The following is a 115,343-nucleotide window of genomic DNA, read 5'->3' on the forward strand; positions in this document are numbered from 1 at the left end:
ATTAATCATTTGTGGGGTGATTAAGTCAGATTTTTCTAATGTTATACTTTCAGATTCTTCGTTATTAACCATTTTAACTATGTTGTCAAAATCACGAATTGGCTCCATTTCATAACGTATCAAAAATCTATCATATAAAGCTTCAAGACCTTGGTTTTCATCTGGAAACTCATTTGAGGCTGAAATCAATAGCTTCAACGGAACAGATAAAACCCTTGATCCATTTCTAAATTCTTTTTCATTTATTATTGTTAGAAGAGTGTTTTGAATACTCGGTCCAGCTTTTCAAATTTCATCAAGAAAAACAATATCTGCTGAAGGTAAATAACCCTCAATTTTTCTTAAGTATTCCCCTTGGGTTAATTTATCAATATCTAGTGGACCAAAAATTTCATCAGGAGTTGAATACTTATTCATTAAATATTCAAATATTTTGCCATCCTTTACTGTTGATTTAATTAATTTGGCAAGGTTAGATTTTCCCAATCCAGGCTTTCCATACAAAAAAATTGATTCACCAGCAAACATTGCTAGAATAGTCAATCGAGCAGCCTCTTCTCTTTCGTATAAATTGCTGGTCAAGAAATTAACAATTTTTTCTATTTTTTCGCGCATAAATTTCTCCCTGATTAATTTAATTATATAATTATAGCCTTATTAAGTCAAAGAGTTAAATATTAAATTAGATTATCACTTTTTCTAATTATGGCTTCCATTGCAGTGAAAATTACTTCGGAAATACCCCTTTCCCGAAAAACGTTTATACCTTCAATGGTGGTTCCTCCCGGTGAGCAAATATTATCTATTAATGTATCTATTGGTAAATTGCTTAATTTATAATTTTCCAAAGTTGGCAAAAAAACATTTGTAATCATTTTTTTAGCATCGTTTTTTCCAAAACCCTTATCTAAAGCAAATTTTTCAAAAACTTTATAAAACTCTAATATTAGTGCAGGGCCACTTCCTGCAAGTGCTGTAAAATCAGCAAATGAAGATTCTGGAATTTCTAAAAAATTACCAAAGGCAAGTAATAAAAATTCGATTTCTTTACGCTCCAATTCTGACATCTCTCAACTCGCAAAATATGCCGTTAAAGATTGACCGATTTGAGCATTTAAATTTGGCATTATTCTGATAATCTTTGTTGATTTATAATTTAAACTTTTAAAAATTGCTTCAGTAGGTAGGCCAGCAACCATAGATATAATTGTTTTATCTTTGATAGAAAATTTTGATAATTGTTCTAAAAGATCAATTGAGTCTTTAGGCTTGATTCCTAAAAAAATAAAATCAGAATTTTCAATTAATAGCTCTGGGTTGTCTATTTTTTTAATCATTTTTTGGTCAACTAAATCTTCAATTTTTTTTACACTACGACTAGTACCAAATATTTCATAATTGTTATTACAATTTTTGTTTATTCCTTTTATTATTGCTTCTGCCATGTTTCCAATTCCAATAAATCCTATTTTTTTTGGTTTCATTATTATTTTCCTTTCGTTTTTCATTTTATAACTCTATGGCTCCATTTACTATTTTTATAAATTGATCGAAAAATAAATTTTCAAAATTATTATTATTATTATTAGTCTTAATTATTCAAGTTATCCCATTATCTTTGCATTTCAAAATAAAGTTTTCAAAAATTTTTTGAGATTCAAAATCTAATTTATTAATATTTCATTTAAATAAAATTATTTGTGGTTCATCTATTAGCGAGCAGATTAAACTAACTAAATATTTTTGTAAAAGTGGCAGTTTTTTTAAACTGTGAGATAAAAAATACTCCAATTCCAAAAAACGAATTAGCTTTGTCAATCTCTGCTCAGCTTCTGTTTTTGAAATAGATTTTAATAAGGCGATGTACTGTAAATAATTTTTTAATATCATTCTTGAAGAAAGTTTTTCTGGATCTAAAAATAAGCTCAATTTATCTTTAATCTGATAATCTTTCAAATTTTTTCCTAACAAAAAAACATTTCCCGAAAAATAATTTGCCTTCCCTGAAAGAATTTCAAATAAATTACCATTACCTTCATCATAAATTTTTACCAGACTTGGCTTACTTATTTCAAAAGAAATTTCATTATAAAAATTTTTAGAATCATTTGACTGCTTAAGATTATTTACTATCAACAACTTTTCCATTTTATTTTCCCCTCATAATTTTTTTTCTATAAAAAAAGTAGCAAGTGCTTAAAGAAACTAAACTCATCAAAAATCATAAAATATAAATTTCTCAAATGGGAACGATAAATTTCTTTGCCTCGGTTATCTTAATTTTTCTCTCTTTGAACTCATTCACATCTGTTCTAACAATTTTATCTTGAGTTTCATAGTAGTTCTTATCAATTTTAATTGAATAATATCTATTTGCATGATTCATGAAAGGTCCATTTGTCTTTTGATATTCAATTAAATTGTTTGTGAAAGTTAAATTACTCATAAGTCAGTATTGACTCATATAATTTGATCAAACATTCATTTTTTGATTTTTAATATAAAAATCAATATCATTTTGATTAAAAAGTTTGTAGTTATAATTGCACGCATTTCTTACTAACTGCAAAATTGTTGTCGTCAAAAGTCGCTCACCTGATGATACTAAAAAGTCTTTGTATAACTCACTATTTTCCTCCAAATAAAATAGAGAGTCAGAGTTATCTTGATAAATATCAATCGGTGATAACTGGTTGGGTATTTGGTAAAAAAAGTCATTAATAAATTTCAGGGCAAATTCAAAAACTTCAATTATATCTTCTGATGAATAATTTAATTCGCTCTGATAATTATCAATATTTTCAAAAATAACATCTAATGTTTTTGAAGAATTATTGTTATTATTAATCACATCTGAGTTATTTTTTCTATTTACATTAAATAAGGAGTTTGTTCAATCTTCACTTTTTAAATATTCTTCATCGTTATTACTATTCTTTAAAATTTTATGAATTGTATAAAATGTACTTAGTGGTTTTAGTCTCCTTGAGTTTTCTGCATTACTTCAAACTGGATTATTTTCTTGATTAATGTTTCAATTTATTTCATATTGAAAATTATTTTCATCTTCATCTTGATAAACAACTTTGTCTAAATCCAAAAATAAATAATCATTAAAAACAGCATTGTATAAAATATTTGAATCCTTTTCTTCGATTTTACAAAATTCTCCTTTGCAATTGCTTTCTTTGAAAGCAAAATCCCAAAAAGTAAAACTTTTTATTAAATCGTTCATAAAATTATTATGTTTTGAAATTTGATAAACTTCAACAGCTTTATCGATTGAAATAGTTTGTCGATTCAATAATTTTCCATTAACGGCTTCTGAATAAATATCGTCTTTTTTGATTATCTGAAAATGAATATTTCCTGAAAAATCACTAACTAATAAACTACTAATAAATAGAGTCGCTAAAACTAGAGAAATTATGTTATGTAAACTAATTTGTAACAAAATAATCATTCCGATTAAAATTAAATTTACTAAAAATAATGAAATATGTAAACTTGCAAAGAATTTTATTCCAAAAAATGGATCGCTTATTATAAATCATGAGCATAAGGTAGTTATTATAAAGGACATTGATAAAATAAATAATATCAAAGATTGATTTATTAAAAACCTGATAAAAAATATTTTTCTTGGGGGAACAGCCATGGAGTATTCGGTACTAAGAATTCCTATTTTATTATTTTCCTTAAAAAATTTTGCACAGTATCAAAAATGAAAAGAAATTAAAAAAAGCATTAATACTGATGAGTTTGATATTAATGTTATTTGCATTCATTTGTAATCTGTTGATTTTGAAAATAAATTAAAAACTAAAGAGTTAAATAATACTTGAAAAATTAAAACTAAGCACACCAAAACTATAAACCCTCAAGACTTGAGGGTTTCTTTTAAAACGAAATTTTTTATTATACTGGTTTTGCTCTTCATAATTTCTCCTAATTCAAGTTAAACGTTATATCACCCAAAACTTTTGTTGTTAAACCGTAAAGTCTTATTTTTGAAAAATCTCTAATCGACGATGTAAGCTCGTAATTTTCATTATCGGTCATAAAAATAATGTCTTTATTTGATTTGGGTTTACCAAATTCAACGTTAAAATTTCGCTGATGAAAAATCAATTCATTTAAATTTTTTTGAACATCTTCGATAGTTTGATTATACGCAACTCCATTATCCAATATTGTCTGGATTTCCTCTTGATATAATTCTAGCAAGAAATTGTACTTCAAATCACCGTTTAATATTAAGTCTATTGCACCCTCAAATTTGTATGAACAGGTTAAGAATTGAACATCGCCTTTTAGGAAGGAAATGTCGATATCTTCTTTTGCTTGAATCATAAAATTGTGATCAGGGCTAATTTTATTATTAAAATTTTTATCAAATTCTGGAAATTCTTTAATTTCATACTTATTTTTTAATTTACCATTTTCATTGAGTAATGATTCTATTTTTGAGTTTAGTTCCTTGCTTCTGTCGCTAGGTTGAAGCTTTATTTCTTCAAAATTTGTTCCAAAAAAAGTGCTTTTAGGTATTTTTAATTCATCAATGTTAAACTCATTCAAATTAAATTGCATTCTTTTAAAGTGGTCTTTTTTAAATTTTTCATTTATATCTTCATTAAATCGAATTATAAAATCTACTTTTTTATTAACTTGATCATAAATAAAATATTTTTCCTCTTCGTAAAATTCTCATTTATCTTCTAGTTCGGTGTCTGAATTTATTTTACTAAATATTGTTTCCTTTATTTCGTTATAACCCCAATCACTTCTTATTCCAAGACCCTCTAAATTAACTCCATTAATTTGGCTTTTTCCAACTGCATTATCATAGTCAGATCAATTCAAAATAAAATCAAAATATTTTTCTTCACCTTTTTTATAAGCTAAATCTATATCTTCTTCTATCTCAACAATACAAGAACCTTTATTTTCAAATTTTTCGTAACTTATATCGGTAACCGACACACTGTTGTTCAGTAATGAATTATGATTCAATGACTGATCTAATAAATCTTGAAGCTCTGAGTCTTCGATTCCAAAATGAGTTAAAATATCGGTTGTAAAGTCAAAATCTGCTATTGTAGAATTGGACTCCGCATCAATTATTTTAGTTGAAAAATAAATTTTAAAATCTTCGTTAGTTTTACCAAAATTTTTGACATCAGAATTTAGTGTAAAAACGAAATAACCCTGCTCCATTTTTTTATCGTATTTTATTGCATCAATATCGTATTTTTCATTTAGGATTGTTTCATTAAGTTGTTTTTCAAAAAACAATTTTAAATCTTTACTTGTTGAAGACTCAAGAACTAAAATATTATCTCTTCTAATATTTAGGCTTTCAATTGCTTCGTTATTTTCTTTAGGGATTTCATTTTCTGGTATCACACACGAGACCAAAACTGTTGAAGGGGTCACTATTAAAAAAAACGTCTGTAATAAAGCTAAAATTTTCTTCATAATTTCACCCCTTTTACTTAATAAGGTGATTTTATCATAATATCTGCAATCTTATATTTTATAATGGTAACTAAAACTTTATTATTTATAAAAAACATCAAATAAATGCCTTAGATTTTGTTTTTAAAACATGAAAGAATGATTGTTTTTTAAAAAACTATGTTATTTGTCCATTTTTATCGCAATTGGAAGCTATTAAATATTTTTAGTCTTTTTTTTAATCAATACTGTATTGTGATTTACTTTTTTTCCTGTATTTTTTTGAAAAATTGAAAAAAATACAAATAAATTGAAAAAAATTAAAAATACACTTAATGCTGAAACTATTATTGAAATATTTTGGGTATTATTCAATACTTGCATTTGTTTTAAACTTAAGTTTGGTAAAAATCAAACTAATTTTTGGACATTATTATACTGTTGCTTGTTTTTTAAAAAGTCACTCAAAATTGACTCTAATTTAAAAATTTCTTTGTCTTCTAAGCTATTAATTGCAAAGAAACTGTAAGATAGTAAAATTACAGAAAGAGATATTAATAATAAAATTCAAAAACTAATTTTTTTAAGTAGTTTACCATTATTTTTTAAAGTATAAAAACTAAAAATCATTGAAATATTAAGTACAGCAATCACAGATATTCACAATCAAGGGCTATTCAAATAATTTATTAATATTTCTATTGGCAACTTATTGTACAAAATAGTTCCCATATTAAAGTTTCTTTGTAGGCCATTAAATTTATTTAAATTATTTGAAATATTAAAAATTTGAATAAATTCTTTATCCAGTTGGACACTAATTATGCAGACAAAAATAACAAATAATATTGAAAGCAATAGTGCCAAAAATAATAAACTTTTTTGTTTTTTTGTAAGCATTTTATGTCCTCCAAATATCTTATTTAATTATATCAATTTTATATTGCATAATAGAAAAAATATTTTTAAATATTCTAGTGAAACAATAATTCATATCCCAATGTATTAGTTTTATCGCAATCATTTAAAAAGTCTTCTATTAAGTTTTTTTTCGTACCAGATATAGATGGCAGAAAAAATATATCAGCGAGATAGTTGTATGAAATATACCTTTTTGGATTCAAAAAAATAATTTGAAAATCTTCTTTGAATATTTCTAGATATGTCTTTCATTTTTGCGAAATGTTGAATTTCATTAGTAACTTATCAATTATTCCGTTAATTATCTCATTAAAGCATCCATTTAACGACGATCTTGACAAATTTATAAAAGAAATTTCATCATACTTATTCATGAACATCATATTTTTTTTACTTTCTAAAATAAAATTTAGATTTTTGTTACTTTTTTTTATTACATAGTTCAAGAGACGTCTATCTTTTAATTCAACATAATATTCCTCATTTATTAAAATTATAAAAGTTATTAAGGTCATAATTTTTAACATTATTTTCTCCTTCTGATTTAATTATCCAAATAATCTTCGTACCAAAAAACCTCAAATAGCAAAAAAAAGTTAAATAAATTAACTTTTTTTTGCTATTTAGAATAATTAAATTCTATAAAAAATAGGCTGCTTTTTCTTGATCGTTTCACGATATTCTGTCTTCATAATTTTTTTTATTTATATAGAGTCAGAAACCGTTAATATTTACCTTGTTTTTATTACACTCAGCGTGAGTTGCGACTATATTTGAATTGTTATTATTATTTATGTTTCCGTCTACTCAGTCTATGTTTCAGCTATTAGCCTTCGGCTTTTCGCTTGAATCTAATTTATTGAATTTTATTTGATCATCACAAATATAACACATTCGACTCTTTGCGCCGTCAACATTATTGAATTTGATCGCATTTTCTCAAGCGATATTGAATTTTTCCATAATGATACCTCACTTTTTATTATACCATAATTTGCAGAATTTCTGAGCCCCGTTTTTGCAGTAAAATAGAGATAGTAAATTAGCAATAAAAAAACTTAATATTTTATTAAGTTTTTAATTTTAATTTTATTTTAAATAGACAATTGTTTACGGTATTTAAAATAATTTGAAGATTGCATTTTTTTAAATATAATGCTAGATAGCATTATTCTTGACCTGAAGAGAACGGTTTTTGCGAATTTCAGCCGAATGTTCTTCCAGTGTTATTGCGAAGTGCATCCGGTCCTTTTTTTTGATAATTCAAACAAGCATTTCTTGCTGCTGAGTAAGAAATATTGTATTTAACTACCAAGTCTTTTAATGGGACATTGCTTTCAAAATGTTCCTTTACCATTTCTAATTTTTTTTCAAAACTTAAAATATTTGATTTATTTCCACGATGATTTGCCAAATTAATGCTCCTTTCTTTTTTTTACAATCTACTTATATAATAAACGATTTTTTTCAAATTAAACACTAAGAGTGTGAAAAATATAAAATTAAACTAATAATTTATAATTTTTAGTAATTCAAACGGTTTTACAAAATAGAAATTATTGTTTTTGTATTGAATAATAATTAAATAAGAATAGAATATTAAGCAAAGGAGAAATTTAAATGAAAAATAAAGTATTAGTAATAAACGGGTCAGTAAGTAGTCCTGATAAGTCTTTTTCTGTAGCATTATCAAATCTTTTTATTGAGGAGTACTTAAAAAAAGACCCGGAAGCAGAAATCATAAATCTTGATTTAAATAACGAACCAATGGCTCAAATTAGTTTGAATAGTAATAACATTGGAACATTTTTTAACAAGGAAGATTCAATTCATTATATTGAACAATTGAAAAATGTCTCAAAAGTTATAATAAACTGTCCAATGAATAATTTTGCAGTGACAGGAATTGTTAAAAACTACCTTGACCACATTTTAATGGCAAACGAAACATTTTCTTATAAATATTCGAAAAAAGGAGATGCAGTTGGTCTACTACCTCACCTAAACGTTCAGATATTAACCACTCAAGGGGCCCCTCTTGGTTGATACCCATTTGGAAATCACACAGAATACTTAAGAGGTACCTGAGAATTTGTTGGTGCGAAAGTGAATCCCCCAATTCTTCTTGCTGGAACAAAATTAGCTCCGACATTCAATACAGATCCTAAGACTGTAGCTTTATCAATGATTGAAGAAATTAAAAAGGCAGTGGCAACTTTTTAAAAAATAACTATAAATTTTAATAGTCTTTAGCATTTAAAATGTTAAAGACTATTATTTTTTTGCAATTGCAGTTAGGGTTTTAAGGTTAAGTACACGATTTATTCCATAATTTTTAATAAATTCAATGTTTCTAAATCCAGCACTTAAAAGCATGTCCTTAAATTCTTCCATCCCATACCAATTAAGGTCAAAATTTTGAACTTCTGTCTCTTTTAACTCGTTGTCAATATATTTTTCATAAATTAAATGAGAGCTTGTTTTTTGATTTATTCAATCTATTTCCTTTGAAATATTTTTAAGTTTGATAAAAGAATTTTTGTCAATCTTATAATCGAATTCGTGTTCTGAGTTTGGTTTAAAATAATTGGGGTAAATAAGATCAATAATTATTTGACCATCATCCTCTAATATATCAAAATATTTTTCTAATATATTTTTCACAGACGTTCTATCTTGAATTAAACAAATGCTTCCAGTAGGCATTATTATTGCTGAATATTTTTTTGTAAAATTGAAGTTTTCTATTTGTCCATGAATAAGTTCTGTTTCCTGATTATATCTTAAAACATTTGCTTGACACTCCTGGAGCATTTCAGATGAACTATCAATGCCTTCAATTTGAAGACCCTTTCTAAGAAAGGGTATTAGCATGCGACCAGTTCCAACACCAGCTTCCAAGATTATCCCTTTAGCTGTTTTAATTTTTTCAAAATAAAACTCTAGATCACCATCAATAGAATAACCAACTGGTTTAGTTAAATTATAAATTATACTACTCAATTTTCCATAATAATTTTTCATAGATTATACCTCCAAAACGGCACTTCTACCAGCAATATATTTTGAATTTTTTAATAAATTCTTGATAAAGTAAATTGTCAAAATAATGTCAATCGTAAATATAACAGCAAAAGCAATAATAAAAATAAAAGTTCAATAAATTTGTACTGAATTTAAAATATTGAATAAAATTAGCAAAAATGCCAAAATTACTTTTATAACCAAGCTTGATATTAAGTAAGAAATTTTTATACGATTCTCACTTATTTTTTCTTTGCCTGTTTGTTCTAGGCAAGAATTCTCTGCATCAATAATTTTACGCTTTTGAATTTTTTTAAAAACTGGTAGCAGTAAAAATATTGGCGGAAACAAGGCTAGGGAATTTGATTGCAACATAATTGGATATTCAACCGCGATTTCAATAATAAAAATTAAAATCATTAACATCAAAGTAATTATAACGACCTCAAGTCAATCGGGATTATTGTAAATAAATTTTTCAATAAACAAAAAACTAACTGTTAAAATAGTTAGTCCAATTTTTAAAAAAATTTGTGATAAATTTAAGAATTTAATAAAACGCATTTTTTTCTGCCTCAATAATCATTTAATAAATTATAACATATTAAAAAGATTAGAAGTTAAAATTTATTTTTTTAAATCTTTTTCTAGCATTTTTACCAATTGTTTTAGCTTTGCTTTAAAATCGGCTATCTTAGATTTAAGGTTTTTTAAATCAATTTTCTCACCTGATTTTGGAATTAAATTTTGGTCATCTAACATCAATGCCAATTTTAGCGCAAAAATATCACTTACAAAATTATCTTTAAAAATAATTAGAATCTCATTCAAACCAGAGACATAGGCATTTACCAGTATTGGCTTAATTTCAATTTGATCTTGTAGTTCCTGGGTTTTTTCGTTAAATAAGTTTTCCAAATCAAGTACGCTTTTTTCAATAGTTTCATAAGTGTTATTTCATAATTCTGCAATTTTTTTGTTTAGTGTTTCTAATTTCTCTTCGTCAAGTTCCAAATTTAATTTTTTTAAGAAATTTGGACTAAATTGTAGTCCGGTTTTTACACTATTACCAAAATAATCTAAGTTTGTTTCAATTTTTACATTTTTTAAAAAATCCTTACTTATTTTTTTAAAATCATCTAGATTTGTATCATAATGATTTAATAAGCTTTGTGATTTTAAGTTTTTCTTTTCAGTTTTTTTCGAATTTTTTATTACCAGTGCAATTCCTGCAATCCCAAAGGCAATTGCTAAAAGTGCCAAACCAATAAGTATTCAATAAATATCTTTCATTCTATTCTCCTTCTTATATTTTTAAAGCAATGATTAAATTATATACTATCTAATGATTGAATAGATTTATTTTATAATTTTTTTAAATTTTTTTCTAGAAAATTATGAAGATTTGGACGTCAAAATTAAAAAACCTGAATGAAAGGTCAGGTTTTTTAATTATAATAATCCTCGTTCATAATAAAGACCTCTCGTGGTTTTGAACCATTTTGCGGCCCTATAATCCCGTTGATTTCTAAATCATCAATAATTTTAGCCGCCCTATTATAACCGATACTAAAGCGACGTTGAATCAATGATGTTGATGCCTTTTGAATTTGAATCACAAAATCCTTAATTTCGTCATAGAGTTCATCATTTGATCCACCAATTGCAAATGTATCTTGATTATCATCGTTGCTGATAAAATCTTCATCAAAAACTTGTTCTTGTTGATTTGAGGCAAACTCAACAACTCTTTCAATTTCTAAATCACTTAGAAAAGCCCCTTGGGCACGAATTAAGTTTGAGCTTCCAGGTGGCATATAAAGAAGATCACCACGACCAATTAATTTTTCTGCCCCTGTAGAGTCCAGAATTGTTCGTGAATCAATTCCAGACGAAACTGCAAAAGCAATTCTTGTTGGAATATTTGACTTAATTACTCCTGTTAAAACATCCGTTGATGGCCTCTGTGTTGCAACGATTAAATGGATTCCAGCAGCGCGAGCCATTTGTGTTAGTCTCATAATGCTATCTTCAACATCTTTTTTGTTTGCTGTCATCATTAAATCCGCTAGCTCGTCAATAACAATTACATAAAATGGAAGTCGACTTTTTTCTTCAGTAACTTTTGCATTATAACCTTCTATATTTTTAGCACCAATTTCTGTAAACAGACTGTATCTTCTTTCCATTTCATTTATTACTTTTTTCAGTGCATTATTTGCTTCGCGCATATCATTGATTACTGGAGCTAACAAATGAGGAAGGTTAGAATAAATTTGTAATTCTACTTTTTTGGGATCAATCATTAAAAATTTAACCTCATGCGGCTTGCTTCGCAACAATATCGAAGTGATAATTGTGTTTATCATTACCGATTTACCACTACCTGTTGAACCTGCAACTAGTAAGTGCGGCATTTTGTCTAATTCCGCAAACAATAACTCTCCTGTAACATTTTTTCCAATTGCAAACATTAACTTTGAATTCATTTTCTGAATTGGGGTTTTTTCAATTACACTTCGTAAACGAACTAAACTGGCTACCTCGTTGGCTAATTCAATCCCTACAAGAGCTTTTCCCTGGATTGGCGCTTCTAGGCGCACGTTTTGACTTGCTAGGGCTAGTTTTAAGTCATTTTCCAAAGATATGATGCTATTTACTTTTGTTCCTGGGGCTGGTTGAAGCTCAAATTTAGTAACTGTTGGACCAATATTCATATTAACAACTTTTGCACTTACATTAAACTGCGCAAGAGCATTATTTATTGCCTCTGCTTTAGCGTGCGCCATCGCCTCATTTCGACGCAAATCCTCTAAGCTTGTATTGTGCTCATCTAATAATGAAATTGGCGGGATTTTATATCCTTTGTTTACATAAATTTCTTTTTTGACTTTTTTATTTTTATCAACTTCTATTTTATTTGGGTGCATTAATGAATTATTTAAAAAATTGCTACCTATTACTCTTGTATTATTTCGTTGCGCCGCAATTTCGGCCATTGGCCCACGAACTTGATTTTGTTTTGCAAGAGCCTCTTGGTAATTTTGGCGTTCAATTTTTTCAGATGAAATAAATTCATCTAATGTTGATTGACGAGGTTTATTAAAATTAACTTCCTCCATGCGATTTTCTTGACTTGGTGAAAGCCTTGGCTCTTTATCATCATTATTTTTATTGCCAAAAAACTCAACAGTTTTACCATTTGCTCCAAAAGGTGTAACCTGAGTTTCTTTTTCAAAAATAGCTCTTGCTTGATTTGTTGAAATATTACCATAAATACCTGACTGTGGAATTTCATAAAGATTATCCTTTTGGCGGCGGGTTTCATAATAATTATCGCGCAATGGTGGATTCTCATCAGGAATTTTATATTTGGGCTTATCTAAATCTGATTGAAGATTTCTATTTGGGACCAAGCGGTTTTGAAAATTTTGATAACTTTGATCATAATAATTGGGCTCTTGTTCTTGAATTTGTCGATATCCTCTTGCTCCTTTTTGCAAAAATTTATCATCGTCTAATTGATGATGAGGTGAAATTTCATCAGTTTGAGAAAAGTCAAGTTGTGTATTATAAAAATCTTGACGATGATTTTGGTATAAATCTTCTTGACGATGGCGACGAAAACTTGGTAATTCTATCGTAACGTCACTTTCTTTAATTGATTCTAGCACCATTCGGTCATTAAAGTCATTGTTGGGATTAAAATCTAGCGTATTGACATATCGCCCTCTTGATTTTGGCTTTACAGCTGCTGTTCCCTGCAATTTTAAAATTCGCAAGCTTCTTCCTCTGCGTTTTGCTTTAGGTTTAAATAAAAATAAAGGATCTCCGGTAAATATTCAAACCATTGTTATAAAAAACGCGAAAATTGCTATTATTAAACCACCAAATATTGTTGTAAATCCTGCTAATGCTGCTAAAAGGTTTCCAAAGATTCCCCCTCCAGCTCACATTGTAAAGTAACTTTCGGGTGGAGAAATTAATCAAGGATTGGAGTTTGTAGCTGTGTCTGAAAAAATTGAATTTTCTTTTCAATTTCTAAAATAACTTCCCATTACATCACTTACCATATTTTTAGACCAATAACTATCGATAACAAATAGTTTTGAATCTGAACCTCAGGCAACTATTAATAAAATGGCTGAGATCAATCAACATGATACGATTATTGTTGCACCAATCATTAATAAAAATCGAGTTTTAAATTTATATTTAATTCCAAAATAAATTGAGATATCAACAATAAAGAAGACCAAATAAATTACATATTTAAACCAACCAAATGGTAAAGTAAATAAAACATCATCAAAAAATTGACCAACAATTGTTAAACGAGCAATTGAAACAATATTGAAAAAGAAAAGTAGCAATGCCCCGATGATTCAACCAACCGAATCACCACGACGCTGCTTTTTATAAACATTAAATGCTCTTGTTCGGTCATCATTTTGATGATCAAACGCTTGCTCGCGCTCCAAGTCTTTCATAATCTGCCCTACCCTTATAAATATTTATTATGTTTATTTTAATATAATTTTATGCTTATTAAAAGCGGTTTTTAATAATATATAAATTTTTAAAAAATACCAAAAAACAAAAAATAAATTCCTAAAAATCATACAAAACCTTAGGATATTTATTTTGTTTCTATATATAAGTGAATTCAATTACATCTGCTTCATCAAATTTATAGTGTCTTCCGTCTTCAATACCATTAACCTTGATTATTTTATTTTCTGTATCAACTTGACCAATAACTCGCAAATTTGAAGTTAAAATATGATTGTTAAATCTTTTGATTTGCTTTAATATTGTAATTTCATCAACTGGATCAAACTCCCTTAAAAAAGTTTGCTTGACAACTTTGCTTAGTGGCTGTAGTTCGTCACTAACTAAAGTTGTTTTGATAATTTCGGTTTGTGACTCGAAGTTTTCACTAGTTTGTGTTGCAATAACTTGAAAATTAACAGTATCTAAAATATTTTTATCAACATAATCAATTTCTTTGTGTTCATCATCAAAATATTTAAAAATAAAATCTTTACTAATATCTAGTTCAGAATTATCACTTTCAAAAGCTCTTCCTACCATGTCTTCAAATACTTCTTGTGTTATTTTTTCTGGGGGATTCAAAATACCAATTTTAGAGAACTCTGAAGCCGTAAAAATCTGTAAATTTGTTTTCTCAAAATCGCGATTATGAGTATTAGAACCACAGCTAACTGTTGTTGCTGTTGTGGTAACTAAGCTAAAACTAGCAAGTGCTATTAAAATTTTTTTCATTATTTAAAAGCCTTTCTGTTTAAATTTTCATTAATTAATCTTTTTTGTTCTTCAAAACGAATTGCTAAAATATCGCGCTCACGTTTTGTTAATAAGAACGGGGTCAACTCAACGTAATTAAAGCGGTACTTTGAACCTCCATATGGTGTTAAAGGTTGAGTAAATGGTTTTACATAAGTTAACTTAACTTGGTAACTACCATTTGGAACATACAACGGAATTAGTAGATAATCACGATAAATTAAATCAAATTCAGCTTCTGAAAAGGCTTTATAACGATTTTTTAAATTATCAGTTATTTTATCTGCGGCACTAACCTTGTTTGTATAACTTATATAATTTTTGACTGTTTCAATTGCTTCTTGGCTATTTGATAAATAGCTAAACTCCTTGTTAAACTCAAAGTCTTCACTTATTTTGTCACCCTCATAATTAAATTTAGCTAGTCTTTGGGTTCCTGTATAACCTTGTAAATCTCCACCAATTGCATAAGTATTTAAATAAGTTGAAGGGTCAGAATAATCTGGTGATCAACCTGAAACTGCTAAATTTCAACTACCTTTTTTTAATTGGGTTTGGTATTCTGTAACATCAACAGTAATATTTTTAACTATTTCAATTGGGTTATCTTTTAATGAGTTAAAAGTATCTATCATATTTTCTAAATAAATATTTGCTGTGGTTGATAAATTTCCATTCATTAATACTGGAATCTTAACTCTTTCATTTAAACCAACTTTTGATAAATCTTTTTTAACTTTTGGAAAAAGTGTTTCTAAAGTCACATTTTCTTGTGGGTCTGAATAATTAAAACTTGCTCTTAAGTTTTGGTCATTTTTTTGTAAAGCATCACTTCCATCAGCCAGTAAGTCAGCGGCTGATTTTGAAGTGCTACCACTATTCACTTTGTTTTCAATAACGTTTTCTTGATAAGTTTTTTCAACATAACTAGCGTAATCTGTTCCGTCATCTTCTAGAACAAATCTTCTCGCTGTATAAACATTTCTTAAAAATGATGAAGTTTCATCAGAATCAAGAGCATCTGAGTAAAATTTAGCATAAAGGCTTCGGTTTAGAAAGTTAGAAAGTAAGGCTCTCACAGATTTTGTAGTAATTGCTAGATTTGCTTTTTTAGCCATATCACTTTGATCAACATTTGCCAAATTCATTGTAAAGTTAAATGTTGTTGGATCTGGAGATACTTGACTAGTTGCTCCTTCGAAAATTGGATTTGCAGCGTCTTTTCCTACGTATTTATTTCATCCAGCTGAATCATTTGGAGCAATGATAGCCTCGCTGGAATCTCCTGATTCAAATAAAATTCGATTTCGACTAACATCAGCATTTTTTAAGTAAGTGTATTCTAATCGATTAATATGAACGTCTGAAGAATTTACGTAATTTTGATTCTTTTCTAAAGCAATTTGTGAAGTAGGCTCGTAGTTTTTAACTAGGTAGGCCCCTGAGTATCACGGCACTCTTCAATTTTTTCCGTAATTATAATATGATTCACGAGGATTATTTTCATCAATCGCTTTATCGGGAAGTGGACTAAATGCAGTATAAGTAATAACTGTTTTAAAATAAGGTACTCCCTTTGCTAAATTAAATGTAAATTTTCTTGGATTGTCATCATATAATTTAATTCCTTCAAAAGACTTCATAAGGACTTCGCGCTCTTCTGGAGTTGCTGGTTGGACAATGAAGTTTCCATCTGGTCCCTTTATCCCGTTCAATTTTTCCTTAAGTTCAGTTGCTCCCTTAACAAAAGTTTCTCAAAGCCCAGAAGTTTCTGAAATACTACGATTATTTAAAACGTAAAAGGCAGTATTTAACATGTCTTGACCAACTATCTGGCGTTGTTTATTTCCAAAAGCATCAAATCAATAAGCACCTTCTTTAAATTCAAAATCCCAACTTGTGCTATCTGAATTTGATTCAATTTTTGAATCATCGATTAAGTCTCCTACTATCCTTCCAAACTGGTCGTTTGTCATTAGAGTCCCTTGTAAATTATTTAAGTATCTTCCGTCTTCTGCTTGCATAGTTATACCAGTTGATCAGCTTGTTAAAGGGTATAAGTATGTAAATTTAAAAGTATTAACATCATTTAATCGGGTCATTAATCGCTGAGCGGTTATACCACAACTAACAACACTACTACTTGCAAGTGAAACAGCGGATATTGCTGCTAGAAATTTTAGTCTAGTTTTTAACATATTTTTGCCCCCTTTTTTTGTAAATTGCTATATTAAATCATTATAAGTGTTTTTTTTGAATAAGTCCATAAAATCACGATGTTAATTAATAAAATAACCAAACTATTAAAGTTTGGTTATTTATTAATTAATTGATTAAATTCACGAGAATTAGCTAGAACAAAATGACCTGGGGTAATTTCAACAAATTCTGGAACATCAAAGATGTAATCTGCATGAACTTCTTCTGGATTATAATCAATATGAATTTTTTTCTTTTCTTGTTTTGGATCCGGTAATGGAATTGCCGTCAATAGTGATTTAGTATATGGATGCATTGGGTTGTTAAACAATTCGTTTGCCTCTGCTAGTTCAACAATTTCTCCATGATAAATTACTGCAATTCTATCAGCAATAAAACGAACAACAGATAAATCATGAGCTACAAAAATATAGGTTAAATTAAATTTATCTTGAAATTGTTTTAGTAAGTTCAAGACTTGGGCTCTAATTGAAACGTCAAGTGCTGAAATTGGCTCATCGGCGACAACAAATTCGGGATGCATAACAAGTGCTCGAGCGATTCCGATTCTTTGTCTTTGACCTCCCGAGAATTCATGAGGATATCGCGATAGATGTTCTGAAAGCAATCCTACCTCTTTTAATAAAGAAATAATTAGAAATTGTTTTACATCATTATCTTTAACTTTATCAATTGTCAAAGCTTCTTGCCCTTCTTTTAAATTGCTATTATAAAATTCAACATAAGCATTTCGACTTTCATCATTTTTATAAAGTTCTGGGAAATTTTCAAGGCCTTCTCCAATAATTTGACCAACTGCCATACGATCATTTAATGATGCTGCGGGATCTTGAAAAATCATTTGCATTCTTTTTTTAAGTTCTCGGCGAGATTTTGCAGTTTGTAAAACGAAAAACTTTGATTGTTTAATGACATCATCAATTGCTGGTAACTTTAGAAACTCTAGTAATTCGTGGATTGCTTCTAACTGAATTGTTGGTACTTCGTCATTATTTAATAATCGACGATATATTTCAACCAATCTTATTTCATTAATAGTATCAGTTTCTAAGTTGGTGATTTCATTAAGTGTTTTTTGGTAAATCTCATTAATGGCTTTACTATCTTTTGACATTTCAACTTCACCATCAAGCTTTGTCAGTCTTTTTTCTAATTCTGTAACAAATTCAGTTTTATTGACCGATGTTAAAGATTCATAATATTGGATTTGCTTTTGACGATTTTTTTTGCAACTTGAAAGCGCAACATTCATTTTATGATTATCTGAAATTGTCAAAAATATTTTAGAAGACTTGCGACAACCCAATGTAACATCTTTTAAAATTCTAAAAATATCATTAAAGAAATCAACTAATGACTTATATTCTTTTCGACGGAACTTTTTGCGAATAACTTCAATTTTTAAGATATTTTCATAAATTTGATTATTTAACTTCTTAGTTTGTAAAACCAAATCCATTGTTTCGTTTTGTTTTTTCAAAATTGATTTTTCGATTTTAGGGTCGATTTCTGGAATGTAAGAACTTAAATTATCAACAAAACGAATTAGACGTTTTTGTAAATTAATAACGCTTATTAACGATTTTAAATTTGAGTGAATTAGCGATTTTACTAATTCGAATTGCTTTGCAGATCAATCGTTGGTACTAATTTTTTTATAAAAATTAGTATTATCATTTAGAGTGAAATCATTTTTGGTAAACTCAACTAATTCATTAGTTTTTGGGTTATAATTTTTATTTTCTACATATTTATAATATGTTATTTTAGCAGATTTTATATAATTATTTAAAGCTACAATGGAAGCATTTATATTTAAAGTCATGTCACTAATTTTATCAAGAATTTTTTTATTCATAAAATTAAGGTTTGGCAACTTACCACCAATCACATTATTTTCTAAATAAACTGTTCCGTCGTGAATTGGTTGAATTCCCATTAGCGCTCGACCAATTGTAGTTTTTCCACTTCCAGATTCTCCAACAAGACCGAGAGTTTCCCCTTTTAGAACATCAAAGTTGACTCCTTTAATAGCTTTAAAAACTTTTCCTTTAGCTCTAAATTGAACTTCAAGGTCACGAACCATAATAAAAGGTTCTTTTTCGTTTATTTTCATATTCTAATCACCAACCTTTGCATCGCTAACAGCTTGTGATAATATATCTAACTGCTTTGGTCGTTTTACTTTAGGAGACCTTGGGTCTAATAATCAGGTTTTTGCATAATGAGTTTCACTAACCTTAAACATTGGTGGTTCATATAGATAGTCAACTTTCATTGCATATTGGTTTCTTGGCGCAAATGCATCTCCTTTAATATTTGAGAAAAGTGATGGTGGTGTTCCAGGAATTGAAAACAATTCTTCACCTTTTACTCCCAATTGTGGCAGCGATGACAGTAGCGATCAAGTATATGGATGCTGTGGGTTAAAGAAAATATCATCAACACTTCCGTGCTCAATAATTTGCCCAGCATACATAACAGCAACTCGGTCAGCAATATTAGCGACGACACCTAAATCATGGGTAATAAAAATTGTTGTAAAGCCATATTCTTTTTGTAAATCTTTAATTAAATTTAAAATTTGCGACTGAATTGTTACATCCAGTGCTGTTGTTGGCTCATCACAAATTAAAATTTTTGGACGACAAGCTAACGCAATTGCGATTACAACTCTTTGTCTCATTCCCCCAGAATATCTTCCCGGAATATCTTTATACCTTTTTTCTGGATTAGGAATACCAACTTTGCCCAAGAGAGCAATCGCTTCTTCTTTAGCTTCATGGCGAGACATGTTATGATGCTTTTTTAAAACTTCTGTGATTTGAAAACCAACCGGTAGTAGCGGGTTTAAACTTGTCATTGGATCTTGAAAGATGGTAGCTATTGTTGCTCCACGAAGTTTGGTTATTTCTTTATTCGCTTTTTTTTGAGTTAAAAAACTTGGTTGGTAAATACATTTCCAATCAATTAGCAAGTTATTTAAAGTCTTTTGGTTTATAGGTAATTTTTCAACCATTTGATTATTAATTACTTGAAGTTGGGCTTCAAATTCACTCAAATGAGATTTATTGGTAAAGTACTTGTTAATAGTTTCAAAGTCTTTTGCTTCAACCAATTCAGGATTTTGCGAATATTTTTTGATAATCTTAATATTTTTTGAGAGTTTTAAGCGTTGTATTAAACTTGGAACACGAAATTTTTCAATCTCAATTTGGGCTGTTTCTATTTGAGAAGACAGGTTTTCCAATTTTGAAGTTTTGTATTTTGCATCAACGGCTGTTTTTAAAATATCTTCATAAAGCTCTATTGCCTCAATTATTGGAATTGCTTTGCTAATTCCACGATTTGACTTGGCAAACTCATATTTAGTCTTATTATTTTGCAAACTTTCATTTAAAACTCGCAGTTTTTCCTCAACAACCTTAGGATCCAAAGCATTAATTTTTTCTATCAGTGTTGATTTTTCCTTAATTGTCTTTTTGTTTTGTCTTATAATCCCTTTACGAGTGCTTTTTTCCAAAAGTTTTTTATGGAAGTCTAGTAAATCTGTCTCTTCAGTAAAATAGGCATTTCCGGATTCCACTGAACGTGCACTTGGGAAATATGTAATTGAGCCATTACTTACTCAACCGTTTTCCTCTAGCATATTTGTTAGAGTTTTTGTCATTACCGATTTACCGCTACCCGATTCCCCAACAATAGCTACTGTTTCTCCATCATAAATGTCAAAAGAAACATTACGAATTGCCGTTAAAGTTCGTGAACGAACACGGAATTTAACTATTAAATCTTTAATTGAAATAATTTTTTCCATTGTAATATTTCCTTTCTTATATTAGCGGTGATTTTTAGGGTCTAGTGAGTCTGCAAATACTCTCCCAACTAAAAATATAATTATTGATATTCCAGCAATCATTCCTACTGGAATGATTATTAAGTGCGGGAAGTCTTGTCAGGCACTATTTGCCAAAACCTCATTTAGAATTTTACCTAGTGAAGTATTTTCTCGACCTTGGATAAATCCAAAGTTAAAATAATTTAAAGTAGAATCAATTGCAATGGCCCCTGGGATTGAAAATGAAGCTGTTTGAATTATAATTGGCAAAATTTTTGGCATTATATTTCTTCCAATAATTTTATATCCAGGTGTTGCCAATGTTCTTGAGGCAATATTATATTCTGTATTTTTAACCAAAATAATTTGAACCCTAATAATTTCTGCCATTGATATTCAACTAACAATAGAAACTGCAAAAACGATGACAGCCCATGATTGACCAAAGGAGAAAATAATTATTAATCATAATATCAAAGTTGGCACCAAACTTAAAAATCGAGTAATCTCAATAAATAAGATGTCAAGGCGACGGTAGTATCCCCAGATTGAACCAATTAGTACTCCTAAAATAATTTGAATTAGCGAAATCGTTACAGCAAAAATTAAAGTTGTTCGAGTTCCAATTCAAATCTTATCTCAAAAATCCTCTCCCTGAATTCCTAGACCAAACAAGTGATCTCATGAAGGATTTTTTTGGGTAACATCCCAAGTGATATCACCTGGTTTGGGAACGGCAATTTTACCGATTGGTACAATTGCAGCTAGAATTATTATTAAAAATAAAAGTGCTGTACAAATAATAAAAGTTCAATTTTTACACAAAATCGAGCCGACTGTTTTTCAATAACTGTATGGCTTTGTAGAAATTCGCTCGTTTTCTTCGCTTTGAGGTCCAACAATTTCAAATAAATTTTGATCTATTGCTGAAATATCAAATATATCGTTATCTAATTGCGAGTCTTTCATTTTCGTACCTCCTTTTTTAACTATTTAGTTAATTTTACTCTTGGATCTAATGTTGCCATTAAAATATCCGCTATTAGGGTTGTTACAATTCCTACTGCCGCTGAAAAAACGATGTATCCCATAACCACAAAGGAATCTTTGGAAGCAACCCCAGAAACAATAAATTTACTCATCCCTGGAATTGATCAGTTTTGTTCTGTAAAGATACTTGAACCAAATATTGTTCCTACAAAAGCTGCTGGCATTGTTCTGAAAATTCTTATTCCAGCATTTCTAAAGATATGAATGTTGAAGACATAAGTTTTTGTCATCCCTTTTGAGAGTGCAAATTTTGTATAATCTGCTGTCATCTCATCAATTACATAACGTCTTGTTGAAATGATGATTGGTGGCATAATCATTAAGACAATTGCAAATGTTGGCCAAAATTTTGTGTCAAAAGTTCCTGAGCTAAACAAACCATGAGCCCCAAAAACATTAATTGATATTAAATAAATTCCAACGACAAAAACCACGGGTGGAATTGCTGTGAAAACAATACTTGTAGTATTAACAGATTTATCAATGGCTCTCTCTTTATTTTTGGCTGACATTATTCCTAAAGGCACACCCAATCCATAAGAGATTGTCATTGCAACCACTCCAAAGGCAAATGAATACGGAATTGCTTCGGCAAAAACACTTGTTACAGTTTTTCCTGGTTCAGAAACCCCGGTTGAAAACACTTCACCTAAATAAAATCACTTAATAACTTTATCTCCAAGTAAAACAATTTCTCCTGTTGATGTAACATCAGCATAACCATTAATAATAATTGTTTTTGGAATAAAAGGGATAATATTTATGATGTAGTGAAATAATTGTCTTAAAATCGGTCCATCAACCTTAAACATTGCTTTTCGCATCGCTAACAAACGGTAGTATTCCGGGTCTCCATATGAAATCCCTAACTTGTTATAATCAATATTTCCCAAGTAAACTTCATCTGGGGTTTGTAATCGTAATAGTATAAAAACTGCTGAAACCGCTAAAAGTAGCGTAATAATTGCAAAAAATATTCTACGTAAAGAGTACCCAATTAAAGGAAATTTAGCTCAAAATTCATTTGTATTATGATTCGCAGCAGCGATTGTAAATTTAAACTTTGTTCAACGTGAAGATCGGGTATCTTGCACTTGGTCATCAAGTGAAAAATCCTCCGACTGAAGGTCAAACTCAATTTTCTTTTTTTCTTCCATTGCTTTACCCCGTTCCCGATATTATTTTTACTTATAAATTACATATATTAGATTTTAGGGAATAAATTCCACATATATTTACATATATTTATTAATATAACATATAATAAATTATATGTGAAACAATTTTCAATAAAAAATGAAATTAGGTGATAGAAATGAAGAAAAAACCATCAACTCTCAAACAGCTTAGAAAAGACCAAAAGGAAATCCACAAAAAGGAAGTCACCGCTGTAATTGATGAGACATATAATAGCTCCGACAGTCATGATCGAAAAAGCAATTATAAATTAGCAAAGTCTTTGAATTGAATCGAAATCCTTGGAACAATTGTTTGCTCCTTAGTGTTTGTTGCAATTGCATTTTTAGTCGATGTTTTTGCATTACCTGGAAAATACTTCGCCTCAACAATGACAACGATTTTAATAGTTCTAGGACTAATTATTTGATTAGTCTTGGGGTGAGTCAAAAATCGACAAGCGGCAAATTACTATAATGATGCTCGAAGAAGATACTTGCCAACAATGACAGATGATGAAGCGTTAATTGTAAAAATTCGCAAATTAATTTTAATATTTGTCATTATTCAAGTAGTCGCTGGAGGCTTTGCATTTCTTTTATAAAAAAAGTTAGTTTTTTACAACTAACTTTTTTAATTATTCTCGACTTTAGGACGACTATATTTTCTTGGTTCAAATATTGATCCATCAATTTCATTAATAATTACTAAAACGATTGGCTGTTTGCCGGTGTCTTGCTTAACAAGGCTCTTTGTTTTTGAAATAATTTCTCGTTTAATGTTGTTTAAATCAAATGCATTAGGATTAGTTTTAAATTCACTTTGAGCTTTTTCAAGAATATCTACAACATTTTTTTGCATTGATTTAAAAATTGGGTTATCTTCATTTATATAAATAACTCCACGCATTTGTATATCAATCAAACTGGTTAATTCTTTATCCTTTTCAATTAAATTAGCACCAATAATAATAACTCCGTCTGTTGCTAATTGTTTTCGTTCATTTAAAACCACAGCACCAATATCACCAATTCCAGTGCCATCAACGTAGATGTCGCCAACTTTAATTGTCTCTTTTGAAACAATTAATTTCTTGGATGGGGTGATTGTCAATATTTGACCATTATCAATTAAACCAACATTCTCTGGTTTTACTCCTGCTTCAATAGCGGCTTTCTCAGCCTCTAAAAAATCTTTATACAGAGCTTTTACGGGAATGAAGTATTGGGGTTTCATAATCCTTGTCATAAGTTTAATGTCCTCATAACTGGCGTGCATTGCTCATATATTTTTTTCACTTAGAACAATCAATCTCGCATTCGTGCGGGCTAATTCGTCTAAAATTTGAGCATGACGCATTTCAACTCCTGGAGCTGGGGGAGTCGCTAAAATGATAATATCTTTTTCGGTAAATTCAATGGTTGTGTCATTCCCAGTAGCAATTTTTGCCAAGCGTGAATATAGCAAGTCTCCCGTTCCTGTTACTAATAAGATTCCATTTTCCGATTCCATAAATTCATTGATTGAAAAAATATTGTCCTCGGAAATATTCATTTTATCTTTTATTAATTGAGATTCTAAAATTGTTGCAAGTGAGCGTCCATAAATCGCCATTTTACGATTATTTTTAATTGCTTCGCGGGCAATTTCTGAGAATTTAAAAATATCTTCTTCAAAAATACCAATAATTAATCGAGCTTTTTCTTTCATAGGCCCAGCGATTTTTGCTTCAATTTTGTGATTTGGAACCGTGTAAGAGTGTCGTGAAGCACATTCTGCATCACTTATTAAGGCTAGAACTCCTTTTTCTGAAATGCTATTTAGGTGCTGTAAATCTGTTGAGAAATAAGATTGTTCTTTTCCGTCCATTATATAATCACCTATATAAACAATCGATCCTAAATCAGTTTGAATTGCAAACCCAAAAGACTCTGGGAAACTTGAAGTGGTACGAAATACCTCAACTTGAAGTGAGCCAATTTTTAAAATTTCCTTATCTTTAACAATTTTAAAATTATTTTCACGATTTTTTAATCTTAGTTTTTGAGTTTTATATTTCAATACCAAGGTTGTTAGCTCATTACAATAAACTGGAGCATCAACCTCTCGCAAAATATAATTTATTGAACCAGCATTGTATGCTGCGGGATTAGAAATAAATACCCCTTTTACTCGGTGTTTGTTATTTTTTAAAAATTCCAAATTCGGAATTACAATGTCAATTCCCAAGATACCCTTTTCTGGAAACTTTATTCCTGAATCGAAAATAAATAATTCTTCGTTAACCTCAACAATAAAAAGGTTTTTTCCTCTCTCATCTTGACCGCCGAGTGCCATGAAATTTATTTGTGTCATTTTATTCTCCTCTATTATAAAACTTGTAGTCAAACAATTAAAATTTTTAAAACGATTATATTTTTTTAATTATTTTTCATTAACTATCAATTTAGACCCTAGTTTTCTATATTATATCTCATTTTAGTGTAATTCATAAAAATTGTTTAATTCTTACTTAAAAATTTTTATTGCGATAAAATATTAAAGAAAGTGGGTATTTATGAAATCAATTTCACTACAAGATTATTTACAAATAAAAAATAAAGTTAGAACAATAGATGTTAGAACGACAATGGAGGTTAAAACACTTCTAAAATTTGATTGGGCGGAGAACATTTATGTTAGCGATTTAATTGATAACTTTGATTACTATTTTAAAGATAAAAACGAAGTCATCATAACTGTTTGCAATGCTGGGAACCGCAGCGGTCAAGCGGCGGATTTTTTAGAAAATCAGGGGTATCTAAATGCTTACGTTCTTGATGGGGGCATTTACAACTACTATAGAAAAGTAAAATAGCTACGTATTTGAAATACATAGCTATTTTTTGAATAATTGAATTGGGTCGATATGATTTACAATTGTTTCTTTAATATATTTTTTAGTATTATTAGCTCAAATTTGTAATTCAGATTCGTAATTGTGGATCTGTTGTAGAATATCTTTAAACTCATTTATAAATTCTAGATTTTCATTAATACCATCAAGGTTAACTATATACTGGTGATTGAAGTAAAGCGCCTTGTAAACTAATAAATCAAACTCTAACTTTATATGTTTTTGCATTACTTTGCTACTTCGATACAAGTAATGGTACTTATTCATGCTTGTAGAATCTTTAGCTTCTTTTTTTGTAATTATCTCTGGGTTGTAGCCCGATTTCTCATAAATTGCATCAAGCGTTCTTTGAATCAATTTTTGGTACTCATCAGATTGCAAATATTCTTCTCATCCATCAACAAATTCTTTCAATGCCTTAATCGTATCTTTGCTTGGTTCAATAAATTCTGGATCTTTTGTTGGATCTTTAAAACTCGCGAAAGCTTCACCATCTGGTGTTATTGTTAAATCTTCATCATCGTAAGGTAATTGTGGCTCTTGAAAATTTGGAATCGAAGGAATTTCTGGTTTTGGAAACGAAATTCCTGGTTCATCCGGGTTGGGGTTGGGGTTTGGATTAGGGTTTGGATTGCCTGTATTTGGAATTCCAAATCCACAAGCAGCTACCGGTCCTGAGACACTTGTAATTAAAGCTGTTGTTCCTATGAAAGATAGTAGTTTTTTCATATAATCACCTCTTTAAATATATTATATACTTTTTATTTAAATAATTCTTTAACTTGAAATGCTTTTTATAGCTCTTTGAGTTTTTAAGACAAAGGTTTTAAAATTAAAACCTTTGACTTCTAATCGTACATTGCTATCATTAATAGAAAGTTTCAATCCTAGATTTTGGGCTCATTTCTCATCAATGAGTCCAACAGATAATAATTCCAATACACAAACCGGACCATCGGAATTTATATCTCGAATATTTTCAAGGCCTCCAATTGATGCAATAATATTTTTATATGTAAAGGCATTACGGCTATCCAATACAGTACCGCCTTTTTTTAAATATTTTGTATGATATGAGCGCTTAATTACAAAATAAAGCAGTGTCCAAATCCCTATTACTACCCCAACAATTAAAATTATCAATCAAACTATTAACATTTTATTTCTGGTCCTTTACAAAGATATCTCTAATTAAGGCAACTTTTGAGGGGTTAATTGAAGAGCAAGTGACAACTTGAATTTTTTTTGAAGAAACTTGAATTTCAACTTGAGGATTTATCAACGGATATTCTAATGTATCAATCACTAAAACTTGCTGGTTGATTTCACCCTTTAGCGTGACAATATCATTTGGTCCCAAAATTAATGGTGCATTGACACTGCGATAAATATTAGAATTTACCGGAAAGATTTCTTGAAACTCCATTAAATTTAAGTCAGCCATAATCACACTACCTCCAGTAGATTTTAGATAACCAGTTGTTCCATTAGCTGTTGCTAAAGCAATTCCTGTTCCATGAAAAGTTTCTAAAAAGTCAGTTCCAATATAAACGTCTGTAAAAATAGCTTTTTTCTCATTAATAATCTTAACCTCGTTAGCGGCGTAATAAATTTTTTTATCAAATCTTACATCTAATAAGTCAAAGTGGTGAACAGAATATTTATTATCAACAATTGCTTGAATAATTTTTTTTTCATCCCCAATGCGATTATGATTTGTGTAAAAGCCGATTCCCCCATTTTTAAAAGGAACAAAAGAGACCTGTCCGATTATTTGATTATATCTTTGAACCGCTTGCAAAAAAGTGCCATCACCACCAATTATAAAAACAAAATCAGGATTATTTTCGTCTTCAACCCAGCCATTTACTAAATATTGCTTTCTTAATTTATCTTCAAGAGCAATGCTATTTTGGTAATCATTTTTTATAATTGCATATTTCATCATACGAGAATCCCTCATTTTTTATATTTTAACAAAAATTTCCTAAATAAATGATTGAATTTTAGAATATTAAACAAAAATAATTTATAATTTTATTATTAGGAGCAGGAGTAGAGTGATTATGAGTCAAAAACGTTTAATATCAGGAATAACTAGCACGGGTAAATTAACACTTGGTAATTACTTGGGTGCAATGCAACAATTTGTGGAGTTGCAAGATGATTATGAGATGATGGTGTTTATTGCAAATTTACATGCCATCGTCTTGCCAATTGAAGCCAAAACACTTAAAGAAAATATCAAAAGTATGGTTGCCTTATATTTTGCTTGCGGCCTAGACCCCAACAAGGCAACCGTTTTTTTACAAAGTGATATTTTAGAAGTTACAAATTTAGCTTGAATTCTATCTTGCCACACAACCATTGGAGAGTTAGAGCGTATGACCCAATTTAAAGACAAATCCACTAAAGTACGTTCTGATAATGGTACAAACTTTATTCCAACTGGTCTACTAATGTACCCAACTTTAATGGCAGCAGATATTCTTTTATATGATGCTCAAGCGGTTCCTGTCGGAAAAGATCAAAAGCAACATATTGAATTAGCTAGAAATATTGCCGAGAGAATGAACAATAAGTTTGGTGAACTTTTTGTTGTTCCTGAACCAATAATTAAAGAAACTGGGGCAAAAATTATGGACCTGCAAGATCCTTCAAAAAAAATGTCAAAATCAGCCACTAACCCTAAATCATATATTGGGTTATTAGATGATTTAAATCAGGTTAGAAATAAAATAAAGGCAGCCATTACTGATAGTGAGAATCTGGTTCGTTTTGACATGGAAAATAAACCCGGGGTAAGCAACTTAATGACAATTTATAGTTGCATCACAAAAACAACAATTGCTGAAATTGAAGTTATGTTTGCCAATAAAAATTACGGTGAATTTAAAAATGCGGTTGGTGATGTTGTTGTTAATCTTTTAGAAGGGATCCAAAAAAAATATAATCAGCTTTTGAATTCTCAAGAAGTTGAAATGTGATTGCAACAAGGAGCTAAAAAAGCTCAAATAATTGCTCAAAAAAAATTAAAAAAAGTTCTTTGAAGTACAGGCTTGAATTATAAAAAATAATTTTAAATTTTAAATGGGTCAGCATTTCGCTGACCCATTTTTTATTTAAAATAAAACTGGCTAATTTGATTTTTTTGAGGTAAGTTGTCTCTGATTAATTGTAGCGAGGTAGTGCTATCATAATTGGTTGACATAAATATTTTTAAACCTCAGTCAAGCTCGTTTGCTATTTTTCCTCCTTGGAGAGCATAGATATAACCTTCGTTATTTACATAAAAATCTTTATTTTGGCCCAAAGTCAATTGGTGAAGATTAAATGATGGTCGCAAACCAAATTCATCTAGAAAGTAAATTTTATTACCATTTTCTTCTTCAAAGGCAGCCTCATTTAGAATTGGTTCAAAAATTTCCTCATATTTATAATTACCATCGAATTGTATTTTATCGGGTTTATTTAAAGCCATGAAACTGCCATCTTGGCCTTGATCCTTATTCAAGTTGTTCATAAATTTAGCAACTGCACTCAATAACTTTTGAAAGTAAGTATCACTGTTTGTTTCTTTAGTTTCTTGTTGATAAAGACTGCGCATTTGGGGAACAACGATTTCAGAATTTTGCAATTGAATTTTTGCATTTTTAATGGCGAAACGTCCAAAACCAATTGTTGAATTGTTATTTAAACTAATTGACGTATTAATATCATTGAATTGATTGAAATTATTGTTAACCTTGGCTTCAAATTTTTCAAAATCCATAATTTTGTTTCCACCTTGGCTTGCAATTTCATGATAGAATTCCATGATTTCTTCACCTGTCAAATTTTTTTTAGATAAGGTTTTGTTTAATTGTTCACGCTGTTTATAATTTAAAAAAACTCTTTGAAAAATATTTAAGTAATCAAAATTATCTATACTAACTTCAAAATCGTCATTTGTAATTTGCAACCTATTGATTAATGATTTTTTAAAACTTGAATTGTCTTCATTTAGAAGTCAATAATTGCTATTTGGGTCGGTGCTATTGCTTGCAAACTGATTTTTGTTATAGTCTAATAGTTCATTTCTAATTTCTAAAATTTTGCTATTAATTGAGTTTGCAACATCTAAGTTATTTGTAACAACAAGGCTTTGTTTATACTCAATTGATGAGCCAATTGAGTTTCTTGAAGAACCTTCATCGTATTCAAAATTTAAAAATAAATCATATTCAAGAGCTATAGTACTTGAAGTATTACTGGTGACTTGTAGATTAGTTGCCAAAAAAGTTAATTTTGTTTTTTCTGGTTCAGAAATTAGCTGGCGGTACTGAATTAAAACATTTATGTTGTCCCTTACATAACTATTAATGCTTTCCATAGGAATCATCGAACTTAAATCTTTATTAAACAAATCCATTTCATCTTTTGTAAACTTATGGTTTTGGTTTTCTTGTAAAATTGAATCCAAAACATCAAATTTTAAAAATTGAAATTGTTGATCTTGTTCATCTGAAAAAATGGCAAAGTTACTCAATAAAGAATTTATTCCTTTTTCATAAAACAAATTATCAATATCATTTTGATATTGGCGAACCATATTTTCGTGGTCTAAATTTGGGTTATTTTCTAGTGAATCCCCTGTTGTAATTGTTTGACAAGAGATCGTGGTAGTGGTTGTTGTTAGCAACGAGATAGCTGCCAAGGTTGCCAGTAATTTCTTCATTTTATTTTTCTCCTTGACTCTTATAAAATTCAAAGTCATATTCTCAATGACCCTTTTTAATTCGGTTAATTATTTTTTTAGCATCTAGCTTTGAACGCAAAGTTAGACAACCATAATGTACGGCAATTAAGTTTTCTGGACTAAAATCCAATTTTTTCATATTTATTAAATCTACAGTTCAATCTAATAGGTCTGGATTTGCTTTTGCCACCCGACTTGATTTCACTATATGAAATTTACAAATATAACACATTTTCATTTCTTCGGGGCTTACATTTGCAAGTACAATAGCATTTTCTCATCCCGCATCAAAATCTATTTTGTCAAAAACTACCTGTCCGTCTGTTAATTTTGCCATAATAATATACCTCTACTTAAATTTTATAGTTTTTATTGTCAAATTCAATGTTTGATTGAAGAAATTTCTAGTTGACTCGCGAGCCTTGTTCAATGAATAAAAAACCGATTTTTTCAGAACAAGATTGTTTTAAAAAATTCGGCTTTTATAAATATTTTAAAGTTAATACTTTTTAATTATGATTTACTCACAATTTTTCAATTGCAGGTTTTAGTGATGAAATATATGGTCCATAAATCACTTGAACTCCGGTTCCTGCCACCTTAACTCCAAGTGCTTTAGTAGTTTTTAGTAGGGCTTCATTCACTAGACTGGAATCTTTAACCGTCACTCGTAAACGAGTGGCACAGTTATCTAATAACGCAATATTTTCATCGCCCCCTAAACCATCTAAAATGTTTCTTAATAAAGAAATATCATATCCATCAATTTGATCTGCTTTTGAAGCGGTTTTTTTAGAGCTAGATTTTTCGTTTAATAGTTCATTCAACTGATCGTGAATTTTCTTTGGGTCATCGTATTTTATGTAAATTTTTGGCATGTTACCCCTCCACTTTCATTGCTTTTGAACCGGTTGTCTTTACAACTCCCTCAGAAACTTTGCTAGCATCTTTAACTTCAATAATAAGTTCTGTTTTGTTATGATCTATATCTATAATATTCGCTTTTCCACCAAGTGCTTTCAAAAGTTTTTCAGCTGTTTGGCTTTCAGCTTTGGTTCCTTTTGCAAGTGATGCTTTTAAAGCTTGAGTTGCAACACTCTCTTCACCAACTTCTTCACGACCTGGTGTTTTATAATCTTTAGCTTTTATAATTGCTCAGAATCCGAAGAAGTAGGCTGGGGACATAATGGCTAAACCATAAATTGGGATTCATAATGCTCCAGTTCTTCCAGCTCAGGCACCAAAGATTGTGTATCCTGGAGCTCCTTGAGTTGCAACCCCAGATGAGAATCCAGGAATAACTCCGAAGAAGATTCAATCAATAAATCCTGCGGCAAACCCTTGACCAACAGTAACGTTTAATAAGTATGCCATCATGAAACTAATTCCTGCCATAAATGCATCAAATAAATAAAGCATTGGAGCAACAAATAGGAATGAGAATAGAATTGGTTCTGTAATTCCAGTTAAGAAACTTGTTGCGGCTGCAGAAATTAAAATTCCTGAACTTTGTTTACGATTTTCTGGTTTTGAAAGCATTATCATTGCTGCGGCCCCAAATGGATATCCATATTGCATAAATGCAAACCTTCCAGACATAAACATTGTTCCAACCTCATTTGTAGTGCGGTTAAAGGCAATTTTTCAAGTATCACCCACTTGGATTAATTGATCTGAAAAGTTTTTAAATCAAACATCGTTGGCTTCTAGAATTCGATATGCTTCATCAGTCATTTCTCATCCGTTTCCACCCATTCATTTCATTTGTTCAAAGAAGATTGGGTAAGCCCCTGATGTCATTGTTCATCCAGTAATAACATTATTTGCATCAATAACTGGGGTTAATCATTCTCCTCCAGCTGAAGTATATCAGAATGGAGTATATTGTACGTGGTGTAATCCCATTGGAATTAATAGACGTTCAGTAATTCCAAAAAACATTGCAACTAATGCTCCAGCTGTTCTTGAATATTCTTCTTGTCCCCCAACTCCCATAAGAGAACCCAATCCAGTTCCAATTAAATAAAGTAATTGTAAGAATCCTGGTCAGATAAAAAACAACGCAATTCCTGATATAACTCCTAAAAAGAATCCAGCAATTGGAACAAATTTTTCTCCTCCAAAGAATCCTAAAACTCTTGGTACTTTGATATTATAAGTTTTATTATGAACGATTGACATTAATCAACCGACCACAATTCCTCCCAATACTGATAAGTCTAGTGTTGGAGAAATTCCAAGAACACTTTTTAGCATTCCTTTGTTTGTTCCCACACTAATTAATCCATTATCACCTGCCAGTTTTCATGGATCAAATTGTACAACCGCATCACCTGCAGTGTTGGTTGTTGGTAAAAATAATGCCATCATTGTTGCTGACATAACAACATATGCAATGAAGGCTGATACAGCGGCTACACCTTTAGATTGTTTTGCAAATCCAAAAGCAACCGATGTACAAAATAATACTCCAAGACAAGCAAATACTACATCCCCGATTGATTTCATTATATTAAAGAAGTTAACTCAGCCATCGCCTCAGTTTCCTGAAACGGCTGCAGCTGAGAATCCCCCCCCAATTCCTAGAAATAGTCCAGCAATTGGTAAAACCGCAATCGGGAAGACAATTACTCGCGCTAAATTTTGTAATTTGGAAAAACTGGCACCTTTAAATTGGTTTCAATTTTTTCCAAATTTTGTATTAGCGAAAGCGGCTTTTTTTTCAGCTCTTTTGGCTTGACGTTGTTGTTTCAAAAGTTCTTTGTCAACTACTTGCGTGCTAACATTTTTGTCGTTTGCCATATGGTCTCTCCTAATTTTATTTTTTGGTTACTTTATAATTGTTAATTTAATTTGACCCTTGGTCAACTTCGGTATTTGGTATAATTTTGACCATAAATGAGCCGTTTCCTCTTCACAATTTACTTCCTTTAACTGCTTCAAAAGAAACCCTAACTCACTTAGTTGTAAAAGTTGTTTCTGTTGCTGGAGTGTCTGAATTATAAATTAATTTAGCATCATCTCACTTTGATTCATCATCGCTTCCAACAATTTCCATTGTAAAATCATTTTTTTCAGTAGAACCTTTTACTGTATCTTTTGTAACAGCCAAAACTGCATTAATAAAAGTTTCAACTGGCATATCATCTCTAAAACCATTTTCTGGTGAATCGTAAAATTGACTGATGTCCTGATCTTGGCGATTTCAACCTGGTAATCTTGATCTAATTGAAGAAGCATACATATCAAATGAAGCAATTTTAGCGTCACATGCAACTACAGCAGAAGCCGCGGTTGCAGTGATTGACATTCCCGAAAATATTAATAATAACTTTTTCAAATTTATTCTCCTTTCCACCGTACCCAAATTTTTGTACATAATTATTATAGATTATTTATTTGTTTTTTTCCATTTTTTTTATTTTAAAGAAAAAAATTCTGTTTTATTTTTTATAATTTATAATTTAAATGACCAAAAAAAATTAAAGTAGGTTATGAAAATAAACATACTTTAATTTTTTTATAATTATAAACTTATTATTTTGCCAATGTTTTTTTAGCTGTTGCTACAATTGTTTCAAACTGTTTTGGTTCATTAATCGCTAATTCAGATAACATTTTACGGTTAACTTCAATTCCTGCAAGTTTAAGACCGTTCATAAATTTTGAATAACTTAGTCCGTGTGGACGAACTGCTGCGTTAATCCTTACAATTCATAGACTTCTAAAGTCACGTTTACGATTTTTACGTCCAACAAAGGCGTAAGCCATCGAGCGAACTACTTGTTCATGGGCTTTTTTGTAACTAGATTTTTTAGTTCCGTAGTAACCTTTTGCACGTTTAATTCAACGTTTTCTTCTTGCTCTGGTTACTTTTCCAAATTTAACTCTTGCCATACCGTCTTAACCCCTCTATCCTTGTAATAAACCTTTTAGGCGTTTCATATCTGTTGAGTGAACAAAAATCACTTTTTTAAGATGTCTTTTTTGTTTTGTTGTTTTTAAATGCGCTAAGTGTGAACAGTAGGCTTGACCACGTTTTCATTTACCTGCCGCATTTTTTCTAACGCGTTTCGCTAGAGAACTTTTTGTTTTCATTTTTGGCATAAAATAACTCCTCCTCTTTTAAATTAGCCCTTTTTTGGCACTACATAAACATCCAAAAATCTTGATGTCAACTTAGGTTCTTTTTCAACCTTGCAAACGTCTTCAATAATTTTTAAAAATGCTTCCAAAGTTTTTTGCCCAAACTCCTGGTGAACAATTTCTCTTCCCTTAAATTTTAAAGAAACTTTAACACGATCTCCATTTGATAGAAATTCCCGTGCTTTTTTGGCTTTGGTTTCTAAATCGTGTTGGCCAATTCCTACCGTCAAACGAATTTCCTTATTTTCGGTTTTTGTTTGATTTTTTTTGTTTTCTTTTACCTTACGTTTTTGTTCGTATTTGAACTTTCCATAATCTAAAATTTTTGCAATTGCTGTATTATTGTCTTGTTGACCAACCTGTAATAAATCCAGATCTCTGTCCTCAGCCATTTTCAATGCATCCATTTTTGAAATTGGGCCGATTTTGTTCCCATCATTATCGATTACTAAAATCATTTTTGCCCTGATTTCTCGATTCACAAACTCTGATTTAGTCTCTCTTTTGATTTCTGCCATTAAATTCCTCCATAAAATTAAAAAATGTGCCATTTAAAGACTAATAGCACACTAAAATATTATTAACTAATTCAGTTATAATAATCAGATTTTACCGTTTCACTTAGTTTTACGGTGAGCTTGTGCTACTTCTTTAAACCTTTTTAATTATGACATATTTTAGAACAAAGTCAATCAATTTTCAAATAAATTCTAACTAAAACGCGAAATATCATCTACAAGCGGATCTTCACGACCAAAATTACGTTTTAATTGGTTCTGACTTAAAAAATCAAGATATCTCTCAGTTAGTTTTTTTAAATTATCTTTGTGCAAAGATTGCTTTTTCAAATCTATTTCTCTTTCAATTTGATAATTTAAATCTCTTAAATCTTGTTCAAATTTATACTGCTCTAATCGTAATGAAAATCGCTTTTCTTTATGATCTAAACTGAACTTATTTTCAGGAATTTTTGTTACACCTTCAAAATAATCTAAATCGATATGTTTGCATCCCACATGGTGATATCCAGCCGCAATTGCTTCACGCATTGTTGGGGCTTGAGAATGCTCATCAGCAATAATAATTACGGTATTTTCTCAAGGTCGACACAATTCGCAACTATCTTCTTCTTCTTTAACATATACAACCTTTGATAATCGAAGTGATTGTTTTTTCCCAAATCAATTATACATCCCCATATAAGGAGTATTATTCTCATTTTTAATCTTTTCGTCTAGTACTTTTTCAACGGCAACTTGCTTAGTCTGAGATTTTTTCGATATTTTATTTCAAGGAATGAAAGCCAATAAAAGCAAAACGAAAATAATTATGACTAAAATTACCCACCAAGGTAAATTGGTGATTTCATTGGAAGAATAACTAATTATTGTGTTCATTTAATACCTCATAATAATTTTGAATTTTTTCAAGATCAACATTTTGTTCTAAGTTGCATTTTAAGCATAAAAATGTTGTCTTTTGACTTAAGGTTTGCTCTTGATTTTTAGAAAGCTGAAACTTTTGATAATTTCAACAATTTTTACAAAACAAGAATAAAAAGTCGTCTGTTTTTGTTTGATTTGATGCCATTGTCTCTTCCTCTAAGTTCTTAAAAATAATAACCGATTCCCATAAAGAACATAAAAATTCCCAGGAAAAAGCCTAAAAAAATCATAAATCAGAAAAAATAATTTTGTCAAAAACTGAAGATTTTATATCTTCCATTTTCAGTTCGAAAATCCTCTTTTTCTTTATTGCGCTTTTCAAGTCATTTTCTATAAACGAAAATAAAAGCGATTCCAACGATAAGAGCGACAAAACTAAAGCCTATTAATAAGCTGCTTGTTAATTGACTCATAAAAACACCTCTTTATCAAATAATTCTTTTCTTCAATATTATAACCGAAAGTCAATCTTTTTCTATTTTAATTCTTTGAACTGATAGCGATTGTTTGGGCCAATAAAGTTAATCAAAAACTTTTCATCATCTTTAATTGTGCCAATAAAGTTATATTTTTTATCCTCATCAACGAAATCATCTTTTAAAATAATATGGCATTCCCCTTTGTAGTGACTGTCATTATTGTTTATTATGACAATATCACCAAACTGGTACTTGGGTTTTTGTCTCCCCACAGGAATACTTTCTTCTTTGTAATAAACCCTTGTCATAGTGTAACGAATAAAGCAATCGGTAATATCCATACGACGGAAATGCAAGTGATTAAATAAGATCTTTTTTTCAACATCAGAAATTTTTTGAATTATTTTTAAGTCAAAGGTGATTTCATCGCGATTTATTTCTGAAACTTGAGTTAACTCTTCTTTTGAAGCATAAGCATTTCCAAAAAAGATAACATCAATTTCATCACAATAAAATAAAATTTTGGCTTGGCTAGTAACATCAAAAAAGCGCATAAATTCCAAGGTTGGAAATTCTTTATTACCCAAAGCTGGTCCCTGAGTTCCTGTGTGACTACCAATAAAAGCTGCCGTGCTTAGGCGGTGGCTTAAATATTTTTGATTAGCTGCTTTAAAAAAGTCAAACGGAATGGCGGTGTTTTTTTGCGGATAAAAGTTATGACAACCACTTAAATGACTTTTTATCGGTTTGAAGTCCATAACGTTAGTAATTAAATGGTCGTTATTTGACATATTTAATTGGACATCGATTCCATAGCGATTGTGAGTTAGTTCAGCAATTTCACTTGGTAAACTTGGAGAATCCAGGCGAATGCAATCAATTCCCATTTCTAAACATTTTTTTGGATCATTTAAATCAATACCCAAACGCTGTAGCGAAACATTTTCAAAATCTGCAATCGTGTAAAAACCAATACTTTTAGCATATTTTAAGGACTTGTTAATTTTTTCAACTAACTCAATTGGTTGGTTATTAACATGGAAGTAGCTTGTAAATACTTGAGTATAGCCAAGTGATTTAGCCAAATCTAAATACGCTTTATCTTTTTCAAAAGTTGATTGTTCTGGATAAATTGATATTCCTAATTGTTTTTTCATATTTTGGACCTTTCTTAAAAAAACAGATTCATGGTGAATCTGTTTTTTTACAATAGTTAAAATAACTTTGTTTTAAGCACTGGTGCTAGCAACTTTTGTTGCAGCTTTTTGGGCTTTTTTTTCCATAATTTTATCTCATTTTGGTTTTAAAATTGGTACTTTAGCATCGCGTTGTTCACGAACAGCCTTAGCTTTTGTTAAATATTTTTCTTCTTTAATTTTAGCTTTTTGCATAATTGCTTCTTGACGAGTTTTTAATTTCTCTTTATCAACCATGCGTTTTTCTCAAAATTCGTTAACAGTTTCAGCATCGTTAATTGCATTTTCGGCCTTCATTTCAAGAGCCGAAACTTTGCGACCAGTAATAACTTCAAAACGGTATTCTGGATCATCATAATAACGCATTTCTAAGTTATATTTATCAATATCTGAAGCTTTTAGTTTTTTGAAGTAATTTGCATTATCAATTAAGACGAATGGGAAGTACATCACAAGACTAATTCCTAGACAAATAGTTGCTGGAATTAGCGCCATTGGGTCAAGAGAAGTAATTACCGCTCCAATAAACCATGGTGCTGTTCAAGGGGTTGCAACATATGAATATTTTACAACTCCTAAAACGTCTGGTGAGAAGACCCATCCAATAATTAAATTGAAAATTGGGGCAAAAATAAATGGTACAACATAAATTGGATTTAAAATTAATGGGTAACCAAAAATTGTTGGTTCATTAATTTGGAAGACTCCCGCAGGGGTTGCATATTTTGCAACCTCACGAAGTTCTTGACGTTTTGAAACAGCAAAGGTCATAATTAATAATCCTAAAGTTGCTCCACTTCCTCCAACATACATATAAGAATCAAAGAAAGGTTTGGTAAATACTCCCATTTGTCCTGAGGCAGCTGCTAATTCATAACCCATTGAAGTTACAAGAGTAGCATTAATACCTAAAATCATTCATCAAATTGGTTCAAAGATTCCAGCCATTAGGTTTGAACCATGAACTCCAAAGAATCAGAAGAATCCAGTAAAGAATACAAAAGCAATTCCTAAACCAATTCCCCCACTTCCTGTTGCAAAACCAATAAATCAACTTGTAAAGATTTTATAAATAAAGGCTCCAGCTCCAAATTGAGTGGCTCCAAGTGTTATTACTTGGAATGAGGCTGATAAAATATAGCCCCCGCTTTCTGAGTCAAGGTAGAACGACATTTTAGCAGCTTGATCTAATCAAGCAAAGTTCGATTTTCCTTGCAAAGCTGCAATCGCAGTAGTTCATACTGCCTGATCTGCAACACCTAAGGCATTATAAGCGTCAATAAAGGCTTTTTGATTTTCAATCGAGTTTTCTAATGCTAAAATTTGTAGCATTGGTGTTAATAAATCTTTATATTCAACAAAGGCAGCTAGCGCTCCCTTTTCAGCGAATAATAAATCAATGTTATCAGCATCAATTGAGCCAAACATTTTTCCAAATTCAGCAGAGGTTAATGTAAAGTAGCTACCACTATTTACAAATCAACCCCCCCCCAACAATTGCCATTGATAAAAAGATAACGTTAACAGCTCCAACAGCTCCCAATGTAATGACAACAGGTAGGAAAACCGCAAATGATTTTCCAACAGCTGGTGGAACACCATCTGGTAATTTAATATTTAGAGCGCGAACCCCTGAAAGATATATAAAAAATTCAGTTGCTAACAATCCAAAAATAATTGCTTGAATTAATCCAACCGCTCCCATGAAGAAAGTTATTTCCCCCATACAAGCTAGTAGGAATGCTGACAATGATACAAAACCTGCAATAATTGGTGCTTTAAATTGACGACTTAAAGCAATAAAGTATCCAAATAGAAAGGCAAAATAAACAGCCATCATTCCAACTGTAACTGTATTAATGTGGCCGAATGCCAATCCCCCAATTTTTGAGGCTTGCCCTCAACCGTTTCCTGTGTCTGCTAATAGGGCAGTTACCCCATCTCATGAAACATCAGGATTAGCAGCTTTACAAATTAGTCCTAGTATTGAAACATATCCACTACCAGCACCACCAAAAATAATTGCGTTAATTAAAATCCCGATTGAACCAGCAATAATTAACGGAATCATCGTTCCAAAAGAGTCACGAATCGCTGCTAAATGGCGTTGATTACCAACTTTTGCCATTCCTGGAACCAGAGACTCATTAATTCATTGTTTAAAAGTCCGTTTTTCTTTTGCTTTTTCACGCGACTTTTTGACATCAAATTTTTCAACTTCTGCCATGATTTTTACTCCTCTCCAAAATTTTAAAAATAATTTACTAGTAAATTATTATTTACTAATTTTTTTATAAACATCAATAAACTCTTTCGCTAACAAAATGATTGTTTGCGTTGTCAGTAATTGATCTTCTGCGTGAATAAATAGAATTGGAAAAGTTATTTTTTCTCCTCCAGCTTCAGCACTTACAATATCCATGTGAGTTTTTTCTGCTGTTAAAATCGATTTTTCAGCTTCTTCAATTAAATTCTCAGCTTCTTCAAAACGACCATTTTTGGCAGCACCAATTGCTCCCATCGCATGACCCTTTGCTTCTCCAGCAAAAGCGATTATTGTAAAGGAAATTTCCTCAAAATTTCAGGTTTTACTCATTTTATCTAACCTAACATTCTTTGGGCCATTTCGCAGGCCTCTTTTGCTTTTGCTAAAGCATAAATATTTGCCGGAATTACTTCAACCGGCTTACTTGTAAGTTTTGTTAAATCTCCTAAAGCATAGCTAACTTGTGGGCCAACCATAACAATATCCCACTCGTTAACAACTGATTTTGCTTCTTGAAGTGACATCGCCTCAATAGTTCAATCAAGACCTGTTTTACGAGCATGGTCTGTCATCTTTTTAACAAGAGTACTGGTGCTCATTCCTGCTGAACAGCATAGTAAAATTTTTTTCATTTTCTTCAATCTCCTATAAAAAATTCTATAAAACTATTATAACAATTATAGAATTTTTTTCCACTATTTTTTAAAAAAAACAAATTTTTATCAATATTATTAAAACTTTAAGAAAGGAAAACAAGGTTTTTAGAGAATCAAAAAAAACATCAACCTATAAATGTCTATCTTAGATAAATTATCAACCGCAATTAAATAATAGTGTTAAATAATAAGGGGGTTTTAACGCTATTATATTAGATAAAGTTATCTACCAAAATTGTGTAGACTAGCTTGTATAATCACCACAGCTGCCTTTTTTATTTAATTCAAAAAACCGCTTCAATTAACTAAAACATTATCATATTTATCCAAATTTCTTTGCGATACAAAAGCCAGTGAGAAATCAACACTTTTTCAAACAGCCAGTAGAAAATTTTAAGATAAATATGTTAAAATTTTTAAAGAGGTTTTTATGGTTGGAAATTTAATTTATTATTCATTTATTCCGATTGGGTTATGGATATTGTTTTATGTTATTGTCACAGTATTGGAGAGTAAATTTCAGATTTTTATGCCAAAAAAGGTTTTTTGACTTTTATTAACTTTAGTAATTGTTGCATTTATTGTGATTGGGCTTGTAATAGGCTCGCTTAATTTATAGTATTTAAAAAACCCCAGGTAAATTAATCCCTGGGGTTTTTAAATTAACACTAGCTAATGGTTAAAATAGATAATAATTTTAATTTAGCACAAGGACTAGTACTTTCACGACATAAGCGACTTTAAATTTCATAAAACCTTACGCTCGGGAGTTTCAACATTTTGAACACAAATATCTAACCTTGGATTTATAATAATTTTTTGAAAGACCTTGTCATTTAATGATTCATTTATTAGGATTTCGTATAAATATTGCTGTGCTTGAATTCTTTCTTCAAAATTTGTTCTGCCAGTCCGAATATCAACCAGCAGTATTCCTTTATTTGTTTTAAATAAAAATGGCACTTGTCCTATTAAAAAGATTTCATTTGAAATTCACAAAACTTCATTGCAATTAATTTTTGTAACATTATACTTGTAAATTAATTGATTCATTTCCGTTATAATTCTTTTTGCCAATTGTTGATGAAATTTATCCTCACAACTTTCAATAATAAGAGGAATGAGCTTGGTTTTTTTTAAAATTGAATCAGAAATTATCTTACGAACACAAAGATCTCGTTCAATTGAATTTTCGATAATTTCGGTCTTGATTTTTAAATCTAAATAAGGATAGGCTTCATTAATAATGTCGCATACTTTTGGAAGTGTAATATTGTCATTTGCATCTATATAATCTTTTAACATTTGGAAGGCATTACTTTTTTTATCTTGTATTTTAAATTCTTTGCTTTGAACATCAAAAAATACGTTTTTTAATTGATTCATAAAAACTCCTTCTATTTAAAGTTTCAGTTTTAAGGATAATTTAGAAAAATCTGCGTCATTAATAAACGCAGATTTAAAAATAATAATTTTAAAAAGTTAAATTCTAATAATCAACGTATTTACCACATTTCTCACATTGGCTGTTTGCTTTTTGAGTATGTGAACACTTGTGATGGTGATTAAAATTAGCAATTTGAAAGTTATTAGCCTTTTGATTATAACGTCCTTTTGAATTGTAAATATGACCTTGACTTGCATGAGAGCATCGGTTATGTTGACATTGACATTCATTTACTTCTCTTGAGAACACTGTGCGTTCTTTTTTAACCATTGTGTTTACACTTGGGAAGCTGTTATTAATATCATTTAAATCATTGTAGATGCGGTCAATATCTTCTTGAAGAAGCGCTATTTTTCTAGCATCAATTGTTTTGTCTTTACCTGTTAAGATTTTCAACATATTTTCGATTGAATTCATTCTTGTTTCAATTTTGTCATAGAACTCAGCGGGTTTTGGTTCGAATCTTCTTGAAACTGAGCCATTATATAATTCATTATTATCATTAATAAATTTAGAGTCAGCTACATATTTTAAGTCCAAATTATAATCATCTTCATAATCATTTTGTAAGTTTTTTAATGAAGAAACTTCTTGATTTTCGTTTTTATACTTTTCATTAGCATTTTGCAAACTATTTAATTGCTCTTTTAAATTTTCAATTTGTTTATTTGCATTTTCCATTGAATCAGCTGGTCTTGATATAGTTGGTTCAGTAAATTGATTTTTGTCTTCAAAATTTTCTTTTTCTTTTAAAGAAACTTTCTTGATAGCTATTGTAGTTTTAATAATTTTACCAAAATCGTTTACTACTTTATTTTCGTCTTTATCAAATAGTTTTTTATTTAAATATTTTTCTAAGTAAAGCTCTCCATCAATATCATAAATATTTGTGTAGTCTATTAAATCATCATAACTATTTAGAATAACTTGATTGCCATCTGAATAAAATACTGGTTGATTATTTTCGCCATATAACTTGGTTCCCAATTTTGAAATTGGCATTTCAATAAAATCGTAATTTTCACTAATTGAAGCTTGATCTTTAAAAGTTGCTTCATTTATATTTTCTTTAATCAATTCGATATTCCCAAATTCATCAACAACTTGTCTTCCAAATTGATCAAACAATTTTTTATCAAAGTTATCTTGGTTCAATTTTGAAATTTTGTTTCCAAATTCATCAAATCTGTTTCCAATTTTTGGTTGATAATCAAAAGTTATTTGCATTTGTTTACCTGTTTCATCGAAAACAGGATTTTGATTTTCATCAAATAGTTTAGTTCCCACAGCAACAACTGGTTTAAATGAAACAATAATATCTTTATTATTAGCTAAATTTGAGTCAGAGTTATTATTTGGGTTTTCAAAAGTAATGTTTTGATCATCCATGTTTTTCATCTGAGGTTTTTCATCTGGAACAAATAATAATGGTTTTTCACTTTGTTCAATTGGTGTTGCAACTTTGAAAGAATCATTTGCAACTAAAAGTTCTGGTGATACTTTTTCAGTTAAATCGCGGTCTAAAATTGGAGTACTAATTTTTTCTTCAATTTCTTTTGGCAATTGGTCAATTGAATCATTTATGTGATCATCTTCAGGTAATTTTTCAATGAAATTTTCAAAATCATCTTCTATAATTTTGATTACCGGGTTTTTTAATGTAATCTGCTTTCCTTTTTCATCAAATGCAGCCACACCATCTTTTGTAACAAGAGACTTGTCCTTTTCAAAAGTAACGATTTCTCCCGATTCATTATAAACTTCCCCTGTAAATGATACTAAATCTTTTGAAGTTATTATTCTTTCGCCTTTTTCGTTGAAAGCGGGGGTTCCTAGTTTCGTAAACAATGGTTCACCAACACCAACAACTTGGGTTTTTACGTATTTAACTTCTTCTCCATTTGGTTTTGTTGCAACCTTAATTTCATCTCTGAAAACTTCAATCGTTTTTTCTTCGATTACAGGTTTTCCTGACGCCTTAAAAATTAAAGTTCCTTTACTATCAAATAGTGATTTATCAACATTTGATTCTTCGGGTTTAAATAGCAGCTCGCTATTTTCATCAAAAACAGGTTCATTTATTTTTAGCGAGCTTGTTGATAGTAGCGGCTCTCCGTTTGATTTGAAAACCGGTCTTCCATCTTTTGTAAATATTTTTTCGCCAATTTTAGCAACAGGATTTTTAACAATAACTTTAACAAGATCTAAATCTTCTGTTAATGAATTAATTTCTTGGTTTTTTTGTTCTTTAGTTTCTTCTGGGTAAACTTCTTTTATTGATTGATTTTCTAATTTTTCTTCAAAATCAGTTTGACTAATTAAGAGTTTCTTTTGAGTAACTGGAGTTCCAGTAAAATCAATAACTAGTTTTCCCATTTTTGAATATAAAGCTTTGCCATTATTAAAGTTCTGAGGATCTTTTAACAAGTTATCCCCTTTACTATTAAAAATATTTCCACGAATTGGCTCTATTGTCCCGCTCATTAATAAGGGGTTGTTTTTTTCATCAAAAACTTGTTCTCCATTTTTAGTAAATAAAGGTTGGCCTTTTTCTAGAATTGGCTCTAATATGTATTCAATTTTATTTCCGTTTTCGTCTAATTCTGAATTAATTAAATCAGAATTTATAACCAATTTTTCTAATTTTTTTATTATTTTTCCAGTTGAATCATAAATTAGTTCACCATCTTTAGAAAAGAGTGATAAGTTAGTATCTTTGTTATTAGCATCTAAAAGAACTTCACCATTTTCATTGTAAATTGTTTTTGTGATGATTAAAGTTTCCTTTGTAACTTTTAGTTTGAAACCTTTAGAATCAAAAGCTTGTTTACCCTGTCTTGTAAAAATTTCAGTACCCATCGGTACAATTGGTGATTCAACAAAAATCTCTTTAGGGGACGCAATGTTTGTCAACTCGACTTCGGATTCTTCATCAACTTCACTTTCCAAATCGTTTTCAAATTCCCCGTCTTTTTCTTCAGACAATTCAACAGATTCAGGAATAGTTTCATGGAAATCAAACTCATCGCTATTTGTTTTTTCAGAATCTGTATTTTTAATTTCGTCCTTTTCAATTTCGGGATTTAATTCCGTTTTTATTTCATTTACAAAGTTAATTATTGGTTGTTTAAAAACTTTTTGTTGACCTTTGTCATCAAAAGCAACTGATCCATCCTCGGTTACAAGAGTTTTGTCATCTCCTAAAATTAATACTCTACCTTTTTTATCATAAATAGTTTCTGGAACTACGTCTAAAGTTTTTGAAGATAGTAATTGTTTTCTGTTTGAATCAAAAACTGGTTTACCACTTTTAGTAAATAATAACTGCCCATCTTCGATAACAGGAGTTGTTATAAACTGAACTTCTTCACCATTTGGTTTTGTAGCGGTTTTTATTTGATCAACTCTCAATTTTAAAGTTTCCTCTTTAGTAACTGGTTTTCCATTAGCTTTAAATAATTGAATTCCGTTTTTATCAAATAATGATTTATCTGAATCAATGTCATCCATATCAAATAGAATTCTATTTTTACTGTCAAAGACAACATCACTTATTTTTAAATTACTTGTTGTGACTAGTTGATTCTTGTTTTCATCAAAGACTGGTTTACCATCTTTTGTGAAAATTGGGGTTCCTATTTTAGCAATTGGGGTTTTAATTACAACTTCTTTATATTCTGGATTAGTAAGGACATCCAAATTAGGGGTTTCTTTTAATTTTTGGATTTTGACTTCATCATAATTTAGTTTTTGTCCATTTAAATCTGTAACTTGAACTTTTGACTTTGTAAAAGTTACTCTTGCTAAATTTAAATGATTTTTTGATAAATAAGGTTGTTTTCCTTTTTTGTCAACAACTTCACTTCAATCTATTTCTTCCAAATTATCTGAAACTAAAAGTGGCTGTTTTTTTCCTTTGAATAACTGAATTCCTTCAACGTTAAGCAACTGGCTGTTCTCATCAATTATTTTTCTAAACTCTAAAACAGGATCACCATTTTTATCAAAAACTTTTTCTTGAGCAAAATTATATAATGACTTATCTAAGACTTTTTTTGACTCATCAAAAACCAGCCTAAAGCTAGAATCAAATACATCTCCTGATGTAATAGATTTTAGTTTTTGAGAAACTTGTAGGACTTGTCCGTCAACATCAAAAACTAATTTACCCTTCTTGGTAAATAAAATGGTTCCCATCGGCGCCATTACTGGCTCTTCTGTTCTTGTAAATTCCAAATTTTCTTCAAAAGAGTTTTCTTCCAAGCTTACTTCGCTTAGATCAATATTTTCTGGTTCTGGTTCTTTAAATTCTTTTTCAACAAAGTTTTCGATTTCCACAGGTACAAATTTTGGATCTCCTACCTCTAAAATATCGGTTTTAATTATGGCTCCAAAGTAGTCATAAACTTGTTCTCCAGACTTGTTAAACAAAGCAAGTCCCAAGTTTTTTTCTTGACGATTTTCAAAAAATGGTTTGCCCTTTTTATCAAAAACAAGACTTTCATCTAATTTTTCTAGATCACTTGAAACTACTAGTTGGTCACGATTTTCATCAAATACTGGTTTTCCGTATTCATTAAACAATAAGGTACCATCTTCAAAAGCGTTGTTTTTTTCAAATTTAATTAATCTTTTATCGTTTACTGCAACTTCAACTATTTTAGTTAGTGGTTTTCCTGAGCTATCAATTACTAAGTTATTATTGATATCAAATAATTGCACAGCTTTATTTTTTTTATGAATTCTTTTGCCTTTTTTATCAAAAATATTTATATAATCAAGTTTTAATAAATCCCCATTAGTTTGTAACGGTTGCTTATTAATATCAAAAACAGGTTCACCTTTTTTGTCAAACAGCAATATTCCGGCATCAAACATTGGTCGCTCTAGTGAAACTAATTTTTTGTTAGCTTCTTGAATTTCCATTTCGGTTGAACTTCCTGGCAGTTTCTTATCGACTGCTTGGTAATATTGGACTGCTGGGGTTCCTTTCAGGTCTTTTATGTTTTTATCTGATTTTAAGATGTCTCAAACTTTGAATCCTTCATAATTAAATAATGCAAATGAGTGCGGGAATTTTTCTTCACGACTATTTAGAATGTGACCATTGATATCAAAAATTTCTGTTTCCAAAATTTCTGTTATTTGACCATCATTTTCTAATTGTTTACCATTGATATCAAATACTGGATTTCCATGTCAATCATATAACTTGATTGATTTTTTTTCCATTAAAGTTTCTGTTGGTTCAATAATTTGATTTTCAACTTCTGTTAATTTCTCTAATTGAACTGGTAGTTTATTTCCTTGCTCGTCATAAACTTGATCTCCAAGTCAGTTAAACAAAGAATAGCCGCAAGGTAAATCTTTATCATCTGCAAATAGCAACTCAAAGTTTTGGTCATAAACATTATTTATGTCTAATTTATCTAATGCATTTTTTGAAGTTAGTTGTAATTTTTGGCTGTCAAAAACCGGGTTCCCATTTCAATCAAACAAGGCTTGTTCTTTAATCACTTCATCGACGGCATCCGCTGATTTAGCTTCTTTCATTTTACTTTTAACATTTTTTCAGTTGAAGTTAAATTCATCATTTGTGATTGTGTCTTCAATGGTGTCAATTGGAAACGCTAAATCATTTGGCGCTGTAGTTTTAAGTTCTGTTGACGGAATTGTAACTTCCAAATCATCACGGTCTTCTATTGTATATTCTTCAAAACCAACAAAATCATCTAGTACATTTTGAGTGTCTTGAATATTTCTGATAACCTTCTTATGGATAATTTCGTAAGCTTCCATTTTGTTAGCAAAATTTCCATCAGACAAGTCAAATTCTTCTGAATCGGTTTTATCAATAAAAGGAACTCCTGCTTCATTTGAGAATTTAATTTGAGCTGAATCTTCAGAATCTTCTTGATAATATTTTTTCCCATATACATTTGAGAAATAATCAATTTTTGCCACCAAATAACGATCGGCTAGTCGTAATTCTTCACAAACATCATTGACATCTTTTACAAGATAGTTGTATTCATTTTGAATTTTGCGAATTTTTTGCTCAGAAACTAATCCGTCAGTTATTAAGTCAATGTTACGGTTATGCAAAATTTTTAAATTATTAATCTCTTCTAATCAATAAGAGTACATGCGTTGGTATTTGTGGTTATTCACTCGTGAAGGATCATAAATTGGTCCAACAATGCTGTCAAAGTCAATTTCATTACTTTTGTCTACAACTGTTGTGTCAATTTGAGCTTTATTATTAATATAATCTTCATTTAAATAATCAACCTTGGCAACAATAAAATTACTTGCTAATTGTAAAAATTCAGCAATTTCATTTACCTTAATTACCTTTTGATTATAAAGGTTTGATTCGCGACGAATCTTTAAAACTTCTCATTCTCCCGAACGAATCATTGTTATATTGTGGTTATTAATTTTTTTTAAGTCATTAATTAATTCTAATCATTCGATAAATACTTTTTGATATTTACGACACAAAATTTTTGAAGGTTCTGTGATGGGACCCTTTATATCTTGAAACTTAATTCGACGGTTTTTGTAATTTGCTGTGGTATCAAAAAGTTCCCCAGCTGAGGTAAATGAGCTATTCAAATAGTCAACATAAGCTACTAAAAAAGAATTTGACAACTTCAGTAATTTAGCCATTTTATTTATAGAAAAAGCCATATCATTGTGACTGTTTTGTAATTTAGTTAATTGACTTGGTTTCAAATTTTGAATTTTTATTTTTGAAATATTTTTGTTATTCAAAATGTGTAAAAATTCAACTTTTTCCATTCAGTTTAAATAAAGCTTGTGATAGCGACTATTATTAATCTTTCATGGTTCTTCGACTGGTCACTTAATTTCTCTTAAACTTACTTTTGGAGTATCTAAGCTATCATTTTCTTTTAATTTAACTTTTGTGTATGATTTAACAAACGAACTTTTCATTTTTAAAACCCCTTTTCTCTATAATGCTATTACCATTTACCTTGATCTTTTTTATAAGATTTTTTGTATTTTGAATTTGGCTTTTCTAATTTTTCATCCCAGCTTCCAAAACGAATTTTTCAGCTTCGACGGCCCTCTTTGTTTACTTCTTTTTCAAATTTTTTCTCTTCACGATAAATTAAAATTAGATTACGCTCTTCTGAATAGTTATTTAATGCATCAACGTCATGTAAAATTATTTCTAACAAGATTAATGCAATAAATAAGCAGCCCGCTAGAGGTAAAACAACTAGTTGTCCAAAAATTAATGCAAAAATTATTATAAAAATCATATAAATTTTAACAAACGGTAAGGAAATTTTTTGACGTCGCTTAATTCTAACAAATTCAACAATCGACAGGATTACTAGAATTCCGGCAAATGTTATATATGCAACTGGCAAAGCTACATAAAAGTATTTATAAGTGGTTGGAACCATCGAATCAATACCCAAAGCTTTTACACCCAATCATTGTTTTGTTAAAATATCACTTATTTTTGCTAATAAAGTTCCATTTGAAAGTGATTCAGCATACATTATTATAATAGCTCCAGCTATTAGAGATAGTGCCCCAATGAAAACGATTATTCAAGCAGCAATTGCAAGTCTTTTAAACATAAAGATATTTCCTTTCTTCTAAAAAATTTATTTTTTTCTTTCAAATGGGTTAAAAACTCCTGGTCGAGCATTTGAATTACTATTTGCATCCATGAGTATTTCTGGATCAAAGATAGTTTCATCAACACCATCACTTCTTCTTAAAAACGAAGAGCGAACAACTTTAGGTTCTTCAACAACCTCTTCTTCAATAACAGGCTCTGGAGTGTAATGACCAAAAAGCGGCCCTAAATCTAATTCTGTATTTTCTCTAATGGTAGGGTCATCATAAATAACTCTTTCGCTTTCGAATTTCTTTTGTTCCCTTTCGGCTTTCTTTTCAGCCTTAGCTTTTTTAGTTATAAATTCATTGATTCTTTGAGTCGGTATTTCGATTGTCTGAGTTGAACCAAAATTCGGAATTTTAACATTTAACAATTCTGTAATCGGCTTGTTTTTTTCTTTAATTGGTGTGATTGGTTGTGGGTCCATCTTAGGTTGGGGCTGTTGTACTTGTTGGGGTTTTATATAACTATTTCTTACTGGTTCAAAATTATGTTTTTGTTGTGCATAGTTATTTTGGGGAAGCTCAACTGTTTCTTGCACAAGTTGATTTGCAATTTCGCGGGCTAACTCATCTTCTTTTACTCTTGGCTTTGGAGGACAAACAGCCAGTTTTGGGGCTTCATTAAAGAAGTTTTCCTCTTCAACATCATCTAAAATATAACCAGTTTCATTAAAATTATCAAAATGTTCAAAAAACATTGTCTCATTTTGATCTAATTCAGAAGGATATAACAAGTTTCTGCAATCAACTAATCCATCAAAAAGTGTGTATCAATTTTTAATGTAGTCACCTATATAGTTTTGATAATGACTTGTGATTAAACTTGGGTTAATTTCAATTAAAACTTTAATGTTTGTCACGCGTTCAAATACCGTTGTAACAAATGAAACCATTTTATTTACATCATCAAATTGTAAACCTCTAAAATCTTTAACTAAAATTACTAATGGTCGGCGATAATTATATGCCTGAAAAACATCATTAAATTCAAGTCGAATCGCTTCTAATGGATCATCAAAATCTAGACTCTCTTCAAAATCAAAACAATAATCACTATCACCTTTGCCATAATTTAGGGCTGAAAGCAATATAGAAATTCTTTCTCATAAAACTTTTTTGTCCTCAATTTTAACTAGAGGTAAATGGTTTATGATTTGTTTTAGTAGGAAAGAAAATGGTGCACTATATAGAAACACTTTTTTGGCTTCAATCGAAATGACATCCATTGGACCAGCACCTGATTTAATAGCAAAAATTTGATTTCCAACTTCGTCTTGGTTTCCTAATAACCCAAAAAATTGCTTTCTTGAATGAGTGTTTACTAAAGCATCTATCACATCATCGATTGCCATTGTTTTTAAATTAATTTTTCTTCGGTTTTGAGAATTATTACTATTATAGTTTTCTCTTCTTAAGTTGTTGTCTGAGCTTTTTCTCTCTGAATTACTTAATGAAGTTGACTGGTTTGTTTTATTATTCATTTTAAAGCCCTCCATATTACATTTATAATTATAGCACAGATTTTGCATTTTTTTTACATTATTGTTGCATTAGGAGTTATAGTTTGGTATTATATACACTATCTTTTTTTAGTTAAATCACTAAAATTTATAATTCTAGAGGGTTGATTATTAAGTTTTTCGGTATAAAATACCGCAGTTGCATCTAAAATAATATTTGCAAATAGGTTCTTATCATCTAAATAGTTAGTTTGGCTAAAGTTGGCACTTGTTGAAAAAATTGGCCCGGTCTCATTTATAATTGCTCTTAAATCAGGTTTTTTCACCATTCGCAAGGCAATTGTTGAGTTTTCTTGGTCAATTCTTTGGCAAATAACAGTTGTTGGCTCTTTGCTTTCAAATAATTTTTTTAATTCAGGGGTTAGCTTAACAAAATTGCGGATTTGTAAATAGTCACAAAATAAAACAATTAAAGGTTTTTTTGCGTTGCTCCCTTTAAGGTTATTTATTTTAGTCTGATTTGAAATACTAAAGAGCGCTGAAATTCCATAAATAGTATCTGTGGGAATTACAACGATTTTGTCATTTTTTATTTGATTTATTATTTCTGATATTTGAATTTTGTTTAGCAGCATTTTATTTCGTTCCTTCACTTTGTATAAATTAGTTAACCTCTTTAAAACAATTTATGTCTTTTTTGGCCTCAAACTTTTCTTTTCATTTCTAATTAAATAAACTTTGTGGCCTGTTATTGCTGTTGTTGTTATGGCAAATGAAAGAGAAATAATTGTTTCGGCAATAAACTCATTACGCTCTAGTCATAAACTTTTGATAGTTGAATTAGTATTTGAAAAGTCAATAAAATTTATTTTAAAAATAGAGTGAGGCCCAAGAGAAATGGCAAAGAAATTTTGATAAAATATTCCCGCATCACCTTGGCCATTTTCTGAATTCAAGAATTTTTGGCAAAGTTCAAGAAAACTTTGCCTAATGCCAAGATCTTGATTCCAGATTTTAACTAAATTATTTAAAGTTATTTTTGAATAAGTTGCTGCAATGATAGTGAAAAACAATTCAGCAATAAATATTGCAAACTGAATTAAATAAATATTGTTGCTAGTGTCTTCATTTCTGATGTATACTGAAATGAATATAATCATTGTTGCCATTGTTAATCCAACAGCAATGATTGGTAATTGAATTAAAACGAAATAAGATGAAGGTATTTGGTTTGCATGATCTATAAAATTATTAAAGTTTTCATCATCTGTTACGATTTTAGGTACCAAATAATTTCAATTAGCAAAATTTGAAATTCGACCCGAGGTAGTTGAAATACTTATTGCATAGATTACTTGTGGCAAAATTAAAATAGTAGAAAAAACAATCATTAAAATTGAAACGTTTTTTTCTGAGACAACAAATAATCGATTATAGATTTTTTTTAGAAAAGATTCGCCAAATTGACTTTTTTTCAAATTCGTTTCAATTATTTTTTGAATATTATTATCATTATATTTTTTTCCAAATAATAAATCCTGTAAAGAAATGAAAGAAATAATGACCACAACCGATTGGGCGAATAGCATTCATCAAACATCCTTGTTTGTCAATCAATTAAATATTATTTTATTTGAGTAATTAATCGTAAATTGAGTTTTGATTTCAATCATTGCTCTTCAGGCTTCTAAATTTTCAGTATCTTCATAATTATTATAATGATTTGTTAAATTTTGATATTTAAAAAATAATTGAAACGTTGCGTATTCGTTTTGTGCAAAAGTAATTAAAATAATAAATAGTATTAGAAAAAATAAAATAACGGAAATATATGCTGCCTTAACGTTAAAATTTATTCGAGAATTTCTTAAAATAAGCCCGAAAAAGATAACCATCATTATTGCCAAAGCAAAAAAAGAAAAGGCGGTTCATTGAACAAAATAAATTAATTTAGGGTTGTTTAACTCGCTTGATAGAATTGGTTTTAAGGTATTATATTTTTCTAAATAAATCAATAAATTAGCATTTGTATGAGTAATAAAAATAAAAATAAAACTTGGAACTGCAATTACAATCATAAAAAAAGTTACTAAAAAAATAACTTTAAAGCAGTGAGGGTTTTTTAAATTATTACCTAATGCATTATTTTCCATAAAGCTCCTTATTGAATTACTAAAAACCGTCAGTTATCTGAATAGTCTTTTTCAAAACTAAATTTGTAATTTCTTAAATGCAGCATCGCTAACTTTTCAATTGCATTTTTTTGATCAAAACCAAATTCTAGAATTACAAAAAAATCATTTTCTAAATCAATTACTTTTTCTCAATTTTCAAAAAATTCATAATAAAAATATAGACCATTACTTTTTGCAAACAAAGCTTTGTGTGGCTCAAACTGATATGTTGATTCACCAATATTTTTATCTCCAAATTTTATGTAAGGTGGGTTTATTGCTAGGATGTTTAGTTTTAAATCCCTATTTATCAAAGGCTGCAAAAAATTACCACCTAAAATTTGATAGCTAGTCTTAGGAAATTTATTATAATTAATCTTTGCTACTTTTAAGGCTTTACGGCAAATATCTGTGGCAAAAACCTCACAATTATCTACTTCTGTCAAAAAACTAACACCAACTGCCCCGCTGCCTGAACAAATATCTCCAAATTTTAATGTTTTTTTTAAATCTTGGCTTTTTGCAAAGCCAATAGCTCTTTGAACCATCAATTCAGTTTCGTTTCTTGGGATTAAGACATTCTTATTTACTTTTATCTCGCAATTATTAAAAAATGTTGATCCTCTAATATAGGCCAGGGGCTTATTTAATAAATATTGTTTTCAAAATTTATTAATTTTTTTTACTTCTCGCCTTGTTAAATTATAGTCTCAATTAGACTTTAATTGTTTTTCGGTTTTTTTTAAACAATACGACGCTATTGCGTTAAAATCTTTGCATGTAATTTGGTCGTTAAAGTTTATCTTTAGTTTCTTAGCTAAATTATTTATAGTCATTTTATTCTTGTAAGTGTAAGGCAACTTTTTCTTTTTGTTCATTATTAATTAATTCTGAGATAAACTCTTCGATTGCGCCTTCCATCACTTGGTCCAACTTTTGCAAAGTCAGGTTAATCCTGTGATCTGTTACACGATTTTGAGCATAGTTATAAGTTCGGATTTTCTCACTTCTGGCCCCAGTACCGACGGCATTTTTTCTCATACCGGCTGTTTCGCTGTTTTGTTTTTCTAATTCCGCCTCATAAATTCTTGCTCTTAGCATTGTCATTGCAATATCTTTATTATCATGTTGGCTACGTCCATCTTGAGAAGAAGCCACAACTCCAGTTGGAATATGGGTGATTCGAACAGCAGAGTCAGTTGTATTAACATGTTGACCACCAGCTCCCCCAGAACGATAAGTATCGATTCTTAAATCTGATGGTTTAATATCAATTTCAATATCACTAACCTCTGGAAGGACAACAACTGTTGCTGTTGATGTTTGAATACGACCTTTCGATTCTGTTTTGGGAACTCTTTGAACTCGGTGACTTCCAGATTCAAATTTTAATTTTGAGAAAACTTTTTCACCTTTTACCATAAAAGATATTTGGGAAAATCCACCGGCCTCAGAAGGAGAGGAGTCCATTAAATCGATTTTTCAATTATTTTTTTCGCAATATTTTGTATACATTTTGAATAGGTCACCAGCAAAAATATTTGCCTCATCTCCTCCAGCGGCTCCACGAATTTCAACAATCACATTTTTATCATCGTTTGGATCTTTTGGCATTAATATTAAATCTATATCGCTTTCAATTGCAGAGGTTTTAGCTTCCTCTTCTTCTAAAACGGCTTTCGCCATTTCTCGCAGTTCAGCGTCTTTTTCATTTTCTAAAATTTCGCGAGCTTCTTTAATGTTGTTTACATTTGTTTCAAATTTAACTAAAAGTTGAACAGGTTCTTCAAGATTTGAACGTTCTTTATTAAGTTCGGTAATTTTTTTAATATCTCTCAAAATTTCTTCATTTTGTAGATCAGCGTCAATCTGGTTTATTCGCTTACGCATCACTTCAAGAGCTTCAAGTGTTTTACTATTCATAATTACCTCCTCTATTTTGGCTTTATATAACAATGGCGGCAGCGAGCTTCATATCTTTCTTTGCCAGATACTAAAATTACTGGCTCGCTTGCTGATGCTGGTTTACCATTTACAATTCTTTGGGTACGACTGGCATTTGCTCCACAATTATGACAAATTGCTGATAATTTGTCAACATATTCGGCTTGAACTAAAAGTCGATCAACATTTTGAAACGGTTCACATTTAAAATCTTTATCTAGTCCGTTTACAATCACTATTTTTCCTTCATCTGCTAATTTTTGAGTTAAATCAACAATATCTAAATCCAAAAATTGTAATTCATCAATTCCAATTACATCAATAAACTCTCCGTCTTTTTCAATTTCAATGATTTTTGCTAAGATGTCCGCACTACTTTTAACTGGATAGGATTGCAATTGCGATCCGTTATGGGAAAAAATTTTTGATTCTGAATAACGATCATCAATACTTGGTTTGAAAGCAACCACCCTGCGCTTTGCATAACTGTGACGTCGCAAACGGCGAATAAATTCCTCGGTTTTTCCCGCAAACATACATCCTGTGATGAGTTCAATTCATCCAGTTTTGCCTAAAATATATTTATTTAACATTTTATAAATTCGTCCTTGCTATTAATTCTTTAACTTCCAAAAGTAAAGTTTCGAATTCTTTTCAATTTGAAAGCTTACATGCCGCAGCTAGATGATGACCACCACCACCATGATTTTTTGCAATTTCATTAATCGGGATTTTTTTACTTCTAAGAGACACTTTAACAACACCATCAATCTCAGTTGCTAAAATGGAAACTTTAATTTCTTCTATTCCACAAATACTTCCAAGTGGTGACTTAATTTCATCTAAAGTTAAATTTAAATTTTGGTAATCCTTCTCATAAATTTTAATGTGGGCAATTTCACTATCAAAGACTGCTTTTTGAAAACAATTATTTATTCATTTTTGAATTTTTAATTTGCGAATGTATAATGAATCATAAATTTCATTTAAATCAATACCACAATTCATAAGCTCCGCTGCAACCAAAAAAGTCTGAGCACTAGTGTTTTTGTACATAAAGCGATTTGAGTCAGTCACAATTCCTTTATATAAATGAGTTGCAGCACCTTTTGAAATTTTTAAATTAAGTGTCATCGCTCAATGAGCAATTACTTGACAGCAAGCAATTGCATTGACATCAACCAATTTGTAATTACCAAAATTTTCTCCATCAACGTGGTGGTCAATCTTGAAAACTTCTTTGACTTTGTCAAAGTTATCAAAATCAACACGCTCCAAATTTGCAGTATCACAAGTTATTAACAATGCCTTTGAAAAAACTTCATCTGTTAGATCGGGATTTAATATTTTCGAATCATCAATATTACTTCCGACTACGTAGACTTTTTTATTTTTAAAATTTTCATCAATTAATATTTTTAATCCATATGCACTCCCAATAGCGTCAAAGTCAGGGTTTACATGCTTTGCAATTACGATTGCTTCATATTCTTTGATTTTATCAAATAAAATTTTATATTTTGGGTTCATGATTTTCTCCTTTTGGAAATAAAATTGCTGTTTCGCTTATTTCAATTCTTACTTTTTGACCTTCCTTAAGTTTTTCTTTGTAATAAAAATTAATTTTTTTAGATTCGCTTGTTTGGAAAGTGTAGAAACTTGGATCTATAAATTCTGAGTTTGAAATTATTTTCCCATCCAAGCTAAAACTATTTTTTGTTATTTTTTCATTACCTAAATTGATTTTAAACGGTGATAAGAATAATTTACCTTGAAAATTATCAAAAGTTGTTTTTGATATTTTAATTTTTTGATCAAAAATTGTTATCAAATTTTTTTCTATTAGAGCGTCTATAAAATTCTCCTCAAAGTACATTTTCATAAAATCATAGTTTTCATCATTTGAAATTATATTATCAATTGAATTTGTTTTCAATGTCGTATTCTCAAAAGTATAAAAATTACTTTGTAGATCGATTAATTCTTTAAAATCGCTTTCAATTATAATAATTGAAATTTTGGGAAAGAAAACATTAATTCTACGTATTGTATTAATTAAAAGGTGGGCATCATTTTTTGTTAGCAATTTAAATTTATTATCCAATATAATGTTTTTTTTATTGGAATAAATTGCCTTAACAATTTGTAAGTAAATTTGGGCAAGGGAACTAATTTTAAAAGAACTTATGAATCAATCGAATTTAATTTCTAATTTGTTCAAAATGTCTTGAGTTCAGGTATGTGACAGTGAATATAAGGTTGGAATTTGTGATTTTTTTGTTTTACAAACCGCTTTAAAATTCTTAGAGTTACCTTGTTCGGTTTGAGAATTTAAAACTTGGATGTGAAATTCGTGAATTTTTTCAACAATTCTTCCTTTTATAATATTTGACTCATCCAACAGAATTTTAAAAAATAAGTTTTCTTGCTTTTTACGAAATTCAAATCTTTGATCATCAGCTAGTTTTGTTCAGGTTTTAATGCTAGAAACCATTTGTAAACCAACTTGGCTATCAAATTTTTTATAACCATTTAAAATTGCATTAATTTTTTTAGCCAAATTTTTTATTTCGATTTTATTATGCTGGATGAACTTTTTCAGTTCAGTCACTTTTAAATCAATTAACTTTAGTTGTTCACGCACAATTCACTCGTGTTGATTAAAGCGCATTTCCTTTGCATATTTTTTTTGTTTCTTATCAAGATTTTGTTCACAATTACACGAATATCTCAAATCCAATAGAGAGTAAACCTTATCTCAAAGAGATTGTATAAAAGTTAGTAGTAGCTCTTTATTGGCATTTATTTCTTTTAGCAAATTAAAACGCTTTAGAAGAATTGCTAAATTACCACTAATTGGGGAAATGATTTTATCTGCTTGATCATTATTAAATTCAGTAATTTTTTTTAAAAATATTTCTAGTAACTCATCTTCAACTTTTATCGAGTTAGTAATAAAAATATTTATAATAGATCTGATTTGCTGACGCATAATTAAATCAGTTTGATTATTATTTGCTGTTTTGTAAGATAAGTAGTCGCTCTTGGTTTTGATAATTTTAGTTTTAGCATCATTAATAAAATGGCGATTTATTAGTAATGATAAAAATAAATTTGTACTTGGAGGTATTATTCTTTCAATATAGCTATCTTTAATTATTTCAGTAATTGTATTGTTATTGAGTTTTACATTAATCATATCATTATCGTTTACCAGGGTTCTCCCTGCGCTTGGTTGTCCGTGTCCTCTTAAAAATCGCTTAAACTCAATTTTAGTGCTTTTTTCTGGAATCAAAAAACTTGTAATTTTTCCTGGTGCAACATAAAAATCCAAAAACCACTGCTTTTGTTTTTTTCCACCAATTATAACATTTTCAAATTTTATGCTCATTTATTTACACCCTTACTATATTATAACGACTTTACAAAGATTTTTATAAATAAAAGAAAGGACCTGCAATAGGTCCTTTAAAATTAAGCTTCTGGTTTAGTTGCTTTTTTAGTTTTTGCATTTGCTGCTTTTTGAGCTTCTGAATCCAGTGCAGCTTTTTTAGCTGTTTCCTCTTTTTTGACAAACTTAGTGTTAAATCTCTCAATACGACCTGCGGCATTACTGTATTGTTGGTTTCCAGTGTAGAAAGGGTGACAATTAGAACAAGTATCTAATCTGATTTCTTCTCCTTTTGTTGAACCACCAACAAATTCGTTACTACAAGTTGTACAAATAAATTTAGTATCAAAATATTTTGGATGAATTTCTTTTCTTGGCATAGTTTACACTCCTTAACTATGTTTATAACATTGTACCAAAAATAATATTATCACTTTTTTACATAAAAAACACATTTTTTTGTGTAAAAATGTTTTTTTTAAAATGGTGATATTGATATTAAGCTTTTCCTTGACTTCCAAATCATCCAGTTAATTCTTTGAAAGTATCAACTAGAGCTTTGTATCCTGGGGCCAATAATTTACGTGGATCAAATCCTTTTCCAGCGTCATCTAAGTCTTTTTTTTCTTCAATGTATTTACGAGTTGCATCTCTAAATGCTAATTGTAATTCTGTATTTACATTAATTTTTGAAATTCCCAATGAGATGGCTTTTTTAACTTGATCTTGAGGAATCCCACTACCACCGTGAAGTACCATTGGCATTTTTGCGGCCGCTTGCAATTCTTCTAAGGTTTCAAAAGATAAAGTTGTTCATCACTCTGGATATTTACCATGAATGTTACCGATACCAGCAGCAAGCATTGAAATACCTGTTTTAGCCATTTCTCCTGCTTGTTTTGGATCTCCCAATTCACCTTTTCCGATAACTCCGTCTTCTTCTCCACCAATTGAACCAATTTCAGCCTCAACTGAAACTTCGTATTTTTTAGCAAAATCAATTACTTCTTTGGTTTTTGCTAAATTTTCTTCGTATGGGAAGTGACTTCCATCAAACATAACTGATGAGTAACCAGCTAAAATACATTTTTTAGCCATTTCAACTGATTGTCCGTGATCTAAATGTAGCGCTACTGGAACAGTAATATTTAATTCCTCTAATAGACCATTAACAAGACCAACAACAGTTCCTGGTCCTCCCATATATTTCATTGCCCCCTCTGAAGTTGCAATAATAGTTGGTGTTTTGGTTTCTTGAGCTGCACTTAAAATAGCTTTTGTTCATTCCAAGTTATTAATATTGAAATGCCCAATTGCATATTTATTTTTATGAGCTTCTTTAACCATTGAATCAGCGTTAACTAATCGTTTGTGATAAATTTTTGACATTATTTTCCTCTTTTCTCATCATTTTTATTATAAACTTTTTTGCTACAAAATAAAATAATTATTGCTGAATTATTGCTTTTATAAAACCATTAAATAAAGGGTTGGGTTTATTTGGTCTTGAGGTAAATTCCGGGTGATATTGAGCTGCTATAAAAAATTTGTGGCTTGGAATTTCAATAATTTCAATAAGATTTTTCTCTAAATATTCTCCCGAGAAAATCATCCCCGCATTTTGAAATTGCTCGCGATAATTGTTATTGAACTCATATCTGTGGCGGTGGCGTTCATAAGCAAAGTCTGAGGCATATAGTTTATGAGCCAAAGTATTTGATTTTAACTTTGTCTGATATAGACCAAGTCTCAAAGTACCGCCAAGATTTTCTGTATCTTTTCCTTTAATTATGTCAATTATTGGATTTGATGTGGTTGGATCAAACTCCGTTGAATTAGCATTCTTAATTTTTAAAACATTTTGAGCAAATTCAATTGCAGCAATTTGCATTCCTAAACAAATACCCAAATAAGGAATGTTGTTTTCACGAGCAAATTTAGCAGCCAAAATTTTACCACGAATTCCTCGCTGACCAAAACCACCGGGAACTAAAATTCCTTTTGCATTTTTGAGTATTTGTTCATAATTGCTATCGTTTAAATTTCCCGCTTGAATTCATTCAATTTTTACTTTGTAACCATTTTCAAAACCAGCAATTTGTAACGATTCCACAACAGATAAATAAGCATCTTTAAGCTCAACATATTTTCCCACAATATATAATTGTAATTCTTTTTGAGAACTTTCTAGTTTTTTTAAAAAGTCTTTTCAAGGCTCTATTTTAGTTGGCTTTAACTGTAGCCCTAATTGTTTAGCTACAATTCTGTGAAGGTTTTGATTATACAAAGTAATTGGAACATGGTAAATAGAAGTTTCATCAGGGGCGACAATAACATTTTCTAAGGGAATGTTACAAAATAAAGAAATTTTATCTCGAACTTCTTTTGGAATGTCTGATTCTGAACGAGGCACAATTATATCGGGTTGAATCCCCAAACTCAGCATTTCCTTGACAGAGTGTTGAACAGGTTTTGTTTTATATTCATTACTTACCTTTAAATATGGTAGTAAAGGAACGTGGATAAATAAAACATTTTCTCGACCAAGTTCCATTCTTATTTGACGGATGCTTTCAATAAAAGGTTGAGATTCAATATCTCCAACAGTTCCACCAATTTCGGTAATAACAACGTCAGCCCCACTGTTTTTAGCAGCATAAACTTTCTTTTTAATTTCATCAGTAATATGGGGAATAACTTGGACAGTTTTACCATCTCAATCTCCTCGTCTTTCAGCCTCTAATACAGATAAGTAAATTCGTCCTGAAGTGACACTAGAATTGCGTGTCAAGTTTTCATCAATAAAACGCTCATAGTGACCAAGGTCTAAATCTGTTTCTGCACCATCTTCGGTAACATAAACTTCGCCGTGTTGATAAGGACTCATTGTTCCTGGATCAACATTTAAATAAGGGTCAAATTTTTGCATAAAAACTTTCAAACCACTATTTTTTAGTAATACTCCCAGTGAACTTCCTGTTATCCCCTTACCAAGACCAGAAACAACACCACCGGTTACAAATATATATTTAGTCATAGTTTCTCCTTTATAAAAAATAAAATAGTCGTAAAAAATTACGACTATTTCAATTAGTCATCAATGTCATCAAATATGTCTTCGTCAGTCGAATCGTCGTCTTCATCGTCGTCTTCGTCATCGTCGTCATCATCATCAATATCTAAATCATGAATTGTATTTAAATTATGAACTTTCAAATCATCTGTTTCATAAATATCTGTTTCGAGATAAGAGTCAATATCTTCAAATTCCTCAGTTGTTTCAAACTTGTCAACATAGTCGTATTGTTTTTTAACATCATCGAATTTTAAATGATCTCTTAAGCCCCATTGACCATCCGAGGTTAGGGCAAAACGATTATCCAAAACTAAATCAGTATATAGTTCAGCAATAATTTGGTTTTTTTTCTCATTTCCACCGTGAATTTCGTTGGCAATACTGTTTCAAATTTCTTCAAAAGTCGCACTTTCCTTGCTATTTTTAAGAAAGTCAAATGCCATCTCAATATTTGATAATTTTATAGCCATTTTTTACACCTCTAACAATCAATATTTTACATTATTTTTGGAAAAATATAAAGAATTTGTGAATTTAATTTAACTTCTGAAAGCATTTTTGCAAATTCTGAAACCTGATTTAGTCCAATAATTTCATTATTACTACTTTTTATATAAATAACTTCATCTTTTGAATCACTTGGAGTTTCCTTATACAAAGAAACTGGTTTTAATTCTTTTTCTTCAAAAAAGTAGGTCTTTCTAAGTTTGTCTTTTTCTATTTTTTTATGTACGCTAGAGTATTCCAAATCGTTAAATACCCCAAAGAAATTACGGTTAATAATTCGATTGCTTAATTCCTTTAATATATCATCTTTTTCATCTTGTGAGTCGTTAATCATTTCTAAAATGCAAGCATCATCAATTTTTAAGTATTCAGCAACACTGAAGTGGTTGCCCATTAATAAAGGCTTTAAACGTTCAGTGATTTTGGGATTTTTAAATTCAAACTTATTGTTGAAAAGGTCTTTAATTCGTAAAAACCATTTTTGTAAAATTACATCAAAACTTATTGAAACATGATGACGATACACTTGTTGATACATATGATAGCGACCAAGTAAATATGATTCAATTGCATAAACTGTTTTCTGTGGATAATAAATTTTGTCGTCCTTGATCGAGGCGTGACGAATTATTCAATCAATATCCAATTTTGAATAATTTACGCCACAGTGATAACTGTCTCTGATAAGATAGTCCAAACGGTCCGCATCAAGTTGGCTACTGACCAAAGAATTTAAAATTTTATTTTTATGTTTTCCCAAAATTATTTCCCCTACTGCGATGGGATTTATTTTATATTTTCTCAAAACTTCATTAATTTGGGTTTGACCATTTATAATTTCTGTTGAGTATTCTTCGTGACTTTTTTTTGAAACACCCTCAAACGAGTGGGAAAACGGACCATGACCTATATCATGCAAAAGTCCGGCAATTAAAACTTCAATTTGTTCAGTCTTGTTAATTTTTTGAAAGTCTGAGTTTTCTAAAAACTTTCCTATTAAATGGTAAACCCCCAAACCATGGCTAAACCTTGTGTGCGTAGCCGAGGGGAAGACAAACTGACCTCCGCCCAATTGGGTAATTCTTCTAAGGCGTTGGTACTCAGGAGTGTTAATTAAATCAAAGATTACTTTTTCTTTTATTTGAATATCACCGTGAACACTATCTCGAATAAATTTGCTTATACTATCCATAATTATTTAACCACCTTTAAAGATTTATGTTCTTAATAACTTGTTCACGACCAAGAAGCAAAATAGTTTTTGCTAGTTCTGGTCCATGTTCAAAACAGGTTGTTAGTATTCTTATTGGCATAAATAAATCCTTACCCTTTAAATTTAAAGCTAAACCTGTATTTTTAATAACCATTTTAATGTTATCCTCGGTCCAGTCTTCAATTTTTTCCAATTCAGACGTAACATGTTTTTTCAAAACGTTGATTGTTGAAAATTCTTTTAGTGTTAATTTTGATTTTTCATCAATGATCGAGTTTGGATTGAAAAACAATTGCAAATGTTCATTAATTTCAACTCCAAAACCTATTTCTTTTTTAAAAAGTAGTAAAATTTGATTAAAATCATGTTCTGAATACTTTTTAAAATCGAATTTGCTTTGATCTACAAAATCTTTTATAAAAATTGTGTAGTCTAAATCTGGCATTTTTTTCATATATTGAGAATTGATTCATTTCAATTTATTGACATCAAAGGTACTAGGAGATTTAGAAAACCTTTTTTCATCAAAAATTTTAATGAACTCTTCTTTTGAAAAAATTTCTTCCTCCCCTGATGGTGATCAACCCAACAACCCAATATAGTTGAATAAAGCTTCTGGAAGATATCCTTGAGATTTGTATTGAGAAATAAAAAACATTTCATTGCCACTGCGTTTAGATAATTTTTTATGAGTTTCATCAACTATTAAAGTCAGATGACAAAAAGTTGGCGGAGTTTCTTTTAGTGCTTCATAAATCATCAGTTGTCTTGGGGTGTTTGAAATATGTTCTTCTCCTCGAACAACATGAGTTATTTTCATATCAATATCATCAATTACAACAGCAAAATTATAAGTTGCTATTTTATTTGACTTCAAAATAACAAAGTCCCCGATTTCTTTTGAATTAAAAACGACTTCATTCCTTACTAAATCAATTGTTTTATAATCGCGGTTTTCTGGAACTAAAAAACGAATGTTTGGTTTTAAATTTTGCTTTTCTAAATTTTTAATTTCTGAATCTGAAAGATTTAAACATTTTTTATTATATTTTGGCGCTGGAATTCCCTTGCTTATCTGGAGTTCGCGATTTGCCTCTAACTCTTCTGTTGTACAAAAACATTTGTAAGCTAATTTTTCTTTTATTAAATCATTGGCAATTTTTTCATATCGCTCGAACTTTTCAGATTGTTTATATTTTCCAAATTCTGATTTTGGTTTTAAAAAACTTTCATCAGGAATTATTCCCAATCAATTCATATTTTCAAACTGAGATTCAATTGCTCCTTCAACATTTCTCTCCAAATCTGTATCTTCGATTCTTACAATAAATGACCCATCATAGTGCTTAGCAAACAAATAGTTCATTAAAGCAGTACGGGTATTTCCAATATGCAAAAATCCAGTTGGACTAGGGGCGTATCTTAATCTAATATTTTTCATTCTAATTCTCCTTTTGTAATAAAACAATTGCTTGCGATTGAATTATGTTGCTAAAATTTTTTTCCGTTGTTGTTGCTTTGATGTTTATTTGATCAATTGAAATTTCTAAAATGTTAGCCAGTTTTTTCTTAATTTCTTTTTTATATAGTTTCAAATTCGGATTGTCAATAATTATTAAAGTGTCAATGTTTACAATTTTAAAATGATATTGTTTCAAAAGCATTAAGCAATATTTTATAATTTTTTGTGATGAGAACCCTGGCTCTTGTTCGTCTTCTAAAAAATGTTCTCCTAAGTCACCCAATCCCAAAGACCCAATTATAGCCTCTCCGATTGAATGAATTAAAACATCCCCGTCGCTTATAGCAACAACTTGAAAATCACATGGAATATAAACTTGACCCAAGGTCAATCCATTACCTTTTACTAAATTATGAATATCTTGTGACTGTCCAATTCGATACATATTAACCTCTTCTTTTAATTAATTATAACGACTTAATTTCAAAAACAAAACCCGAAATAGTAAAAATCCACTAGTGTGGATTAATTATTAAATTTAAAGAAACATACATCACCATCATTTAAGATATAAGTTTTTCCTTCTAAACGCATTTTACCAGCATTTTTAACATTTTGTTCAGATCCTAAATTTATTAAATCTTCACAATTATAAACGTCAGCTTTAATAAAACCCTTTTCAAAATCAGTGTGAATTATTCCAGCGGCTTGTGGAGCTGTGGCACCCTTTGGAAATTGCCACGCATGGGCTTCTTGGGGCCCAACAGTAAAGAAAGTTTGTAAATCAAGAGTTAAATAAGCAACTTTAATTAGGGTATCAAGTCCAGATTGCTCAACTCCCAAATCATTGAGAAATGCTAATTTTTCTTCACTTTCAAGTTCTGATAATTCTTCTTCTACTTGGGCACAAATTTTAACAACCTCTGCGTTATTAGCTTGTGCAAAATCTCTAACTTTTTTCACATAATCATTATCAGTTTTGATTTCACCTTCGCTTACATTGGCAACATAAACAAATTTTTTAGTTGTAAGAAGCTGAAATGATTTTAATATTTTTGAGTCATCATCATTTAGTTCCAAAGTGTTTAGCAGTTTTCCTTCACTTAAACATTCTTTTAGTCGAATTAAAACGTCAACTTCTGCTAGCATATCTTTATCTTTACTGCTTTTGGCTTTTCCTTCAATTCTTTCTAAACGTTTTTTGACAGTTGCCTCGTCAGCTAATATAAGTTCCAGGTTGATTATTTCGATATCTCGAATCGGATCTACGTTACCTTCAACATGAGTTATGTTTTTATCATCAAAACATCTTACAACTTCGCAAATTAAATCGGTTTCACGAATATTTGCCAAAAAAGCGTTACCTAAACCTTCGCCTTTGCTTGCTCCAGCAATTAAACCTGCAATGTCAACAAATTCAATTGTGGTTGGCACAATTTTTTTACTATTCATTATTTGAGCCATTTTTTCTAAACGTTGATCTGGAACACCAACGATTCCAAAGTTAGGCTGAATTGTTGCGAATGGATAATTGGCAGCTTCAACTTTTGAATTAGTTATAGCATTAAAAAGGGTTGACTTCCCAACATTTGGTAAACCAACAATTCCAACTTTTAAACTCATCCTATTCCCTACTCTCTATTGTTTTTATACTTTTCTCTAAAATTTTAGGTTTTAGTTCTATTATTAAATTTTCAACAGAAAGACTTTTTAATTTATAAATTACCCCAACACGAATCACTTCTCATTTTTCAGTTTTGCTTGGATGCGGTTTTTTTAGTGTAACAATATCAGAAATATTAATTTTCATTGTTCAACCCCAAAATTTCTAAAACTCGATTTAAGTCTTTATCACCTTCATAGCGAATAATTATTTTATTGTCTGCAACAGTGACTTTAGTTCCAAGTTTTCGCATTGCATTACGCTCAACAAATTCCAAATGAACGTTTTTAGGTTTTTTAGTTTGATTTTCAAGTAGTGAACCTGTTGTTCTTTTAACAAGCGCTTCAACCTCGCGAGCTGTTAAATTTTTTGCCAAAATTTCTTCAAAAATATTTTTTAATTTTTCTTCTTGACTTAGAATCGCCAGCAGCGGTTTTGCCTGACCCATTGTGATTCCATTTGCCATTAAGGCATCTTGAACATATTGTGGAAGATTTAACAATCTCATCATATTTGCAATATGACTTCGTGATTTTCCAACTCTTGATGCAATTTCTTCTTGTTTTAAACCTAAGTCCTCTGATAATTTTTTATAGGCAATTGCCTCTTCGATATCTAAAAGATCGACTCTTTGAATATTTTCGATAATTGCAAACTCTTGCATTTGTTTATCGTCAATGTCTAAAATTACAACCGGAACCTCTACTAATCCAGCAATTTTGGCAGCACGACTTCGTCTTTCACCAGCAATTATTTCAAAATCATCATTTAATTTTCGAACAATAATTGGCTGAATTATTCCGTGGATTTTAATAGAGTCAGCTAATTCGTTGATTTCAGAATCATTAAAAATTCGGCGAGGTTGAAAGGGATTTACTCGCAAACTATCTAATAAAACTTTTGTTTTGGGAAAATCTTTTGTTTTTTCCCCTTCAATGTTGCTTACTAAATCGCTGACACTTTCTCCAAAAATCTCATCAAGACCTTTAAATTTGTATTTTTTATTTGCCATTTTGTTCAATTACCTCTCTAACAAAGTCACCGTATGCAATAGCCCCTGGTCCTTTAGGGTCATGTTCAAATATTGATTTTCCTTCTAAAGACGATTCTGAAATTCTTATATTTCTTGGAATATACGAACTATAAACCTTGGTATCAAAAGTTTTACGAACCTCCTCTAATATATCGTGGGCCAACCTTGTTCTTGAATCAAACATTGTTACTAAAACTCCCTCAATCGTTAGTCTAGGATTTAAAGTTTCCTTAACTTTTTTTATTGTGCGTAATAACTGCGCAACACCGTGCATTGCGTAGTGTTCAGCTTGAATTGGAATCAAAACCGAATCACTACTTGTTAGACCATTACGATTGATTAGCCCCAAACTCGGAGGACAATCTATTATAATAAAATCATAATTATTTTTAACAGTTTCTAATTGTTTTTTTAAAATATTTTGATTATTTTCTTTTTGTTCCAACAGGTAAAGATCTGCTGCTGCTAAATCAATTGAGCTTGGTGCCAAATCAACACCAGGTTTGACATTTTTAATAATAATATCTGCTAATACTTCTTGTCCAATTAAAACATTGTACATACTTTTAGTTGCATTATCAATATCAATTCCGATTCCTGTTGAGGCGTTAAATTGAGGATCCAAGTCAACTAATAATACCTTTTTTGAATTTAAGGCTAAGCCACATGCAAGACTGATTGAGGTTGTAGTTTTTCCAACCCCACCTTTTTGATTTGCAACTGAAATAATTTTTCCCATTAATTTTACCCTCTCTTATACATCCTATTAATTATATCTTATTTTCCTAATGGTTTCTTTTTAATTTGGGCATATTGTCGAGGATAAATTTCGGGGGTTTTTCTAAGTTTTTGATAAAATAAGTTTACTCGAACACCAATGATTTTATCGTCTAAATTTTGACGATCTCTTAGTTCCAAACCTAATTTATAATTTTGATTATTCAAATTTTGCAATTCTCAATCAATTTTTGGCCCTTTTAAACAAACAAAATAGCCATTTATTTTTAATAACTGCGCTCCTAACTCAAGCAAGATGTTCAATTCACTAACAGCTCTTGAAATTACAATATCAAATTGCTCTTTTTTAGAAATTGCAAAAATTTCTGCTCTTTGTGAGTGAGTGTAAATTTCTTTGAGATTTAGCTTTGAAATAAGCTGATTTAAAAAGCTGATTTTTTTATTATTACTCTCAACTAAATGCACTTCCACGTCTGGAAAGAAAATTTTAATAACAACCCCTGGAAAACCAGCTCCAGTTCCTAAGTCACACAATTTTTGATTGTTAAGTTCTAATTTTGAACAAAATGTCAAAGAGTCAAAAAAATGCTTTCGATAAACTTCATCTAAATTTGTGATTGTTGTTAAATTGTATTTTTCATTTTCTGAATTTAAAAATTCAAAATAAATTTCTAACTGTTCTTTAATAGTTTTGGTTATTTTGATTGTCGCGATATCTTCAAATATTTCTCAGTTTTCAAATTTTTTCATAAGTTTATTTTAACAAAATTATAGTGGTTTTAAAGCAAAAATAAAAACTCTCAAATTTTGAGAGTTTTAGCCTTTCTTTTTAGCCATTAACTTTTCGTTAATCATTCATAAAATTAGCATAAAAATAACTGAAGTAATAAAAAATATTGGATAGAACATTGTTTCAGGACTTGAAAATTTACTAAATAAATCGTAATAAATATAGGCCATTGAAAAGCTCAAAAATGCTAACGGGAAAAGAGCGTACCAAAAGACTCCCTTTATTTTTTCAACTTTGACTTTATTGGTTTTGCGATTTATTAAAACTCCAACCATTATCGTTAAATAAATTGTAAATGCGATTACCGTAACAGTATTTGATATAAAATCAATTGTTGTTATTAAATCATTGTTTATTAAAATTGAGGATATCATCAAAATAATGACTATCGTTACTGTTGTAACTCCTTGAATTAAAGCTGCTCTTTTGTGTGAAATATGACTAGATTTTTTGCTATACAATAGTTTATCTTCAACACTGGCTTGAACACCTTTTGGACCAACAATACTATAACCATTAACAATTGTCATAACAGTACAAGCGACAACACTCTTAAAGAAAAATGATCATCCCGGAGCTTTTTCAAAAAGGTTATCAAACAAAGTAAAGACATTACCATCAGAACTACCAAAAAAGATTGCAACTGAAATTAAAACATAAAATAATGAAACCCCAAGTACACCAAAAAATAATCCCGGAGCAACAACTTCCTTGTGTTCAACATCTTTTTGAAGAGCTGCGGCAAAAATAAATCCATCAAAAGAAAATAAAATTGGTGCCATTGTTAAGAACATATATTGGATTTTTCAATCTCCACTACTATTTTCAAAAGCATTCGTACCCCCAGAAAAATTAACAATAAATCCCCCAACCAATACAACTGTCAGCGGGACAAATTTAAAAAATGTGAATATTGTTTGAATTAAATGACCGGGTTTTGTGGAAAACAAGTTTAATAAAATAAATCCAATTATTATTGTTATTGAAATCACCGCTTGGGAAATTAGTTTTACCTGAGTTGTGGTCCAATCACTGCCTCACAAACTGTCTGCAGCATCAAAAATTGTTTTAACGGCAAAGAGTCCACCAATTCCTGTTAGGATTGGCACATAAAACATTATAAAAAAAATGGCATAAAAGGAACCAACACGACGACCCAAAAAAATTGAACCTCATGTTTGAATTGTTGAATGTCCTTGTTTTTTTGTTGCCGAGGCCGCTTCAACGAAAACCAAAATCATTAAAGTTGAAACTATTCCTATCACCAATCACATAATAATTGCGATATAAGGATTGCCTCCAGCTTCTCCCAAGACCCCACCAGGTTCAAGACGGTTCTTTAAATAAATCCCCGAGCCAACCATTAGCCCAAAAACTAAACTAAATAAGGTCATAAACTCAAAAATTTTATTTTTAACCTTATTAGATTTTTGCTGTTGAGTTAGATTTGACATAAGACCTCCTATTTCCTATTTTTTTAATGCATAGTGTTTTTTTAAATAAAATAACAGCATTTGAATATCTGCTGGGTTAACCCCAGATATTCTTGAAGCTTGACCAATCGATGTTGGTCGAACTTTTGTTAACTTTTGCTTTGCCTCTATTGCTAAATTTTCAACTAATTCGTAGTTGATATCATCTGGTATCATTTTTTTATTAAGTTTTTTTAATCTTTCAGCAACTTCTTGCTCTTTTTTTACATAACCTTCAAAACGACAATTGATGACAATACTTTGTAACTGGTTTAAGGTTAGATTTTCTAACTCTTTAATATATTTTACCAAAGTTTCAATTTTTACATTTGGTTGTTTTAAAATTTCATAACCACTTTGACCATTTGTTAAATTTGCCTGACTTTCATTCTTCAATTCATCCGCTAGTTGTGACTTGGGGCTGAACCTTGTTTCTTTTAATGCTTTCGTTGCTTGCTTGATTTGGAATTGATTATCAAGAAATTTTTGTCAATCCTTCTCATTAATTAAACCAATTTCATAACCATATTTGCAGAGTCTAGTTTCGGCATTATCGTTTCTTAAAAGCAGTCGACGTTCCGCACGACTAGTTAATAGTCGGTATGGTTCAATTGTTCCCTTATTGACTAAATCATCGATCATCACCCCAATATAGGCTTCATCACGACCCAATATCAGCGGTGGAAGTTGATTTATTTTTCTTACAGCATTAATTCCTGCAATTAAACCTTGGCCGGCGGCTTCTTCATAGCCACTTGTTCCATTAATCTGACCCGCAGTAAAAAGATTTTTGATTTTTTTTAGTTCAAGACTCAAATTTAATTGCATTGGGTCAATACAATCATATTCAATTGCATAAGCTCATTTATCAACAACTACTTTTTCAAATCCTGGAAGACTTTTCAACATTTTTTCTTGAATCTCAATTGGCATTGAAGTTGAAAATCCTTGAACATAAAAAGTATCTAGGGAAATTGATTCTGGTTCTAAAAAAATTTGATGTTCGATTTTATCTGAAAAGCGAACAACTTTATCTTCAAAACTGGGGCAATATCTTGGGCCGACTCCTCGAACCTCTCCTGAGTACATCGCAGATAAGGCAAGGTTATCTTCAATAATTTTTTTAGTTTTCTGAGTTGAGTGAATAAGGTAACAAACCTCTTGTTTTTGTATTGGTTTGAAGTCTGTAGTACTACTGCTGAAAGCCAATGGTAAATCTGTTCCTGGCTCAATAGCTAGTTTTTCTAAATTAATTGAACTTTTTATTACTCTTGGAGGGGTACCGGTTTTAAAACGCAGCAAATTAATCCCCATTTTTTTTAAAGCTTTACTGATTCCAGTTGTGGTCAATTCATCATTAGGTCCAGATTTATAATTTTCTTGCCCACGTAAAATTTCGCTCCCTAAATAAGTTCCTGTGGTTAAAATAACGGCTTGACTACTAATTTTTGTTCCATCTTCTAAGATTACTCCCAAAACTTCATTATTATTCACAATAAATTCCTTAACAACTTTAGCGACAAGAGTTAGGTTTTTTTGGGATTTAATAGTTTTTTCCATGTATTTAGAGTATTCGATTTTATCTGATTGGGCTCTTAGAGCTCAAACTCCTGGTCCGCGACTAGAATTTAATAGTTTCATTTGCAAAGCAGTTGCATCAGCGGCTTTTCCCATTTCTCCACCAAGTGCATCAATTTCTCTTACAACTATACCTTTCGCTGGACCACCAATTGATGGATTACAAGGCATTGCTGCAATTTTATTATCGTACAAATTAAAAAGAGCAGTGTTTTTGCCTAATCGCGCGCAAGCCAATGAAGCTTCAACTCCAGCATGGCCAGCACCAATTACAATGACGTCAAATTTGTTTTTTTCCATAAAATTCTCCTTTGGTCAATCACATCTTTGACATCCAATTAACTTTAATTATTATAATTGATTTTTTACTTACTTGTTTAAAATAAAAACTTAAAATAATTGATTAAATTAATCTAATTTAGAATTAAAAGTGAGCTTTTTTTCAAACATAATTTTAAGAAATTGTGATGCGGCTATTTTTTTATTTTAAAACTATTTAAAAATTTAAATTAAGAATTTTGATTTTTAGAAATTGCTTTGTCTAGATATGTTGTTGCTTAGAATTTTACTATCTAAGTTAAATCGGTAAATCGGTAAACTTTTTAGTAAGATTGCATAACTTAAAATGAAATGAAAAAAAATAAATACTCAAAAAAGTTAAAAAACAAAATAATTTTAATATTTAAACATGGTGAATTAAAATAAACCCCTCAATATTTCAATAACAAAGTATTAAATATTGAGGGGTTTATATTTTGAGTTTATTTAAAATAATTAATTGATTCTTTCAAAAATTATTTTTCGGTCGTTAATTTTTTCAAAAACCAATTTGCCACTTTCTAATTCATAAATATTTAGCAGAGGCTTATTGTAACCAATTTGATTTAACATTAATGAGTAACTTTTAGTAAGAATTGGTGATAGCAAGTGAATGATCACTGCAATGCTTTCTTGCAACACTTTTAAAACTACTGCTAGATTTTTGGTGTCTCCTGATTTTTCAAGTGCTCATGGTTTTTCATCTTCAATGAACTTGTTCAATTCTTGAGAAAACCTCATAACAATATCAACGGCTTTGTGAATTTGATAATCATTCATTTCTTTAATATAATTTGCAATCATTTGATTTTTCAAATTTGTAATTTGATGATTTGCTAAGTCGATTTCTTCTAAAATATTTCCATCAAAATATTTTACAATCATGTTGTTAGTTCTAGAAATTAGATTGCCAATGTTGTTTGCCAAGTTAGTATTATAAGATTCAATAAACAATTCTTCTGTGAAATTACCATCGCGTTCAGTTGGTAATTCTTTTGCAATATAAAACCTAAGTGCATCACTTGAAAAACCATTAATAACAGCAATTGGATCAATAACATTTCCCAAAGATTTTGACATTTTTGTATCTTTTGCCAAAATTCATCCATGAGAAATTAGCTTTGTGGGCATTGGCAAACCTAATCCTTCTAAAATTACTGGTCAATAAATCGAGTGAAATCTAGTTATTTCTTTTCCCACATATTGAACAATTTCTGTTTTTGAATTTCAAAATTTTTTTAGTAAACTATTTTCGCTTTGCCCATAGCCCAAAGCAGTTATATAATTGGATAAAGCATCAATTCAAACATAAATTACATGTTTTGGGTCTTCGTTTGTTGGAATTCCTCACTCCAAAGAAATTCTTGTAACAGAAAGATCTTCAAGACCTGGCTCAATAAAATTTTTTAGCATTTCATTTTTTCTAGACTCTGGGGTTAAAAAATTAGTGTCAAATAACTTAGTTAAAAAATCAGAAAATTGAGAAACCCTTAAAAAATAAGTTTCTTCAGCTAAAATTTCTGGTTTGGTTTGCGAAACTTTACACAAACCTTCTTCGTTGATTTGCTCAGAGGTTAAAAATTCTTCACAACTTACACAATAAAGGCCCTTGTAACTTCCCTTGTAAATTAAATCTTTTTCAACAAGTTTTGAAAAAATTTCTTGGACCGCCTTTTTGTGGTAATCATCTGTTGTTCTAATAAACTTATCATAGTCAACATCAAGAAGATTTCATAAGTTTTTAAACTTTTCAACAATCTTGTCTACATAATTTTTTGGAGAAAGATTTTCAGCCAATGCTTTTGTTGCAATTTTTTGACCATGTTCATCTGATCCTGTTAAAAAGAAAGTTTCATAACCCATAAGTTTTTTATAGCGATTCATAATATCAGCTAACACCGTGGTGTAGGTGTGGCCAATATGTAAATCCCCACTTGCGTAATAAATTGGGGTTGTTACATAAAAAGTCTTTTTCATTTCTATTCCTCTATATTTACTTTTGTAAATTTGTAAATATCTCTCAAACCACGGTAGCTATCATTGTGGGCTAAGCCATACCCTACAAAGTAATCACTTTCCACATTAAATAAAGCTTTGTAATTAAATTTGAAACTTCTTTTAGTTCTGAATTTATCCAACAATGTTAGGACTCGAATTTCTTTTGGCTTTTCTTTTTCAATTGATTCATATAAAGATTGTAAAGTGGTACCAAAATCTAAAATGTCTTCAACAATTAAAACATTTTTACCTTTTAAACTACTTGATATTCCAATATCAAATTTAGCGGCGGAACTTTTAATTTCGTTTCCAACTTCTTGACTTTGTGTTGCAACAAATTGAACTCCAACATCAACTTTTAATTGACGAATTAAATCTGATACAAAAATGAAAACCCCTGAAAGTTTTGCCACAATTACAAGCGATTGGCCCTCATAGATTTTTGATAAATTTCTAGCTTCACTAATAATTGCACTTTTTATTTCTTCTTCGGTAATAACCGTTAATAATTTAGTTACTTCTTCCATTTTTTAAAATCCCTTCGTAAACTTTTTCAACATTTCTCAAAAAATAATCAAGGTGAAACATTTTTTCAAATTCATTTTCTTTTATATATTTGTTAATATTATTTTTTACCAATTCATCTTTGAAATCGCTAGCGTTTGCTTGACATCTCAAAGTGCACTCTTGAATAAAATCATAAATTTCTTCGCGAGAATAATTAGTATTCTTAATAATATAAGTTAAGATTGGTTGACTAAAAAATATATTTTTTTGTTCTTCAATATGCTTCATCATTTGTTTTGGATTTATATATAAATCTTTTATTGTCGATGTTAGGCGATTTAAAGAGTAAATAAGAGCATGATAAATATCAGGAAACATAATTCTTTCATTGGAGCTGTGGGAAATATCTCGCTCGTGTCATAGTAAATTATTTTCTAAACTCATACTTACAAAAGTTCTTATATATCTTGCTAAACCTGAAATATTTTCAGAACTAATCGGATTTTTTTTGTGAGGCATTGAACTTGAACCTTTTTGTCCAACTGCAAAGCCTTCCATCATTTCTTGAACTTCGCTACGTTGAAAACTGCGAATTTCAATTGCGATTTTTTCTATAGTTGATGCAATATTGGCAAAAACCGAAACTAAAAAAGCATGACGGTCCCTTTGAGTTACTTGTGTAGAAATTGTGTCAGTGCCAAGATTTAATTCTTTAGCTACAAATTCCTCTAGTTCTAATTCGAGGTTAGCATAATTACCCATTGATCCCGAAACTTTTGCAACCTCAATTTGATTTCTAGCTAAGTTCAAGCGTTCCACTTGGCGATTAATTTCTTCATATCACAATAAAAATTTTAATCCCAACGAAGTTGGCTCCCCATAAATTCCGTGAGTTCTTCCCATAATCATTGTTTTTTTATTTGCAATTGCTTTTTCTTTTAATATTGCTGTTAAATTATCTAAACTTTTCATTAAAACCTTGTTGGAATTTGCTATTAAATAATTTTGAGCCGTGTCCACAACATCAGTTGAAGTCAAACCTAAATGAATTCATTTTTTTTCTTCACCCAAAGATTCTGATAACATTCTTGTAAATGCCACAACATCGTGCTTAGTTTGAATTTCAATTTCTTGCATACGTTTATAATTTACCCGGGCATTTTTAATAATTTTTTCACAGTCACTTTTAGGAATAACTTTTAGCTCACACCATCCTAGAGTAACTTTATTTTCAACTAACAACCATGTTTCCAATTTGTTGGTTTCACTTCAAATTTTTTCAATTTCATTGACTTTATAACGATCAATCATTAAAATTCAGGCTCCAATAAAATTGTTTGTTGACGATCTGGTCCAACTGAAAAACCTAAAATATCAATGTTGCACAATTCTTTTATTTTATTTAAATAATTTTGAGCGTTAATTGGTAAATCTTTGAAAGAGTGAACTTTTGTTATATCTTCATTTCAACCCGGCATTTCAATATAATTTGCTTGACAATTTTGATAATCAGCATTCAATGGTGGTATGGTTGTAATTTCTTTACCGTCTAAACTATAACTTGTACAAATTTTGACAACTGGTTCTCCTGATAGTACATCAAGTAAAGTTATAAAAATTTTGTCTAGACCCGTAGTTCTAATTGCATAATTTAGGGCAACCGCATCAAACCAACCAACTCTTCTGGGACGACCAGTGTTTGAGCCATATTCATTTCCGCGCTTACGAATTCCTTCACCAATTGAATTCGCTTGTTCTGTAGGAAAACCTCCAGTTCCAACGCGAGTACAGTAAGCTTTCACAACTCCTAACGCTGTTGTAATTAGATTATGGTTGATTCCTGAACCCAACGATGCGTTATTTGCACTTGTATTTGAGCTAGTAACAAATGGATAAGTCCCGTGATCAATATCTAAAAGTGCTCCTTGAGCTCCCTCAAATAAAACATATTCTCCTGACTTGATAGCTGTGTCAATTAAAAGCGAGGTATCAACAATCTGGTTTTTTATTTTTTCAAAGTTACTCATTAATTCTTGATAAATAGTTTCAAAATCTAAAGCCTGACCTTCATAAACTTTTGTTATTAATCGATTTTTAAACTCAATAATTTCAGCAAATCTAGCTTTAAAGTTTGGATCAAATAAATCACAAATTCTCACCCCAAGGCGGTCAACTTTATCTTGATAAGTTGGTCCAATTCCTCGTTTTGTTGTCCCTATTTTATTTTTCCCTCGCGCATTTTCTTGAAGTTCATCAATTGCGATATGATATGGTAAAACAACATGGGCGCGGTTAGATATTAATAAGTTTTTAGTTTCAACTCCGGTTTTTTTTAAAATTTCTAATTCTGAAACCAGTCTTGGTAAATTAATTACAGCTCCATTGGCAATAACGTTGGTAACTTTTGGATTTAAAATTCCTGAAGGTACAATTGTTACTTTATGGCGAACTCCTTCACTTACAATAATATGTCCGGCATTATCTCCTCCAGAAAATCTTACAACCATTTTTGCTTTTTGAGCAAAATAGTCTGTAATTTTTCCCTTTCCCTCGTCGCCTCATTGTGCTCCAACGATAACTAAACTTTTATTTTTCATAGCTTCCTCCTAATTATATTTATTCATTAAATTAATAAATTCCATTCCTTCAACTCAATCTTTTAATCAATTAATTTTATTAACGAAATTAGTAATAATAGTTTTTAATTCTGTGTCAGAAATTTTTGATAACACTCAGTCAACAATTTTTCATCCAGGTTCAGGATTACCAATACCGATTCTCAATCTTTGAAAATTTGTAGTATGAAAATGACTAATCAAACTTTTAAGACCATTATGGCCAGCTGGGCTACCAAAATTTTTAAATTGTTGTTTGGTTATTGGAAAATCCTTTTCATCATGCAAAATAACTACGTCATTTAGTGATAATTTATAAAAGCTGATAATTTTTATCACTGAATCACCTGATAAATTCATGAAAGTTAGAGGCTTTGCCATAATAACTTTTTCTCCTGCAATATTTGCTGTAAATATTTGTGCTTGAAACTTTTCACCAGAAAAGTCTGCACGATAATGTTTTATCAACTCGTCAAGTACTAAAAAACCAGCATTGTGACGCGTTTGTTGATATTGCAATCCTGGGTTTCCCAATCCCACAATTAATTTCACTTACTTTTTATCTCCTAAAAACTTTTTAATTCGGCATAAAGTTTGTGCTTGAAATTCTCCATAGACATCCGACAAAGAGTCATTTTGAACAGAGGCCTTGATCATTGTAGCTAGTAAGTTGGCAACTGAAATAATTTTTAGACCCTTAAATTTTTTTGCTTCAGGAATTTCAATTGTATTTGTAACAACGATTTCCTTGACAATTTTATTTTGGATTGCGGTTGTCATTTTGCTTGGGCCTTCCCCATTAAATAATCCATGACCCCCAAAAATATAAACTTCTTTTGCTCCGTTTTCTTTTAAAGCATTGGCCGCGGCAATAATTGTCCCACCAGTATCTATCATGTCATCAACAATAAAACATACTCTATCTTGGATATCACCCAAAACAAATTCTACATTAGCTTTATTGGGTTCTGGCCTTCTCTTTGCAATAACAGCTATTCCATTTGTTAAACCGGCTGTATATTTTGCAACCTCATGAACACGAGTTAACCCTCCGTGATCTGGGGACACTAAAATACATTTGTTATGATCCAAATTATTATCAATTATTGTATTAATAATTTCGTTTGCCATAGTTTGAGCAGAGTGAAAGTTATCAACTGGAATATCAAAAAATCCCATTGACTGAGCTGAGTGGAGGTCCACGATAATAACTCGGTCGGCTCCAGCCTTCTCAATAAGGTTGGCAACTAATTTGGCTGTGATTGGTTGACGGCCTTTGGCTTTTCTATCTTGGCGTGCATATCCAAAATATGGTATTACAACGTTGATTTTTTGGGCACTTGCTCGCTTAAACATATCCACTGCAATCAACAGCTCCATCAAGTTTTCATTAACTGGCTGGCTTGTTGACTGAATTACATAAATTTCCTTACCCCGAACAGTATCCTCAGCTTGCATTAGGATTTCTCCATCAGCAAAAACGATTTTTTTTGCTATTTTTTGAGTGATTCCCAAAATTTTGCAAATTTCATCGGTTAATTTTTGGCTCGCTGATAAACCAAAAATATTTATTTCGTTTTGTTCCCTTGGCATATAAAAGAATTCTCGCTTCCCATAATATAAATATAACCTAAAAAATGTTATATTTATCATACTATTCCCAAAAATATGAAAAAATCGCTTTTATAAAAGCGATTTATTATAAATATTTACAAGTTCTAGAGTAGTCAAGTAACTATTGGTAGGAATTGCATTCTTATCAATAAGAATAAAAGCATTTTGGTAGATAAAGTTTTTAGTATTTTTAGAATTTACGAATTGTTTACTTGTTACTTCTTCATTTGGTTTGACAGCAACTTTATTAATACTGTTAACATAATCTTTATTTGCTAATAAAATCCCAGTCAAATTTAGTTTATAAGTTTTGATATTTTCAAATAAAAACATATTTAACTCGGTTTGGTCGTCTTGTTTAAGCTTATAAATAAAAATATTTAAGTTACTAAAAATCTTTTGGTATTCTTTTAAATTAGCCTTGTTTAGACCAAAAGCCAACCCAATTCCAGCTCCCAACGCTGTAAAACCCAAGATTGTAAGTCATGTTCAATAATCGACCATTTTAAATCCCAAAAAAATCACCAACGAAATTCCTACACTTAATCCAAAAATTGCCAGTAGAGAGGTTAAAAATATAATTAAATGCAGAGAGCTGATTCTAAATAACCGAAAGAAAATTAATTGAACTTGAAACAATTCAATTAAACCTTGTTTTAGAGAGTTTTTTGAAATTTTTGTATAGTCAACTGTGTTATCTTTTGCTATTGAATTTGCACTAATGGTTGGAAATAAAAATTTTTGATAATTTGCTTTAGTCTTTGGCTTCATAATTATTTAAAACACACCCTGTCACTTTGATTTTTATGCTGCTAATAGTATATAATAATACGGTTAGATTTATAACTATTTTTTAAATTATTAGGACGGAGAAAAAAATGAGTTTAGTATATATTGAAGGTTTAACTCATGCAAATGGAGGTAAAAAACTCTATGAAAATGCCACTTTAAGAATTAATAAAGGTGAGCATATTGCACTAGTTGGGGCAAATGGTGTTGGAAAAACAACGCTTTTAAATATTATAAATAATTCAATCATTCCAGATCACGGTAATATCGAGGTTCACCCTCGTGTTACTGTTGGATATTTAGACCAACATCAAAAAGTTGATGGGGAATTAACAGTAAATGCTTATTTGGAGGGAGCCTACAAAGAACTTTTTGATATTGAGGCCCAAATTTCAAAGATTTATGAAGATATGGCAATCGAATATAAAGAAGATGAATTAGTTCGCGCATTAAAGCTTCAAGAACATTTAGATTTAAATGACTTTGAAATAATTGGTAAGAAAATTCGTAGTTTAGTTGATGGTTTAGGAATTGAACACGAACGATTAGAACAAAAAATGAGCAGTTTATCTGGTGGGCAAAGGGGTAAAGTTCTTTTAGCGAAATTATTGCTAAGTGAAAATGACTACTTGCTTCTCGATGAGCCAACCAACTTTTTGGATATTGAGCAAGTTGACTGATTAGCAAAATTCTTACAAAGTTTTGAACCTGCCTTCATTATGGTTTCTCATGATAGTGAATTTATTAATAAAACTTGCAACATTATTTATGAAATTGAGAACCTTAAAATAAATCGTTACGTTGGAAACTTTGATAAATACATTGAACAATCTGAATTACGCAAGGAGCAATATACCAAGGAATGAGCTGGACAGCAAAAAACCATTAAAAAATTAGAAACTTATGTGGCAAAAAATGCCGCTAGAGCCTCAACCGCTAAGTCAGCACAATCTCGTCAAAAACAATTAGATAAAATGGATGTTATGAAGGAGCTTTCAGAACAAGCTAAACCAAAATTCAGTTTTAAATATAAAAGACCGGCAAGTTCAGTTATTGTTAAAGCTGAAAAATTAGAAATGGGTTATGATTTTGCTTTAACTCATCCACTTAACTTCGAGCTTCGTGAAGGTGAGAAATGTATTGTTTCTGGTTATAATGGAATTGGTAAGACCACCTTTTTGAAAACTTTAGCTGGAGAAATCCCAGCAATTAGTGGAACCTGCGAGTTAGGTAACGGCGTTCAAGTCGCATATTTTAGACAAATAGAAAAAAATACAGAAATGACACCTGTTCAATATATTAAAAATATTCACGAGGATATGCCTGAGTCAACAATTAGAGCCACAATTGCTAAGTTTGGACTGAAAAGTGCATTGATGAATAATCCGATGCATATGCTATCTGGGGGAGAACAGACCAAAGTTCGCTTAGCTGAAGCGAGTTTGATTCCTTGTAGCTTACTGATTCTTGATGAGCCAACAAACCATATAGATATTCTAGCAAAAGAAGCACTATTGGAGAGCATTAAAAATTTTGAGGGAACAGTATTACTTACAACTCATGATATTAACTTCTCAACTCAGTGAGCAGATAAAATTTTAGATTTTGAAAAGTTAGTATAATCATTTAACCAAATTTAATTTTAAAAATAATTTAATAAATAAAAAATACCCTATTGAGTTTCAATAAGGTATTTTTCATTTAGATTAATAATTTAATTATTGCTGCTTCATAAAAAATTTTATTTTAATAAGCTTTCATAATTAATGACAAAATTAAAAAATAAAATTTTCTAAATAATCTTTAATGTTTTTTTGTCAATTGTTATACATTTTTTCTCTTGCGATTCTAATTTCATCAACTTGCTTGGTAATTCCCGATTCAGAAGCCTTAATTCTTTCTAAACTGTCAAAAAATAATTTATTCAAAACTGGTAATTGCGTATCTTTTCATTGATTAAAGTTTGCAATTTTATCTTCAAGATTTGAATTGTTTTTTTGATTATTTAATTTATCTTCGACCAAAATTAAACTTTTAATTATTTGACCAACAAAGATAAAACTTTCTGGATCGCATAAATAAATATTCGGATTTTCATCAGATCTTTTAAATGGTATTCCTAAATATTTTTTATTAAATGACGTTGCAACTAGGATTCCATACTTTGATTTTTGTCTTGCCATATCTTCTGTCAATTTTTTTTCTCAAGCATTACTTCAATCAGCATTTTTAACTTCATAAACAATTTTGCCAACTGGTTCATTATTGTTTCTAACGGTGTGCAAGTAGTCTGCTTTTTTCTCTTGCGAAGTTATTTTTTCAATAATATCACCTGGTTCAAAAACTTTTCTCAACTCACCCTCAACTTCATGTTCAAAATTTTCACCTTTAGTTTTATTTTGAATTACTTTGTTTAAAATATTTGCGTGTTCTAATTCTTTAATTTGGGTTTGTAATTTAGAAATTTCTGAATTTAAAAGTTTTTCTGCCATCGCAACTTTTTCTAAATTTTCTTTTTGAAACTCTAATTTTATTTTATCAACTTCATTTTGATTACTAGTAATCAAAAGTTTTTGCTCACTGATTACTTTCTGAAATTCTTCTATTTCTTTTTGCTTGCTTATTAATAAAGCTTTTTCTTTTTCTGCAACTACTAAATCTAACTGGGATTTATTATTTTCTACAAGAGTTCTTAATTTAAAAATTTCTTCTTGTAATTTTTTTTCATTCTCATTTGAATTTGACTTCATTGCATTTTCTTGCTCAATCAATTTTTTTTGTAAAATTAAATCAAAGTTTGATAACTCTATTTTCTGATTATTGATTAATTGATTTAGCTTATCAATCTCAATTTGCTTTTCTTTTTGAAAAATATTTTCAGCCTCTGTTAATTTTTGACTAACAATTAAATCATTTTTTTGTTGTAGATTGGCTACAAGGTTTTTTTCTAATATTGAAATATAATCAGCTTCATGCTTCTGAAAAATTTCTTTCAGATTAGCTAGAATTGACTCGTTTTCTTTAAAATCCGCTGCAGTGATTTTATAGCTGCAGTTTGGACACGTAAATGTAAAATTCACTTTTATGTTCCTCCAAGTTTTTGCATATTTAAAATCGTAGTCTCTAATTAAAAAGTATTTTATTTTAATTACCGATCTTGTTTTAAATACAAATTTATCTTATCATTTTTAGTGATCATTTAAAATAGGTTTGTTATCAGCTTTGTTGAAACATTAATTTAGTTTAATATAATCTAGATAAATTTCTTAAATACAATTTAACACAAAAAAAATGACTTAATTGTCATTTCAAATATTTTAAAATCCTAAATCAATTTTGACATCTTCACGAGCTTCTGGAGTTGCTTCGAAAAACATTTTTGTTTCTAGTTTAGCATTACTTGCAGCAACAATTGCTGGCCAAGTTTGAATGTATGAATTAAATTTGCGAATTTCGCTATTGTAAAATCTGCGAGCTGCTGCAATATTGTCTTCACAATCAACAATAGTTTTTTGAAGTTGCTTAACAGTATCGCTAGCTTTTAAATTTGGATAACTCTCAAGAGCAACATTGACTTTACCTAGTGTTGAATTAATTTTGCTATCATATTCTGCAAAATCTTGGGGAGCAATTTTTCCTGATGTTCTTAATTTTGTAACTTCCATCAATGTTTTATTTTCATAGTTCATATAGCTTTTTGTTGAATCAACTAATTTCATTAAAGTGTCAGCTCTTCTTCTCAATTGAACATCAATATCCGAAGTTGTCTCTTCAATTTTTTGCTCTTGACGCTTAAAATTGTTTTTTGTTCCAATGTAAAGTCATAAAGTAATTGTCAAAGTCAAGACAAATGAGATGTAAACAATAAATTTACCAAATCCATTTGCTTTTACTAAAACTGTTTCGTTTTTTAATTTAGGTTCGTACGCCATTTTTTAATCCTCTATTCTAAATAATGATATCATTTTTAAATTTATAATTTTTTTAATTGAAATAATAATTTATCCTAAATCTTTTTTCATTATTTCACCAATTTCAAAAACATTATCAATTTGGTGATTTCCGTGTTTTAAAACGTTTGGCTTAGCGGTTTTCATAACAAAAGAGTTTGGGGTTAGGTCCAACATTTCAATATCATTTTCTCCGTCTCCGGATGTAATAATATCGCCAACTTCAATACTATGTTTTTTCATAATAAATTTAATTCCAAAAGCCTTTGAGACTTCTTTGTTTACAATTTCCAAAACATTTGTATGAGTTTTTATCGCTTTTAATCTATCTGATATTTTATTAGCTTTTTCTTGAACCAAACTTAAACTTTTTTCTTCTCCATAAAAATATATTATATTTATATTTCCTGAATTTAAAATATCTTTCTCTCCTTCAACATGATTGTTGTTTAAAGGAACACTGCCAATAAAAAAGGGATTATCGTGAATTACTGATATTTTTTCCGAGTTAAAATCTTTTCGCTCATCCATATCACAATAACCACTTATTAAATCTTTGTTTTCTAACAATAAATTTAAAATTGATTGGCGATCTTCCATTGGTATCGGAAGCGATTGAACTAATTTATCATTCTTATCGTAAACCGCTGCTCCATTACAGGCTATTATATAATTGTATTTTATATTGTTGTTTTTTAATACATCTTTTATTTCGTTATGTAATCTTCCGCTAGCAATTGCAAATTGATTGTTTCTATCCATAAAACTTGAAATAAAATCCAAGTCTCTTTTATCAATAGAGTCATCGTGTTTTAAATTAATAGTTCCATCATAATCTGAAAATCATCATTTCATATTTTTACTCCTTTAACATTATTATACCTATTATCATTTGATAATTTTAAAAACATTTATATTTTAAAGATGTGTTTAACTATTTTTGAAAGGCGATTAAACTTTGATTAAAAATTTAGACACTATCTTAGACAATAAAATAAATTTAAAAATTAACTATCATTTTCCAAATTTTTTTTCTCAAAACGGTAATAATCATTGTTGTTATCTTTTCAAGAATTTAGCTCCGTAACTAACGATTTTAAATTTGAAAATTCATTTTTGTTTTTATAAAATAAAAAAGTTTTTAAATAGTCATTAAACACAATAAATGAACGCAAGGGACTTGCCAAAATTAAATTGTCTTTTATTTCAATGTCCATCAAATTGTTATGAATGAAAATAGTTCGATTTTCTTGTTCTTGTATTTTGCAATTATAATTTGAAGTTATCAAATAAGTTTTGAGATTTGGCTTTGTTTTTTTTAAAAGATTGAAAAAATCTATTGTGAACTCAGAAACACCCTTAAAAGAATAAATTATTAATAAATCATCATCTTCAATTTCTGTAATTAGTTGCTTAAAATTATTTTTGTTTTTAATTAATTGTATACATTTTAATTCTAATTTAGAAAACATCCCAAATAAATCATTAACCGCCAGCAGGCCATGTCCTTGCCCAAAGCCCAGGATTCTATTAGCTTCACTAATATCATCACACAACTTATCTATTTTAATAAATTGATCATCCAATATTAATTTATTTTTAAAGTCGGCAGTTTTATTATTATTGAATATCAAATTTGTAATTTGATTTTTCAAGTTAATCTCTTTGTTGAATGATTCGTCAATTCTAGCAGCGCTTTTCATTCCTTTTAAAATTCCCAATCTAAAGATAAAGGTTTTTCAGCCCTTGGTCTCAATGCAAGCCAAAAAAGTATAAATGAAGCTAATGCCACAACCATACTTTTCTGATATTTCACGAACACTTAATTCCAAAATGTCATCTAGATTGTTGATGACATAGTTGTATAAGTCTACTTGTTTTTCATTTAAATTTTCTAAATTAAATTTCTTGAATTCTTTTTTCATTTTTAACCTTAACTTTGCTGCTTTCTTTAAGAAATACAGAATTAATTATACCTCCAAAAATTGGAGAAGTTAAGGTTAGAATTAAAAATCCAATGTTAAATGAAGGATATTCTAGACCGCATAACTTTAAAAAGTTATCTGTTGAAAATCCGAAGAAGACACCTAAAATATTGTTGTATCCACCGAATGTTTTAATATGAAATACACCGATTATTGCTCCACAATATATCGCAAGAAGATAATTAGATAGGTACGCTTTTCATTTATATTTTTCTAAAGTTCACAAAGCCCCTTCTGAAATACCATTGAATCCTTGTTTTCCAGCTAGTTTTGACAAATTCAACTCTTTTTCGTCTAATTTATTTTTCAATAATAATCCACGAGCCCAAACAGCTAGACCTGGTGTTGAAATAGCAATTACTTGGGCGGTCAGCGGAGTCATTCAAGGATTTTGCGGACTTATTGCAAATGAGTCTAAAAAGAACAAGGCCGAAAATGTAATTGTTCATTTATTTATTGGTCCTCCCATGTCAGTAACCATTAAGCCAAAAAAAACTGTTGCAACAATAGTTCTAAACCATCAATGATTGCTGTCAAGTTTGATTATATTTTCAAACAAAAAGTTATTTGCCATAGCTATTTGATTAAAGCTATAAAAAGCAATTAATCCGATAACAAATACCAAAATAATTTGTAAAAATCATTTAAATCCCCCATTTAATTTTTTATTTTTTAAAAAAATAAGTGAATTTAATTTATATACATAGAGATGGTACAAAATTGCAACTGCGGAAATAACAATCGCCCCCATGACCCCATATGATGCAAAATACTTTTCTAGTCCTGTTGAAGCTCCAAGATTATTAAAATTTTTATAAATTGTAATTATAAATAAAGAACCTCCAACAACGCTTCCGGTCCCCTCTGATTTAGTAAAACTATACGTGATAAAACCAGCAATTATAGGAATTCCAGGAATTGCCATATATTGTAAAACATCAAGAGAGTCTTTTAAAAATTTACTTTCTGGGGCAAGTTGTACTGCAAAAACAAACAACGCAATCACCAAGGCAAATAGTCTAATTATGTTATAGGTTTTTCCTGCAGAAAATGAGGAATTCTGATGTAATTTTATCTTAAAAAAATTGCTTACTGCGGCTTTATTTTTATTTATTTTTATATTACCTTTTAAAATTTCAAAAATTCTTTCTGTGTTTTTTATTGCATCAATTGTTCTTGTTCGGTAAATATTTTCATGATTAATATGTTTTAAATCCAAGTTTTTATCAACGGCAATTAAAACCCCTTTTGCCTTTTTCAGATCTTCTTCAGTGATAATATTTTGATCTCCCCGAGCACCATGTGTTTCTACTTTTATTTTGAAATTGTTTTCTTTCGCAAATTTCAATAATTTCTGCTCAGCTAAATAAGTGTGGGCCAAACCAAAAGTACAGGCTGAAACAGCGACATAAAAATCTTTTTCTTCATCTGCAACTAAAATTTCTTCGGTAGTATTTCATTTTTCTTCAAATACATTTTTGATTTCAATAAATAACTTATCTTTATCTTTTTCTGTTGATAAAACATTTATGAATTTTTCGTCTAATAATTTATTTGCTAAAATTCCCAAAATTCTTAAATGTTCATCTCCGACCCTCTCATTTTCAGGAACCAAAATACAAAAGAATTTGTCTGAAATTTCTCCATCCATAGCTTTTCAATCTATACCTTTTTTTAAGCGAATAAATAATACTGCACTTTTTTTTATTTCTTTAAATCTAGTGTGTGGAATTGCTATACCATTTTCAAATCCAGTTGAAGATAATTCTTCTCTTTCCTTAATTTTTTGAATCAACTTTTCTTTATTGTCACAAATTTTATTTCTTAAACAAATTTCAGCAATTTTATTTAATAATTCTTCTGGAGAATTAACATCGACGTTAATATTTAAATATTGATTTTGAAAAACTTTTTCATCAGTCATTTATTTTTCTCCTTTTTTAATAATTGTTTTAAATTTATTTGCACCAATTTTATTAACTAGTTTTTTTTCTTGTCTTTCCAATGAATTTGATTCAACAAGGTTAGAACCGATATCTAAAATTTTTATTTCAACTTCTTTTTCTGATGGATTGTACAACCTAAAAACCTGTTCATTATTGTTATAACTTTTTTTAGCACAAGCTACGAAGAAATTATTTTCTCACTCAAACAAATTGCTAGGCTTTGGAGCTTTATTCAACTGGTCCACTTTTGACATTCAAAATGTTTGTCCCTTAAATAAGTAAACTGAAATATTTTGTTTTTGAAAAGCAGAAGTTGGTAGGAAGTGCATTTTTGAAGCAACTGCAATATTCTTATCGTTTGAAATTTTAAAGTTAAAATTGAACTCCATTTCTTCTAACAGATTACTTTCGGGAGTTGCATATGGATAATCATTGATTCCACTGGCTCTTCCTGGACGATATTCAAGACCTCTTCTTCCAATTAAAGAAACTCCCCTAAATAAAGTTACAGCAATTGTTGAAAAATCTTTATCAATAATTTCATATTCATTATTTCCAATAGTAAAAATTGAGTATTTTGTTTCTCCTTCTGGATTTAAATATACTAATGACTCACAAGTTTCAATGCAAACCGGATTATCTTTTCATTTGTCTTGTTCTCAACGATTTGCATTTCATTGATCGATAACTGGTCGCTTAATTAAAGATCCTGATTGATCAGCAAAAGAAAAATCGTTTTTAGTTTTTGTATTTCATAAGATTCTTCAACGGATATCTTTTGCCTTATTTAATAAATTAATTTTTATATCAACACTTTCTGAATTTATAAATATTTTGATTAAAATATTTTGGTCAATTTTTTTTGGCGACTCAAGACTTTCAAAAACTTTTCAGTTCTGATCAACAACTACTAAGTTATTGTCCTGGATGGTGAAATTGTTTGTACTGATTAATTCGTTTATTTTTTTACGATTTATTTTAGATGGTGAAAAATCATAGGTATCACCAGCATCAAACATTGCTTCTAAAGAAATAATTGTTTCTTTACTATTTTGCGTCATTAATATATCACCATTTTTTAGAACTTCAATTCCAATGTCATTTATCTCAAGTTTGTTTTTGATTTTCTTTTCAAAAATTGGGGCGCTTACTAATTTTAATTCATCATCGGACACTTTGAATATATCATAAAATAATCCATCAATTTTTGGTGTCAGAAATTCAATTTCAGTTACATAAAATCCTTTTTCATCGTTATTTGTTGTGTTATAGTGGGTTTCATTTTCAATTATGAATTGATCGCGATTATAAAATTTTTGATTAATGATTCTATAGCTAATTGAACTTTGATCTTTAAAAATTTCAAACTTTTTGTTTCGAGTAACAATTGGCATTACAACTTTAACTGACCTTCTAAAAGGTAGAGGATTAAAAATTATTAAATCTTTTTTTTGTAAATTTAAATATTCAGTGATTCTTCTTTTAATTAAAACGGTTTGAGATTCAAGCATCGACTGAACTTGTTTTAATCGAATAATTATTTCGCGGTTTGTTTCATCCGTGCAGCTACCTCCAAGACTATCGTGAGCATGACATTCAAGTAGTAGTTTATTTGCTTTTTCAAAAATTCTTTCAGGATATTTGCCTGTAAATTTTTGATAAATTAGACCCATGGGCTCTGCTTCATTATACAATTGATTTTCAACTTTTTTTGAAAGTAATTTAATATCGTATCGAGAAGAGGCAATGGTTCTGTGAGTTCTTGAGTACTGTCCGTATTTTAACTCTCCTTGAATTTCATTTTTGGACAAATTTTTTGTAGATTTTTTAATATCCTCACAAAATGAATCATAGTCGCTTAAAATTCATTCATGTTCTAAATCAATTTTATTTAATTCGTCAACAAATAAAGGTAATCATTCAATAATCGGGGCTTGATCCGAACCAAAGGGAAAGCACAATACATTACCGGTATTTTTATTTACTTTTTTTCAATTAATTAAATCTTCGTGAGTCGAACTAAACTTATCTAGATACTCTTTTGCCAAGTCACTCATATTTTTTTTATCTCATTTTTTATAAACAGAGTCAAAGGCTCAAAAAGTTAAACCATATCCATATTTAAAAATGTTGTAAAAGTCAACTTTTGATCCATCAATTCCTTTTCATTCACTATAAACCGATTTTTCAATGTGATCTTGATTAACACCTCTTCACTGAATCAAAGTGTCGCACTCAGTTGATTTTAGTATTTGTGGCATGTTAGAATTAAAACCAAAAGAATCGGGAGTGTAGGCATTTTTTAAGCTGTGACCTCTTTTTTCTGAACCCAGTTTTCCGATAACTAAATTTCTAATAATTGATTCCCCATTTGTGTTAAACATATCTGGTTGAGTATACCATGGTCCAACCAATAACTTTTTGTCTTTGATTAATTTATTAATAATTTTTTCGTCTTCTGGAAAATAGCTTAAATAGTCGTCAATAATTGACAGCTGACTATCAAAAACAATACTTTTAAAACTTTCAAGATTATCACAAATTGATTTTAGTTTTTGAATATTATCTACTAAAAAAACTGTTGATACTTCTTTGGTAAAATATCACTCTTTATCCCAATGGGTGTGGGGAACAAAGTGAATTCTTCATTTCTTATTCATTTTTTTATCCTCTATCTATAATAAATGTTTTTATTTCATAACTTTTAAATACTAAATTTGGTTTGCAATTTTTTCGCTCTAACAAATTGACTTCTTCTTTAATTTTGAAAGCCCCCTTGGTTTGTAAAGCTTCTTTTTTATCTGAGGAATTAAATATTCTCAATATAATTTGGTTTTTAGATTCGTGTTTTTTAATTGCCTTAACAATTAAATTTTGATTTTCTATAGTTAATAAATTGGCAAGTTCAATTTCTCTAATATCTCCTAAATCAGATATTAGAAATCTTTCAAATCTATTAGAATATAAATTTAAATTTTGCTTTTGATAATAGATTGGTTTTGCCAACTTATTTTGTGCAAGATTTCAAACTGAGTTACTGATATTTTCAACAAAAAGATCAAATTCAAAATTAATTTCTTTTAGCAATTTAGAATCCTCAGTTTCAATTAAATAATCACTGGTTCCGCTTGCCCGACCCGGTCGCCATAACAAATTATTTCTTCCCAATAACGAAACGCTTCTAAATAATGTCAATGCAATAATGTTGAATTGCTTTCCTATTATTTGGTATTCATTTGTGCCTCGTGTTATTAATCCAAACTGGTAAACATCATTTTTTAAATAAACAAATGATTCGTTGGTTTCGATTTCGATTGGTTTTTCGTTTCATCCTTTTTCATTTCAAAATTCATTTTCTTTTAACACTACTGGTCTTTTTTCAACACCATATGCCTGATTGGCAAATGAAAATTGAGAATCATAAATCTGAGAATCAAATAAAATTCTTCACTTAATGTTTTCGTTTTTATTATTTATCGTAACTTTAAAATTTATTAAATTTTCCTGACTAATAAAAATTTTTATTAAAATTTTTTGGTCTTTTCCGTTTTTTATTGAGTAATTATTTTCAATAATTATTTCGCAATGCTTGTCAAACTCCTTGATTTTAGATTTTGAATTAATCAAATCATTGATTATGAAATTTTCAATTGTTTCTGGGGAAAAATCATATGAGTCACCCATATCTCTTTGAGCTTGTAAAACCATTTGCTTTTCAAAATTTATATTTTTGATTTTATCAAATAAATTTATTTCACCATCAGTGGTTATAGTAATTTTTCATTTTTGATTTTCTCAAGTATTTTTATTTTTTCAATCAACGTTAACAACTTTGTTATTCAATTCTTTAATAAATAATTTTTTAGCTTGTAGGCCTTCGAATTTAGATTCCAATAACAAAATTTTAGTTTTTCAATATCCATTTATTGCTTCTTGAGATTCTCCATTAGTACCTGTATTTATTTCCAGGTTTGGATTTATAAAAGTATTTTCCAAAATTATTTTTTCAATCTTTTTGGTTCCACAACTAATTTCAAAATCTTGGGTTTTTGTAAAAATTGTCATTTCCATATCTGTTTTTATTTTTTTAGGATTGGGGTTAAATAATATTAGTTCATTCACTTTACTATTATTGGTAATTGATTTAAAAATTTTTGTAATTTGAGATTGTGCTCATTGCTTCGCTCAGTTTAAACGAGCAATAACATCTTTATTTGTTGCATCCGTATTACATCCCCCAAGGCTATCGTGAGCGTGAGAAATCAAAGCACTTTTCAAAATCTTATTAATTATTTCTTTTGGATAAGCACCCCCGATTTGTTCAAAGTAAACCGCCAGTGGTTCTAGTTGTTCAAAAATTAAATTATCAACTTCTTTTGCTAACTGCTTGATATCAACTCTTTGTGATCCAATAGTTTTGTGAATTCGAGAATTTTCAGGACTTTTTAATTCACCTTTAACTGTCGGTATTTCTGTAATATTTTCAATCGCTTCAAAGTATTCATCATAACTTGATCAATACCAATCGTGTTCATTATCAATCTTATTTAATTCTGCCAGAAAAATATCAATATACTCATTGACAGGTGCTTGATCTCCTCCCAAGGGAAGAAGTAAATTATTTGGTGAATGCGGATTAAATTTTTTAAGCTCCCCAAGAGTTTTACCAAAATCTTTTGAAAACTTTTTAGCATAATCTGCTGCATTGTTTTGATTTAATTCCAGATAAGGGAAAAAGCTTCCCATAATTCAGTAGCCCTTTAAAAAGTTATACGATTTTATTTTAGTTCCATCCAGACCCTCTCAATAATGCAAAACAGAATTTTGCATTTTTTCTTTTGTAATTCCTCTTCAATAAATCATATTATCAAGCTCAGCTAATTTATAAATTTGTGGCATTTGACTACTTTGGCCAAAAGAGTCTGGAACATAGGCATTGCGCATTGAACTTCCAAAACTTTCAGCCATGTTAGTGCCGATCAATAAATTTCTGACAATTGCCTCGGAAGTTGTATTAAATAAATCAGGTTGTGAATACCATGGTCCTAAAATTATTTTATTATTTTTTATATTAGTTGCTAACTCATTTTCATTACCATTAAAAATTTTAAAATCATCAATAATGGAACTCTGGCCATCATAGGTAAAATTTTTAAAATTTTCATTTGATTTAATTGCTTTATTAAGTTTTTCAAGATTGCCATTTAATAGTAAGTCTGAATCTTGTTTTGTGAAATATCATTCTTTATCCCAATGGGCGTGAGGAACAATGTGTATTCTTATTTTTTTCATAATCTTCTCCTTAAATTATTAAATTTTTTTGAGCTGTTTTAATCCAGACTTTTTTGTTTCAAAGGATTCAATAAATTGAGCCTCGAATTATTTCCTCAAATGCTTGAATTGAACAAATTGATAACATTAAAATTATTGCCCGAGAGTTTACATTTGCTTGATTTGTAAAATCAAAATTTGGTGGAAAAATTAGATTACTGGTTAAGATTACTAAACCAATGTTGAAGATTGATAAAGTAATCGCCGCACATATTACCGGAATTATCGTATACTTCGCCGCCCTTAAGCACGAAAGTCCGACTTGATTCATTGTTCTCCCAAAGTCTTGCAAGCCAATAATGACTAACATAAATATTCCAACAGAAAAAATAATATCGACTGGAATGTTGTAGAGTATAAACAAAGGATAAGCTAGAACCACCACAATTAAAGAAAATGGCAGTGCAATTAATAAAGTCATATACCAAAACCGGTTTGCAATTTTAATTTCTCAATTTTCGATTTTAGAACCAATTAATCTCGCGACAAAAATCGAAGAGACTTGGCCAAGTGATGACGAAAGTAAAAGACCAAAATTTGTAATTTGTTGAGCAGCAATTAAAGTATTAAAAAGGGCGTCATCTCTGCCAAACTCGTTGGAGGCCAAGGTAACATATCTTGTTGTAAAAGCCCCGGCAAAATTAAAAATCATTGCTTCAATTGCTGTTGGCACACCAATAATCAAAATAAGTTTAATGATAGATTTATTTCAACAACTTTTGTTGGCGATAAAAATCATTTTAATATTGAAATGTTTAACATTTAAAACCATTAACGTGACTGTCAAAAATATCGCCGATCCCAGACTTCCATAAGCGGTTCCAACTGCGGCAAAGTCTGTGGTCAAAGCAATGGATCAAACAATTATGGAATTTACAATGTTTGATAACACTAGTATCAAAAAAATTGTTTTCATTTTACCAATAGCAATCTCTGCACGCTGAGAAACAACATTAATACTAGTTAAGAATAAAATTACTAGATTAATATAGTAAATCATATCCGCGGTTTTTCAATATTTTTCTTCTAAATTCACCCAACGGTATGTAAAGTTTTTCATGGCTAATAATCCTACAATAACAACCATTGAAATCAAAAGATTAAACATTCAGCCTGTAAAAATTGCTTTATGCAAGTCCTGGTCGCGTCCCTGACCCAACATATTTCCAATAACAATAAAAACCCCTGCTGAAGCAAAACTTGGAAGAAAAATTACTCAGTTATAAGCAAAATTTGCTTTATTAACTACAGCAGTCCAGACTCCACCATCAACTCATCGCAAAAGCAAACTATTGGCCATAGCAATAATCACTGTTGAAATCATTTGTAAATAAATTGGAAGCGTAAGTGATCATAAATTTTTATAAAATTTTTTATAAATCAGAAAATCAAGATGCGGATTATCCTGGACGATGGTTTGTTCTGCCTCTGACAGATTTCAAGCAAAGCGACTTTCTTTGGGTTCTTTTTTCATTCCGTCTCTCTCGTGTATACTTTTGATACAATATTATTTTACTATTAATATATTTTCGATTTTTTTTTTCGCAATTTTGGAATATTATTCTAAGAGCAAGTGGTAAAATATGGAAAAGGAATAATAAGACAGTGAAAAAAATTTTAACTATTTTAGGGAGTTTTACTCTATTTGCATCCCCGATAAGTGCCACAGTAAGTTGCTTTTCGATTGGCGAAGATGCTTTAATTTATTTATCATCAAAAATTACTGGTGATTATCAAAATAGTAACAAAAAGAAAATTATTAAGTTTACCAAAAGTGATCATGAAATTGCATATGATTATAGTCCCCTTTTAACTGATTTTTTGAAACTAATGGGCAGTGATAAATTTGATACCAACAAGTATCGTTCTTTGCAAATGCAGTTTTTAACTGAGCAAGAGTTTTTTGACTATCAAACTGAAAATAGTGGTGAAAAGCCCAATATAGAATATCAAGTTCAGGACCCCAAAAAGCAATCACCCTATCAAGCGAATTATAAAAATCAAGACGATGAAGAAATTTTTGACCTTCTCCAAATTATTAGAGTTGAAAACTATCAAGACAGTCCGGTACAAGTGGGCAATGATATTTATTTTAAAGAGGTTTTGGTTAGAGAATGAAATTTTAATGATGATGGTTCAGGGATTGGATTTTATGAGGCCACTAAAAATACGAAAAAAGTTGAAATCTATGTTAGAAATAAAACTATTGTTGAACTAAGCGAAGAGGCAATTACAATTAATTAATGACAATTGCTTTTGCAAATAAAATTACTGTTCTTAATTTATAAAAAACTTTATTGAATTTCTCAATAAAGTTTTTTATTTATTAAAGTTAATTGTCCATATAATCATTTTGAATCACATAAAGCTTTGCTTATCTAATTCTTTTTTGCGATTCTCCATCAAATAGGAAATACTTTTCAAATACTACATTTATTTTTTGGTCTGCTTCAACTTCAGAATTATTTGAAACGGTCACTGAAATATTTGAGTTATCATCCACGAAACCTTTAATCTCTTTTTCTTTTCCCAATAATTCCACGTGAATTACCAAGACTTGTGTATCTGTCTTTGATTTTGAAATTTTGACAGACTCACTTCTAACACACAAATAAATTCATTTGCTATTTTGTTTTTTTATTGTTTCGATTTCCTCTTTTGAAAGTTTAACCTTAATAGTTTTGGATTCATTTACAAAATATTCTCCCTCTAAAATACCTTTGTACTGATTTATAGTTGGGTTACCAATAAAATTGGCAACAAATAAATTTTCAGGGTTTTCATATAAATCAGTTGGTGATCCTACTTGCTGAATTTTTTGATCATTCATCAAAACAATTTTAGTTGCCATTGTCATGGCTTCGACTTGGTCATGGGTTACATAAATAGTTGTTGATTCTAGTGCTTTATGAATTTTAACTATTTCTGTACGCATTGTCTCTCTCAACTTAGCATCCAAGTTTGATAATGGTTCATCCATTAAAAATAATTTGGGCTTACGCACAATTGCTCGACCAAGCGCTACTCGTTGGCGTTGTCCCCCAGATATTTCGCTTGGTTTTTTATATAGTAAGTGCGTAATGTTTAAAATTTCAGCAACATCTTTGACTCTTTGATCAATTAAATCTTTTTTTGCTTTTTTCATTTTCAATCCAAAGCCCATGTTTTTATATACATTCATATGAGGATACAAAGCATAGCTTTGAAAAACCATCGCAATATCACGATCTTTTGGAGGTAAATCATTTGCTCTTTTCTCATCAAATACTAAATCTCCTTTAGTAATTGAATTTAATCCTGCAATCATTCTTAACAAAGTAGTTTTTCCACAGCCACTAGGGCCTAGCATTACACAAAAATCTTTGTCTTCAATACTTAAATTGATATTTTCAAGCGTGTATAAGGGGTTTCCCTCATATTTTTTTGATAAATTTCTTAATTCTACTTTCATCTTAACTATCCTTTCACTCCACCAGAAGTCATTCCTGAAACAACAAATTTTTGTAGCACCAAGAACAACACTCCAATCGGAACTGCCACTAATGTTGACCCAGCAAAGTAGGCTCCATAATTCATTAGTCTTTCACTATTGATAAACATATTTAATCCCACCGCGACAGTATAATCTTCTTGATTTCTCAAAATTAAAGAAGGTAAAATTACATCACCAAATGGTCCGATAAAAGACATCAGTGCTATTAAAACCAACATTGGTTTACACAGCGGAAAAATAATATTTAAAAATATTCAAAAGTGAGAACAGCCATCAATCCTTGCAGCATCATCAATGTCTTGGGAAATTGAATCCATATACCCTTTTAAAATAATTGTATTACTTGCAACTCCACCACCAACATAAATTAATAATAGCGTTGCAATTCTTGGCATATTAAATGCGTTATTTAACAATTCGGTAAAAATATAGAAAACCAGTAGCGACGTAAATACTGGAACCATTTGAGATACCAATAGGGCAATTAAAAAACTTCTTTTACCTTTGTATTTAAATCTACTAAACGAATATGCGGTAAGTGATATAATAAATATCGTTATTATCATTGTAAAGAACCCGATTATAATTGAATTTAACAATCACTTTAAAAATAATGTTTGTTCAAACAATCTTCGATAATTATTAAATGAGAACTCAAAATTTTGAATGTCTAAAATAACTTTTTGATTATTTAAATTAAACCCTTGCTGAATTAATATTACGATTGGAAAAATAATTACCAAAGCTCATAATATTAAGACAACATATCTTATTATTAGCCCAATTCATTCAACTGGGGACATTGGTGGTAAATCTGATAAATGCACCTTTACATTCATTTCGGTAATGTTTGAAAACATTTTTTCAATCAAATGATCTTTCATAAAATAGAGACTAGACTTTAAACTATCTAAAATTAAAATCATTGTGCTTGAAAAGTTATTGTAGTTCTCAGAATTAACAACTCCATCATTTTTTTTATTTTTTAAAAATGTTTCAGCTTCTAATTTTAATAAATTGTATTCAGCAATTAAAATTCCAATTTTTGAAAAATTAATAAAGTTGTTTTGGTTGCTGGTCAAAGTTGCCAATTCCTGAGAATATATTGAAAATACGTTGCGACTAATATTTCAATAAGTTTTATTATTGCCTTTAACTAATTCATATTGAGAACTGATAAAAATATTTTCAATTTTTTTATTTTTCAATTCGTAGGCATTTTTTAAATTACTATAAAATTCTTTTGAGTAATCATAGGCGTATTTTAGGGCGAGACCCTTCAACAGTTCATAACTTTTGGTTACACCTTTGCTCTGTTTATCTCTTTCATAAGAAAATGAAAGTGCTGCAAATTTTAATGACAAATGATAATCAGAGTTGTTTTCTCAATTATAATTTTTTACTAGATCATTTAAAATAAGCAAAGCTGATGTGTTATAGTTTCAGTTTTTATCTTCTTTTTTAAAACAACTAATTGCTGCTGCAATATCATTGCGGTCAAAATTTATTTTTTCATTCGAATTAATGTTTAAAAAGTTTTGTCCTTTAATTTCTTTTAGGATTGAGGAAACTGCAAAAATTAAATTATCTGGAATAGTTTTTTCAGTTTTTTTTGATTTAGCATGTAATGCCAAATTTTGTTGATTGAAAGTTTGCACTATGAGGTTCCCCCTTTAACTGATTTGGATTTCAGCAGCACTCCAACCGAGATGGCTACAATAACTCCTGAAACTACAATATTTAATACCGAAGCTTTAGCAACCTCTCCTCCTTGAATTAATTTGAAGATTAGCGATGCAACTGTGTCAGTTGTTCCAGCTCCTCCAAAAAGAGTCGAGTTAACATCGTATGGTCCCCCATCAAGATACAGATAAATAATACTAAAGTTATTAAAGGCGCCAATAAATTGGCCAATTAAAATTGGAGTCATTTGGAAGATAATCAATGGGATTGTTACCTTTCAAGTTTTTTTCAAGGAGCTTGCTCCATCAATTTCTGCCGCCTCATAAAGATCTTTTGGAATCGATTGTAAAATACCGGTAATTAAAACAAAATTAACACAATAACCCATTCAAGTTTGAATCATTAGTAAAGATATTTTTGCATATAGCGGACTAGTTTGGAAATCATCATTTCCAAAAATATTACTTAAAATACTTCCTGGCATAAACATAACTTTGAATAACAAAATCGAAATGAATCCTGGAATCGCTCACGGCAGAATATAAACTAATCTAAATAAAATTTTTCCTTTTATTCTTTGGTTATTTACTAAACTTGCTAAGATAAATGCTAGAAAGAATGCGGCTGTGGCATTAAATACTGTTCAGATGGCAGTTCATCCTAAAACCGAAACCATTGTATTGGTTCAATCACCATTAAAAACAATTTGAAATTGTTCTCATCCAACTCACTCAAAGTTTGATACGTTATTGGGGCCATAGTTGGTAAAAGCTAATAAAATAGTTGTAATGATTGGTACAAAAATAATAAACATTACTAATAGAAATGCTGGAATAGATGTGGCGATTGGATAACCCTCATCTTTGAAATAGTTTTTAGTTTCCAATCATGATTTAACACGTGCTCCGTTTTGTTTTGCACGAGCCACTAAATATGATTCTCTAGCAGAAACAATAATATATATAATGGCAAAACTTAAAAATAATACTCCAAGCGCTCCTTCAATAACAAAGTAGCGAGCGTCTCCATTAGATCAAAAGTATTCTGAATTACCTAGAGTAATTAATCCCAAGATTCCATTACCCTCAATATTTCCTACACCAAAAGCATAGGCAACCAGTAATCCAATCACAATAGTTAGACCGTACATAATTAAACCCTTAATGTACTGTCCGTTATAGATTTGTCCGGTTCCAGGAATAATGAAACCCAAGAAACATGCAAAGAATTTTTTTCACTTAGCTTGTTGAACTGGTATTCTGCTTGTAGCCTCTGCATTTTTTGAAACAAGAATAAGTTTGTCATGAGCTTGTTCTTGCTTAAAGTCATTTTTAATTTTTTTAATTTCTCATTTTGCTAAAAGCACTTTGTTTGAAAAAATAATTGTTTTTTTATCAGAAATATATTTATTTTTCAAGTCTGTTCTTTTAGTTTGATACGCTTTGAAATTAATTGTTTTTTTTAGCATACCAAAAAAATTATTTTTAATATCATTGTGGTATTGTTTTTTTAATTCGTTCAAGGCTTTTTTTTGAAGTGTCTGACTTTCACTATTAATTGTGGTTTTTAATTTTTGATAATTTAAAATACTTTCACTTAATTTATGATCATATTCCGCTTTTTTAATAATATAAGTTTTTAAAAATTCAATCTTATTTTCTGCAAACGCCTGTTTTAAATATCCATCATATGAAAATTTTTTTTGAATCTCTCCAAGAATTACTTTTTGTTCACAAATTTTTATTTGTTTTTGAAATTTATCCATTTGCTGGAACTCTGCACTTTTTAAATAATTTTTAAATTCGGTTTTTTTTAGTGAATACTCTTGTTTAAAAACTTTAATTTGAGTTTTTGGAACGTTAACAAACTCGTTTTCATATCAATTTCCATTAGCAGCAATTAGTAATTGGTTCTCAACTCTTTGCTTTTGAGAGTCGCGATATCTGTTTTTGACTTGAGCGATGCTCAAATTGTTTGATTTTTTTTTGATTTTAATTTTTTGTTGCGTTGGTTTATAACCATAGTCAACAATTAATTCCTGACGTCTTTTCTTATAATATTCCATTTTACTTTTATTTTTTTTGATATTTTCTTTATGAAAGATGTTATCAAAAAAATAATATAAATTTCTTTGTAGATTTCTCGTAATACTAAACTCAGCTAATTTAAATTTTCTTTCATCTTTTAAATTTCTGACAAATCCTTCATAATCATCTTTTAAAACTTTTATATTTGCTTTAATACTGGCATCTTTTGATAAAGACTGTAAATCGGATTTTTGAAATTTTTTAATTTGCTCAATTTTTGCAGAAGTCATTTGGCACCTCTTTCTATAATGAATGTTTTTCCTTTTCTCTCTGGTACATTAACATTCTCTTATTAACATTTAGTAAATAAAATAAATAAATAATTAGAATCATTACTAAGACTCCTATTATTAAATTTAATATTCTGATAAATAATAAACCTTGGAAAACAAATAAAACACCGACTGTAAATAGAGTTCATATTGCCAATCAAGTGAAACAGAAGATAACTCCAATTGGTCGTTTCTTTGTAGCACGATAAATATAAAAGATAAATATAAAATCAATAAAACAATTTAATAAATACGAGGCAATCGCAAAAACAAATACTTCACGAGCTTTAGCTATTTCTTCATTGGTTGAAGATTCACCTTTGATTATGGCATCAAGATTAAAGATATTAGAGAACAAAATTACACTCAACAAAATTATATTGACCAAGACCGCTACTAAAACTGTTGTAAGTAATCATTTTGGTACAAAAATTTTGCTGTTCTTTTTAAAACTTTCAAAATTACTAATTGACCGTTTTTTAATTTCTCGCAGCTCTTTTTTTTGAGCTAATTCCATTTTCTCACCCCATTTCTTTTAAATTATTAAACTATTTTTTACCAAGTTCATAATTTAGTTGGGTTAATATTCTCATTAGATTTTCACAAAACTCTAAACGTTTTTCTTGATACTGGCTTGATTTTTTGTAATCAATTGTTGTATCGGTAAGCTTTCCATAAATTGCTTCGAAGCTAGCATCTGACATTTTGAAAGCTTGATTTAAACTTGGTAACATTGCATTATTTCCATGTCAGTCATTGTTGGTAGCAAAATCATATGAAGAAACATTTGGAGCCATTGAAAGAGTTGTATTTGAAGAAGCGTACAGGACACTGGCTAATTGAATTTGATATTTTTCTAACCGTATGATGGCAGCCTTTTCTTCTTTTTCATTGTTTTTACCTTCAAAGTTAGCTACCTCATCAATGGCTCTAGCAAATTTATTGTCTGCTATTTCTCTTAGTTTATTTTCAAAAATTTCATTCTTAGTTTGGCTATCATCAATAATTGCTAATTTCGAAGGGACTTCTAAACTTTTTGTAAATGATCTTTCAAAATTTCATTGTCCTCCATCTTCGGAATGAACAATTTTAGTGTCTCCAGATTCATTAGTTTCTTCTTTGGCCCCAAACATAATTTGCACAAATCTTTGGGCTGCTTTTAGCCTTTGTTTGTTTGAGCCCAATCGGGAATTAAAGACGGTCATTCCACTACCTGCAGGAGCTAGTCATTTTCCAATGTCTTGTTCATCGTATTTTTGAAATTGCTCTGCTTCTTGATTTTTATCAAACAATTTAATAAATTCTAAGGGCATATAGTCCATTTTGGTAAATGATTTAAAGCCCCCCAACATATCAAAGTAGCTACTTGGTTCATAATTAATTCCAAAAGCTGATACTTGTTCATTATTAGTAATCCCACTACCCCCTGACAGCATACTTCTTTGAACTCCAGCATTTAAACTTGGGTGGTTTAAATTTAAAAATGAAGTATTTGCAGTTGTGCCTGTTAATGTTGTCTTAGCAACTTTAATTTGTTGAGAGTAGTAGTCAAATCATTTTCCCAATACTTCATGAGCACTTGTTGTGAAATATTTATTTGAAAAGACACTTGAATATTTTCCTTCGCTAGAATCATAGTAAGGGAGGTCGGAATTGTTTAGTCAGTTAACCCCGATATCTGCTGCTTTGTAAACCTTCCCATCGATTTGATCACTCATAATATTTGAATAAACTGGGTACATTCATCACATTCCGCGGTCAAATAATGATGAAATGGTTTGGTTTTCTGTTGCTGCTGATATTTCAGTTAATTTATTGATTGAAACATTGGCATTATCAACTCACTTGATTTCACCTTCATCGCCAAATTCAGATCCTGGTTTTACAAGATTTAAATTTTTAAAATTTCGCATCGACTCATCACTATTTGAAACTAAAGCACTTCCTCCCCCAACTCCTAAGTAGGTTGTGATTCCATATTGGGCAGGGTTTTTTTCACGAGCTTTTGGATTATTACTTTTGATTTTTGATGACTTAACAGCAAATGGCATAAAGTTAGATCATAAATCTGTTTGCGTTGCTGTTCCAGCATGCCATTTTTCCATCGCTGCTTCGGCTTGTTCACTTGAGTAGTTTAAATTTTTTAAAATTTCTCCCGCCTCAGGAATTGCATCAGCACCATCAAGTGGTAAAATATATCCCAAAGTCGCTAATTTAGTTGCATTATCAACAGAGACCAAAAATATGTCAGGCATGTTTCGTCCCGAGTTTCCAATTGTTTGCATTTCTGTTGCTAGTTGATTGTTGTCATCGTAGCGAATTCCTTTAAAATTAAAATCATCACCATAAATTTTTTTATACTCTTCTGCCGCATCGGTGTAAAGTTTTAATGTATTTTTATCTGTATGATTATCAACATAAGAATAATAAATAGTTGTACTATTGTTAACTCCACCACAGGCAATAACTGATAAAGTTGATGAAACTGTTAGAGCAGTTGAAGCTATAACACCTAATAATTTTTTCAAAATAATTATCTCCCTTCTTATTTGAGAATGTAACTTTTTATTTCATTTGGTTTAATAATATTGTTGAAGGTTTTAATTTTATTATCAAGTAAGTCAACCTCACCTTTAAAAATTTCAGTATTGATAGTTATTTCTTGTTCTGTGGGATTATATAGTCGAACAATGTCAAACTTTTGATTTCAACTTTTTTTAACCGTTGTCACCACTAAGTTGTTAATATCTTTTATGTCAACCAATGATAATTCTCTTTGATTAATTGAAGGAATTTTTCTTTGTGTCATCACAAAGGTGTCTCCTTTTCAATGAAAGACATTAATACTTTGAGTTTGATAATAAGTATTTGGCCAACACCACTCTTTAGATTTTTTGTTTTGGGCTGCAATATTATCTTCAATACTAATTGCAAATTCAAATATCAAATCAACTTTTAAATTACTTTCTGGAGTTGCATGCGGATAATCATCAACACCCGATGCTCGGCCCTTTCGATAAATTAAATGGCGGCGACCAATATATGAGACGGCCCTAAATAAAGTTAAAGCAATTGTCTCTTTTTCATGTCCAATGATTTGATATTCATTTGTTCCCTTGGTAAAGATAGCATGAGAAATTTCTTGATTTTTTAAGGCAACCATCGATTCCATCGCTTCAATTTCAATAGCAACATCGACTCATTTTTCAGCAATTGATTTTTTATGGCTAGGATTGTCGATTAGTCTTTTCACTAAAGCAAAACTTTGATCAGCATAAGAGTATTGATTATTTTTTACTTGCGTCGCGCTTAAAAATCTTCAACGAATGTCGGCTGCTTGATTTGTCATAGCTAATTTAAAGTTGATTAAGTCATTTTCTAAAATTATTTGCAACTCAATATTTTGTTTTACTTTATCTTCTGAATCCAACTGCTCTGGAACAAGGAAAGTTGAGTTGATAGTCATAATCTGAATATGGTTATTATTTTCAGTGGAAACTTCAAAATCTAACAGTTCTTTTATATCTGATGGATTGTGGTGTGAGGGTGAATAATCATATGTGTCTCCAGCATCAAATGTTGCTTCCAATTGAAACGCTTTTTGAATTGCCACATTATTTTTTTTGTTTAATAAAGTGAAATTCATTTTTTCATCAACACTAATTTTAAATAAGTCATTTTCAATTTCATTGAAGTTTTTATTATATTTTAATGCGAAGGTATTATTTTTTGACTCTTTTACTTTTAGAATTTTATATCCCAAACCTTTTACAATTTCGTTAAATTTTATTATAGTAGTGTATTTTCCTTTGGCGTTTTCTTCAAGAAGAATGTTAGTTGCATTAATGGGGCCTTCATCAACTATTTTGTCAGTTTCTTTATAGTCGCTTCCAAAAATATGACTATTTTCTTTTATTGAAAACTCATCATTGTTAAAGAATTTTTGAGAAACAACACTAAAAGATACTTGTTGATTTTCCTCATTAAATATTTCAAAGAAAGGATTTTTGGTATGAATTTCTAAAGTATTTTGTATTGTTCTAGTATATGGTGCAGTATTAAAAATAATTAAATTTTCATTACCCAAGCTCAAAGCATCACAAATTCTTTTTTTAATTAGGGTTGTTTGAGATTCAACAATCGCACTTGAAGCTTCTAAGCGATTTAAAATGCTACGATTTGTTTCATCGGTGTTACATCCTCCAAGACTGTCGTGGGCATGAGAAGCTACCAATTTTTTTGTAGCATCCAATAAAATTTCAAAAGGATATTCTCCCCCTAATCTAGAAAAGATTACAGAAAGTGGCTCTAATTCATTATAGATTTGGTACTCAACTTTTTTTGATAATTTTTTAATATCATATCGTGATGATGTAATAGTTTTATGAGCTCTTGCGTAGCGACCATTTCTAAATTCACCCTTAATAATATTGGCATTTTCCATCACCGCAGGATCACTTATCAAATCATCCATAAATTTTTCAAAGTCTGCTAAAATTCACTCATGAACAGAATCTAATTCGTTCATTTTTTCAACAATTTCTGTTCAACCCGAAACCATTGGCATTTGATCAGAACCTACAGGCATTAAAATACGATTATTTGAAGATGCGGCTTTAGTTTTTAAAAAATCCAGTTCTGAATCAGCAAAATTTATATAGTATTGCGCATGTTCTTTTGCTCGAGTTTTTGAATCCCACTCTTGTCAATTGTCTGACTTTGATCACTTTTTATTATATTGTTGTAATAAACCTCCCACACCAGTGAAATATCCATGCTTATAAAATGAATAGGTTGGGCATTTGGTTCCGTCATCAGCCTCTCAAATATTAAATAAATTATTATTTAATAGCTCATCGTCCCCTCCCCTTCAGTTAATTATTCCTTTATTTTGCGTTTTGGAAATAATTTGTGGCAAATTAGAATTGAAACCAAATGTATCTGGTAAATAACCAACTCTCATTGAACGACCTAATTTTTCACTGAGCTTTGTTCCGATTAGTAAATTTCTTACAATTGATTCACCAGTGGCATTAAACATATCTGTTTGGGTATATCACGGACCAACAACCAATTTATTTTCTTTAATAATTTTTTTAACTTTTCCAAGTTTTTGAGGAAAAAGGTTTAAAAAATCATCAACAACTGAATACTGAGCGTCAAATACAAAAGGGGCTTCGTTTTCGTTCCTTTCGTTGGCTTCTATAATTTGTTTCATGTTATCAACCAAATAAGCATCGCTGACTTCTTTGGTAAAATATCATTCCTTGTCTCAGTGTGTATGAGGAACAAGATATATCTTTCATTTTTTCAAAATATTTATCTCCTATCTTTTTTATTATAATTTAATTACTTATTTAGAGGACTCAATTAAATTGGTTTAGAATATTATTCCAATATATTGCTTTGTTTTAGAAAAATATATACTGTTTTTTGCAATTATATTATTGAAAAAAATTTATTATAAATAGATTTCATTTTGGTTTAAAAAATTTTCAAAAATTTAGACAACTTAATTGAACTTAAAACTTGTAAGATTTTTTAATCACAAATATTTTAAACTCAAGAGCTTTATAAATTAGTCCCGAATATTGTTTTGGGTGTGACTATTTTCTAAATTTTTCAAAAAAAAATGACTCCAGAAAGTCAATTTTGTACTAGTTTATAAAAAAATTATAGTGCTGTACTTCGTAATACTTTATTTTTTAAAAGCCTAAATCGACTTTAATGTCTTCACGAGCTTCTGGTGTTGCTTCAAAAAACATTTTTGTTTCTAGCTTAGCGTTGCTTGCCGCCACAATTGCTGGTCAAGTTTGAATTTGAGCGTTGAATTTACGAATTTCAGTATTATAAAATCTTCGTGCCGCTGCAATATTGTCTTCACAATCAACTATTGCTTTTTGTAATTCTTTTACTACTTCACTTGCTCTTAAATTTGGATAGTTCTCAAGCGCAATATTAACTTTTCCCAAATTAGTATTTATTTTATTTTCATATTCAGCAAAATCTTGGGGAGCAATTTTCCCCGAAGTTCTTAAACTTGTTACTTCAAGTAGTGTTTTATTTTCATAATTCATATAACTTTTTGTCGAATCCACCAATTTCATTAAAGTGTCGGCTCTTCTTCTAAGTTGAACATCTATGTCTGAAGTTGTTTCTTCAATTTTTTGTTCTTGACGTTTAAAGCTATTTTTTGTTCCAATGTACAACCACAAAGTTATGGTTAAGGTAAAGACAAAAGACATGTAAACTATGAATTTACCAAAGCGATTTGCTTTAACTACAATTATTTCATTTTTTAATTTTGGTTCGTGTGCCATATTTTTTCCTCAATCTAATTTTTTTAAATTGTGTTAACAATGTTTACTAATCCGGGAACACTTCCAATGTTTGAATATATTTAAGAGTGCTAAAAATATCTTTTGATTCTGAGGTTACTTTTTTGTATATTTCGTTGCTTATTGTTTTAATATTATTTCCCGGGGGAAGTTCTCAAATTATATATGTATCTTTATGTACTATCGCCCTATTTAGGACTTCCATAAAAATTGAATTGCGGTCCATAAATAAATACTTCACTCCAACCTGATCTTTATTTTTGTTAAAATCTAGCAAATTATTCATTTTTTTAGGACTTAAAAATTTTCTTGATAAAATTTGATTAGTTGAATAAACATTCGTTTGCTTGTTGAAATCATTAGATTCCAGTTCAATTTTTTCTATTCCTTTTTCTTTAAAAAAAGGAGACTTTGAATAATAAAAGTTTATTGGAGCTTCTACAACATCATATTCAAAATTTGCTACCATAAAAGTTTGAGTATAGTAATTGTAAATTCTTTGATTATTTTTTGAGACCGTTACCAAAGTTCTGGAGTTTACCACACCATAAGAAAATCCTTGATCCTCTAAATTAAAATTAACAAAGCTAGCCCCTGTTGTTTCAACACCTTTAACAAATGCTTCTACCTTAAAGATTCCTAGTTTATAAGTATCGGCGATTCTCATGTTTTTTATATATCCCTGAGTTATATTACTTAATTCAATATTAAAATACTTAACCATATTAAAATTTTCTTTCAAAGAATTTCTAAACTTCTTTTTTTTAGAATAATAAATTGACAGAAAAATAGCGCCAATAACTCCGCTTAGTATTATTAAAGATAAAATTATAGGATAAAGATAACCCAAAGATTTAAGGTCTTCTGCTAAAGCTATGAATATGATAGTTCCAAAAAAACCGATTCCAAATAATATATATGGTAAAACTGGATTTGGTATTTTCAGTTCCTTCTTGGTATTTTTAAAATATTCCTTGCAATCTTCTTCAATTACTTTTTTTAGGTCAACTTTTTCAAAATCTTCCATTTTACTCGCCTTTCTAAAAAATATAAATAATTTTTTAATGTTTTTGAATAACAGCTCTTTTTTAGACTGCAAATCGGGCTTTAATTTTTTTTAAAATACTATTCACACATTATTTTATTTTTTATTAACTCCCAAAATAATTATATCTTTAATAACGATATTTTGTCTACAAATAAAAAATTATTTAAAAATTATGATAGGCTTTGGTCAAATTTTTTTTAATGTAAAAAATTAAGTATAATTTATCAAATATTGGCGATTTAGATCTGCAAAAATAGCAATACAAAATTTTTAAGGTAATAAACTTAAAATTTTATAATAAATAAAAAAATAGCTGAAAAACATTTTTTCAGATTCTATATTCAGCTTATTAAAAATGTAACTTCAGTTATAAATGATTTATTTGTAGTACGACCAATTAATAAATTATATATTTTTAATACCGAATTCAAAAGGCTTTTATTATTTTTAATTTTGAACTTTGCATCATAAATCCAATTCTGAAAAATTTTTTAATAGCTTGAATTTTTGGATAGTTCATTAGCACCAATCAAATTGGAATCATTTAAAAATTTGCATTTTAATATTGTAAAATTCTGCTTCATATTTGAAAGTTTATATAGTTCTTTTACTTTTTTATTTAATAAATTTAAAAATAATTCATTTGAACTAATTGCTCCACCAATTAAAACTAAATCAGTATCAATGGTAAAAGAAATGTTTATTATTGATTTGGATAGTGAATAAATTTGAGCATTTACCAATTCTTTGGCATTTTCGTCTTTTAAATAAGATTCATAAATTTCTTTTCCGGTCTTTGTATTACCAGAAATTTTTTTATATCTTTTTTCTAATGAGTACATTCCAGATGTTTCAGAAAAATTTAAATATTTTTCATTTTCAATTTTTTCTAAGAAGCATCCTATTTCACCGGCCATTAAATGATTTCCCTTATGAATTTTTTTATTAATTATAACTGTCGAACCAATGCCTGTCCCAATTACCAATACAAGACCATTGTCTACATCAATAGCATTACCTTTTCTCATTTCAGCAATTGCTGCACACTTTGCATCATTTTCAATATAAACATTTTTATGAAATAATTCAAATAATTTCTTTTTGAAATTTATTTCATGATTTCTTTGAATTGCAGATAACCCTGACATTTCACCAGTTTCATTATTTATCAATCCAGGAAATGACAGACAAATATTATTGATGTTATTAATTTCAACTGAAGTCTTTATGTAATTAACAATTTTTTCAAATAAATTTTTGGCCGTTATTAGTGAATCATATTTAATTATATCTTTTTTAATAAATGCATCATTTTTAATAAATGCTACTTTGGTGGACATACCACCAACATCGAAACATAGATTCATTAGATTATTTTTTCCTCAATTCTAGTCTATAAGTAATTTTTTATTGAAATAAAAAATTAATTTGCTTTAAAGTTTTCATTAGCAAAATTCATTTTATTTTTTCCCTATTTTAAATTTGGTTCTCAAATTATTTCTTGAATACCATCGAAAAGCATAAGAGATCGTTATTTTATTTTTTAACTATAAATTTATTTTTGATAATTTTAATATTCAATTTATTAATTAAAGTTTTGTTGATCTTAAAATAAAAGATTTATTTTGAATATTTTTGATTTTACTGGGAATAATCTATAAATACGATTTTAAATATTTGAAAAATCAATATTGTCAAAATGTTCTGTGATTATTTCCGCACTTCAACCTAACTAAAAAAATTATTGTCAAATTTCATTAATTTATTTTGAATATTTTTTGCTTTTCTTTTATTATTTTCCTCCTGATATAATTATGAATAGATTTATTAATTTGTTGTATTGTTTTATATATTTTGGAATAATATTCCTTCACTAAAGATATTATCCAATTTTTTAAAAAAATTTTTTGACTTGATCAAAAAATTTTAAATTTAAACTTTATTAAAAATACTATCACGTTAAAAGCAACTCAGACAGCTTTAATAAAATAAAAGGTTATTCAAATAAAACTTAAAAAAATTTATGCTACTTACCAATGATTTTTTTATTTGGGTTTGTTAAAAAATTTAAATATCAATATTTGTTTTTGATTTCTTAATATTCTAAATAATTTTTTTGATTAGTTCATTAGGTATATCCTGAATAACTTTTGAAATTATTTCAGCTTTAGAAAATTTTTTTCAAAGTTCAATAAGTTTTTGTGATTCAATATCTTTGGGATTTAAGTAAAGTAGTGCATTTTCGAATGTTTTTTTTAAAAAATTATGGGCTAGATTATTTTCAATTGCAAAAGTTAAAGGGCCTAGTATTCTTTCTTTGAGTTGAATTTTTTGAATCGGATTTCTGCAAATTCTCTCCAAGTTATCAACTAGATATGGGTTTGAAAATCTTTTTAAAACTTTTTCGCAGTATTTTTTAACTTCTTTAATTTCAAAATTATATTTAAAACTAATTATTTTTCCGACCTCTTGCAAATAATTTTCAATGAACTTTAGTGTTTCGTTATTTTCTAATGCTTCTTTTAAAAAAGGAACTTTAAATTTATCAACTTGCCAACGATATCAACCAATTGATGCATGTGCGCCATTTAACAAACAAATTTTTTTATTTATTTCCCCATCAATATTGTTCGAATAAGCGACTGAACTCAATTTTTTAATAGTATCAGGTCACTGTTCAACATTTGCAACTCAAGAAAAATATTTTTCAACACTAACATCCAGACCTTTCTGAACTGAATTTGGAACAATTCTATCAACAACACAATCAACAAAAAAAATATTTTTTAAGTTTTCGGTTTGTTGACTAATCAATGTTTTAAAATACGAAGAAACTTTGTATCCGTTTTCACAACACATTATCACTAATGGATTTTTGCGACTTTTAATTATCTTTAAAATTTGAGGAATAATATATTTTAAGTTATTTTGCCCAATTGAAATTGTCAGAATACTATAATCTTCAAAATTGTTTTCAATATCAGAATTTAAAATTTCTTTAGTCGTAATTGCTGAAATGTTTTTAATCTCAATATTATTTATTTTTGTTCCCATCTCAATTACTTCATATTTTTTTTGTAAATTTATTTGGTCAACGATTTCTTGGTTTACATCAATAAATAATAATTTTTCAATCGCTTTGTCTTGAAATAATATCGGAGCAATAAAACCACGACCAATATTTCCGGCTCCAAAATGTATTGCTTTCATGTTAGTCTCCAATCTTAAATTCATTAAATAGTAATTGTGGAGTGGTATTAATCAGCAACTCATTGACTTTTTCAATTTCACTAAATTTTTCAGCGATATTAGCTAAAATTTCTAAGTGTAAATTATTGCTTGAAGCAATTCCTACAATAAAGTTTACTGGTTCATCAAATTTTACTGGATCTTTATAATGTAAAATAACGATACCTGAATTTATAATCATTTCTTGACTGCCATCTTCACCATGAGGAATTGCAATTTTATTTCCAATATAAGTTGTTACTTTTGCCTCGCGTCTAAGCATTGAAGAAATGTATTCTGGTTTTGCATAACCTAAATCAACTAGTTTTTTTCCAGCTCTAGTAATGGCATCTGTTTTTGATTCGCTGGGTAAATTTGTTTCTATGTTTTCTATTTTTAAAATGTTTTGCATCTCTGTATTTCTCTTTTCCATTTTTTGTTTATAAAATATTTCATTCAATTTTTCATGAATAATTGCTTTATTTTCGACACTAAAAATTACTGGCAGGTGAAGCGTGTTTTGTGCATTTGTATTTGTTATTTCAATTGAGGAAATGACCAAATCAAATTGGTCAATAATTTTGTTATTAATAAAAGCAAATGGCATCGCCTCAATATAAGCTCGCTTATAAATCGTTTTTAAATAAGTGGCTAACATTTTACTTTGACCCATCCCTCCAATACAAACAGTTAAAATTTTCATAGGTAAATTGTAAAGTTGGGTGTCCAATCAAACTGTTAGATAAATAAAAATTCCATAAGTAATTTGATCTTGATCGTTTTCAACTAAAAAATATTTATTAATCGTACGTCTTAAGTGAATTCACAAGTACTGATAATTATTAATATAGTTTTTTATTTTTGAAATATAATTTTTTATTGATAAGTCATATTTTAAATTGTTTTCAACTAAACTATTTTCCAAATGCGAGCGAATGTTTTGCAAAATGTCTTCATCAAAGTTTAGTCCTGAGTTAAGCAAATTTTTTACCAGAATTTTGATTTCATTTATGCATCTTTCAATAACTTCGTTTTTTTCAGGTTTAATAGTTTTTTTATTAAACCGTTCGATTAACTGACTGGTATCGTTTTTTGTTACTATATTCTGAATTATTATTTTTATATCAGGATTTGAATTTTCTAAAAACAGATTCAAAATTTTTTTATTGCATTCATCGTTAATCCAAATTGTAATTAACATCGCTAGTAAGATTGTGTCAATCTCATTTCACTCAATGTTTTCTTTTGTAATTAAGTTTATTAGATTTGAATAAATTGTATTAAAATTATCGATTTGATAATTATTCTTTAAGATTTTATATATGTAACTATTGAAAAAGTTTTTGACGAATTGATTTTTAATAAAGCTGGTTGTTTGATTAGATAAGAAGTTCAAAAATATTAAATCAATAAAAATTGCATGTTTGTGATGGGGAGCTAATAAATTAATTGTTAAACCTTTTTTCAAATCATTTGAAATTATTGCCTCATATTTTAAAAGAACATTGTTGAGATCCTTAAAATCATTTTGAACTTGGGTTGTTGGTACTTCCAAGTCATCTGCTAAGTCCAATATGGTTATTTTTTCATCGGTTTTCATAAAGTGGTTAAAAATATAAATTAAACGCTCGTGCTTAGTAAATTTATCTTTGTCATCGCTTAAACTTTTTCACATTGCACTTGTGTCACCAATTAGTGTCAGTTTGCCTTCAAAACTTTTAACAAATAAATCATATTTTTTAAAATAAACATTTATACTTTGAACTGCTCGCAAAATAGTTTTTTCAGAAGTTGAAAACTTATTGCTAAGCTGGGAAACTAAAATAGTTTTGTAATTTAAAAGCAAATAAACAATTTGTTCATTTCGATCTGAATTCATTCTATCTTAACTCCTTTTCTTTAGTAGCGACTACTTGAATTTCTTCAATAATATTTTTGTAAAAATTGTTATCTAAAAAATTTGAAATACTTCGATGAATTGCTTTAGGACATTTTTTCATTGCCAAAGGAGTTAAAGCACTTTGAGTGATAACAAATTCACTGTTTTCAGGAAGTTCTTTGATTGGAAAGTTTTTAACTTCAATTTCTAAATCCGCTGCCTTTAAATGTTTACGAAGCAATCCAGCCCCCATTGCACTTGAACCCATTCCAGCTTCGCAGGCAAAGATGATTAGTTGCGGTTTTTTCATTTCCTCTTGTAGTTTTAATACATTAGATTTTTTACCTTTTAATTCTAAAGTTTTTTTAGTAGCAAGATTTAAATCAATCATTCCTTGTTTAGAGTATTTTTTACGATTAATTATAAAAATTAATGCGGCAGTACCAAATGCAGTGGCACTACTTGCTAGTATTCCAACACTCAATCACAAATAGTTTAATCCAGAGGATTGAGCGAAAATAAAGATCGCAATAATTGATCCTGGGCTTGCGGGCGCTATAAGACCAACATTAAAAATTTGAAAAATAGCGTTACCAGCAATTCCGCCCCCAATTAAAGCTAGCAGCATTTCAAAACGCATCAGTACAAATGGGAAATATACTTCGTGAATTCCCCCAAATAAGTGAATCACGCTAGCTCCAGCAGCATTTCCCCTAGATTTTTTATCAAATAATATAATGGCAACTAGCAATCCAAACCCTGGTCCGGGATTGGCTTCTAATAAAAATAAAACACTTTTGCCGTGTTCTGCAACCAATTGAGTTCCGATTGGAGTTAAAACCCCATGATTAATAGCATTGTTTAAGAATAAAACCTTTGCTGGTTCAATAATTATTGCTGCCAAAAAGATCATTGAATTATTTATTAAAAATTCAACTGCTTTGGCAAAAGCTCACGAAATTGAATTGAAGACATAAGGCATTCCATAGAACGAGCCAACACACATTATGGCTCCCAAAATTCCCAAACTAAAATTATTGACAAGCATTTCAAAACCTTGTTTAATGCGATTTTCCACTAGTTTATCAAAACCTTTTAAAATTCCTGCAGCAAGTGGACCGACCATCATTGCTGCCAAAAATTGTGGTGATGGTGTGGAACCGTCAATAAAGCCAGGGTTGACTTGATTTCCCGCAATTACTCCAAATACCACAAGGGTTGCAACCATTCCCCCGCGGGTTCCATGAACAATTTTTCCTGCATTAAATGCAATCAAAGTGGGTAAAAGGTAAGTCATCATATTAACAATGATATAGTCATTGATTATCGCCACAGGAGTTCACCCTGTTGGGATGAAAAATGCTGTCAGTAGTCCTCAAGCAATCATGATTCCAATCATTGGCATAATCATTGAACTTAATCAGCCCCCAAACTTTTGAATTCGCCGAACAATAGTTTGCTTGTCAAAGTTGCGCTTTCAAAAAAGTTTATGACGTTCTTTGGAACTTAATTTACTATCAAGTTCTTTTATTACTTCTTTCATAGTTTTCACCTCATAATAATTTTGACACCCAAGAAACACAAACCATAACATTTTTGGAAATTTTTTGTCTTTTTAATGTACAAAAAATAGAAAAAATAGAAAATATAAGAACTATTTTTGATATAGTTATAATGACTAGCAGCATTGTAGTTGTTGGTGGGAGGATATATGAACATTTATTCTAGCGCAGTAAATGAGGCAATCTCCAAGACCCTTCTGGACTGACCCCTGTGGTCAGCTATAATTGCCACAATTTCAGTAATTTCTTTGGGATTTATTTTAACCGTTAAGGGGATTATAAATAAGGATTGGGATCAAGCATTTATAAAGTTTGTGATGCTCTTGGGGTTG

At 29.6% G+C, this 115,343-nt stretch carries 99 protein-coding genes (2 of these 99 cut by a window edge); 8 read left to right on the top strand and 91 right to left on the bottom strand.

Annotated elements, in window-relative coordinates; all coding sequences use genetic code 4:
• The 4 genes from SSABA_RS04000 to SSABA_RS04015 form a co-directional block, all read right to left on the bottom strand.
• Positions 1-615, bottom strand: the 5' portion of a protein-coding gene (locus SSABA_RS04000) for an AAA family ATPase (RefSeq protein WP_051464712.1). It extends 588 nt beyond the left edge of the window; only the first 615 of its 1,203 coding nucleotides appear in the window; the start codon lies at positions 613-615; its stop codon lies beyond the left edge, outside the window.
• A 62-nt stretch (positions 616-677) separates the two neighbouring features.
• Positions 678-1,484 carry a pyrroline-5-carboxylate reductase gene (proC, locus tag SSABA_RS04005; RefSeq protein ID WP_025251305.1) on the bottom strand — a complete coding sequence of 269 codons (807 nt, stop codon included), beginning with the start codon at positions 1,482-1,484 and terminating at the stop codon, positions 678-680.
• 25 nt (positions 1,485-1,509) lie between these two features.
• Positions 1,510-2,148, bottom strand: a complete 639-nt coding sequence (locus SSABA_RS04010) for a hypothetical protein (protein ID WP_025251306.1) — start codon at positions 2,146-2,148, stop codon at positions 1,510-1,512.
• Between the two features lies 1 nt (position 2,149).
• Positions 2,150-3,454 carry a hypothetical protein gene (locus tag SSABA_RS04015; protein WP_148293484.1) on the bottom strand — a complete coding sequence of 435 codons (1,305 nt, stop codon included), beginning with the start codon at positions 3,452-3,454 and terminating at the stop codon, positions 2,150-2,152.
• On the opposite strand from SSABA_RS04015, the gene SSABA_RS05135 reads away from it, so the two are divergent.
• Positions 3,429-3,794: a hypothetical protein gene (locus SSABA_RS05135; protein WP_148293485.1), complete on the top strand. Its 366-nt coding sequence runs from the start codon at positions 3,429-3,431 to the stop codon at positions 3,792-3,794. The genes SSABA_RS04015 and SSABA_RS05135 overlap by 26 nt on opposite strands.
• Before the next feature lie 154 nt (positions 3,795-3,948).
• Here SSABA_RS05135 and SSABA_RS04020 read toward each other — a convergent pair whose 3' ends face one another.
• From SSABA_RS04020 to SSABA_RS04040, 5 genes are all read right to left on the bottom strand, one after another.
• Positions 3,949-5,478, bottom strand: a complete 1,530-nt coding sequence (locus SSABA_RS04020; RefSeq protein WP_025251308.1) for a lipoprotein — start codon at positions 5,476-5,478, stop codon at positions 3,949-3,951.
• Between the two features lie 195 nt (positions 5,479-5,673).
• A complete protein-coding gene (locus SSABA_RS04025; RefSeq protein ID WP_025251309.1) occupies positions 5,674-6,357 on the bottom strand; it encodes a hypothetical protein in 684 nt (227 codons plus the stop codon).
• Positions 6,358-6,431: 74 nt separating this feature from the next.
• Positions 6,432-6,905: a hypothetical protein gene (locus tag SSABA_RS04030; RefSeq protein WP_025251310.1), complete on the bottom strand. Its 474-nt coding sequence runs from the start codon at positions 6,903-6,905 to the stop codon at positions 6,432-6,434.
• Positions 6,906-7,017: 112 nt separating this feature from the next.
• A complete protein-coding gene (locus SSABA_RS04035; RefSeq protein ID WP_025251311.1) occupies positions 7,018-7,341 on the bottom strand; it encodes a hypothetical protein in 324 nt (107 codons plus the stop codon).
• 205 nt (positions 7,342-7,546) lie between these two features.
• A complete protein-coding gene (locus SSABA_RS04040; RefSeq protein ID WP_025251312.1) occupies positions 7,547-7,792 on the bottom strand; it encodes a helix-turn-helix domain-containing protein in 246 nt (81 codons plus the stop codon).
• Between the two features lie 206 nt (positions 7,793-7,998).
• Here SSABA_RS04040 and SSABA_RS04045 point away from each other — a divergent pair, with 206 nt between their 5' ends.
• Entirely contained in the window at positions 7,999-8,601 is a 603-nt protein-coding gene (locus SSABA_RS04045) for an FMN-dependent NADH-azoreductase (RefSeq protein WP_025251313.1), read from the top strand.
• A 51-nt stretch (positions 8,602-8,652) separates the two neighbouring features.
• Here SSABA_RS04045 and SSABA_RS04050 read toward each other — a convergent pair whose 3' ends face one another.
• The 10 genes from SSABA_RS04050 to oppB all read right to left on the bottom strand — a co-directional run bounded on the left by SSABA_RS04050 (position 8,653) and on the right by oppB (position 22,974).
• Positions 8,653-9,402, bottom strand: a complete 750-nt coding sequence (locus SSABA_RS04050) for a class I SAM-dependent methyltransferase (protein WP_025251314.1) — start codon at positions 9,400-9,402, stop codon at positions 8,653-8,655.
• A 3-nt stretch (positions 9,403-9,405) separates the two neighbouring features.
• Positions 9,406-9,966, bottom strand: a complete 561-nt coding sequence (locus SSABA_RS04055; RefSeq protein ID WP_025251315.1) for a hypothetical protein — start codon at positions 9,964-9,966, stop codon at positions 9,406-9,408.
• Between the two features lie 63 nt (positions 9,967-10,029).
• On the bottom strand, positions 10,030-10,695 hold the full coding sequence (locus tag SSABA_RS04060) for a coiled-coil domain-containing protein (protein WP_025251316.1): 666 nt from the start codon (positions 10,693-10,695) through the stop codon (positions 10,030-10,032).
• A 155-nt stretch (positions 10,696-10,850) separates the two neighbouring features.
• A complete protein-coding gene (locus tag SSABA_RS04065; protein ID WP_051464714.1) occupies positions 10,851-13,892 on the bottom strand; it encodes a DNA translocase FtsK in 3,042 nt (1,013 codons plus the stop codon).
• Between the two features lie 160 nt (positions 13,893-14,052).
• On the bottom strand, positions 14,053-14,688 hold the full coding sequence (locus SSABA_RS04070) for a hypothetical protein (protein WP_025251318.1): 636 nt from the start codon (positions 14,686-14,688) through the stop codon (positions 14,053-14,055).
• On the bottom strand, positions 14,688-16,907 hold the full coding sequence (locus SSABA_RS04075) for an ABC transporter substrate-binding protein (protein ID WP_025251319.1): 2,220 nt from the start codon (positions 16,905-16,907) through the stop codon (positions 14,688-14,690). The genes SSABA_RS04070 and SSABA_RS04075 overlap by 1 nt, the downstream gene beginning before the upstream one ends.
• Before the next feature lie 116 nt (positions 16,908-17,023).
• Positions 17,024-19,045 (bottom strand): oligopeptide ABC transporter ATP-binding protein OppF, encoded by a 2,022-nt coding sequence (oppF, locus tag SSABA_RS04080; RefSeq protein ID WP_025251320.1) that lies wholly within the window; start codon positions 19,043-19,045, stop codon positions 17,024-17,026.
• A gap of 3 nt (positions 19,046-19,048) precedes the next feature.
• Positions 19,049-20,746: an oligopeptide ABC transporter ATP-binding protein OppD gene (oppD, locus tag SSABA_RS04085; protein ID WP_025251321.1), complete on the bottom strand. Its 1,698-nt coding sequence runs from the start codon at positions 20,744-20,746 to the stop codon at positions 19,049-19,051.
• Between the two features lie 21 nt (positions 20,747-20,767).
• Positions 20,768-21,736, bottom strand: coding sequence for an oligopeptide ABC transporter permease OppC (gene oppC, locus SSABA_RS04090; protein ID WP_025251322.1), 969 nt, complete (start codon positions 21,734-21,736; stop codon positions 20,768-20,770).
• Positions 21,737-21,756: 20 nt separating this feature from the next.
• Entirely contained in the window at positions 21,757-22,974 is a 1,218-nt protein-coding gene (gene oppB / locus SSABA_RS04095) for an oligopeptide ABC transporter permease OppB (RefSeq protein ID WP_025251323.1), read from the bottom strand.
• 158 nt (positions 22,975-23,132) lie between these two features.
• Here oppB and SSABA_RS04100 point away from each other — a divergent pair, with 158 nt between their 5' ends.
• The gene (locus SSABA_RS04100) at positions 23,133-23,597 is read left to right on the top strand and encodes a hypothetical protein (RefSeq protein ID WP_025251324.1); all 465 of its coding nucleotides are present in this window, start codon (positions 23,133-23,135) and stop codon (positions 23,595-23,597) included.
• 29 nt (positions 23,598-23,626) lie between these two features.
• Here SSABA_RS04100 and SSABA_RS04105 read toward each other — a convergent pair whose 3' ends face one another.
• On the bottom strand, positions 23,627-25,348 hold the full coding sequence (locus SSABA_RS04105) for a ribonuclease J (protein ID WP_038673686.1): 1,722 nt from the start codon (positions 25,346-25,348) through the stop codon (positions 23,627-23,629).
• A gap of 202 nt (positions 25,349-25,550) precedes the next feature.
• Between SSABA_RS04105 and SSABA_RS04110 the strand changes: the two genes are divergently transcribed.
• On the top strand, positions 25,551-25,850 hold the full coding sequence (locus SSABA_RS04110; protein ID WP_025251325.1) for a rhodanese-like domain-containing protein: 300 nt from the start codon (positions 25,551-25,553) through the stop codon (positions 25,848-25,850).
• A 21-nt stretch (positions 25,851-25,871) separates the two neighbouring features.
• Here the strand turns inward: SSABA_RS04110 and SSABA_RS04115 are convergent, their stop codons facing one another.
• The 3 genes from SSABA_RS04115 to SSABA_RS04125 are packed head-to-tail and all read right to left on the bottom strand — an operon-like array spanning position 25,872 to position 27,837.
• Positions 25,872-26,618, bottom strand: a complete 747-nt coding sequence (locus SSABA_RS04115) for a hypothetical protein (RefSeq protein ID WP_025251326.1) — start codon at positions 26,616-26,618, stop codon at positions 25,872-25,874.
• A 48-nt stretch (positions 26,619-26,666) separates the two neighbouring features.
• A complete protein-coding gene (locus SSABA_RS04120; protein WP_025251327.1) occupies positions 26,667-27,047 on the bottom strand; it encodes a hypothetical protein in 381 nt (126 codons plus the stop codon).
• Between the two features lies 1 nt (position 27,048).
• On the bottom strand, positions 27,049-27,837 hold the full coding sequence (locus SSABA_RS04125) for a diacylglycerol kinase catalytic domain-containing protein (protein WP_051464716.1): 789 nt from the start codon (positions 27,835-27,837) through the stop codon (positions 27,049-27,051).
• A gap of 118 nt (positions 27,838-27,955) precedes the next feature.
• On the opposite strand from SSABA_RS04125, the gene trpS reads away from it, so the two are divergent.
• Complete coding sequence (trpS, locus tag SSABA_RS04130; RefSeq protein ID WP_025251329.1) at positions 27,956-28,966, top strand: tryptophan--tRNA ligase; 1,011 nt, start codon at positions 27,956-27,958, stop codon at positions 28,964-28,966.
• Between the two features lie 41 nt (positions 28,967-29,007).
• On the opposite strand, the gene SSABA_RS04135 is transcribed toward trpS, so the two are convergent.
• The 48 genes from SSABA_RS04135 to SSABA_RS04375 all read right to left on the bottom strand — a co-directional run bounded on the left by SSABA_RS04135 (position 29,008) and on the right by SSABA_RS04375 (position 80,191).
• Positions 29,008-30,606, bottom strand: a complete 1,599-nt coding sequence (locus tag SSABA_RS04135) for a hypothetical protein (RefSeq protein ID WP_025251330.1) — start codon at positions 30,604-30,606, stop codon at positions 29,008-29,010.
• Between the two features lies 1 nt (position 30,607).
• Entirely contained in the window at positions 30,608-30,964 is a 357-nt protein-coding gene (locus tag SSABA_RS04140; RefSeq protein WP_025251331.1) for a hypothetical protein, read from the bottom strand.
• 172 nt (positions 30,965-31,136) lie between these two features.
• Positions 31,137-31,505 (bottom strand): PTS transporter subunit EIIB, encoded by a 369-nt coding sequence (locus SSABA_RS04145; protein ID WP_025251332.1) that lies wholly within the window; start codon positions 31,503-31,505, stop codon positions 31,137-31,139.
• A 1-nt stretch (position 31,506) separates the two neighbouring features.
• Complete coding sequence (locus SSABA_RS04150) at positions 31,507-33,429, bottom strand: PTS transporter subunit EIIC (protein WP_025251333.1); 1,923 nt, start codon at positions 33,427-33,429, stop codon at positions 31,507-31,509.
• Positions 33,430-33,475: 46 nt separating this feature from the next.
• Entirely contained in the window at positions 33,476-33,967 is a 492-nt protein-coding gene (locus SSABA_RS04155; protein ID WP_025251334.1) for a lipoprotein, read from the bottom strand.
• A gap of 197 nt (positions 33,968-34,164) precedes the next feature.
• Positions 34,165-34,524 (bottom strand): 50S ribosomal protein L20, encoded by a 360-nt coding sequence (gene rplT, locus SSABA_RS04160; RefSeq protein WP_025251335.1) that lies wholly within the window; start codon positions 34,522-34,524, stop codon positions 34,165-34,167.
• Positions 34,525-34,539: 15 nt separating this feature from the next.
• Entirely contained in the window at positions 34,540-34,734 is a 195-nt protein-coding gene (gene rpmI / locus SSABA_RS04165) for a 50S ribosomal protein L35 (RefSeq protein WP_025251336.1), read from the bottom strand.
• 23 nt (positions 34,735-34,757) lie between these two features.
• Positions 34,758-35,291, bottom strand: coding sequence for a translation initiation factor IF-3 (gene infC, locus SSABA_RS04170; protein WP_025251337.1), 534 nt, complete (start codon positions 35,289-35,291; stop codon positions 34,758-34,760).
• Positions 35,292-35,483: 192 nt separating this feature from the next.
• Positions 35,484-36,170 (bottom strand): phage minor capsid protein, encoded by a 687-nt coding sequence (locus SSABA_RS04175; protein ID WP_025251338.1) that lies wholly within the window; start codon positions 36,168-36,170, stop codon positions 35,484-35,486.
• On the bottom strand, positions 36,154-36,363 hold the full coding sequence (locus tag SSABA_RS04180; RefSeq protein ID WP_025251339.1) for a hypothetical protein: 210 nt from the start codon (positions 36,361-36,363) through the stop codon (positions 36,154-36,156). The genes SSABA_RS04175 and SSABA_RS04180 overlap by 17 nt, the downstream gene beginning before the upstream one ends.
• Positions 36,364-36,382: 19 nt before the next feature.
• Positions 36,383-36,631, bottom strand: coding sequence for a hypothetical protein (locus SSABA_RS04185; protein WP_025251340.1), 249 nt, complete (start codon positions 36,629-36,631; stop codon positions 36,383-36,385).
• A 62-nt stretch (positions 36,632-36,693) separates the two neighbouring features.
• On the bottom strand, positions 36,694-37,794 hold the full coding sequence (locus SSABA_RS04190) for a DUF871 domain-containing protein (protein ID WP_025251341.1): 1,101 nt from the start codon (positions 37,792-37,794) through the stop codon (positions 36,694-36,696).
• A gap of 72 nt (positions 37,795-37,866) precedes the next feature.
• Positions 37,867-39,327, bottom strand: a complete 1,461-nt coding sequence (locus SSABA_RS05025) for a PTS transporter subunit EIIC (protein ID WP_158500005.1) — start codon at positions 39,325-39,327, stop codon at positions 37,867-37,869.
• A complete protein-coding gene (locus SSABA_RS04200; protein ID WP_051464719.1) occupies positions 39,302-40,060 on the bottom strand; it encodes a PTS transporter subunit EIIC in 759 nt (252 codons plus the stop codon). The genes SSABA_RS05025 and SSABA_RS04200 overlap by 26 nt, the downstream gene beginning before the upstream one ends.
• A 48-nt stretch (positions 40,061-40,108) precedes the next feature.
• Complete coding sequence (locus SSABA_RS04205) at positions 40,109-40,429, bottom strand: PTS lactose/cellobiose transporter subunit IIA (protein WP_025251342.1); 321 nt, start codon at positions 40,427-40,429, stop codon at positions 40,109-40,111.
• Positions 40,430-40,434: 5 nt separating this feature from the next.
• Positions 40,435-40,731 (bottom strand): PTS sugar transporter subunit IIB, encoded by a 297-nt coding sequence (locus SSABA_RS04210; protein WP_025251343.1) that lies wholly within the window; start codon positions 40,729-40,731, stop codon positions 40,435-40,437.
• Positions 40,732-41,469: 738 nt separating this feature from the next.
• On the bottom strand, positions 41,470-42,141 hold the full coding sequence (locus SSABA_RS04220; protein WP_025251345.1) for a hypothetical protein: 672 nt from the start codon (positions 42,139-42,141) through the stop codon (positions 41,470-41,472).
• Positions 42,142-42,244: 103 nt separating this feature from the next.
• The gene (locus SSABA_RS04225) at positions 42,245-49,162 is read right to left on the bottom strand and encodes a hypothetical protein (RefSeq protein WP_025251346.1); all 6,918 of its coding nucleotides are present in this window, start codon (positions 49,160-49,162) and stop codon (positions 42,245-42,247) included.
• 29 nt (positions 49,163-49,191) lie between these two features.
• Positions 49,192-49,821 (bottom strand): hypothetical protein, encoded by a 630-nt coding sequence (locus tag SSABA_RS04230; protein ID WP_025251347.1) that lies wholly within the window; start codon positions 49,819-49,821, stop codon positions 49,192-49,194.
• 27 nt (positions 49,822-49,848) lie between these two features.
• Positions 49,849-51,348 carry a hypothetical protein gene (locus SSABA_RS04235; protein ID WP_025251348.1) on the bottom strand — a complete coding sequence of 500 codons (1,500 nt, stop codon included), beginning with the start codon at positions 51,346-51,348 and terminating at the stop codon, positions 49,849-49,851.
• Between the two features lie 98 nt (positions 51,349-51,446).
• Positions 51,447-51,962, bottom strand: a complete 516-nt coding sequence (locus tag SSABA_RS04240) for an L-threonylcarbamoyladenylate synthase (RefSeq protein ID WP_051464721.1) — start codon at positions 51,960-51,962, stop codon at positions 51,447-51,449.
• A gap of 51 nt (positions 51,963-52,013) precedes the next feature.
• Positions 52,014-53,480: a hypothetical protein gene (locus SSABA_RS04245; RefSeq protein ID WP_025251350.1), complete on the bottom strand. Its 1,467-nt coding sequence runs from the start codon at positions 53,478-53,480 to the stop codon at positions 52,014-52,016.
• An 8-nt stretch (positions 53,481-53,488) separates the two neighbouring features.
• Entirely contained in the window at positions 53,489-54,337 is an 849-nt protein-coding gene (locus SSABA_RS04250; protein ID WP_038673855.1) for a HemK/PrmC family methyltransferase, read from the bottom strand.
• A gap of 1 nt (position 54,338) precedes the next feature.
• Positions 54,339-55,424 (bottom strand): peptide chain release factor 1, encoded by a 1,086-nt coding sequence (prfA, locus tag SSABA_RS04255; protein WP_025251352.1) that lies wholly within the window; start codon positions 55,422-55,424, stop codon positions 54,339-54,341.
• Between the two features lie 11 nt (positions 55,425-55,435).
• Entirely contained in the window at positions 55,436-56,038 is a 603-nt protein-coding gene (locus SSABA_RS04260; RefSeq protein WP_025251353.1) for a thymidine kinase, read from the bottom strand.
• A 1-nt stretch (position 56,039) separates the two neighbouring features.
• On the bottom strand, positions 56,040-56,975 hold the full coding sequence (locus SSABA_RS04265) for a DHH family phosphoesterase (RefSeq protein ID WP_038673688.1): 936 nt from the start codon (positions 56,973-56,975) through the stop codon (positions 56,040-56,042).
• Positions 56,959-58,836 (bottom strand): hypothetical protein, encoded by a 1,878-nt coding sequence (locus SSABA_RS04270; protein ID WP_025251355.1) that lies wholly within the window; start codon positions 58,834-58,836, stop codon positions 56,959-56,961. The genes SSABA_RS04265 and SSABA_RS04270 overlap by 17 nt, the downstream gene beginning before the upstream one ends.
• Positions 58,837-58,919: 83 nt before the next feature.
• A complete protein-coding gene (gene rpmE, locus SSABA_RS04275) occupies positions 58,920-59,216 on the bottom strand; it encodes a 50S ribosomal protein L31 (RefSeq protein WP_025251356.1) in 297 nt (98 codons plus the stop codon).
• Between the two features lie 118 nt (positions 59,217-59,334).
• Positions 59,335-60,225 carry a class II fructose-1,6-bisphosphate aldolase gene (fba, locus tag SSABA_RS04280; protein WP_025251357.1) on the bottom strand — a complete coding sequence of 297 codons (891 nt, stop codon included), beginning with the start codon at positions 60,223-60,225 and terminating at the stop codon, positions 59,335-59,337.
• A gap of 58 nt (positions 60,226-60,283) precedes the next feature.
• Positions 60,284-61,873 carry a CTP synthase gene (locus SSABA_RS04285; protein ID WP_025251358.1) on the bottom strand — a complete coding sequence of 530 codons (1,590 nt, stop codon included), beginning with the start codon at positions 61,871-61,873 and terminating at the stop codon, positions 60,284-60,286.
• 53 nt (positions 61,874-61,926) lie between these two features.
• Entirely contained in the window at positions 61,927-62,382 is a 456-nt protein-coding gene (gene rpoE, locus SSABA_RS04290; RefSeq protein ID WP_084655776.1) for a DNA-directed RNA polymerase subunit delta, read from the bottom strand.
• A gap of 26 nt (positions 62,383-62,408) precedes the next feature.
• Positions 62,409-63,611 (bottom strand): HD domain-containing protein, encoded by a 1,203-nt coding sequence (locus SSABA_RS04295; RefSeq protein WP_025251359.1) that lies wholly within the window; start codon positions 63,609-63,611, stop codon positions 62,409-62,411.
• A 16-nt stretch (positions 63,612-63,627) separates the two neighbouring features.
• Positions 63,628-65,073, bottom strand: a complete 1,446-nt coding sequence (gene gltX, locus SSABA_RS04300; RefSeq protein ID WP_025251360.1) for a glutamate--tRNA ligase — start codon at positions 65,071-65,073, stop codon at positions 63,628-63,630.
• A 1-nt stretch (position 65,074) separates the two neighbouring features.
• On the bottom strand, positions 65,075-65,539 hold the full coding sequence (gene ispF / locus SSABA_RS04305) for a 2-C-methyl-D-erythritol 2,4-cyclodiphosphate synthase (protein WP_025251361.1): 465 nt from the start codon (positions 65,537-65,539) through the stop codon (positions 65,075-65,077).
• Positions 65,540-65,619: 80 nt separating this feature from the next.
• The gene (gene ychF / locus SSABA_RS04310; protein ID WP_025251362.1) at positions 65,620-66,717 is read right to left on the bottom strand and encodes a redox-regulated ATPase YchF; all 1,098 of its coding nucleotides are present in this window, start codon (positions 66,715-66,717) and stop codon (positions 65,620-65,622) included.
• Between the two features lies 1 nt (position 66,718).
• Positions 66,719-66,904: a DUF951 domain-containing protein gene (locus SSABA_RS04315; RefSeq protein ID WP_025251363.1), complete on the bottom strand. Its 186-nt coding sequence runs from the start codon at positions 66,902-66,904 to the stop codon at positions 66,719-66,721.
• Positions 66,894-67,769, bottom strand: a complete 876-nt coding sequence (locus SSABA_RS04320) for a ParB/RepB/Spo0J family partition protein (protein ID WP_025251364.1) — start codon at positions 67,767-67,769, stop codon at positions 66,894-66,896. The genes SSABA_RS04315 and SSABA_RS04320 overlap by 11 nt, the downstream gene beginning before the upstream one ends.
• Positions 67,759-68,529: a ParA family protein gene (locus SSABA_RS04325; RefSeq protein ID WP_025251365.1), complete on the bottom strand. Its 771-nt coding sequence runs from the start codon at positions 68,527-68,529 to the stop codon at positions 67,759-67,761. Before SSABA_RS04325 ends, SSABA_RS04320 begins: the two co-directional genes overlap by 11 nt.
• 38 nt (positions 68,530-68,567) lie before the next feature.
• Positions 68,568-69,278, bottom strand: a complete 711-nt coding sequence (gene rsmG, locus SSABA_RS04330; RefSeq protein WP_025251366.1) for a 16S rRNA (guanine(527)-N(7))-methyltransferase RsmG — start codon at positions 69,276-69,278, stop codon at positions 68,568-68,570.
• A 66-nt stretch (positions 69,279-69,344) separates the two neighbouring features.
• The gene (locus SSABA_RS04335) at positions 69,345-70,772 is read right to left on the bottom strand and encodes an APC family permease (RefSeq protein WP_025251367.1); all 1,428 of its coding nucleotides are present in this window, start codon (positions 70,770-70,772) and stop codon (positions 69,345-69,347) included.
• A gap of 15 nt (positions 70,773-70,787) precedes the next feature.
• The gene (gene mnmG / locus SSABA_RS04340) at positions 70,788-72,668 is read right to left on the bottom strand and encodes a tRNA uridine-5-carboxymethylaminomethyl(34) synthesis enzyme MnmG (RefSeq protein WP_025251368.1); all 1,881 of its coding nucleotides are present in this window, start codon (positions 72,666-72,668) and stop codon (positions 70,788-70,790) included.
• A gap of 474 nt (positions 72,669-73,142) precedes the next feature.
• On the bottom strand, positions 73,143-74,663 hold the full coding sequence (gene metG / locus SSABA_RS04345; RefSeq protein ID WP_025251369.1) for a methionine--tRNA ligase: 1,521 nt from the start codon (positions 74,661-74,663) through the stop codon (positions 73,143-73,145).
• 2 nt (positions 74,664-74,665) lie between these two features.
• Positions 74,666-75,211, bottom strand: a complete 546-nt coding sequence (locus SSABA_RS04350) for a phosphoribosyltransferase (RefSeq protein WP_025251370.1) — start codon at positions 75,209-75,211, stop codon at positions 74,666-74,668.
• Positions 75,195-76,502 (bottom strand): adenylosuccinate lyase, encoded by a 1,308-nt coding sequence (purB, locus tag SSABA_RS04355; protein ID WP_025251371.1) that lies wholly within the window; start codon positions 76,500-76,502, stop codon positions 75,195-75,197. Before purB ends, SSABA_RS04350 begins: the two co-directional genes overlap by 17 nt.
• A complete protein-coding gene (locus tag SSABA_RS04360; RefSeq protein WP_025251372.1) occupies positions 76,502-77,788 on the bottom strand; it encodes an adenylosuccinate synthase in 1,287 nt (428 codons plus the stop codon). The genes purB and SSABA_RS04360 overlap by 1 nt, the downstream gene beginning before the upstream one ends.
• A 9-nt stretch (positions 77,789-77,797) precedes the next feature.
• On the bottom strand, positions 77,798-78,358 hold the full coding sequence (gene pth, locus SSABA_RS04365) for an aminoacyl-tRNA hydrolase (protein WP_025251373.1): 561 nt from the start codon (positions 78,356-78,358) through the stop codon (positions 77,798-77,800).
• Positions 78,359-79,399 carry a ribose-phosphate diphosphokinase gene (locus SSABA_RS04370; RefSeq protein WP_025251374.1) on the bottom strand — a complete coding sequence of 347 codons (1,041 nt, stop codon included), beginning with the start codon at positions 79,397-79,399 and terminating at the stop codon, positions 78,359-78,361.
• A 90-nt stretch (positions 79,400-79,489) separates the two neighbouring features.
• On the bottom strand, positions 79,490-80,191 hold the full coding sequence (locus tag SSABA_RS04375) for a hypothetical protein (RefSeq protein WP_025251375.1): 702 nt from the start codon (positions 80,189-80,191) through the stop codon (positions 79,490-79,492).
• Between the two features lie 107 nt (positions 80,192-80,298).
• Between SSABA_RS04375 and SSABA_RS04380 the strand changes: the two genes are divergently transcribed.
• The gene (locus SSABA_RS04380; protein WP_025251376.1) at positions 80,299-81,831 is read left to right on the top strand and encodes an ABC-F family ATP-binding cassette domain-containing protein; all 1,533 of its coding nucleotides are present in this window, start codon (positions 80,299-80,301) and stop codon (positions 81,829-81,831) included.
• A gap of 153 nt (positions 81,832-81,984) precedes the next feature.
• Here SSABA_RS04380 and SSABA_RS04385 read toward each other — a convergent pair whose 3' ends face one another.
• From SSABA_RS04385 to SSABA_RS04420, 8 genes are all read right to left on the bottom strand, one after another.
• On the bottom strand, positions 81,985-83,289 hold the full coding sequence (locus SSABA_RS04385; RefSeq protein ID WP_025251377.1) for a DUF2130 domain-containing protein: 1,305 nt from the start codon (positions 83,287-83,289) through the stop codon (positions 81,985-81,987).
• A gap of 237 nt (positions 83,290-83,526) precedes the next feature.
• Positions 83,527-84,141 (bottom strand): LemA family protein, encoded by a 615-nt coding sequence (locus tag SSABA_RS04390; protein ID WP_025251378.1) that lies wholly within the window; start codon positions 84,139-84,141, stop codon positions 83,527-83,529.
• Between the two features lie 69 nt (positions 84,142-84,210).
• On the bottom strand, positions 84,211-85,014 hold the full coding sequence (locus SSABA_RS04395) for an HAD-IIB family hydrolase (protein WP_025251379.1): 804 nt from the start codon (positions 85,012-85,014) through the stop codon (positions 84,211-84,213).
• Positions 85,015-85,166: 152 nt separating this feature from the next.
• The gene (locus SSABA_RS04400; protein WP_025251380.1) at positions 85,167-86,084 is read right to left on the bottom strand and encodes a MurR/RpiR family transcriptional regulator; all 918 of its coding nucleotides are present in this window, start codon (positions 86,082-86,084) and stop codon (positions 85,167-85,169) included.
• A complete protein-coding gene (locus SSABA_RS04405; protein WP_025251381.1) occupies positions 86,059-88,068 on the bottom strand; it encodes a fructose PTS transporter subunit IIA in 2,010 nt (669 codons plus the stop codon). Before SSABA_RS04405 ends, SSABA_RS04400 begins: the two co-directional genes overlap by 26 nt.
• Entirely contained in the window at positions 88,069-90,750 is a 2,682-nt protein-coding gene (locus SSABA_RS04410) for a glycoside hydrolase family 38 N-terminal domain-containing protein (RefSeq protein WP_025251382.1), read from the bottom strand.
• 4 nt (positions 90,751-90,754) lie between these two features.
• Positions 90,755-93,382 carry a glycoside hydrolase family 38 N-terminal domain-containing protein gene (locus SSABA_RS04415; protein ID WP_025251383.1) on the bottom strand — a complete coding sequence of 876 codons (2,628 nt, stop codon included), beginning with the start codon at positions 93,380-93,382 and terminating at the stop codon, positions 90,755-90,757.
• Between the two features lie 10 nt (positions 93,383-93,392).
• Positions 93,393-94,895 carry an MATE family efflux transporter gene (locus SSABA_RS04420; RefSeq protein WP_025251384.1) on the bottom strand — a complete coding sequence of 501 codons (1,503 nt, stop codon included), beginning with the start codon at positions 94,893-94,895 and terminating at the stop codon, positions 93,393-93,395.
• A 131-nt stretch (positions 94,896-95,026) separates the two neighbouring features.
• On the opposite strand from SSABA_RS04420, the gene SSABA_RS04425 reads away from it, so the two are divergent.
• Entirely contained in the window at positions 95,027-95,665 is a 639-nt protein-coding gene (locus tag SSABA_RS04425; protein WP_025251385.1) for a lipoprotein, read from the top strand.
• 130 nt (positions 95,666-95,795) lie between these two features.
• Here the strand turns inward: SSABA_RS04425 and SSABA_RS04430 are convergent, their stop codons facing one another.
• The 12 genes from SSABA_RS04430 to SSABA_RS04485 all read right to left on the bottom strand — a co-directional run bounded on the left by SSABA_RS04430 (position 95,796) and on the right by SSABA_RS04485 (position 114,992).
• The gene (locus tag SSABA_RS04430; RefSeq protein WP_025251386.1) at positions 95,796-96,872 is read right to left on the bottom strand and encodes an ABC transporter ATP-binding protein; all 1,077 of its coding nucleotides are present in this window, start codon (positions 96,870-96,872) and stop codon (positions 95,796-95,798) included.
• Between the two features lie 5 nt (positions 96,873-96,877).
• Positions 96,878-98,572, bottom strand: coding sequence for a sugar ABC transporter permease (locus SSABA_RS05030; RefSeq protein ID WP_051464724.1), 1,695 nt, complete (start codon positions 98,570-98,572; stop codon positions 96,878-96,880).
• Entirely contained in the window at positions 98,572-100,914 is a 2,343-nt protein-coding gene (locus SSABA_RS04440; RefSeq protein WP_025251388.1) for a carbohydrate ABC transporter permease, read from the bottom strand. Before SSABA_RS04440 ends, SSABA_RS05030 begins: the two co-directional genes overlap by 1 nt.
• Before the next feature lie 13 nt (positions 100,915-100,927).
• A complete protein-coding gene (locus SSABA_RS04445) occupies positions 100,928-101,473 on the bottom strand; it encodes a hypothetical protein (RefSeq protein WP_025251389.1) in 546 nt (181 codons plus the stop codon).
• A 31-nt stretch (positions 101,474-101,504) separates the two neighbouring features.
• Positions 101,505-103,484 carry a hypothetical protein gene (locus SSABA_RS04450; protein ID WP_025251390.1) on the bottom strand — a complete coding sequence of 660 codons (1,980 nt, stop codon included), beginning with the start codon at positions 103,482-103,484 and terminating at the stop codon, positions 101,505-101,507.
• A 17-nt stretch (positions 103,485-103,501) separates the two neighbouring features.
• Entirely contained in the window at positions 103,502-106,270 is a 2,769-nt protein-coding gene (locus SSABA_RS04455; RefSeq protein WP_025251391.1) for a glycoside hydrolase family 38 N-terminal domain-containing protein, read from the bottom strand.
• A gap of 391 nt (positions 106,271-106,661) precedes the next feature.
• Positions 106,662-107,276 (bottom strand): LemA family protein, encoded by a 615-nt coding sequence (locus SSABA_RS04460; RefSeq protein WP_025251392.1) that lies wholly within the window; start codon positions 107,274-107,276, stop codon positions 106,662-106,664.
• Between the two features lie 46 nt (positions 107,277-107,322).
• Positions 107,323-108,321 (bottom strand): DUF3137 domain-containing protein, encoded by a 999-nt coding sequence (locus SSABA_RS04465; protein WP_025251393.1) that lies wholly within the window; start codon positions 108,319-108,321, stop codon positions 107,323-107,325.
• Between the two features lie 512 nt (positions 108,322-108,833).
• Positions 108,834-109,709 carry an ROK family protein gene (locus SSABA_RS04470; protein ID WP_025251394.1) on the bottom strand — a complete coding sequence of 292 codons (876 nt, stop codon included), beginning with the start codon at positions 109,707-109,709 and terminating at the stop codon, positions 108,834-108,836.
• Between the two features lie 736 nt (positions 109,710-110,445).
• Positions 110,446-111,552 carry a mannitol dehydrogenase family protein gene (locus SSABA_RS04475; protein ID WP_025251395.1) on the bottom strand — a complete coding sequence of 369 codons (1,107 nt, stop codon included), beginning with the start codon at positions 111,550-111,552 and terminating at the stop codon, positions 110,446-110,448.
• 1 nt (position 111,553) lies between these two features.
• Positions 111,554-113,449 carry a PTS sugar transporter subunit IIA gene (locus tag SSABA_RS04480; RefSeq protein ID WP_025251396.1) on the bottom strand — a complete coding sequence of 632 codons (1,896 nt, stop codon included), beginning with the start codon at positions 113,447-113,449 and terminating at the stop codon, positions 111,554-111,556.
• 1 nt (position 113,450) lies between these two features.
• Positions 113,451-114,992, bottom strand: coding sequence for a PTS mannitol transporter subunit IICB (locus tag SSABA_RS04485; RefSeq protein ID WP_025251397.1), 1,542 nt, complete (start codon positions 114,990-114,992; stop codon positions 113,451-113,453).
• Between the two features lie 168 nt (positions 114,993-115,160).
• Here SSABA_RS04485 and SSABA_RS04490 point away from each other — a divergent pair, with 168 nt between their 5' ends.
• On the top strand, positions 115,161-115,343 hold the 5' portion of the coding sequence (locus tag SSABA_RS04490; protein ID WP_025251398.1) for an AEC family transporter. The gene runs 1,047 nt beyond the window's last position; only the first 183 of its 1,230 coding nucleotides appear in the window; its start codon is at positions 115,161-115,163; its stop codon lies off the right edge, out of view.

Origin of the sequence: Spiroplasma sabaudiense Ar-1343 (assembly GCF_000565215.1) — a bacterium.
Classification (GTDB): domain Bacteria; phylum Bacillota_I; class Bacilli_A; order Mycoplasmatales; family Mycoplasmataceae; genus Spiroplasma_B; species Spiroplasma_B sabaudiense.